The 115,343-nt window shown below is 44.0% G+C and carries 117 protein-coding genes, 14 tRNA genes, 3 pseudogenes and 1 riboswitch (2 of these 135 cut by a window edge); of the genes and pseudogenes, 43 read left to right on the top strand and 91 right to left on the bottom strand.

Going from position 1 to position 115,343, the window contains the following annotated elements; all coding sequences use genetic code 11:
* From bslm_RS05260 to bslm_RS05250, 3 genes are all read right to left on the bottom strand, one after another.
* Positions 1–992 carry the 5' portion of a metallophosphoesterase family protein gene (locus tag bslm_RS05260; RefSeq protein WP_046380897.1) on the bottom strand. 235 nt of this gene lie to the left of the window's left edge, so only the first 992 of its 1,227 coding nucleotides appear in the window; it begins with the start codon at positions 990–992; its stop codon lies beyond the left edge, outside the window.
* Positions 993–1,098: 106 nt separating this feature from the next.
* Positions 1,099–2,358 (bottom strand): ABC transporter permease, encoded by a 1,260-nt coding sequence (locus bslm_RS05255; protein ID WP_003244912.1) that lies wholly within the window; start codon positions 2,356–2,358, stop codon positions 1,099–1,101.
* Entirely contained in the window at positions 2,351–3,247 is an 897-nt protein-coding gene (locus tag bslm_RS05250; protein WP_003233262.1) for an ABC transporter ATP-binding protein, read from the bottom strand. The genes bslm_RS05255 and bslm_RS05250 overlap by 8 nt, the downstream gene beginning before the upstream one ends.
* Positions 3,248–3,373: 126 nt before the next feature.
* Here bslm_RS05250 and bslm_RS05245 point away from each other — a divergent pair, with 126 nt between their 5' ends.
* Entirely contained in the window at positions 3,374–3,559 is a 186-nt protein-coding gene (locus tag bslm_RS05245) for a YhzD family protein (protein ID WP_003233264.1), read from the top strand.
* Between the two features lie 20 nt (positions 3,560–3,579).
* Here the strand turns inward: bslm_RS05245 and bslm_RS05240 are convergent, their stop codons facing one another.
* Positions 3,580–4,347, bottom strand: coding sequence for an enoyl-CoA hydratase (locus bslm_RS05240; protein ID WP_046380896.1), 768 nt, complete (start codon positions 4,345–4,347; stop codon positions 3,580–3,582).
* A 164-nt stretch (positions 4,348–4,511) separates the two neighbouring features.
* Between bslm_RS05240 and khtS the strand changes: the two are divergent.
* From khtS to khtU, 3 genes and pseudogenes are all read left to right on the top strand, one after another.
* Positions 4,512–4,849, top strand: a pseudogene (gene khtS, locus bslm_RS05235) (K(+)/H(+) antiporter modulator KhtS).
* A 63-nt stretch (positions 4,850–4,912) separates the two neighbouring features.
* Positions 4,913–5,410, top strand: a complete 498-nt coding sequence (khtT, locus tag bslm_RS05230; protein ID WP_003233269.1) for a K(+)/H(+) antiporter subunit KhtT — start codon at positions 4,913–4,915, stop codon at positions 5,408–5,410.
* Between the two features lie 6 nt (positions 5,411–5,416).
* Complete coding sequence (gene khtU, locus bslm_RS05225; RefSeq protein ID WP_003233272.1) at positions 5,417–6,634, top strand: K(+)/H(+) antiporter subunit KhtU; 1,218 nt, start codon at positions 5,417–5,419, stop codon at positions 6,632–6,634.
* Between the two features lie 17 nt (positions 6,635–6,651).
* Here khtU and bslm_RS05220 read toward each other — a convergent pair whose 3' ends face one another.
* Both bslm_RS05220 and bslm_RS05215 read right to left on the bottom strand, forming a co-directional pair.
* Positions 6,652–8,157 carry a coproporphyrinogen III oxidase gene (locus bslm_RS05220; protein WP_046380895.1) on the bottom strand — a complete coding sequence of 502 codons (1,506 nt, stop codon included), beginning with the start codon at positions 8,155–8,157 and terminating at the stop codon, positions 6,652–6,654.
* Between the two features lie 111 nt (positions 8,158–8,268).
* Positions 8,269–9,135: a Cof-type HAD-IIB family hydrolase gene (locus bslm_RS05215; protein ID WP_003233277.1), complete on the bottom strand. Its 867-nt coding sequence runs from the start codon at positions 9,133–9,135 to the stop codon at positions 8,269–8,271.
* 485 nt (positions 9,136–9,620) lie between these two features.
* On the opposite strand from bslm_RS05215, the gene bslm_RS05210 reads away from it, so the two are divergent.
* Positions 9,621–10,694, top strand: coding sequence for a DNA alkylation repair protein (locus bslm_RS05210; protein ID WP_003245738.1), 1,074 nt, complete (start codon positions 9,621–9,623; stop codon positions 10,692–10,694).
* 43 nt (positions 10,695–10,737) lie between these two features.
* Here bslm_RS05210 and bslm_RS05205 read toward each other — a convergent pair whose 3' ends face one another.
* Both bslm_RS05205 and bslm_RS05200 read right to left on the bottom strand, forming a co-directional pair.
* The gene (locus bslm_RS05205; RefSeq protein WP_003224239.1) at positions 10,738–11,091 is read right to left on the bottom strand and encodes a YlbF/YmcA family competence regulator; all 354 of its coding nucleotides are present in this window, start codon (positions 11,089–11,091) and stop codon (positions 10,738–10,740) included.
* A 92-nt stretch (positions 11,092–11,183) separates the two neighbouring features.
* On the bottom strand, positions 11,184–12,317 hold the full coding sequence (locus bslm_RS05200; protein ID WP_015252451.1) for a DUF445 domain-containing protein: 1,134 nt from the start codon (positions 12,315–12,317) through the stop codon (positions 11,184–11,186).
* A 266-nt stretch (positions 12,318–12,583) separates the two neighbouring features.
* On the opposite strand from bslm_RS05200, the gene spaC reads away from it, so the two are divergent.
* The 6 genes from spaC to bslm_RS05175 all read left to right on the top strand — a co-directional run bounded on the left by spaC (position 12,584) and on the right by bslm_RS05175 (position 16,695).
* Positions 12,584–13,675, top strand: coding sequence for a spore coat associated protein SpaC (gene spaC, locus bslm_RS05195; protein ID WP_003245845.1), 1,092 nt, complete (start codon positions 12,584–12,586; stop codon positions 13,673–13,675).
* Positions 13,665–15,026, top strand: coding sequence for a spore coat associated protein YheD (yheD, locus tag bslm_RS05190; RefSeq protein ID WP_003245015.1), 1,362 nt, complete (start codon positions 13,665–13,667; stop codon positions 15,024–15,026). Before spaC ends, yheD begins: the two co-directional genes overlap by 11 nt.
* A 149-nt stretch (positions 15,027–15,175) precedes the next feature.
* Positions 15,176–15,394, top strand: coding sequence for a YheE family protein (locus bslm_RS05185; RefSeq protein ID WP_010886462.1), 219 nt, complete (start codon positions 15,176–15,178; stop codon positions 15,392–15,394).
* Between the two features lie 209 nt (positions 15,395–15,603).
* Positions 15,604–15,807, top strand: a complete 204-nt coding sequence (gene sspB, locus bslm_RS05180; protein WP_003233287.1) for a beta type acid-soluble spore protein SspB — start codon at positions 15,604–15,606, stop codon at positions 15,805–15,807.
* A 103-nt stretch (positions 15,808–15,910) separates the two neighbouring features.
* Complete coding sequence (locus bslm_RS20510; RefSeq protein WP_003245136.1) at positions 15,911–16,036, top strand: hypothetical protein; 126 nt, start codon at positions 15,911–15,913, stop codon at positions 16,034–16,036.
* A 38-nt stretch (positions 16,037–16,074) separates the two neighbouring features.
* Positions 16,075–16,695 (top strand): SDR family oxidoreductase, encoded by a 621-nt coding sequence (locus bslm_RS05175; protein WP_046380894.1) that lies wholly within the window; start codon positions 16,075–16,077, stop codon positions 16,693–16,695.
* 49 nt (positions 16,696–16,744) lie between these two features.
* Here the strand turns inward: bslm_RS05175 and bmrD are convergent, their stop codons facing one another.
* The 3 genes from bmrD to bslm_RS05160 all read right to left on the bottom strand — a co-directional run bounded on the left by bmrD (position 16,745) and on the right by bslm_RS05160 (position 20,801).
* A complete protein-coding gene (bmrD, locus tag bslm_RS05170) occupies positions 16,745–18,766 on the bottom strand; it encodes a multidrug resistance ABC transporter ATP-binding protein/permease BmrD (RefSeq protein ID WP_046380893.1) in 2,022 nt (673 codons plus the stop codon).
* Positions 18,763–20,520, bottom strand: a complete 1,758-nt coding sequence (bmrC, locus tag bslm_RS05165) for a multidrug ABC transporter ATP-binding protein BmrC (RefSeq protein WP_046380892.1) — start codon at positions 20,518–20,520, stop codon at positions 18,763–18,765. Before bmrC ends, bmrD begins: the two co-directional genes overlap by 4 nt.
* A 119-nt stretch (positions 20,521–20,639) precedes the next feature.
* Positions 20,640–20,801 (bottom strand): hypothetical protein, encoded by a 162-nt coding sequence (locus tag bslm_RS05160; protein ID WP_010886461.1) that lies wholly within the window; start codon positions 20,799–20,801, stop codon positions 20,640–20,642.
* A gap of 163 nt (positions 20,802–20,964) precedes the next feature.
* Between bslm_RS05160 and bslm_RS05155 the strand changes: the two genes are divergently transcribed.
* Both bslm_RS05155 and nhaC read left to right on the top strand, forming a co-directional pair.
* Complete coding sequence (locus bslm_RS05155) at positions 20,965–21,465, top strand: universal stress protein (protein WP_046380890.1); 501 nt, start codon at positions 20,965–20,967, stop codon at positions 21,463–21,465.
* A 126-nt stretch (positions 21,466–21,591) separates the two neighbouring features.
* Positions 21,592–22,953, top strand: a complete 1,362-nt coding sequence (nhaC, locus tag bslm_RS05150; protein WP_046380889.1) for a Na+/H+ antiporter NhaC — start codon at positions 21,592–21,594, stop codon at positions 22,951–22,953.
* Between the two features lie 42 nt (positions 22,954–22,995).
* Here the strand turns inward: nhaC and dat are convergent, their stop codons facing one another.
* Positions 22,996–23,844, bottom strand: coding sequence for a D-amino-acid transaminase (gene dat / locus bslm_RS05145; RefSeq protein WP_046380888.1), 849 nt, complete (start codon positions 23,842–23,844; stop codon positions 22,996–22,998).
* Between the two features lie 284 nt (positions 23,845–24,128).
* Here dat and bslm_RS05140 point away from each other — a divergent pair, with 284 nt between their 5' ends.
* The gene (locus bslm_RS05140; RefSeq protein ID WP_046380887.1) at positions 24,129–24,977 is read left to right on the top strand and encodes a polysaccharide deacetylase family protein; all 849 of its coding nucleotides are present in this window, start codon (positions 24,129–24,131) and stop codon (positions 24,975–24,977) included.
* A 23-nt stretch (positions 24,978–25,000) separates the two neighbouring features.
* Here bslm_RS05140 and srtN read toward each other — a convergent pair whose 3' ends face one another.
* The 3 genes from srtN to bslm_RS20505 all read right to left on the bottom strand — a co-directional run bounded on the left by srtN (position 25,001) and on the right by bslm_RS20505 (position 27,185).
* Positions 25,001–25,744, bottom strand: a complete 744-nt coding sequence (srtN, locus tag bslm_RS05135; protein WP_046380886.1) for a sirtuin NAD-dependent deacetylase — start codon at positions 25,742–25,744, stop codon at positions 25,001–25,003.
* 69 nt (positions 25,745–25,813) lie between these two features.
* Positions 25,814–26,929: a small-conductance mechanosensitive channel protein MscY gene (gene mscY, locus bslm_RS05130; RefSeq protein ID WP_046380885.1), complete on the bottom strand. Its 1,116-nt coding sequence runs from the start codon at positions 26,927–26,929 to the stop codon at positions 25,814–25,816.
* Between the two features lie 148 nt (positions 26,930–27,077).
* Positions 27,078–27,185 (bottom strand): YhdX family protein, encoded by a 108-nt coding sequence (locus bslm_RS20505; protein WP_009966908.1) that lies wholly within the window; start codon positions 27,183–27,185, stop codon positions 27,078–27,080.
* A gap of 233 nt (positions 27,186–27,418) precedes the next feature.
* Here bslm_RS20505 and bslm_RS05125 point away from each other — a divergent pair, with 233 nt between their 5' ends.
* From bslm_RS05125 to crcB, 3 genes are read left to right on the top strand one after another with little or no spacing between them, the layout of a single operon-like run.
* Positions 27,419–28,150, top strand: coding sequence for a glycerophosphodiester phosphodiesterase (locus bslm_RS05125; RefSeq protein WP_014479309.1), 732 nt, complete (start codon positions 27,419–27,421; stop codon positions 28,148–28,150).
* A complete protein-coding gene (locus tag bslm_RS05120; protein WP_014479308.1) occupies positions 28,137–28,532 on the top strand; it encodes a fluoride efflux transporter FluC in 396 nt (131 codons plus the stop codon). The genes bslm_RS05125 and bslm_RS05120 overlap by 14 nt, the downstream gene beginning before the upstream one ends.
* A complete protein-coding gene (crcB, locus tag bslm_RS05115; RefSeq protein ID WP_003233320.1) occupies positions 28,529–28,885 on the top strand; it encodes a fluoride efflux transporter CrcB in 357 nt (118 codons plus the stop codon). Before bslm_RS05120 ends, crcB begins: the two co-directional genes overlap by 4 nt.
* 13 nt (positions 28,886–28,898) lie before the next feature.
* On the opposite strand, the gene bslm_RS05110 is transcribed toward crcB, so the two are convergent.
* Together bslm_RS05110 and bslm_RS05105 are read right to left on the bottom strand one after the other, a co-directional pair.
* Entirely contained in the window at positions 28,899–30,284 is a 1,386-nt protein-coding gene (locus tag bslm_RS05110) for a hemolysin family protein (protein ID WP_046380884.1), read from the bottom strand.
* Between the two features lie 326 nt (positions 30,285–30,610).
* Positions 30,611–31,792, bottom strand: coding sequence for a pyridoxal phosphate-dependent aminotransferase (locus bslm_RS05105; protein ID WP_046381491.1), 1,182 nt, complete (start codon positions 31,790–31,792; stop codon positions 30,611–30,613).
* Positions 31,793–31,948: 156 nt separating this feature from the next.
* On the opposite strand from bslm_RS05105, the gene cueR reads away from it, so the two are divergent.
* Positions 31,949–32,380: a Cu(I)-responsive transcriptional regulator gene (gene cueR / locus bslm_RS05100; protein ID WP_010886460.1), complete on the top strand. Its 432-nt coding sequence runs from the start codon at positions 31,949–31,951 to the stop codon at positions 32,378–32,380.
* Between the two features lie 60 nt (positions 32,381–32,440).
* Positions 32,441–33,775, top strand: coding sequence for a hemolysin family protein (locus bslm_RS05095; protein WP_009966903.1), 1,335 nt, complete (start codon positions 32,441–32,443; stop codon positions 33,773–33,775).
* A gap of 67 nt (positions 33,776–33,842) precedes the next feature.
* Here bslm_RS05095 and bslm_RS05090 read toward each other — a convergent pair whose 3' ends face one another.
* Positions 33,843–34,442 carry a 1-acylglycerol-3-phosphate O-acyltransferase gene (locus bslm_RS05090; protein WP_003233335.1) on the bottom strand — a complete coding sequence of 200 codons (600 nt, stop codon included), beginning with the start codon at positions 34,440–34,442 and terminating at the stop codon, positions 33,843–33,845.
* A 134-nt stretch (positions 34,443–34,576) separates the two neighbouring features.
* Positions 34,577–35,572 (bottom strand): aldo/keto reductase AkrN, encoded by a 996-nt coding sequence (gene akrN / locus bslm_RS05085; RefSeq protein WP_046160377.1) that lies wholly within the window; start codon positions 35,570–35,572, stop codon positions 34,577–34,579.
* 197 nt (positions 35,573–35,769) lie between these two features.
* On the opposite strand from akrN, the gene sigM reads away from it, so the two are divergent.
* The 3 genes from sigM to bslm_RS05070 are packed head-to-tail and all read left to right on the top strand — an operon-like array spanning position 35,770 to position 37,605.
* Positions 35,770–36,261 carry an RNA polymerase sigma factor SigM gene (sigM, locus tag bslm_RS05080; RefSeq protein ID WP_003224177.1) on the top strand — a complete coding sequence of 164 codons (492 nt, stop codon included), beginning with the start codon at positions 35,770–35,772 and terminating at the stop codon, positions 36,259–36,261.
* Positions 36,251–37,327, top strand: a complete 1,077-nt coding sequence (locus bslm_RS05075) for an anti-sigma factor (RefSeq protein WP_010886459.1) — start codon at positions 36,251–36,253, stop codon at positions 37,325–37,327. Before sigM ends, bslm_RS05075 begins: the two co-directional genes overlap by 11 nt.
* A complete protein-coding gene (locus bslm_RS05070; protein ID WP_003233341.1) occupies positions 37,315–37,605 on the top strand; it encodes an anti-sigma-M factor in 291 nt (96 codons plus the stop codon). Before bslm_RS05075 ends, bslm_RS05070 begins: the two co-directional genes overlap by 13 nt.
* Before the next feature lie 30 nt (positions 37,606–37,635).
* On the opposite strand, the gene bslm_RS05065 is transcribed toward bslm_RS05070, so the two are convergent.
* Positions 37,636–38,064, bottom strand: a complete 429-nt coding sequence (locus tag bslm_RS05065) for a GNAT family N-acetyltransferase (protein WP_015483014.1) — start codon at positions 38,062–38,064, stop codon at positions 37,636–37,638.
* A 109-nt stretch (positions 38,065–38,173) separates the two neighbouring features.
* Between bslm_RS05065 and pdxR the strand changes: the two genes are divergently transcribed.
* Positions 38,174–39,583: a MocR-like pyridoxine biosynthesis transcription factor PdxR gene (gene pdxR, locus bslm_RS05060; RefSeq protein WP_046380883.1), complete on the top strand. Its 1,410-nt coding sequence runs from the start codon at positions 38,174–38,176 to the stop codon at positions 39,581–39,583.
* Positions 39,584–39,617: 34 nt separating this feature from the next.
* Here the strand turns inward: pdxR and bslm_RS05055 are convergent, their stop codons facing one another.
* The 4 genes from bslm_RS05055 to citA all read right to left on the bottom strand — a co-directional run bounded on the left by bslm_RS05055 (position 39,618) and on the right by citA (position 44,782).
* Positions 39,618–40,973, bottom strand: coding sequence for a sodium-dependent transporter (locus bslm_RS05055; RefSeq protein WP_003233348.1), 1,356 nt, complete (start codon positions 40,971–40,973; stop codon positions 39,618–39,620).
* A gap of 118 nt (positions 40,974–41,091) precedes the next feature.
* A complete protein-coding gene (gene bcaP, locus bslm_RS05050) occupies positions 41,092–42,489 on the bottom strand; it encodes a branched-chain amino acid transporter BcaP (RefSeq protein WP_003245791.1) in 1,398 nt (465 codons plus the stop codon).
* A 249-nt stretch (positions 42,490–42,738) separates the two neighbouring features.
* Positions 42,739–43,608 (bottom strand): SDR family oxidoreductase, encoded by an 870-nt coding sequence (locus bslm_RS05045; RefSeq protein WP_046380882.1) that lies wholly within the window; start codon positions 43,606–43,608, stop codon positions 42,739–42,741.
* A gap of 73 nt (positions 43,609–43,681) precedes the next feature.
* Positions 43,682–44,782 carry a citrate synthase CitA gene (citA, locus tag bslm_RS05040; RefSeq protein WP_024573277.1) on the bottom strand — a complete coding sequence of 367 codons (1,101 nt, stop codon included), beginning with the start codon at positions 44,780–44,782 and terminating at the stop codon, positions 43,682–43,684.
* A gap of 108 nt (positions 44,783–44,890) precedes the next feature.
* Here citA and citR point away from each other — a divergent pair, with 108 nt between their 5' ends.
* A complete protein-coding gene (gene citR / locus bslm_RS05035; RefSeq protein WP_046160376.1) occupies positions 44,891–45,766 on the top strand; it encodes a transcriptional regulator CitR in 876 nt (291 codons plus the stop codon).
* Between the two features lie 70 nt (positions 45,767–45,836).
* Here citR and lytE read toward each other — a convergent pair whose 3' ends face one another.
* Complete coding sequence (gene lytE / locus bslm_RS05030) at positions 45,837–46,841, bottom strand: peptidoglycan endopeptidase LytE (RefSeq protein WP_003244816.1); 1,005 nt, start codon at positions 46,839–46,841, stop codon at positions 45,837–45,839.
* A gap of 528 nt (positions 46,842–47,369) precedes the next feature.
* Between lytE and phoA the strand changes: the two genes are divergently transcribed.
* Entirely contained in the window at positions 47,370–48,755 is a 1,386-nt protein-coding gene (gene phoA, locus bslm_RS05025; RefSeq protein ID WP_076457928.1) for an alkaline phosphatase PhoA, read from the top strand.
* A gap of 29 nt (positions 48,756–48,784) precedes the next feature.
* Here phoA and spoVR read toward each other — a convergent pair whose 3' ends face one another.
* The gene (gene spoVR, locus bslm_RS05020) at positions 48,785–50,191 is read right to left on the bottom strand and encodes a stage V sporulation protein SpoVR (RefSeq protein ID WP_014479295.1); all 1,407 of its coding nucleotides are present in this window, start codon (positions 50,189–50,191) and stop codon (positions 48,785–48,787) included.
* 162 nt (positions 50,192–50,353) lie between these two features.
* Here spoVR and bslm_RS05015 point away from each other — a divergent pair, with 162 nt between their 5' ends.
* From bslm_RS05015 to lytF, 3 genes are all read left to right on the top strand, one after another.
* Positions 50,354–51,880: a mechanosensitive ion channel gene (locus bslm_RS05015; RefSeq protein WP_038829249.1), complete on the top strand. Its 1,527-nt coding sequence runs from the start codon at positions 50,354–50,356 to the stop codon at positions 51,878–51,880.
* A gap of 107 nt (positions 51,881–51,987) precedes the next feature.
* The gene (gene nsrR, locus bslm_RS05010) at positions 51,988–52,428 is read left to right on the top strand and encodes a nitric oxide-sensing transcriptional repressor NsrR (protein ID WP_014479293.1); all 441 of its coding nucleotides are present in this window, start codon (positions 51,988–51,990) and stop codon (positions 52,426–52,428) included.
* 152 nt (positions 52,429–52,580) lie between these two features.
* On the top strand, positions 52,581–54,047 hold the full coding sequence (lytF, locus tag bslm_RS05005) for a peptidoglycan endopeptidase LytF (RefSeq protein WP_046380880.1): 1,467 nt from the start codon (positions 52,581–52,583) through the stop codon (positions 54,045–54,047).
* A 41-nt stretch (positions 54,048–54,088) separates the two neighbouring features.
* On the opposite strand, the gene bslm_RS05000 is transcribed toward lytF, so the two are convergent.
* Positions 54,089–54,412, bottom strand: a complete 324-nt coding sequence (locus bslm_RS05000) for a YqzG/YhdC family protein (RefSeq protein ID WP_003233371.1) — start codon at positions 54,410–54,412, stop codon at positions 54,089–54,091.
* A 200-nt stretch (positions 54,413–54,612) separates the two neighbouring features.
* Between bslm_RS05000 and bslm_RS04995 the strand changes: the two genes are divergently transcribed.
* Entirely contained in the window at positions 54,613–54,855 is a 243-nt protein-coding gene (locus bslm_RS04995; RefSeq protein WP_003233373.1) for a YhdB family protein, read from the top strand.
* A 14-nt stretch (positions 54,856–54,869) separates the two neighbouring features.
* Here bslm_RS04995 and yhdA read toward each other — a convergent pair whose 3' ends face one another.
* The 14 genes and pseudogenes from yhdA to bslm_RS04930 all read right to left on the bottom strand — a co-directional run bounded on the left by yhdA (position 54,870) and on the right by bslm_RS04930 (position 69,200).
* Positions 54,870–55,394 (bottom strand): FMN-dependent NADPH-azoreductase, encoded by a 525-nt coding sequence (gene yhdA / locus bslm_RS04990; protein WP_003244703.1) that lies wholly within the window; start codon positions 55,392–55,394, stop codon positions 54,870–54,872.
* Positions 55,391–56,038 carry a two-component system response regulator YhcZ gene (yhcZ, locus tag bslm_RS04985; RefSeq protein WP_046380879.1) on the bottom strand — a complete coding sequence of 216 codons (648 nt, stop codon included), beginning with the start codon at positions 56,036–56,038 and terminating at the stop codon, positions 55,391–55,393. The genes yhdA and yhcZ overlap by 4 nt, the downstream gene beginning before the upstream one ends.
* Entirely contained in the window at positions 56,035–57,174 is a 1,140-nt protein-coding gene (gene yhcY, locus bslm_RS04980; protein ID WP_046380878.1) for a two-component system sensor histidine kinase YhcY, read from the bottom strand. Before yhcY ends, yhcZ begins: the two co-directional genes overlap by 4 nt.
* Positions 57,175–57,322: 148 nt before the next feature.
* Positions 57,323–59,068, bottom strand: coding sequence for a phospho-sugar mutase (gene pgcA / locus bslm_RS04975; protein ID WP_029726344.1), 1,746 nt, complete (start codon positions 59,066–59,068; stop codon positions 57,323–57,325).
* Between the two features lie 129 nt (positions 59,069–59,197).
* Positions 59,198–60,865: a glycerol-3-phosphate dehydrogenase gene (gene glpD / locus bslm_RS04970; RefSeq protein ID WP_021479678.1), complete on the bottom strand. Its 1,668-nt coding sequence runs from the start codon at positions 60,863–60,865 to the stop codon at positions 59,198–59,200.
* A 140-nt stretch (positions 60,866–61,005) separates the two neighbouring features.
* Entirely contained in the window at positions 61,006–62,496 is a 1,491-nt protein-coding gene (glpK, locus tag bslm_RS04965) for a glycerol kinase GlpK (RefSeq protein WP_003233384.1), read from the bottom strand.
* Between the two features lie 18 nt (positions 62,497–62,514).
* Entirely contained in the window at positions 62,515–63,339 is an 825-nt protein-coding gene (glpF, locus tag bslm_RS04960) for a glycerol uptake facilitator protein GlpF (RefSeq protein ID WP_029726345.1), read from the bottom strand.
* Positions 63,340–63,517: 178 nt separating this feature from the next.
* On the bottom strand, positions 63,518–64,096 hold the full coding sequence (gene glpP / locus bslm_RS04955) for a glycerol uptake operon antiterminator GlpP (RefSeq protein ID WP_003233388.1): 579 nt from the start codon (positions 64,094–64,096) through the stop codon (positions 63,518–63,520).
* Positions 64,097–64,123: 27 nt separating this feature from the next.
* Positions 64,124–65,476 carry an aspartate aminotransferase family protein gene (locus bslm_RS04950; RefSeq protein WP_031600324.1) on the bottom strand — a complete coding sequence of 451 codons (1,353 nt, stop codon included), beginning with the start codon at positions 65,474–65,476 and terminating at the stop codon, positions 64,124–64,126.
* A gap of 145 nt (positions 65,477–65,621) precedes the next feature.
* A pseudogene (locus bslm_RS21845) lies at positions 65,622–65,723 on the bottom strand (AEC family transporter); the annotation flags it as partial.
* A 173-nt stretch (positions 65,724–65,896) separates the two neighbouring features.
* Positions 65,897–67,438, bottom strand: a complete 1,542-nt coding sequence (locus tag bslm_RS04945; RefSeq protein ID WP_003245514.1) for a bifunctional GNAT family N-acetyltransferase/carbon-nitrogen hydrolase family protein — start codon at positions 67,436–67,438, stop codon at positions 65,897–65,899.
* A 15-nt stretch (positions 67,439–67,453) separates the two neighbouring features.
* The gene (locus bslm_RS04940; RefSeq protein WP_003233396.1) at positions 67,454–68,116 is read right to left on the bottom strand and encodes an HAD family hydrolase; all 663 of its coding nucleotides are present in this window, start codon (positions 68,114–68,116) and stop codon (positions 67,454–67,456) included.
* Positions 68,117–68,243: 127 nt separating this feature from the next.
* Positions 68,244–68,666 carry a CBS domain-containing protein gene (locus bslm_RS04935; RefSeq protein ID WP_003245462.1) on the bottom strand — a complete coding sequence of 141 codons (423 nt, stop codon included), beginning with the start codon at positions 68,664–68,666 and terminating at the stop codon, positions 68,244–68,246.
* A 138-nt stretch (positions 68,667–68,804) separates the two neighbouring features.
* On the bottom strand, positions 68,805–69,200 hold the full coding sequence (locus bslm_RS04930; RefSeq protein WP_015252484.1) for a YhcU family protein: 396 nt from the start codon (positions 69,198–69,200) through the stop codon (positions 68,805–68,807).
* A 110-nt stretch (positions 69,201–69,310) separates the two neighbouring features.
* Between bslm_RS04930 and bslm_RS04925 the strand changes: the two genes are divergently transcribed.
* Positions 69,311–70,219, top strand: a complete 909-nt coding sequence (locus bslm_RS04925) for an RluA family pseudouridine synthase (protein WP_029726346.1) — start codon at positions 69,311–69,313, stop codon at positions 70,217–70,219.
* Between the two features lie 29 nt (positions 70,220–70,248).
* On the opposite strand, the gene srtA is transcribed toward bslm_RS04925, so the two are convergent.
* The gene (gene srtA / locus bslm_RS04920; protein WP_029317530.1) at positions 70,249–70,845 is read right to left on the bottom strand and encodes a sortase SrtA; all 597 of its coding nucleotides are present in this window, start codon (positions 70,843–70,845) and stop codon (positions 70,249–70,251) included.
* Entirely contained in the window at positions 70,842–74,471 is a 3,630-nt protein-coding gene (gene yhcR / locus bslm_RS04915; protein WP_082098073.1) for a sortase-dependent nonspecific endonuclease YhcR, read from the bottom strand. Before yhcR ends, srtA begins: the two co-directional genes overlap by 4 nt.
* A gap of 82 nt (positions 74,472–74,553) precedes the next feature.
* On the opposite strand from yhcR, the gene bslm_RS04910 reads away from it, so the two are divergent.
* A complete protein-coding gene (locus bslm_RS04910; protein WP_029726348.1) occupies positions 74,554–75,207 on the top strand; it encodes a spore coat protein in 654 nt (217 codons plus the stop codon).
* Here bslm_RS04910 and bslm_RS04905 read toward each other — a convergent pair.
* Both bslm_RS04905 and bslm_RS04900 read right to left on the bottom strand, forming a co-directional pair.
* Positions 75,139–76,107: a hypothetical protein gene (locus tag bslm_RS04905; protein WP_032721219.1), complete on the bottom strand. Its 969-nt coding sequence runs from the start codon at positions 76,105–76,107 to the stop codon at positions 75,139–75,141. The two genes, bslm_RS04910 and bslm_RS04905, sit on opposite strands and share 69 nt — an antisense overlap.
* A gap of 120 nt (positions 76,108–76,227) precedes the next feature.
* The gene (locus bslm_RS04900) at positions 76,228–76,797 is read right to left on the bottom strand and encodes a YhcN/YlaJ family sporulation lipoprotein (RefSeq protein WP_046380877.1); all 570 of its coding nucleotides are present in this window, start codon (positions 76,795–76,797) and stop codon (positions 76,228–76,230) included.
* A gap of 149 nt (positions 76,798–76,946) precedes the next feature.
* On the opposite strand from bslm_RS04900, the gene bslm_RS04895 reads away from it, so the two are divergent.
* From bslm_RS04895 to bslm_RS04885, 3 genes are all read left to right on the top strand, one after another.
* Positions 76,947–77,357 (top strand): hypothetical protein, encoded by a 411-nt coding sequence (locus bslm_RS04895; protein WP_046380876.1) that lies wholly within the window; start codon positions 76,947–76,949, stop codon positions 77,355–77,357.
* A 381-nt stretch (positions 77,358–77,738) separates the two neighbouring features.
* Positions 77,739–78,056: a PadR family transcriptional regulator gene (locus tag bslm_RS04890; protein ID WP_021479686.1), complete on the top strand. Its 318-nt coding sequence runs from the start codon at positions 77,739–77,741 to the stop codon at positions 78,054–78,056.
* Positions 78,043–78,612 carry a DUF2812 domain-containing protein gene (locus tag bslm_RS04885; protein ID WP_021479687.1) on the top strand — a complete coding sequence of 190 codons (570 nt, stop codon included), beginning with the start codon at positions 78,043–78,045 and terminating at the stop codon, positions 78,610–78,612. The genes bslm_RS04890 and bslm_RS04885 overlap by 14 nt, the downstream gene beginning before the upstream one ends.
* Before the next feature lie 104 nt (positions 78,613–78,716).
* On the opposite strand, the pseudogene bslm_RS21840 reads toward bslm_RS04885, so the two are convergent.
* Both bslm_RS21840 and tcyP read right to left on the bottom strand, forming a co-directional pair.
* Positions 78,717–78,820: pseudogene (locus bslm_RS21840) on the bottom strand (hypothetical protein); the annotation flags it as partial.
* A gap of 91 nt (positions 78,821–78,911) precedes the next feature.
* Entirely contained in the window at positions 78,912–80,303 is a 1,392-nt protein-coding gene (gene tcyP, locus bslm_RS04880; protein WP_046380875.1) for an L-cystine transporter TcyP, read from the bottom strand.
* Between the two features lie 172 nt (positions 80,304–80,475).
* Here tcyP and dgcK point away from each other — a divergent pair, with 172 nt between their 5' ends.
* Positions 80,476–81,555, top strand: coding sequence for a diguanylate cyclase DgcK (gene dgcK / locus bslm_RS04875; RefSeq protein WP_046380874.1), 1,080 nt, complete (start codon positions 80,476–80,478; stop codon positions 81,553–81,555).
* Positions 81,556–81,557: 2 nt separating this feature from the next.
* Here dgcK and bslm_RS04870 read toward each other — a convergent pair whose 3' ends face one another.
* Complete coding sequence (locus bslm_RS04870) at positions 81,558–82,388, bottom strand: MetQ/NlpA family ABC transporter substrate-binding protein (protein ID WP_003245726.1); 831 nt, start codon at positions 82,386–82,388, stop codon at positions 81,558–81,560.
* Positions 82,389–82,823: 435 nt separating this feature from the next.
* On the opposite strand from bslm_RS04870, the gene cspB reads away from it, so the two are divergent.
* Positions 82,824–83,027, top strand: coding sequence for a cold shock-like protein CspB (cspB, locus tag bslm_RS04865; RefSeq protein WP_003224086.1), 204 nt, complete (start codon positions 82,824–82,826; stop codon positions 83,025–83,027).
* Positions 83,028–83,118: 91 nt separating this feature from the next.
* Here cspB and bslm_RS04860 read toward each other — a convergent pair whose 3' ends face one another.
* The 19 genes from bslm_RS04860 to queG all read right to left on the bottom strand — a co-directional run bounded on the left by bslm_RS04860 (position 83,119) and on the right by queG (position 99,354).
* Positions 83,119–84,060: an ABC transporter permease gene (locus tag bslm_RS04860; RefSeq protein WP_038427544.1), complete on the bottom strand. Its 942-nt coding sequence runs from the start codon at positions 84,058–84,060 to the stop codon at positions 83,119–83,121.
* The gene (locus bslm_RS04855) at positions 84,053–84,970 is read right to left on the bottom strand and encodes an ABC transporter ATP-binding protein (protein ID WP_029317524.1); all 918 of its coding nucleotides are present in this window, start codon (positions 84,968–84,970) and stop codon (positions 84,053–84,055) included. Before bslm_RS04855 ends, bslm_RS04860 begins: the two co-directional genes overlap by 8 nt.
* Before the next feature lie 16 nt (positions 84,971–84,986).
* Positions 84,987–85,685: an ABC transporter ATP-binding protein gene (locus bslm_RS04850; protein ID WP_003233423.1), complete on the bottom strand. Its 699-nt coding sequence runs from the start codon at positions 85,683–85,685 to the stop codon at positions 84,987–84,989.
* A 1-nt stretch (position 85,686) separates the two neighbouring features.
* The gene (locus bslm_RS04845; protein ID WP_003233424.1) at positions 85,687–86,052 is read right to left on the bottom strand and encodes a GntR family transcriptional regulator; all 366 of its coding nucleotides are present in this window, start codon (positions 86,050–86,052) and stop codon (positions 85,687–85,689) included.
* Positions 86,053–86,054: 2 nt separating this feature from the next.
* Positions 86,055–86,816, bottom strand: a complete 762-nt coding sequence (locus bslm_RS04840) for a hypothetical protein (RefSeq protein ID WP_029726352.1) — start codon at positions 86,814–86,816, stop codon at positions 86,055–86,057.
* 4 nt (positions 86,817–86,820) lie between these two features.
* Positions 86,821–86,976, bottom strand: coding sequence for a hypothetical protein (locus bslm_RS20490; protein WP_003233426.1), 156 nt, complete (start codon positions 86,974–86,976; stop codon positions 86,821–86,823).
* Positions 86,976–87,350, bottom strand: coding sequence for a hypothetical protein (locus bslm_RS04835; RefSeq protein ID WP_003233427.1), 375 nt, complete (start codon positions 87,348–87,350; stop codon positions 86,976–86,978). Before bslm_RS04835 ends, bslm_RS20490 begins: the two co-directional genes overlap by 1 nt.
* 12 nt (positions 87,351–87,362) lie before the next feature.
* Positions 87,363–87,893: an NAD(P)H-dependent oxidoreductase gene (locus bslm_RS04830; RefSeq protein ID WP_015252498.1), complete on the bottom strand. Its 531-nt coding sequence runs from the start codon at positions 87,891–87,893 to the stop codon at positions 87,363–87,365.
* A 22-nt stretch (positions 87,894–87,915) separates the two neighbouring features.
* Positions 87,916–89,514 (bottom strand): MFS transporter, encoded by a 1,599-nt coding sequence (locus tag bslm_RS04825; RefSeq protein ID WP_003233429.1) that lies wholly within the window; start codon positions 89,512–89,514, stop codon positions 87,916–87,918.
* 40 nt (positions 89,515–89,554) lie between these two features.
* On the bottom strand, positions 89,555–90,220 hold the full coding sequence (locus bslm_RS04820; RefSeq protein WP_003233430.1) for a biotin/lipoyl-containing protein: 666 nt from the start codon (positions 90,218–90,220) through the stop codon (positions 89,555–89,557).
* 35 nt (positions 90,221–90,255) lie between these two features.
* Entirely contained in the window at positions 90,256–90,720 is a 465-nt protein-coding gene (locus tag bslm_RS04815) for a MarR family transcriptional regulator (RefSeq protein ID WP_003233431.1), read from the bottom strand.
* Positions 90,721–90,879: 159 nt separating this feature from the next.
* Complete coding sequence (gene yhbH, locus bslm_RS04810) at positions 90,880–92,058, bottom strand: sporulation protein YhbH (RefSeq protein ID WP_003233432.1); 1,179 nt, start codon at positions 92,056–92,058, stop codon at positions 90,880–90,882.
* A gap of 179 nt (positions 92,059–92,237) precedes the next feature.
* Positions 92,238–94,133, bottom strand: a complete 1,896-nt coding sequence (prkA, locus tag bslm_RS04805) for a serine/threonine protein kinase PrkA (RefSeq protein ID WP_003233433.1) — start codon at positions 94,131–94,133, stop codon at positions 92,238–92,240.
* 349 nt (positions 94,134–94,482) lie between these two features.
* Positions 94,483–95,190 carry a hypothetical protein gene (locus bslm_RS04800; protein ID WP_046380873.1) on the bottom strand — a complete coding sequence of 236 codons (708 nt, stop codon included), beginning with the start codon at positions 95,188–95,190 and terminating at the stop codon, positions 94,483–94,485.
* A gap of 11 nt (positions 95,191–95,201) precedes the next feature.
* A complete protein-coding gene (locus tag bslm_RS04795) occupies positions 95,202–95,915 on the bottom strand; it encodes a bactofilin family protein (RefSeq protein ID WP_003244751.1) in 714 nt (237 codons plus the stop codon).
* A complete protein-coding gene (locus tag bslm_RS04790; RefSeq protein ID WP_003245603.1) occupies positions 95,906–96,547 on the bottom strand; it encodes a YhbD family protein in 642 nt (213 codons plus the stop codon). The genes bslm_RS04795 and bslm_RS04790 overlap by 10 nt, the downstream gene beginning before the upstream one ends.
* Before the next feature lie 124 nt (positions 96,548–96,671).
* The gene (gene trmL, locus bslm_RS04785; RefSeq protein ID WP_010886453.1) at positions 96,672–97,154 is read right to left on the bottom strand and encodes a tRNA (uridine(34)/cytosine(34)/5-carboxymethylaminomethyluridine(34)-2'-O)-methyltransferase TrmL; all 483 of its coding nucleotides are present in this window, start codon (positions 97,152–97,154) and stop codon (positions 96,672–96,674) included.
* 37 nt (positions 97,155–97,191) lie between these two features.
* On the bottom strand, positions 97,192–98,127 hold the full coding sequence (locus bslm_RS04780) for an amidase domain-containing protein (RefSeq protein ID WP_010886452.1): 936 nt from the start codon (positions 98,125–98,127) through the stop codon (positions 97,192–97,194).
* Between the two features lie 66 nt (positions 98,128–98,193).
* Positions 98,194–99,354: a tRNA epoxyqueuosine(34) reductase QueG gene (queG, locus tag bslm_RS04775; protein ID WP_003245522.1), complete on the bottom strand. Its 1,161-nt coding sequence runs from the start codon at positions 99,352–99,354 to the stop codon at positions 98,194–98,196.
* Positions 99,355–99,436: 82 nt separating this feature from the next.
* Between queG and bslm_RS04770 the strand changes: the two genes are divergently transcribed.
* Positions 99,437–100,060 (top strand): B3/B4 domain-containing protein, encoded by a 624-nt coding sequence (locus bslm_RS04770; RefSeq protein ID WP_003245517.1) that lies wholly within the window; start codon positions 99,437–99,439, stop codon positions 100,058–100,060.
* Between the two features lie 90 nt (positions 100,061–100,150).
* Here bslm_RS04770 and bslm_RS04765 read toward each other — a convergent pair.
* Positions 100,151–100,224 (bottom strand) — tRNA-Gly (locus bslm_RS04765).
* A 193-nt stretch (positions 100,225–100,417) separates the two neighbouring features.
* Here bslm_RS04765 and bslm_RS04760 point away from each other — a divergent pair.
* Positions 100,418–100,618, top strand: coding sequence for a helix-turn-helix transcriptional regulator (locus bslm_RS04760; RefSeq protein ID WP_009966860.1), 201 nt, complete (start codon positions 100,418–100,420; stop codon positions 100,616–100,618).
* Between the two features lies 1 nt (position 100,619).
* Positions 100,620–101,093 (top strand): lipoprotein, encoded by a 474-nt coding sequence (locus bslm_RS04755; RefSeq protein ID WP_003245008.1) that lies wholly within the window; start codon positions 100,620–100,622, stop codon positions 101,091–101,093.
* A gap of 17 nt (positions 101,094–101,110) precedes the next feature.
* Here the strand turns inward: bslm_RS04755 and rpsN are convergent, their stop codons facing one another.
* From rpsN to bslm_RS04725, 6 genes are all read right to left on the bottom strand, one after another.
* A complete protein-coding gene (gene rpsN / locus bslm_RS04750) occupies positions 101,111–101,380 on the bottom strand; it encodes a 30S ribosomal protein S14 (RefSeq protein ID WP_003233455.1) in 270 nt (89 codons plus the stop codon).
* 111 nt (positions 101,381–101,491) lie between these two features.
* Complete coding sequence (locus tag bslm_RS04745) at positions 101,492–102,028, bottom strand: hypothetical protein (protein WP_003245073.1); 537 nt, start codon at positions 102,026–102,028, stop codon at positions 101,492–101,494.
* Between the two features lie 103 nt (positions 102,029–102,131).
* Entirely contained in the window at positions 102,132–103,262 is a 1,131-nt protein-coding gene (gene ssuD, locus bslm_RS04740) for an FMNH2-dependent alkanesulfonate monooxygenase (RefSeq protein ID WP_003245787.1), read from the bottom strand.
* A gap of 22 nt (positions 103,263–103,284) precedes the next feature.
* Complete coding sequence (locus bslm_RS04735; RefSeq protein WP_010886451.1) at positions 103,285–104,115, bottom strand: ABC transporter permease; 831 nt, start codon at positions 104,113–104,115, stop codon at positions 103,285–103,287.
* On the bottom strand, positions 104,112–105,110 hold the full coding sequence (locus bslm_RS04730) for an aliphatic sulfonate ABC transporter substrate-binding protein (RefSeq protein ID WP_003245431.1): 999 nt from the start codon (positions 105,108–105,110) through the stop codon (positions 104,112–104,114). The genes bslm_RS04735 and bslm_RS04730 overlap by 4 nt, the downstream gene beginning before the upstream one ends.
* A 17-nt stretch (positions 105,111–105,127) precedes the next feature.
* Positions 105,128–105,895: an ABC transporter ATP-binding protein gene (locus bslm_RS04725; protein WP_010886450.1), complete on the bottom strand. Its 768-nt coding sequence runs from the start codon at positions 105,893–105,895 to the stop codon at positions 105,128–105,130.
* A 407-nt stretch (positions 105,896–106,302) separates the two neighbouring features.
* On the opposite strand from bslm_RS04725, the gene katA reads away from it, so the two are divergent.
* Positions 106,303–107,754 (top strand): catalase KatA, encoded by a 1,452-nt coding sequence (katA, locus tag bslm_RS04720; RefSeq protein WP_003245322.1) that lies wholly within the window; start codon positions 106,303–106,305, stop codon positions 107,752–107,754.
* Positions 107,755–107,780: 26 nt separating this feature from the next.
* Here katA and senS read toward each other — a convergent pair whose 3' ends face one another.
* Entirely contained in the window at positions 107,781–107,978 is a 198-nt protein-coding gene (gene senS / locus bslm_RS04715; RefSeq protein WP_003245192.1) for a transcriptional regulator SenS, read from the bottom strand.
* Between the two features lie 250 nt (positions 107,979–108,228).
* Here senS and bslm_RS04710 point away from each other — a divergent pair, with 250 nt between their 5' ends.
* On the top strand, positions 108,229–109,584 hold the full coding sequence (locus bslm_RS04710; protein WP_003233470.1) for an FAD-binding oxidoreductase: 1,356 nt from the start codon (positions 108,229–108,231) through the stop codon (positions 109,582–109,584).
* Between the two features lie 37 nt (positions 109,585–109,621).
* Here the strand turns inward: bslm_RS04710 and thiC are convergent, their stop codons facing one another.
* Positions 109,622–111,394 (bottom strand): phosphomethylpyrimidine synthase ThiC, encoded by a 1,773-nt coding sequence (thiC, locus tag bslm_RS04705; protein ID WP_017697515.1) that lies wholly within the window; start codon positions 111,392–111,394, stop codon positions 109,622–109,624.
* A gap of 132 nt (positions 111,395–111,526) precedes the next feature.
* Positions 111,527–111,634: riboswitch (TPP riboswitch) on the bottom strand.
* A 69-nt stretch (positions 111,635–111,703) separates the two neighbouring features.
* On the bottom strand, positions 111,704–112,396 hold the full coding sequence (locus tag bslm_RS04700; protein ID WP_046381490.1) for a Type 1 glutamine amidotransferase-like domain-containing protein: 693 nt from the start codon (positions 112,394–112,396) through the stop codon (positions 111,704–111,706).
* 41 nt (positions 112,397–112,437) lie between these two features.
* On the opposite strand from bslm_RS04700, the gene bslm_RS20485 reads away from it, so the two are divergent.
* A complete protein-coding gene (locus bslm_RS20485; RefSeq protein ID WP_072692951.1) occupies positions 112,438–112,710 on the top strand; it encodes a spore coat protein in 273 nt (90 codons plus the stop codon).
* Between the two features lie 74 nt (positions 112,711–112,784).
* On the opposite strand, the gene bslm_RS04695 is transcribed toward bslm_RS20485, so the two are convergent.
* On the bottom strand, positions 112,785–112,988 hold the full coding sequence (locus tag bslm_RS04695; RefSeq protein WP_014479229.1) for a hypothetical protein: 204 nt from the start codon (positions 112,986–112,988) through the stop codon (positions 112,785–112,787).
* A 141-nt stretch (positions 112,989–113,129) separates the two neighbouring features.
* Between bslm_RS04695 and spo0M the strand changes: the two genes are divergently transcribed.
* Positions 113,130–113,906, top strand: coding sequence for a sporulation control protein Spo0M (spo0M, locus tag bslm_RS04690; protein WP_003233481.1), 777 nt, complete (start codon positions 113,130–113,132; stop codon positions 113,904–113,906).
* Positions 113,907–113,984: 78 nt separating this feature from the next.
* On the opposite strand, the gene bslm_RS04685 is transcribed toward spo0M, so the two are convergent.
* The 13 genes from bslm_RS04685 to bslm_RS04625 form a co-directional block, all read right to left on the bottom strand.
* Positions 113,985–114,066: transfer RNA gene (locus tag bslm_RS04685), tRNA-Leu, on the bottom strand.
* A gap of 265 nt (positions 114,067–114,331) precedes the next feature.
* Positions 114,332–114,420, bottom strand: a tRNA-Leu gene (locus bslm_RS04680).
* Between the two features lie 7 nt (positions 114,421–114,427).
* Positions 114,428–114,498 (bottom strand) — tRNA-Cys (locus tag bslm_RS04675).
* A gap of 5 nt (positions 114,499–114,503) precedes the next feature.
* Positions 114,504–114,578: transfer RNA gene (locus tag bslm_RS04670), tRNA-Gly, on the bottom strand.
* 49 nt (positions 114,579–114,627) lie between these two features.
* Positions 114,628–114,699: transfer RNA gene (locus bslm_RS04665), tRNA-Gln, on the bottom strand.
* 9 nt (positions 114,700–114,708) lie between these two features.
* A tRNA-His gene (locus tag bslm_RS04660) sits at positions 114,709–114,784 on the bottom strand.
* 24 nt (positions 114,785–114,808) lie between these two features.
* Positions 114,809–114,882, bottom strand: a tRNA-Trp gene (locus tag bslm_RS04655).
* A gap of 5 nt (positions 114,883–114,887) precedes the next feature.
* A tRNA-Tyr gene (locus tag bslm_RS04650) sits at positions 114,888–114,972 on the bottom strand.
* 22 nt (positions 114,973–114,994) lie between these two features.
* Positions 114,995–115,067, bottom strand: a tRNA-Thr gene (locus tag bslm_RS04645).
* Positions 115,068–115,072: 5 nt separating this feature from the next.
* A tRNA-Phe gene (locus bslm_RS04640) sits at positions 115,073–115,148 on the bottom strand.
* A 12-nt stretch (positions 115,149–115,160) separates the two neighbouring features.
* A tRNA-Asp gene (locus bslm_RS04635) sits at positions 115,161–115,237 on the bottom strand.
* 11 nt (positions 115,238–115,248) lie between these two features.
* A tRNA-Met gene (locus bslm_RS04630) sits at positions 115,249–115,325 on the bottom strand.
* Between the two features lie 9 nt (positions 115,326–115,334).
* A tRNA-Val gene (locus bslm_RS04625) sits at positions 115,335–115,343 on the bottom strand; it runs 67 nt beyond the window's last position.

Below are 115,343 nucleotides of genomic sequence, written 5' to 3'. Positions count from 1 at the left end.
GGCCAAACGAAATGTTCCTCTTCCGCTTCTTGTTCCTGAAGAGCTTCAAGAAACTCATCCAAGGTGCCTTTTGGCGCCTCCAGCAGCCATTCCGGCGCCGTCCCTTGTAAAACAAGCCTTACACAAACAGGGCTCCCCTTTTTCCGCAGCTTCGAAAACGTGTCCTCCACCATTTGGAAGAGGGCTGTCATATTCTTTGCCTCCGTCACATCAACCGCCGCTTTTTCCCACAGGACATCATGCGCTCTCTGAAATTCATAAGATATATCTCCGTTTGTCACATGAACGAGATAATAGCCTTTATCTCCCGTCTCCTTCATATGGCGTGCTTGCGTGTTTCCCGGGTAAATGACTGCCGGATGCTCGGCAGATAGAACCTGGCGTTTATGTATATGGCCAAGCGCCCAATAATCCATCCCGCTTTTCACGAGGTCGTCATGTGTAAACGGGCAATACGGATCGTGTCCTTCAGATCCTGACAGCGTGCCGTGGAGCATGCCGATATGAAACGGTGCGTCAGTTGATCTCCGATAGCGGGCGGCTTGGTTTTCCGTCACTGCTCTGGCTTGATAGCTGAAGCCGTAAATGCTTGCTATGCGCCTGCCTTCTTTAAAAAACGATTTTTCTTCTGGAACAGCGGACGAAAAAATATGGACATTCTCAGGCCATTCAATCGGCGTCCACTCCCCGCCAAGATGATCGTGATTCCCAAAGATGACATATACCGAAATTCCGCACTCTCTGAGTCTTTCAAACTGTTTTTTCAAAAAGAGCTGAGCCTTTAAGCTTCGATTGGCTTCATCAAACAGATCTCCCGCCAGCAAAATGAAATCAACGTGCTCTCTCACTGCGGCGTCTATCATATGTCTCACGCTTGCAAACGTGCTTTCTTTAATCCGGGCAAAAATCGGCTCCGGCAGGTGCGATATCCCGTAAAACGGGCTGTCAAGATGAAGATCTGCCGCATGAATAAAGGTTAGATCAGTCAACATTCTGCTCCTTTCCAGGATGAAGTACCCTTATTTTAGCACCGAATTCTTGCGAATGCACGTTCTGTCAAAAAAGAAACAGCCTGAGAATCCCCAGGCTGTTTTCCAATCAGTTTTTCGCTAAACGTAGCGCTTGTTTGATCGCTTTGAACGCGCTTGAATTGCCGTAAATTAATACACCGCCTTTATAAATTCTGGCGCCGATAACGGCCAGTATGACAATGGTGAGCAGTGTGATTCCGATTCCGACAGCCGCCTGCCAGAACGGAATATCAAGCATGCCGACGCGCAGGAACATAATCATTGGCGTAAAGAACGGAATAAACGAAGTTACCGTAATAAATCCTGCGTCAGGCGCATTCAAACCGAACATCGCGATCATAAAACCGGCGACAACCAAAAGCGTCATCGGCGTGATCGTTTGCTGCACGTCCTCTATTCTGCTGACGACACTGCCAAGAAACGCGGCAAGTGTCGCGTACAAAAAGTATCCGAGCAAAAAGAAAATGACAGCATAGATGACAGTGGTTGCAGATACGTCGGTCAAATTAAGGAATCCGCCGACAGATGAAGCCGTTTCGCTCTTTTGGTTCAGCTTAAGCGACAGAGAGCCGGCTCCTATAATAATAGCAAGCTGTGTGATCCCGACAAGCCCGATACCAAGCAGCTTTGCAAACATTTGCTGGATCGGCGGCATACTTGAGATCAGGATTTCCATAACTCGCGAAGATTTTTCGGTTGCGACCTCCATCGCTATCATGCTGGCATACATAATCACCGAGAAATAAATGACGAACAGCATAATGTAAACAAGCCCTACCGTCTGGCCAAGCTCTTCCTCAGACTTTGCCCCTTCTTTCAGCGCCTTCTGCCCCACAGTAACAGGCGCATAAAGGCTGCTGATCGTTTCCTGCGACACGCCGAGCTCCGCTGTTCCGACAGCTGTTTTGGTTTGCGTCAGCGCCTGCTGCAGTGTTTGATACGTGCTTTCATCAGAAATCGTTAACGCTTTATATGTTCCTGAAATGGTCCCTTTTTCATCTCGTTTGATGATGAGCATGCCATCGAGTGATTCATCTTTGACTTGCTTTGTGACCTCATCCTCCGATTGCTTCGACAGTTTCACATCAAGATCGCCGTCAGTATCCACCGCTTTCAGCTGCTTTGAAAAAACCGGATATAATTCGTTTGTTTCATCAACAACGGCGATTTTTTCTTTCGCATCGTCACCTTGAAACAAAGAAATGATCGACTCCAGATTCGTTACAACTAAAACAAGCAGCACCGTGATGACAGTCGAAATAATAAAGGATTTTGCCATAATCTTATTTTTGTATGTATGAGAAAGCATGATCCAAAATTTATTCATAGACGGCCCCCACCTTTTCTATAAAAATATCATGCAGTGACGGCTCTTCAAGCTCAAACTTTCTGATAAACCCTTTTCCCTGTAGCATCGCAAAAATCTCTTGAGAAATGTCTTCATTGGCAATCTGCAGCTTGACGCCGTCTGCCGTTTCCTTCCATTGAAGAATGCCTTCATGGGACTGCAAAAAGCGCAGATCGTCATCGGAGTGAATGGTAACATTCTTTTTACCGAAAGAACGCTTGATCTCCTTCAGCTTGCCTTGTACAACCGGTTTTCCTTTCTGCAATATGCAAAGGTTCTCACAAAGCTCCTCCACATGTTCCATCCGATGGCTTGAAAATAAAATAGAAACACCGCTGTTTTTCAGCGAGATCACGGCCTCTTTTAGCAGCTCAACATTGACAGGGTCCAAGCCGCTGAATGGTTCATCAAGAATCAGGAGCTCCGGCTTATGCAAAACTGCCGAAATGAATTGGATTTTCTGCTGATTCCCCTTCGAAAGCTCTTCCACCTTCTTATTCTCGTAATCTGTAATATTGAAGCGTTCAAGCCATGTCCCGAGCTCTTTTACAGCCTCTCGCTTCTCCATCCCTTTTAATCTGGCAAGATAGACGAGCTGATCCCTTACCTTCATTTTCGGATAAAGGCCCCGCTCTTCCGGCAAATAACCGATTTTGTTGCTGATATGATAATTCACAGGACGGCCCTTCCAGCTGATTGAGCCCTCCGTAATGCTTAATAATCCTAGGATCATGCGAAACGTTGTTGTTTTTCCCGCTCCGTTTGCGCCTAATAGACCGAACATTTGCTGTTCCGGAATATCTAAGTCCAATCCGTCAACGGCTTTATAATCTCCAAATGTCTTCGTTACGTGATCAATTGTAAGCACTGAATCTCCTCCTTCCCTGACCCATTATATACTAATTTTGGATAAAGCATAATAAAGGATTTTGATTTCCTTTTTAGAATATAAATGAAGAAAGACTGATAAACCTTAAAATGGAGGAGAAACCTGATGGCTGATTATTTCCTTACCGTATTTGATCCTTCGGGGAACACGCTGGTAAACGAGCAATTCGAGGCAGAACATGAAGAAGCGGCAAAAACGCATGGTGAAGCCCTCTTAAAAGAAAAAGAGCTTCATAGTCATACTCATCGTTTAGTCAATGCAGCCGGAAAGCTGATTTTGTTTCACAGATGATCAGCTTTCCGGCTGATCTGTTACGCTTGAAACTTCGGCTCCCGTTTTTCTAAAAAGGCACGGATTCCTTCTTGGTGATCCTTGGTCCTTCTCATTCTCTCTTGGGCGCTGCGCTCAAGGGATAGCACTTTTTTCAGTTCTTCAATTTGGAGGCTTTGAAAAATACCTTTCGTTTCGATCATCGCCAAAAGAGGGGAGGCCAACAGGGTTTCGATAATGGGTCTTGCGCCTTCGGCAGGGTCTCCGGCAAATGTCCCATCAAGAAGCCCCATATCGGCAGCTTCCGAGGCAGATAGTTTTTTTCCGCTCCAAATCAGTTTTTTCGCTTTTGCTTCACCGATTCTTTTCTTCAGCAAATAATGTCCTCCGCCGTCCGGAACAAGCCCAATGCCGATAAAATTCATCGCGAGAACGGCGTTTTTTTCAGCGAGCACAATGTCCGTACAAAGCGCCAAACTCAGGCCCAGTCCCGCAGCAGCACCATGAATGGCTGCAATTGTCACTTTCTTCATCTGATATAAATTCAGGGTGACAGCCTCAATCGTATCCATCAGCCGTTTAAATTGGTCAGGGTCATGCTCTGACGTCATCATCCTGATATCACCGCCGGCCGAAAAGCCTTTCCCGCTTCCTCTCAGGAGAACGATGAGCGCCTCGCTTGCAGCCGCCATTTCGACTGCCTCCTTCAATTCAGACAGCATCTGTTCATTCAGGGCGTGATGGGCATCAGGCCGATTCAGGATAATCTCTGCAACGGCCCCATTACATGCATATTGAACAAACTCCATTAAAAGCACCTCCATGTATGCGCTTACTTTTTTCTTTCTCCTATACATTCCCCGCCATCCCCAAATAAACCTTTTTATTTTTCAAGGTCAATAGATACTGAAAAATGCATATTGTTTGAATGGAAACATAAAGTTTTATATAGTGAAAAAGAAGGGATATCTTGATGAGAAGGGAGGAAAGGACATGGATAAATTGCTGATCAGTTTTCTGTTAAGTTTATTTATGGTGTACTTTCCCCCTTCGGACGTGGTTCTGCCTTCCCAGTTTGAAGCAAGCACTGACAGCTATGTGCCTATGTCCTCATATCCGCAGGAAACACAATCGGCAAAAACGCCGTCGCCGGGCAGCATTCACCCGGCTGAGCTGATCAAAGAGTACAGCCCGCTGGCACAGTCTGTCAGGCATCTCTCTGTCAAACCACTTGACGAACCGCTGATAAACAGGCTGGAAAAGGCTTGTGCCGTCCCTGTCAAATACCAGTCTAATTACCTCCGAATATAATTTGCTCAAGTTTTATTTGTAACTCACCCCATACTGCCAACACTACATTCGGAGGGATTTTCATTGAATATTAAAGAAAACGATCTGCCGGGCATCGGCAAAAAGTTTGAAATCGAAACAAGAAGCCACGAAAAAATGACGATTATCATTCATGATGACGGAAGAAGGGAAATTTACCGGTTTAATGACCGGGACCCGGATGAGCTTCTTTCAAATATTTCATTGGATGATTCTGAAGCAAGGCAAATTGCAGCTATTCTCGGAGGCATGGTCTATAAACCGCAAGCTCTGGAGTCCATCGAAATGGCCTTCAGCGATCTTATTATTGAATGGTTTAAGGTCGAAAAAGGCGCCAAATCGATCGGGCGCACACTCGGAGAGCTTGATGTTCGCCAGAATTACGATGTCACTGTGATTGCCATTATCAAACACAACCAGGAAAAACTCCTAAATCCCGGAGCCGATTCGATTATTGAAGAAAATGACACCCTTGTCCTCTCAGGTGAGAGAAAGCATCTGAAGAAACTGATTCACGATTTTCTTTCTGGAGAGGGCGTGTGAGCCCCGATGGACCATCTTGTATTTGAAGTCGGAACTGCACTTGTCCTTGTGGCAATCGCCAGTGTGATCGCCAATAAAATTAAATTTTCGATTATTCCGTTTCTGATTGTGCTGGGAATGCTTGTTGGACCGCACGCGCCGAAAATGGGGATTATTGATCTAACATTTATTCAAAGCAGTGAAATCATCGAGTTTTTCGGGCGAATGGGCGTACTGTTCCTTCTCTTCTATCTCGGACTCGAATTCTCTGTCGGGAAGTTAATCAAATCAGGAAAATCAATCGCGGTCGGCGGGACGATTTATATTTTGATTAACTTCAGCCTCGGACTGCTTTACGGGTTTATCACCGGATTTTCCTTTCTGGAAGTCCTCATCCTCGCAGGCGTCATCACAATCTCGTCAAGTGCGATTGTCGCAAAAGTGCTCGTTGATTTAAAAAGAACCGCCAATCCGGAAACCGAATTGATTCTCGGCATCATCATGTTTGAAGATATTTTCCTTGCCGTATATCTGTCCGTTGTTTCCGGCCTTATACTAGGTGATGCGACATCCGTAGGGAGTGCACTCTTGTCCATTTTGATCGCCTTCGGTTATATGCTGCTGTTTTTTATCGCAGCAAGAAAACTCCCACCGCTGTTGAACAAACTGTTGGACATTCGCTCAAACGAAGTGTTTATTATCGTCATTTTCGCAGCACTCTTTTTTATCGCCGGGTTTTCAGAGACGATTCATGTAGCAGAAGCAATCGGCGCGCTGCTGCTCGGTTTGGTCTTTTCAGAAACAGAGCATTCCGATAGGATTGAACACCTCGTTGTTCCGTTTCGCGACTTCTTCGGTGCGATGTTCTTTTTCAGCTTCGGCCTCAGTATCGATCCGTTTTCGCTTGGTGAAGCGGTTTGGCTTGCGTTGGGTGCAGTGATTTTGACCATTCTGGGAAATTTTATCGCCGGAATGGTGGCAGGACGACGCGCAGGGCTTTCTCATAAGGCTTCATCGAATATCGGGCTGACGATCGTATCGCGGGGAGAATTTTCGATTATCGTTGCGAATCTCGGGATAGCCGGCGGACTGTCGGCCACATTAAAGCCGTTTGCCGCATTATATGTCCTCATTCTGGCGATTTTGGGACCGCTTGTCACAAAGGAATCAAAACGAATTTACCGCTTGCTGAACAAGGTATTTAAATGGAAGCCTGAGGTTCAGCCCGCAAAAAAACAGGGATAAAAAAAGCAGCACTGTAATCAGTGCTGCTTTGTCGTTTTTTCAAAAATCTGCTCTAAATATTTGATTTTTTCGTCCGTGTAGTGCTCGAAGCGCTCATTGTACGATTTCGGATCTTTCGGATTCGCAAAATGCGTGATTTTCCCTGTATCCCGATCAATAAATTTACTAGCAGCGCCGCAGCCGATTCCGATAATCGTCTGGACCTCTTCCATAATCATAATGTTGTAGATGCTTTCTTGTCCCGGCAAAGAGTATCCGACGTTTTCAAGGTTTCCAAGAATGTTTTTCTGGCGGTATAAATAATAAGGCACGTACCCATGCTCTTTCGTCCAGGCTACCGCGTCTTCCATCATTTGAGAAACCTCTTCCCTGCCGGCAACTTTGTACTTATGCTTGTTTCTCGTCATTTCTGACGCCCGTTTAAATGAAAGAGTATGAACGGTAAGGGATTCCGGCATCAGTTTTTCTGTTTCTGAAAGACTGTGCCTGAACTCCTTCACGCCTTCCCCAGGCAAACCAATAATCAAGTCCATGTTGATATTATTCATGCCGTGCTGGCGTGACAGATGATATTTCTCAATGGTCTCTTCAACCGTATGGTGCCGCCCGATCGCCTTTAGCGTTTCGTTTTCGTAGGATTGCGGATTGATGCTGATCCGATCAATGTCATATTTGTTTAAAACGGCGAGTTTTTCTTCTGTAATCGTGTCAGGACGACCGGCCTCCACCGTAATCTCACGAATGTTTTTCACATCCGGGAAGGAGCGGACCATTTCTTCATACAGCAGATCCATCTCCTCCGCTGTAATGCTTGTCGGCGTCCCGCCGCCAAAGTAAATGGTTGTAACCTTAACATCATGCTCCTTCAGCCATTCACCGATTTTCTGCATTTCGTAATGCAGTCCCCATAGGAATGAGCCGACTCTGCCTGCCTGTCCCTGGATGGCATACGCAGGGAATGTGCAATACGCGCATTTTGTCGGGCAGAACGGAATGCCGATATAAATGCTGACTTCATCCTTTACTCGGTACAAATCCGGCACTGCCGCCAGCTGACGATCAACAATTTCCTGCATTAGCATGATTTTTTCATCATGAATTAAATAGTCTTTTTTCAACTCAGCATGCGCTTGCTCCTTGGACATTCCGCTTTGCAGTTTTTTATGAAGCAGCTTTGTGGGCCGGATTCCTGTGAGGATTCCCCACTTCTGCGTAATGCCCGTATGCGCCTGAAGAAGATTGAGATACACATAAGAAATTGTGTTTTTCACTTGCTTAAAAGCTTCTTTTTCATTCATGCCGGGAGAAAAGAATTTTGTATGCTGTTCCTTTATGCCAGTTCCCTTCACTTCTCCCGAAACCGTCACATGCTCATCCGTTTGTGACAACGCTAAAGAAATGACATAATCTGCGGGCTCCTCTCCGCCATACGCAAGCTCGCACTCTTCATAAAACAAATTTGCAATATTTTGCAGAGGCCGATGCAGGCGGTCATCATGTATGCCTTCTATTTTAATTTGCAACTTCATCACCTAATTTATCAGATTCAAAACTTTCTTTAGTGTACAGAAATAAACTGCTAAAATCAATCCGGCAAAAAAGCCGCCGCACCTGTCAGGGTGCGAGCGGCTTTTTTACACACGTTTCATGTGGAACTTATCAAGAAATCCTTTTCGCTGCTGCATTCGGAAATATTCCTTCATCATATAAGCGACACCTTGCTCGTCATTGGACCTTGTAACCCAATCTGCCTTTCTCTTAATTTCCGGAACGGCATTCCCCATCGCTACCCCAAGACCGGCAAGTTCGATCATCGGCAGATCGTCATACTGATGCCCAATGGCCACGACATCATCCATACTCAGGCCCAGCTCTGAAGCGACGAGGGCCAAACCCGCTTCCTTCGAGACACCTTTCGGGACGATATTCAGCTTCTCATCGTTTACGCGAATCACGTCCACCGCAGGGAAGGCTTTTGTAATCGTTTCTGTAATGTCATGCTGAATGTCGTGCTCCGTGTACACCTCGATGACGGGTGCACTCACCGGCTCATCCATGAGGAGATCGCTTAATGATTCAACGAACTGGACTGGATAAAAGATCGGGTCAGACGGATGAATGAGTGCTTTCCCCAATAAATTCGAATTCACCTTTTTCTTGTTTCCGATGGAATACTTTTCGTGAAGAAGCCGAATATTACATTGATAGCTCTCCAGCACTTGAACAATGTTAAAGGTATGATCATCAGAAATTCTTTTTTCAAAAAACGGGGCGTCAATTTTCTCAGCGATATATGCCCCGCTATGGGTGATCAGCTTGGCATCAAGCTTTAGCGATTTCGCTATTTTCTGTGCTGAGCGAAAATGACGGTTGGTCACAAGTGTGACGTAAATCCCTTTTTTCTTTACATATTCAATCGCGTCTTTCGTTGCCTGATGAATCTTCCCGTTCGACCGAAGCAGCGCTCCATCTATATTTAAGGCAAGCAATTGTTTTGACACAGAGATGTCCCCCTCCTTGATGACTGTACTTGTGTATAGGATATGACCCTGTCTCTGTGTTTAGAACAACCTTTTCTTAAAGCAAAAAAAGCCTGGCTCAGCAGACTTTATTTATGGCTTGTTGATAGGATACGATCGAAGCAGCCATTCTCCCTAATATCGTTATTTCGATTTACGAAAAATCATGTATCAGGAACCCCTTGTTTGACCAATGATGCGCTCCGAACACTTACTCTCTGTTGCTTATCCCCTCTATATAACGGCATGATATGCGACCGTATCCATTTGAAATAGGTAAGTGTAGGCGCTTTCAATGTTATTATCTCAGTTTTCTTTTCCGATGACAAGGGTTTTTTTAACTAAAAAAAGTAACCAACTTTTGTATATCCGTGGTAGGATCAGTTGTTAATTTTTAGGACTATACACTTGATCCAGAACGTACATTCCCATACAATATAAATAATAAACGAAAAAGCGGTGTTTATATGGCTGATTTAAAAGAAATATATAATGAAGAACTGATATCTCAGTTGATCCATCATGTAAGGTCATCCTATCCTGATTTTAACAAAAACAGATTCTTGGATACATTACGGCTGGAGGACTGGCCTGAACTCACTTTAAAAGAGCGGATGCGCCGCGTGACAGTTTCTTTATACGAAACTTTGCCAAAACAATACGTTGAAGCGCTCACAATTTTACGGGATACAGCCCCTCATTTTAAAGGACTCAGCGGAATTTTATTTCCAGATTATGTGGAACAGTACGGGTTAGCGCATTGGGAAGAATCAATAAAGGCATTGGAATCCTTTACGCAATATTCGACCTCAGAATTTGCTGTAAGGCCTTTTTTGCTGTTAGATCAAGAAAAGATGATTGCACAATTGCTTGCATGGTCTGAGCATAAAAATGAACACGTGAGAAGACTTGCGAGCGAAGGCAGCAGGCCCCGCCTGCCATGGGGAAAATCGATACCGGCTTTGAAATCGGACCCTTCCCCCGTATTGCCGATCCTTGAAAAGCTGATGCAGGACGAGTCCTTATATGTAAGAAAAAGCGTGGCCAACAACCTTAATGATATATCAAAAACGCATCCTCATTTACTGAGAAAAGTCGCAGATCAATGGTACGGAACACATCCCCATACAGACTGGATTATCAAACACGCCTATCGGACCTTATTAAAAAAGGGTGATAAACAGGCCTTAGCGCTTTTTGGTTATGAAAATGCTGATTCGATACAACTACATGATTTAACATGCCAGCCCAAACGTATAGTTATTGGCGAAAGCCTTGAATTTTCTTTCTATATTCATTCAGACAGGGATCAAAAAGTAAGAATTGAGTACGCAATTGATTTTGTAAAAGCAAGAGGCCAGCGTCATCAGAAAGTATTTAAAATAACAGAAACAAATATACGAAAAAACGAAACGAAATCATACACAAGAATCCAATCCTTTAAGGATTTAACCACCAGAAAGCATTACAAAGGAATTCATACATTATCAGTGATCATCAATGGAGAGGTAAAAGATTCATTGGATTTCCAAGTTTGCTGAATGAATAAAAAATCCCTTCTTATCCAAGAAGGGATTTTGCTTATTAGCCTTCAACACTGCCGTAAAGCTCTTCTAAAGGCTTCATAATGATTTTGTTCAATTCACCAATCAGCATGCTCATGCGCTGCTCCGCTTCCATCAGCTGAGAAATTTTTTCGTGCTGCTGTACAAGCGCAACTGTTTTTTGAGCCTGCGTCACTTCTTCTTGTGTAATCTCTTCTCCTGCCATTTGTTTTTGCTGGAGTCTAAGCTGTACATCACGGAAGTTTTCGAACATGCGCTTCGCTGATTCATCTGCGTTAACTTCGTCGTAAAGGTTTTTTAAACGGGTGAACTCTTCGCTCCCGCGTAATGCATTTTCCAGATCATATGCTACATCATAAAAATTAACAGCCATTGTAAATAGCTCCTTTCATCATTGCCGTTTGACATACCACTCCACTATAACAGACTATGGAGCTCCTTTCATTAATCAAAACCCATTTCTTCTTAAAAAAGGATGACAAACAATGCTTGAATCGCGCCTATAATTCCGCCGAGAAGCCCCCCCAAATAGGTAATCATTTTAAATTCTTTTTTTGAAATGGACAGCACCATTTCTTCAAGACGCTCCACCGGGAACTGATCCACCTGCTCCTTGACGATTTCCTCAAGATGCAACCGTTTTAAGGCACTTTCAAGGTTGGACGAAATCCCTTCAAGCAATTTGTCTAACAGTGCCGGCAGCATTTGCTGGGTCAGCTCAGATTCATAGCGGACGGTAAGCGTGCCAATCGTATTGTCGAAGAAAGGGGCAGTCGAAAATGCTTGCAGCACTCTTCGTTTCAAACTGAAAATGAGAGCCTTTGCATTCCATTTTTCATCTGCTTCATTAAACGTATACTCCCTCAGCTTGCCCCATTCGTTTTTTAAGAGATCAGAAAGCAATTTATTTGTTTCCTCATTGCGCAAGAATTTCAGCAGCTCCGGCAGCACGCGATCCGCAAGGCTTGAATTGCCAAGAAACATTTGCACCATGCTTCCAAGCATGCCGCGCTCTTTTAAAAAGTCATCAATCATATTGCCAAGACGGATTTTTCCTTCATCACTTTCAAAATAACGGACACTCCGTGACAATATATATCCTGAAATCATCGGAATTTTTTCCTCAAGCTTTTCCTGCACCTCTATAGGCACCAGCTCTTTTAACGATTGATCCCCGTATTGGCGGAAAAGCTCATTCAGCTTATCATCGGTCCAGCTGCTGATCCATGCATCAGCAGCTTTTTCTGGGCGCTTCATCCCGGCTTTTTCAAGCGCTTCTTTTACTGTCACTTCAGAAAGTGACAGCTTTTGAATCAGCTGTTCCCCCACGCGAAGAGCCTGCGTTTTGGCTGCATCAGAGACGAGCCGCTTTTTAATGCCTTCAGGGGTTAAGAGATGATTGACTACCATCAGTCCCATTTGTTTTGCAAGCTCATCTCGCCGTCTTGGAATCAGCCCGGGCGTAAAAGGAACTCGCTTCCCAAACAAATAGTACGCTTTATACGGCCTAAACAGCATTTGAATTGCTAAATGATTGGTCACCGCCCCAATGGCAGCGCCGATCACGATCATAAAAATAAAGGTTCCTGCAATACCCATTCCTATTCATCTTCCTCCATCTGTGCTTCAGCTTTTTTCATATAGATTATGTACCTATACGTATTATAGAGGCTCATGCAATCACTTAGCAAACGAGGAGACAAATTCCTGTTCTTAGAAAATCAGCTTGTTCTTTTGGAATAGGGCAAGGTGGAGAATCGTATTCTGTAAAGTAGAATACCGTCAGCTGCGTTCGTCTTACATGTATTTAGTGTAAAGCTGCGGACACCCGCCGGCAGCTTTTGAATAAAAGGGGGAGTCTCACCATGATAACACTCGGTTTTATGTCCTTATCCCGCCAGCATGAAGCGGATTATTCCGCAGAACTGGCCAAAAGAGCACCCGAATTCGGCATACGTTTCATCCGGTTTACACCATTTGATATTTCACCTGACACTTTGCGTGTCAAAGCATCGGTCTATCATTCGGCCAGCAGCACATGGAACGAAACTGAAATGGCGATTCCAGATTATATTTATGATCGCTGTTTTTACGGCAAGGATTCACATTCCCAAAAAGCAAAACCAATCGTTGAGTGGCTCAAAAAATATCCGAAAACGGAATTTATCGGGCGGGGTCTTCCCGATAAGTGGACCGTCCTTCACGATTTGCAGCAGCACTCTGTAATCAATCCCTATATTCCCGAAACGATAAAGGTGAGCCGCTACGAACAAATTCACTCCTTTTTATCCAAAGAAAAAGCCTGCATCCTTAAACCGGCATTCGGCGCGGGAGGCAGAGGCGTGATTCTTTTGAAGCTGGGCAAGAAAAACATCACTGCTACTTATCACATCGGAAAGGATAAGCAGACAAAAACGTTTTCCAACCAGACTTCTTTTAAGACATGGTGCAAAAAAGTGCTTCAGCATCAATATTTGCTTCAGCCTTACTTAAACATTCAAGATAAGGAACAATACCCTTGTGATATTCGCCTGTTTATGGAAAAAAACGAAGCAGGTGAATGGAATACAGTCGGAAAGGCAGTAAGACGCGGATACAAACACGGGCTGCTCGCCAATTTGTCAGGCGGATCTGATGCGCTGACATTTGACTCCTGGTTTGAAGATATACCGAAAAAACAGCAAGTGGTTTTACTAGATGATGTGTTTTCGATTACCCAATCGGTTCCGTATTATCTTGACGAGCGCTATGGGCCGTTGTTTGAACTCGGTCTTGATATATGTCTTGCAAAGGACGGGAGAATTTGGATTTTAGATATCAATTCCAAACCAGGCAGGAAGTCAATCCTGCGTGTCTCTCCCGAGCAAAAAGAACAGCTGTACACTTGTCCCCTAAAGCGCTGCCAATATCTGTTTTCTGAGCAAAGCCAGAAAGGAGTTCTTCCGCGTGAATCCTAAACGGTTTTTGATCGGCATAGACAAAACCAGTGAAAACACCCTGTTTCTGCCCTCTTCGCTGAAGCAAGACGGACTTTTGCATGCCGCATTCGGAACGAAGGTTGTCAGATGCCACGTTGCTTACAGACGGCATCTGGAACAAACCGTGCTTCTCTCTGAAAATCTGTTTCATGAGCTTTTGCTTCCCCACCGAAGCAGGGCTGATATACTGATTCATGATCATACAGTGCATATCGGGCCGTTAGTCGGCATCTTTACGGCAGGGTTTACTGTATCTCTTGAACGTCCATTTAAGGATCGTTCCCTCTTTTTTTCTAAACTTGTCACGTTACACGAGCAAGCCGGGGGCTACTGCTTCGTTTTTGGCGCGCACCAAATCAATTGGGAGGAAGGCACGATTGAAGGCCTCCTTTACAGGGAAAACGGCTGGGAGAAAAAAATCGTTCCATTGCCGAACGTCGTTTATGACCGTTTGCCGAACCGAAAAATTGAAGATTCACTTCTCTTGCAACATACAAAAAAGAGGCTGATCGATGAATATCAGATCCCATGGTTTAATAAAACGTTTTTCAATAAATGGAACGTTCATCAATTGCTCGAAAAAGATCCGAGAACGGCACCTTTTTTGCCTAGATCCGAGCTGACACCGTCTGTGGAGCTGATAGATGAGCTCTGTGGCGCATACAAAAAAGTCTATATCAAACCGGCAAATGGAGCACTCGGCACCGGCATTTATCAGCTGACAAGAACAGATGGCGGCCTGACGGTAAAGCATACAAATGACGCCAAAACATTTACTTCGATTGATTATTCCGATGCCGCCTCATTCCTTGCAGAATTTCAAAAACATCACAACCCGTCCGACTTTCTCATTCAGCAAGGTGTTGATCTCATCGAATTTCAAGGCAAACCAGCGGATTTCCGTGTCCATACCAATAAAAACAGAAAAGGAAAATGGACAGTGACAGCAATCGCCGTAAAAATTTCCGGAAAGAACAGCATTACAACACATCTTTCTAACGGCGGCACTGTAAAGACACTTGCGGAAGTATACGATGATCCCGCTGAAAGAGTTGAGGTCATTAAAAAGCTTTCTGCAGCGGCACTGACGGCAAGCCATGTCCTTCATGATCATATCGAGGGGTTTATCGGGGAGATTGGTTTCGATTTTGGCATTGATCAGAACGGTAAAGTATGGATGTTTGAAGCGAATTCGCGCCCAGGCCGAAGCATTTTTTCTCATCCAAATTTGCATCATGTTGATTCTCTTACAAAACGAAGAAGTTTTGAATACGCGTCATATTTATCTGAGAAGGCAATCACATCTCCTGAAGCATTGTGGCCTTCGTAACCTGTCCGCTTTTTTAATAAAGCGGGCTTATCTTTATCCAAAGCTGGGACAAACTGCATATTAAGGCCTCTTCAATGATGTTCTGAAACAATGATACAATGAATATAAGCCGTTTTTATTTAGGTCAATTGATACCAAATGTAAGGAGCGTGGCCGTAATGATTTCTCATTTCAGCTGGAAACCTTTGTTCCCAAAAGAAAAGCTGCCCGGATGGAAAATTTCATTTTATTATAAAGGGACCCATTATGAAGGCATCTATCATAAGAGCGGTGAGATTGAATGGGGAGACTTGTTTCCCGCTCGCGCTGACGAGCCTGCTCTTACAAACGAGATACATGAACTGATGCTTTTTCATATTTATGACTAGCTTAGCCTAAACGGCTAAGCTTTTTTTATTTCTCAAGATTTACCACACAATTCTCCGCATGAGTTTCCGGACATTTTAACATAATACGTAGTAACAAGCCGGCAAAGCATTGGGTTACGCCGAGGCGGCAGTGACACCCGAGAAGGGTTCACAGATTGGTGCAACTCCAGTTAACCCAACCATACTAAACAAAAAAGGAGATTTTACACATGGCTAACCAAAACTCTTCAAATGACTTACTAGTTCCTGGCGCAGCTCAGGCTATCGATCAAATGAAACTTGAAATCGCTTCTGAATTCGGCGTTAACCTTGGAGCGGACACAACTTCTCGCGCTAACGGTTCTGTCGGAGGAGAAATTACAAAACGTTTAGTATCTTTCGCTCAACAGCAAATGGGCGGCAGAGTTCAATAACAATTCAATATATGGCTATAGAGGGCGCGGTTTCCGCGCTCTCTTTATTTTGTCACCCTTTTTTTCTGCTCCACATATCCTAGAAAAAAGGGAGGGAATCGGGGTGTCATTCATCACCATTGTGAATTGGGAGCTGGTTCAATTCGTAAGTGTATCCATGATTCATGAATATGTTTCCCATCGTTCTGTTTATTTGTACAGGTATTCTTTCCCGCGCTGTTCAAACTGAGAACATCCTTTTATAATGAAAGGCGAGGGGGTTTTTTGATGAAAATCGCTTTATTAGGAGCCAGCGGCCGCGTCGGACAAGCCTTTTTAACACAAGCTGCAGCAGATGAAAGATTTGATATTTTCGCTCTGATCAGATCTCAACATGCTGATCTTCCCCTTTCAAAAGACAGAACCGTCATGGGGAACGCCCGCCGCTTAGAAGATGTGAAAAAAATAATGGAGAATGCTGAAATCGTGATCAGCTGTCTAGGCACAGATGGTGATGATACCTTGTCAACTGCTATGGCACACATTCTCTCCGCTATGGAGGAACAGCATATCAAACGGCTTATTACGATCGGCACCGCAGGGATCCTAGATTCCCGATATGAACCGGGAAAATACCGGTTTGAAACAAATGAATCGAAACGAAAGCAGACCCGCGCAGCCAAGGAGCATGCAAAAGTATACGAAATGCTTAAACAATCATCATTAGACTGGACAATCATCTGCCCCACTTACCTCCCGGACGGAACAGCAACCGGCGTTTATCGTACGGAGCGTAACGTTTTGCCTGAGGGCGGCACAAGCATTTCGGTCGGCGATACTGCGGACTTTTTATATCGTGAGCTTGTTACAGGTAAGTATGTCGGATACCGTGTCGGACTGGCTTATTGACTACATAAACCAAAAACCCAAAACACGATTGTTTTGGGTTTTTTGAGCGTTATGCAATGGAATGTTTCTGTCCCTTTTGCAGTTCATACATTTGATAATATTGGCCTTCTAATGCCATCAGTTCCTCCTGGTTCCCTCTCTCAACAATTTCTCCTTTATCAAGAACCAAAATCTGATCAGCATTTCTGATTGTTGAAAGCCGGTGAGCGATGACGAAGGTGGTGCGTCCTTGTTTGACGACATCAAGCGCCTTCTGGATCACGGCCTCTGTCTCTGTATCAATATGCGCCGTTGCCTCATCTAAAATCAAGATCGCGGGATCAAACGCCAAAGCTCTAGCGAAAGAAATTAACTGCCGCTCTCCAGAGGATAGCGTGCTGCCTTTTTCAATCACGGGCTCATTAATGCCCTTCGGAAGCTTCTTAAGAAGAGGCTCAGCACCGACTTGCCGCAGTGCATTTTTTATTTCTTCTTCAGTCATTCTTTCGTCATCCAGACTTACGTTAGATCCGATTGTACCCGAGAATAAGTACGGGTCCTGAAGCACAATGCCCATATGGGATCTGAGTTCCTGTCTTGACATGTTGTAAATGCTTTTTCCATCAATTAAGACATCACCTTTTTGCGCATCATAAAAACGAAACAGAAGATTCAAAATCGAGCTTTTTCCTGATCCGGTATGGCCGACGAGCGCTACGGTTTCGCCTTTTTGCGCAGTAAAGGAAATATGCTTTAATACCTCTTCACCTTCTTGATACGCAAATGACACATCACGAAATTCAACCCGCCCCAGCGCGCGCTCCTTCGCCGGTTCACCCGCTTCTTCCGTATTCTTTTCTTCAAGCAGTTCAAAAACACGCCCGGCGGAGACCCTTGCAAGCTCCAGCTTTGAAAACTGATTGACGATGCCTGTGATCGGCTGAAATAACCGGTTCAAATAATCGACAAACGCGTACAGCACACCGATAGAAACAATCCCCGCCGCATTCAGGCTCGCACCGCCAAAATGCCAGATCAGACAGACGAACGCAAGATTGCGGATGACATTGACCAGATTATGGGACATTAAGGAGTTTAAATTCAGCATCCTGTTTTGGAAATAAAAATGTGATTCATTTAATTCCTCAAATTCTCTCATTGTTTCCTTTTGATGGCGGAAAGCCTGAATAATGGTCATGCCTTGAATTGACTCATTCATTTTTGCGTTAATGTCACTGTTGATCGAGCGGATTTTTTGGTTGTAATATGACGCATATCTCCGGTATATAACCGACCACAGCCAGATAATCGGCACAATTGCCAGACATACAAACGCAAGCTTCACATCAAGCAGAAACAAAGCCGTGAATATCCCGAACATATAGATTCCGCTTGTCACAAATGTTGAAAGCACTGTGACATATAAATCCCTAATAGCCTCCGTATCATTGGTAATCCGCGCAACGACTTTTCCGGCCGGAAGGTTGTCAAAATAGCGAATCGGCATTCTCTGTATGTGCGAAAACACGTCCTGCCTCATCTTTTGAATAATCCGATTGGCGCTCATCTGCAGCAGATAATGCTGTCCGTATTGAAAGAATACCGAAAACACAAGCAAGCCCCCATACAGGCAGATCAGTAACACCATTCCCTTTATTTCCGGCTGATAGAACTGGAAAAGTTCCTGCTTAGTCAGCTTTTCGGCAGCATATGTCCGGCTCTTGTCTCCGTTTGTGATCGTCAGCTTCCCGTCAGAAACCGTTCTATTCCCGTCGAAGCTGACAGCCTGATCAACAAAATAGAACGCCATTCCCACTTGATAAATATGTGCTTCTTTTGCTTTTGAAACAGGCTCCTGCAATCGGTCCTCTCTGACATATGAGACGCCGTGAAACTGAACGGCATTTTTATCTTTTTCCGCAGCTTCATACCATGTTTTCTCAATGCCGAGGATATGGTCGTCTATCATTTTTTTGCCAATAAAGGGCCCAGTCAGTTCTGCACCGACGGCAACAGTTAGCAAAAGGACGGCTGTGATCAGCAATTTTCGATAAAGAAGTGCGTATCTCCATAACGTTTTTCCTATTTTCATGCCCCTGCTCCCCCTTCTTCGGCCGTGAACAGCTGCTGTCTTTCATATTGTTCCCGGTACCACCCATTATTGGCCAGCAGTTCTTGATGCGTGCCTCTCTCAGCAATGACGCCGCCGTCCATCACAAGGATCAGGTCAGCGTGCTCTACCGCGGATAATCGGTGCGTCAAAATAAATGTCGTTTTTCCTTTGCGGTTTTCTCTGATGTTCTTGATAATTGCAGCCTCTGTTTTGGCATCTACAGCGGAAAGTGAATCATCCAGAATCAAGATTTCCGGATTCGCCATGAGTGCTCTCGCAATCGAAATTCTTTGTTTCTGCCCGCCTGACAGTGCCACGCCTTTTTCACCGACCATTGTCTCCAGACCGGACGGAAGCATGTGCAAATCTTTTTCAAAATGTGCTTCGGCAATGGCTTGCTGAACCTCTTTATCAGTTGCATCCTGTTTTCCGTATAAAATATTTTCTTTTACAGTCCGTGAAAACAGTAAATGATCCTGCGGCACATATCCGATCCATCCGCGGAGCTGGTCAAGAGGGATTTGCTGAATCGGTACGCCTGAAAATGTAATGCTCCCTTCACCTGGAGGGTACTGGCGCAAAAGCTGCTTAATAATTGTCGTTTTTCCGCTCCCGGTTTTACCGGCAATCCCGACAGTCTGCCCTTTTCGCACCGTAAATGAAATATCCTGAAGATTGTCACTTGTTGAGCTTGGATATGTAAAGCTGACATGACTGAAAACGATATCTCCAGGCTCTTTAAGATCAGCGGGCTGTTTTGGATCTGTCAAATCCGTTTCATAAGAAAGAGTTTCATTTACCCGGTCTAATGACGCATTGCCGCGCTGCATCACGTTAATGAGTTCACCGATTGCAAACATCGGCCAAATCATCATGCCGAGATAAACGTTAAAGGACACTAACTCTCCAAGCGTCAGCTCGTTCCGGAATACAAGAAACGCTCCGTAGCCGAGCCCAATCAGATAGCTTGCGCCGACAAGCAGTTTTACCGTCGGCTCAAACAGTGAATCAATAAAAGCCACTTTCATATTTTTCTGATAAACATCAGCGGTCATTTCATTAAACCGGCGAACATCGTTTGTTTCCTGAACATACGCGCGAACCACCCGCACGCCTGAAACAGATTCCAGCACTCTGTCATTCAGCGCCCCGAACGCGTTTTGGGCCTCAGTAAACCGCTCATGAATTTTACTTCCATATAGACTGATTGCAATCGCCATGACTGGAAGCGGGATAATGGCGGCAAAGGTCAGCTTCCAGCTGATCAAAAACCCCATTGTCAAAAAGATCGTCATCATAAACATCGTAGAATCGACTAACGTCAAGATGCCAAACCCTGTCGTTAAACTGACGGCCTGAAGATCATTTGTCCCTCGTGCCATTAAATCGCCTGTCCGGTTTTTTTCATAAAACGGCGGCGACATAGTCAGCAAATGCCCCATCAGCTTCGTACGAAGAATTTTCTCCATCAGATTCGCTCCGCCAAACAGCTGATGCATCCAAAAATAAGACATGATATACACGGCCGCCGTCAGCACAAAAAAGATACCGATATAAAACAGCAGCCCTTCCGCAGTAAATGCCCCTGTTTTCATATCATCTATGGCGTTCCCCAAGAGCTTAGGCGGAAACATTTCAATGACATTGACTGCTAATAAAAGGACAATCGCAATCGTATAGCGCAGCCAGTACGCCTTAAAAAACCAGCCAAGCTTTTTCAAAACTGAAAACATCTATCCCCATCTCCTCATCAGCCGCCTTCTATTTTTTCCTTGCAGCTTTTTTCATCCAGTTTGGCACGAACAGCCCTCGCCTCTGTATTTGTCTTCACATCCCATACACCTGTCTTTCCTTAGATTTTGTATATAAAAAAGGCATGAAGCGTCAGCTCCATGCCTTTTTTAACCGATATGTTACGCACAGCGCTTTTCAGCGCGCGGTCCGACCTAAAAAACCGTTCACGAAAACAGAACAAAAGGTTTGCCGCGCCAATATGAAACTGTTTGATAAACACGCAAATTCCTTGGCATAGCAAACCCTCCTTCCATTCTGATTTCATCTTTTTATCATCATACAAACAAAACCTTTTATTGTCAATCATTACTTGAATAGGAAAAGGTTAATTGTGCTCAAATTCGGGTAGTAGTGTTGTAAGACGCTTTGAAAGGGTGAGAAGGATGTTCCATGCTGACCGTATCATTGTTGCGTTTGACGGAAGTGAAAATAGTAAGAAAGCGCTTCAGACAGCCATTGATCTTGCTAAAACCGTAAATGCCGCTATTACCGTCGCCCATTCACATGATATGAAAGACAATCAGACCGTCATAGACCCGCCCAGACCCGCAGCTGAGGCAAGCTATATCAGCGGAGGCATGACAAGTGTTCCTGATCCGCTGATATCGGATGTAACATCACCTGAGACAATGATCTATGAAGACCGTACGGAAGAAGTCATCGCCGAAGCCAGAATGATGCTTAATGAACAGCAGGCAGGTGGAGATATCGATATATTAGAAGGCGATCCGGCTGAATCAATTATCGAGCATGCAAACCGCATTTCTGCCGATATGATCGTAACCGGAAGCAGAGACCAAAACAGGCTGAAAAAGCTAATATTCGGAAGTGTAAGTGAAAAGCTTTCAGCGAAATCGGATATACCCGTCCTGATTGTAAAGTGAGCACGCCCTGTGCTCACTTCTTTTATATTCATAATTGTGAAAAAACATAGATTTTCGTTTTTTTCTGTTATAATGCTTTCGTGCCCAAAAGCACAAAAGCATTAAAGATAAATATGGGGTGTTATTTTGGATTCTCAAAAAAAGTTGACGTTTCCGTTAGCCGTCGGTTTATTTATATTGATGTTATGCATTATTATTTCTTGCTTATTCTTGCTTCATGTAGAACCTCATATCCCGCTGTTTTTAAGTGTTGTCATGCTTTCAGCAGCAGCTTTATGGTTTGGATTTTCCTGGAAGAGTATTGAAAAAGGGATTGTAGACGGGATCAAAAACGGCGTACAGCCGATTATTGTTCTAGCGCTGATCGGCATCTTAATCGGCGCCTGGATGTACAGCGGCGCAATACCGACTGTGACAGTTTATGCCCTATCCTTTATTGAACCAAGCCACCTTCTGTTGACTGCTTTGTTTTCATGTATGATCATCAGCACACTTGTTGGCTCAAGCCTGACAACTGTAAGCACAATCGGGGTAGCGCTGATTGGCGTAGCGAGCGCGGCTGGCGTTCCGCTTGAATGGACAGCAGGCGCAGTCATATGCGGCGCTTGTTTTGGGGATAAAATGTCGCCGATGTCGGACACAACCAACTTTGCAGCTGGAATAGGCGAAATACCGATCTTTGAACACATTCGCCATATGATGGGCACAACCATTCCAGCTTTGCTCATCACTGTCGTTCTGTTTTACTTTCTCGGTTCATCAGTGTCAGCGGACGCTGCTTCAACCGATAATATTCAGCAGGTCATAACCGGAATAAAAGATGCTGCAAACGTGACACCGTGGGCCCTTCTTTCTCCGCTCTTAGTCGTTTTGCTGGCAATGAAACGGGTATCAGTAATCCCCGTTCTGACTGCCGGAATTATTTCCTCGGGAATTTTGACTGCTATTTTTGTACCCGACAGCAGCCTGCAGGCGTTTATGACAGCTTTGCAAAATGGCACAACTTTCGAAACTGACAATGAGGCAGCCGCTAAAATTATCAACAGAGGCGGACTGCAATCCATGATGGGCTCTGTCTCTCTCATTATGATTGCTTTTGCACTCGGCGGATTGATGGAGAAAATCGGATTGATTTCTGCACTATTGGAAGGCGTCATGAAAGGCATCCGCTCAAAAGGCCGTCTTGTTGCAGCAACTGTCTGCTCAAGCATCGGCGTCAACTTGGCAACCGGCGAACAGTATTTATCGATATTAATACCGGGACAATCATTTAAATCCTTATATGACAAACAAAACATCCAGCGAAAATTTCTGACAAGATCATTAGAGGACGGCGGAACATTAATTAACCCATTGATTCCTTGGGGCGTCAGCGGCGCATTTATGGCGAGCGCACTTGGTGTTCCAGTCATAGACTACATCCCGTTTACGTTCTTCCTCTATATATCGCCGATGATCTCCATTTTGATTGGATTTGTTAAAAAATAAAAAGAGCTCCGCTGTATAAAGCGGGCTCTTTTCTTCGTTCATTTATGAAATGCTAGCAGCCTGTTGAATGCTTTCTTGAAAAGCAGCCTGAAGCTGTTTGGTCACCGGTCCGGGTTTCCCGCTTCCGACCGATTGTCCATCGAGCGTCACGACCGGAATAATTTCTGCCGTCGTTGACGAAATAAAGATCTCTTCCGCCTGTTTCAACTCTTCTTCACTGACAGGAGTCTCATCCAGTTTGATCCCATTCTTTTCAATCAGTCCTAAAATATTCATCCGTGTAATTCCATTGAGAATGAGCCGGTTAGCCGGATGTGTTCGCACCGTGCCGTTGATAACGGCATAAACGTTAGAGGATGTACCCTCCGTAACAACGCCGTCCCTAAGTAAAATGGCTTCAAATGCTCCCGCTTCATAGGCCTTTTGCTTCGTCATGACATTATACAGTAAATTCAGACTTTTGATATCACATCTTAGCCAGCGAAGATCCTCATCTGTAATGGCCGCCACTCCGTATGCCTGCTCTTGCTCCGGTTTTTTCACCGTAAACGTATAAGCAGTAGTCTGCGGCTCGAGGCCGGCTTCATACTGGTGTTTTCGCGGGGCCACACCTCTTGTTGTCTGAATGTATACCGCTCCCTCACTGACCGCATTTTCCTGTACAAGCTTTTGCAGGTCCCACTCGAGATCTTCTATACTGAATGGCAGTGAAATTCCGATTTCAGCAGCACTTCTGAAAAAACGCTCTGCATGCTCACGTAAGCCGAACAATACTCCTTTGTACACCCTGATCACTTCATAGATGCCGTCACCAAACTGATAACCGCGATCTTCCAAATCGATTGATGCTTCACTGCGCCCAATCAGCTGGCCATTGACTAATACCTTCATAAAAGCCCTCCCTTTTCGAGATGTCCCTGATGTCATTCAAGCTGTCATTGTCACTAATTCTATCATATTGGACATGCTGAAAAACAGAAAGATCAAGAGATCTATAGCGGAAAGGAGTTTATTTTTTCCTTAAAATCTGACATTTCGACAAATTTTCTATGTGCTTTCCAGTTTTATTCCTGTATACTTGACTGGTAATACATAGGTTGTAAACATAAGGCATCTTCATAAGCTGCCTGCTGTACAGCATTATGTAGAGATTTTATGCCAATGGAGAGATTGTTATGCGACAAACGAGAGGAGAGGCTTCTCCTTCTGCAGTTTCGCTTGCTTTTAAATTTGCAAGTTTAGCAGTTTTATGTGTGCTGCTTTTGCTTATGGTGATTTTGGGTTATTCCAACAGTTCAACGAAAACAAAGGAAGTCACTGTCACAACAAACGGCCAGCTTCGAGATGAGAAAGAAAGCCTTAAGCTGAAAAACGACTCCCCCGATCTGCTGATAAAACATCTGCAGAAAAAGCAGAACATGGGAGATAAAACAGTTTACTTAACCTTCGACGACGGCCCTTCAGCCGTTACAACCCGCTTGCTCGACGTACTGAAAAGCGCTGATGTAAAAGCGACGTTTTTTATGCTGTCACCGCGGATGAACGAATTCAAGCAGGCTGTGAAAAGAGCAGAAAAGGAAGGCCACGCACTCGGTTTACATGGCGTTACCCACAATAACAGATTGTTCTATCAATCACCGACATCTCCGTTAAAAGAAATGCAGGAGGCGCGTGACACGCTGCAGGACATTACAGGATATAAAACCGATCTTGTCAGAACGCCATACGGAAGCAAGCCGTCACTAACCGCCTCACAAATTCGCAATCTGGAGAAAGATGGGTTTGTGTACTGGGATTGGACGATCGACAGCATGGACTGGAAATACCGGAATTCACAGTATGTGACCGCCGTATTACAGCAGCTTGAGAATATGGAACACAGCTCTTCAAGCCGCCCAAATGTAATTCTCATGCATGATCTTCCTGCTACTGTAAATGCGCTGCCGGTACTAATCAATAAATTAAAAGAAAAAGGCTATTCCTTCGGAGTGTTAGAGGACACAATGGTTCCTGTTCATGAATAAAAAAGTGAGGCGCATAAAGCGGCTCACTTTTTTATGCCCAAACTTCGGGCAAACTCGCCGATTTTTTGATGGATGACCATGTCAAACAAGCTGTCGCAATACGTTGGTTCAAGGTTTATGATGACTTTCTTCATGCCGGGAATCAGGCTTGCATCCTCAGGCACAAATCTAGCCGGAGCCACTTCGAGAGACGTGCCGATAACCAATAAAAGATCTGCTTGATCCAGCTTTTCATAAAGGGTGTCAAAGTGCATGACGGCGTCGCCAAAGAGAACAACATCGGTTTTTAATACCGTTCCGCAAATGTCCCCATTGTTTCCGGCCGCCGTGCACTCCGGCACCTCCCGCTCCAGCAAATGGGGAAGATCATATCGGGCGCCGCATGCCGGACAAGCTGCTGTCTGGATAGAACCATGCAGTTCGTATACATGCCTGTTCCCCGCTTTTTTATGAAGACCGTCAATGTTTTGCGTAAAAATATCGACCTGCTTCCCTTGCTTCTCCAGCTCAGCTAAAAGCAAGTGTCCTTCATTCGGTTCAAAGCTGCCGCTCATTTTCATCTGGAACAATTCTTTGAATTTGGGCCAAAACAGACGCGGATGACTTGAGAAATAATCAAGGCTCATCGCTTCCATTCTTGAGGCATCTTCCGTCCAAATGCCCCCTGCTGAACGAAAGTCTGGAATCCCTGATTCTGTGCTCATTCCCGCTCCTGTCAGCACAACAATTCTCTGTGCTTCATGTAGAATACTTTTGAATGCTTCCAACTCAACACCGCCTTTTTCTCTTATTTTACCATGAAAAAGACTCCGCCTCTGTCAGACGAAGTCTCTCTTTTAAGCCCGTTCCTTTTCCTCTTTATTTAGATTCACATGGAATGGGTCGCTTTCGTGCTTTTGCTTGACAACAACCATTTGGCCGGGATATGCAAACTGGACACCTTCTGCACCTAAAATCTCAATAATTTTATAGTTGATATCCTCTCTAATATTAAGGTTTTCAGCCCAAACCGTCGTTTTTGTATAGAAGTTAAAAAATAAATTGTAGTAGCTGTCGGCAAACGTATCAAAGTTGACCATGATTGTTTCATTATCAACGCCCTCATGCTCTAAGAGCATTGTTCTGAGAGAATGAATGGAGCGTTCAAGGTTCTCAATCGGCGTAGCGTAGGACACATGGATGGAAAACGTAATCTGGCGTTTGGTCATTCTTGTCCAGTTCGTGATCGCTTCCATCGACAGCGTAGAGTTCGGCACCGTTACAAGCGCCCCCTGTGCTGTTCTGAATCTCGTGCTCCTAAAGGTAATATCCTCGACTGATCCTGTTACTGTCGACGTCTCCACCCAGTCACCAATTGTAAACGGCTTTTCAGTAATAATAATAATACCGCCGAAGAAGTTGCTGATGGTATCCTTCGCGGCAAGCGCAAAAGCGAGTCCGCCAAGACCAAGGCCCGCTACAAATCCGTTGACATCATAATTGAATTCCTGAGCGATCACACTGACACTGAGCGCAATGATCACAAAACGGAGCAATTTAGATAAAAACGGGGCCAGAATGTCATCCATGTCAAGCTCGAAGCGCTGATTCACCTTATGGAAGATAAACGACGATGTTGCGGTCAAATTACAAAGACCCCAACACAAGAGCGCCACAATCAGTGAGCGGTATATTTTGCTGATGACCGGCATTTGCTCATCTAAAAACGGTGAATACCGGATCGCTAAAAACAGCCCAAGGGCAACAAAAAACCATCTGGCCGGCTTATCAAACGCCAGAACCACCTGTTTAAAAATTTCTGTTTTCGGCCGGTTTGTCAAATTAAAAAGCAGGTTAAAGAAATATCTTGTGAATAATTTTCTAAGTATAAGAAACACTAGCAAAATCGCCAAGCTGATGCCGATTTGAATGATGTTATCAAGCGTAAAATACTGCTGCAGATAATCCGGCATGACTGTCTCCCCTCTATCCCAATCAATTGTTTATTATACTAAAATATTCGTAAAGATGTTCATTTAAATGTCTTTTGCAGCACAAAACCCCGGCGAAACGCCGGGGTCATTTCTCAATTCATCTATCAGCCAGATTCAATAGGGACAGTCACTTACCTTTTTTCGTTTGTGTCTGATCAAGGAGAGTTGCTTTTTGCATTTCAGCATCCGTTTCGGCTTTAATTCTTTCCTCCACTCTGATTCTCCCTTTTCCCATGATCTCGCCTCCTTTTTTGCTATTATAAAGGATCATATTTTGTTGTGAACATGTCGAAAGACCTAATTTTCTGACGAAATGTGTTCTGATACGCTGAGTGTCTTTTTTTAGTTATACGCATTCCTCAGCCCGGACCATTCCGATATGGCAGAAAAAATTCACCAGTTTGTATCGCGGTGCATATATGGATTTGATACAATAACAGAAATGCCCATACGAGGAGCTGACTTAGCTTGTACATCATTGCCCATCGCGGAGCATCCGGCTACGCTCCGGAAAATACGATTGCCGCATTTGACCTTGCGGTGAAAATGAATGCAGATATGATCGAACTGGATGTCCAGCTTACAAAAGACAGGCAGATTGTTGTGATACACGATGACAGGGTTGACCGAACAACAAACGGATCAGGCTTTGTTAAGGATTTTACCTTGGAGGAATTGCAAAAACTCGATGCAGGAAGCTGGTACGGCCCCGCTTTTCAAGGAGAGCGTATTCCGACCCTGGAAGCGGTGCTCAAGCGCTACCACAAAAAAATCGGCCTTTTAATTGAACTAAAAGGCCATCCGTCTCAAGTCGGAATTGAAGAAGAGGTGGGACAGCTATTAGGGCAATTTTCTTTTTCTATCAATAATATTGTTCAATCCTTTCAGTTCCGCTCCGTCCAAAGGTTCCGCGAGCTTTATCCTTCGATTCCGACAGCGGTCATTACAAGGCCCAACTTTGGCATGCTGTCCAGAAATCAGATGAAGGCCTTCCGCTCTTTTGCAAACTATGTCAATATAAAATACACACGGCTCAACCGTCTGATGATCGGCTCCGTCCATAAAAATGGCTTAAACATATTTGCATGGACTGTCAACAATCAAAAGACAGCGGCAAAATTACAAGCCATGGGCGTGGACGGCATCGTTACAGATTACCCGGATTTCATCATAAAGGATGGCAAACATGAAAATATATAGCGCGGTTTTTATCGGAGGCGCGCTTGGCGCCTGCCTCCGATACGGATTAAACTTATGGATTCACACCGGTCAGTTCCCGGCGGCAACCTGGCTGGAAAATGCGGCAGGCAGCCTTCTATTAGGCATTTTGACCGGATTTTTTATGATCGGTGCAAAACGGCCTCTGCTGTCGGCTTTTTTAGGCACCGGCTTTTGCGGAGGCTTCACAACAATGTCCACGTTTTCTAAGGAAACGGTGATGCTTTTGCAAGGACAACCCTCATTGGCTCTTTTATATGTGGCAGCCTCATTGATATCAGGGATCATATTTGCACTGATTGGTGTTTTTGCGGGACGGCGCATAGCAGGCATTCAGCAAAGAAAGGGGCTGCAGGAAAGATGACACTAGCGGGTATTTTCATAGGGGGCGGACTTGGCGCAATGCTTCGGTTCTGGCTTGGCAATGTCATAACCGCCAAAACCAAAGGTCTGAGCCTGCCCATTGGCATACTGACAGTCAATATTCTCGGAGCTCTCGGGCTCGGAATATTTACAGGACTTCACGTTGCAAATGCTTCGGTCTCGCTTATCATCGGCACGGGGTTTTTTGGCGCCTTTACGACCTTTTCCACCTTCAGCGTTGAAAGTATTCAACTCCTTATGGCCAAACGTGTAATAGAAAGCATCTTGTACATCGCCCTGACACTTTGCGGGTCGCTTTTGGCATTTTGGTGCGGCTGGACAATCACAATATAAAAAAACCTTGAGCTTATTTCTCGCTCAAGGTTGCACTGTTCAGCATCACAGGCTCAGGCAGCGGCAGCTTGTGGTGCGCCATAATCCCGGTTGTGTTGCCGGCTTCTTCTTTTATATCGATTTGCTTGATTAATCGGCCGTCCATCTTCAGCACCTTTATCGTATATGAACCGATGCGAATGGATTCACCAGCCTCAATATCGATGTTTTCTTTTAATATCAGCCCGCCGATCGTATCGACGTCTTCTTGAATCGATGCGCCAAGAAGGCTGTTCACCTGATCGATCCGAACCTTTCCATCCATCACATAATGGCCGTCGCCAAGCTTTTGGATCAGCGGCTGTTCATCTTCATCAAATTCATCTCTGATCTCTCCGACAATTTCCTCAAGAATATCCTCTGTCGTCACAAGTCCCGAGGTTCCTCCGTATTCATCCGACAATATAGCCATATGAATGCGCTCGCGCTGCATTTTAATCAGCAAGTCATGAACCGGGATCGTTTCAATCACTTCGATGACCGGCCTCACATACGGATGGATCGTCATCTTCATTCGTTCTTCTTCTGTCATAAACAGCAAATCAGAAAACAAATGCTTCGTATTGACCAAACCGATCACACTGTCTTTGTCTCCATCTGTGACTGGCCAGCGCGTGTATTTTTCCTTCAGCATGACTTCAAGCATCTCGGCCATCGTCATCTCAGTTGACACAGCAGCCATTTCCTTCCGCGGTATCATAATTTCTTTGGCGATCCGATTATCAAATTCAAAAATCTTATTCACATATTTATATTCAGACGGATTAATCTCTCCGTTTTTTAAACTCTCAGATAACAGCATCCTGAGTTCTTCCTCAGAATGGGAACCATCATGTTCTGACGCAGGCTTCAAACCGAACATCCCGCATAAAAACCGCGCCGATCCATTGAGGATCCAAATAAACGGAAACAGGAGCAAATAGAATAAACGCAAAGGGCCCGCTATCAGTAAAGTCAGCTGTTCTGCCTTTTGAATCGCGACCGTTTTCGGGGCCAGTTCACCTACAACAACGTGCAGGAACGTGATCAAGCCGTACGCGACTGCAAAAGAGACTGCATGTGAAACCGAGTCCGGCAAGCCGAGCGGTTCAAACAGTGGATGCAGCAGCCGTTCAAAGGCCGGCTCACCTAGTACGCCAAGCCCGATTGATGTCAATGTAATGCCTAGCTGGGATGCGGATAAATATTCATCCAAATCTGTAATGACACGCCTTGCGAGTATCGCCCGTTTGTTTCCTTCTGTGATAAGCTGATCTATTCTGGATCTCCTTACTCTAACAATCGCAAACTCGCTTGCAACGAAAAACGCGGTTAAAGCAATGAGCACGCCAATTAAAATCAGACTGTCAATATCGTCCATTTAACCCTATCCTCTCAACAAAGGATAAGGAGTCACCTCCTGATATAATCATTTTTCCTTAACATTGAGGTACGCGGTGTATTGTTGCCTAAGCAGAGGGCCCCATCATACCACCTCCAAAAGTCAAAGTTTGATTATAAATTGTATATTTTATTGTAACACAACTCATTCCAAAAATGATTTTTAATTTTTAGACTTTTATCATGAAGAAAGACTTAACTGCATGCCTGCTTGTCAATTCTTCGCCTGTCTGGATTGGAAGAGGAAGGATTTTGTGGATATAAAAAGAAAACAGCCTTGAAAACTGTTTTCTTTTCTTTGCCTTCTTAAGCAAAATCTTTATATAAAGAAATGAAAATGTCCCGTGAGTTTTTAATCTGCTCGATCGGCACACTGAAGGATAATCGGAAATGCCCGCTCATTCCAAAACCGCTGCTCGGCACAATTAATAATTTGTATTTTTGGGCGGCATGCACGCAAAATGCAACTTCATCTTCAATCGGCGATTTTGGAAAAACAAAGAAACCTCCCTTTGGCATTTCAAATTCAAAACCGGCTTCTTTTAAAATGTCTACTATTAAATCCCGGCGCTCTTTATAAGCACTCGCGTCTACTCTTAAATCATCCATTCGTGCCACAGCCCGCTGCATCATGACAGGGGCATTCACAAATCCAAGCGTTCGATTACAATACACAAAAGCGTTGATCAAAAGGTCCGCATCCGGCATTCGGCTGTCCAATCCGATATACCCGAGCCGCTCCCCGGCTATGCCGAGATCTTTACTGAATGAGCTGGCCAATATCACACGATGGTACGATTGAAACGGATTTGCCAGCTCTTCATCATAGATTAATTGACTGTACGGTTCATCAAACAGCACATAAATCGTCTGGCCGCTCTTCTCTTCTATTTCTTTTAATAAAGCGCCTAAATCGTCTATATTTTTCTGGCTGAGAACCGTGCCTGTGGGGTTATGCGGTGTATTGAGGATCAGCCCTTTCGTCTGTGGAGTGATCGATTGCCTTACCGCTTCAATGTCGATCTCAAACCGGCCTGTCAACGGGCAGCTGACGGCTTTTCCCCCGTAGTTCTCAATATACAACTTATATTCGGCAAAATAAGGTGCAAGAATAATGACCTCTTCCCCAGGGTTTACGATGCTTTTTAACGCAACATTCAAAGCGCCTCCCGCGCCCACCGTCATGACGATACGCTCCGCTGAGAAATCAGCTTCAAAACGCGACCCCAAAAATTGCCCGACTTTTTCTCTCGCTGCAGGAAGCCCTTGATTTTGTATGTATCCGTGGCTGCCTTTTTCAGCTTCCTCTATTAACGCTCTCTTAAAAGCTTCAGGCTGTTCAACAATCGGGTTGCCGAGTGAAAAATCAAATACCTGGTCTTCCCCGAACTCCTTCTTCAGCCTTGCACCTTCATCAAACAGCTTGCGAATCCATGATCCTTTATTTAAATTTTCTTCAACTTCCCGGGATAACCCAGCCAATTTCATCTGTCCCTTCCGCATATAAAAATTTGAAAATTCTATCTTCCTATGTTACTTCAATCAGATGATGAATTCCACAACTTCCAATTCCGGTCTGAAAAAAACAATAAACTTGTGCAAGACACCGTTCATATATTAAACTATTCTCATAACTATAACGTGATGGTTGGGAGGGATATAGATGGGGCTGAGACTTATCGCATCAGTGAACTAGCGGCACTCGCCGGAGTAACGAAACGGACAGTTGATTATTATACGAATCTCGGTCTGCTTACGCCGGCCAGATCCTGTTCAAATTACCGTTACTACGACGAAAATGCACTCAAACGACTTATATTTATTGTAGATTGCAAGAAGCAGCGATTGGCCCTGTCCGATATTAAAGATCGACTGGAGAACCAGTTTCCCTCTTCAGCTAAACTTGATGATGAAATTGGAAATCTGGCATTAGAAATTGATCATATGAATCAAAACATCTCCGGAATCTTGCATCGGTTTGAACGGCTGAAGCCCGAGGATCGTGACAAGCTGAAAAGCAAACTCCCGCCTGAAAAGCTCGCCGTGTTCCAATCATTTATGCTGCTGTTAAGTTAAAACCATTTTATCTAACAGGAGGTGTTACCTTCATTCTCATTGCTAGAGTGAAGGTTCTAATTGGACATAGTGAATTTGATTTTAGTTGCTGTTTTAATCGCCCTGACGGCATTTTTCGTGGCATCTGAGTTTGCCATTATCAGAATCAGAGGCTCACGGATCGATCAGCTGATCGCGGAAGGAAATAAAGCAGCAATAGCCGTAAAAAAAGTGACCACGCATCTTGATGAATATTTATCTGCGTGTCAGCTCGGAATTACATTGACTTCCATCGGATTAGGGGTTTTAGGTGAATCAACGATCGAAAGGCTGCTTCACCCGCTTTTCGTACAAATGAACGTACCAGGTTCCCTTTCACATGTCATATCGTTTATTTTTGCGTATGCCATTATCACGTTCTTACACGTTGTTGTCGGAGAACTTGCACCTAAGACAGTCGCTATCCAAAAGGCGGAAGCAGTGTCTATGCTGTTTGCGAAACCGCTGATTTGGTTTTACCGCATCGCGTTCCCATTCATTTGGCTTTTGAACAATTCCGCACGGTTATTGACCAAAGCATTTGGCCTGGAGACCGTTTCAGAAAACGAATTGGCACACTCAGAAGAAGAGCTGCGAATCATTTTGTCTGAAAGCTATAAAAGCGGTGAAATCAACCAATCAGAGTTTAAATATGTGAATAAAATCTTTGAATTTGACGACAGGCTCGCGAAAGAAATTATGATTCCGCGGACCGAAATTGTCAGCCTTCCGCATGATATCAAGATTTCTGAAATGATGGACATCATTCAGATTGAAAAATATACCCGCTACCCTGTGGAAGAGGGCGATAAAGATAACATTATCGGGGTTATTAACATTAAAGAAGTGCTGACCGCCTGCATCAGCGGTGAGGTATCTGTTGATTCCACCATTTCTCAATTCGTCAACCCGATCATTCATGTCATTGAATCTGCGCCGATCCAAGACCTGCTTGTCAAAATGCAAAAAGAGAGGGTCCACATGGCCATTTTGTCTGATGAATACGGCGGTACTGCCGGGCTTGTGACGGTTGAGGACATCATTGAGGAAATTGTCGGTGAAATCCGCGACGAATTTGATATTGATGAAATTAGCGAAATCCGCAAAATCGGCGAAGGCCATTATATTCTTGACGGAAAAGTGTTAATTGACCAAGTAAACGACCTGCTAGGCATTCATTTAGAGAACGAAGAAGTCGACACAATCGGCGGCTGGTTCCTTACTCAAAAATACGATGTTGAAAAAGATGATTCCATCATCGAAGAGGGCTGCGAATTCATCATTAATGAAATTGACGGCCACCACGTCGCATATATTGAAGTGAAAAAGCTTCAAGAAGAAGAACTTCTGGAGACAGCTAACCAGCAGGAAGCATAATAAGAAAAGCACCTTGTATAAGGTGCTTTTCTTATTTTCACAGTTCAGGGCAATCTCTCAGAACGCCTTATAGCTGATCAAGTTTATTCTCTAGTTCTTTAATCCGCTGATTCAAAGCCTCTGTCATTGCTGCAAGTCTTTCCTTTGAAGGCAGGTGGGCAAAATCAGCCTGGTGAAGAGGCTCACCGATAATCAGCTTCATTTTTCCTTTTTTGAATAACTCTTTTCCGCTTGAAGGGCCCTGATATGCAGCGGGGACAAGCGGCGCTTTCCCCATTTGCGCAATCGTCACCGCACCTCTTTTCAAAGGCACATCCTCAGAGGTTCTTGTTCCGCTTGGGAAGATACCGACGATCTCTCCTTCTTTCAGCAGCTTAATCGGCGTTTTAATACTGCTTGGCCCGGGATTTTCCCGATCTACCGGAAAGGCATGAATTTTCTTCAGAAACGAACCGATCCATTTATTTTGAAAAAGCTCTTTTTTCGCCATGTAGTGTATTTGATAAGGAAGAATCCCGACTCCGAGTGTAATCACATCAACCCAGCCGGAATGTGTACACGCGATGACAAAACCTGAATCGGCCGGAAGGTTTTCTTTGTTATACACCTTCACTCCTCCGCGAAGAGAAAGAATAACTTTTAAAGCATTTGCACAAAACTTATACATATCGCACTTCCTTTGTCGTAATCAATGATTCTTTCTGTCATCTATTATAACAATATTTTTTATTACCTGGTACTAATTTTTAAGATTTCTCTCGTTTAAACGCCAAAAAGCTGAGGATTCGCCCTCAGCTTTTGTTATATTTCCTCTCTGGTCGGCGGGGCCATAAACTCCGGTCCGACAGGGTCTGATATCGTATTTTCCAATATAGTATTGATATCTTTCTGATCTTCACTGTTCAGCGTCCAGCCTGTAATCTCAGATAGGGCCTCAAGCTGCCCAGGCTTTCTTGCTCCCCAAAGAGCGATATCCGCTCCCGGCTGATCTAAGATCCATCTGACAGCCAAGTGAATCACTGATTTTCCATAACGTGTCTTCGCCAGCTTATCCAATTGATTGACAGCAGAAAGATACTCTTTAAAGCGGGGCTTCTGGAATTTTGGATCGTGATTACGCAGATCATCGCCCTCAAATGTATATTCTTCGGTCATTTTGCCTGTTAACAGCCCTCTGCATATACTGCCGTATAATAATGTTGTTATCTTGTTATCTTTCGCGTAAGGAAGGACACTCTCTTCCATCTCTCTTTCAAACAGATTATATGGAGGCTGAATCGTATGGAGAGGTGCGACGGCGCGAAATGTATCCATTTGCTCAATTGAAAAATTGCTGACGCCAATCGCCCGGATTTTTCCCGCATCATATAATTCCTTCATGACTTCAGCCGTTTCTTCAATTGGCACAAGCGGATCGGGCCAATGCACCTGATAAAGATCAATATAGTCTGTTTGAAGCCGCTTCAAAGAATTCTCAACTTCCTCTACAATTCTCGCTCTGTTCGCATGGCGGAACAGCTGGTTGTTCTTCCAGTCCAGAGCCGTTTTCGTTGCGAGAATCACCTGGTCTCTTTTGCCGTACTCTTTGATTGCCTTTCCGACGATTTCCTCGGACTGCCCGAAGCCGTAAGCCGGTGCGGTGTCAATCAGTGTAATCCCCTGATCAAGAGCGGCGCTGATTGTTTCAATCGATGTTTTTTCGTCAGTGCCTCCCCACATCGTTCCGCCAATGGCCCATGTGCCGAGGCCGATTCTGGAGGCTTCTATTCCTGTATCTGCTATACTGGTATATTCCATTGTGCCACTCCTTCACTTTTTTCACTATCTTTTCCCCTCTGGAAAAAATGTTAAACATTTCTCCGCACTATCTTTTGGGGCCATTTTTGGGTACTATATAGTAATGGTGTTTGATTAGGTATAAAAAAGCCGTTTGCATGTAATGTGCAACTTTAAACCTTTCTTATGCGTGTATAACATAGAGGGGAGAAAAGGCAGTGACGATCGATGAAATTTACCAAATGTACATGAATGATGTTTACAGGTTCCTGCTCTCCATGACAAAAGACAAGCATCTTGCTGAAGACTTGCTGCAGGAAACCTTTATGCGGGCATACATACACATTCACTCCTATGATCACAGCAAAGTAAAGCCCTGGCTTTTTCAAGTGGCGCGAAACGCCTTCATTGATTACGTCAGAAAGCATAAGAAAGAAGTAACCATTTCTGATGACTTAATCGGAAGCCTCTTTCAAAATGCTGTTCAAAGTCCTGCCCATCAGGTAGAGATAAAGGAAGTGCTGACTGGTTATATGTCCGAGCTCCCCGATAATTATCGGGAGGCCTTAACGCTATATTATTTAAAAGAGTTAAACTACAAAGAAGCATCCCATATTATGAATATTTCAGAGGCGAATTTTAAAAGTGTTTTATTTCGTGCCAGACAGCGGCTGAAAGCACTTTATAATAGAGGTGTTAATGATGAATGAAGAATTTAAAAAGCGTTTTGATCAATATAAAAATGGGGAAATGAGCGACCAGGAAATGACTGCATTTGAGGAAGAACTTGAGAAGCTTGAAGTATATCAGGAACTGATTGACAGCGAACTCGAGGACGATAACGATTGGGATCTCAGCATCAGTCCTGAAAAACAAAAAGCGATTTTAGCCTACGGCAAACGCAAGTCTTATTTGCGAATTTCTGTGCTTGCCGTCATTTCGACATTGATGATTTTGCCGCTTTGTACGCTGGGAAGCTACCTCTATTACGGAATGGGTGGAAAACACAGCACCGGCAATGAGTTTATGGAAACTGCCGCAGTCACTGTAGCCCTGACCATGCCGAATGTTCTTGTTGATACTTCCGGACTGAAAAGCCAAGTGAAGCTATTTGGAATGAATACGGAATTCCCGCTGCAAAAGCAGATTGGCACGAAGACGGCTGCCGTAGGGAATGAACGGGTTGAAATGTTTTATAACAAAGTAAAAGCGCCGGCAGTAAACTACTATGACTTAGAAGTGAATAAAACCGGCCATTACTTTACACATCCTTCAAACAAGTCTGAACAAACGACCGCAAAAGCAGAAAAAACGTTAAGCACATTGCCTGAAGGAACGGTATCAGAGGTCTACCTTTCATATGACCGTGCATATCCGACAAAAGACGTGTATAACAAATTCAAAGGCTATGATGTGAGCTTTTTGTGGAACGCAATCGAAACAGAGAAAAACACAAATAAGACAGCTTCCACAGAACCTCTTGGCTATCCTGGAAAGGATTCAAAGTTCCTGGCCGCCCTTAATACAAAAGGCAAGTCGAATGGCGATCAGTTTATCAACGCCCTGAAATTCATGTCCAAACACGAAAAATGGGCTCAGGTCATTTCAAAACGGAAAGATCTGAATGTAGATAACCGATTAGATTATGTAGAGAAAAACGGTGTCAATGTATACGGTTCGGTCGTTACAGGGCCAACCAAGGAAATCCAGCGCATGCTGAAAAATAAATCTGTAAAATCAGCGAATGTCGGCGAGGTGGAATTATGGAACTGGTAAGAATTTTTAAAGAACACAATGTATTCGGCTGGATCTCTGTCGGGACAGCGGTTCTGTCCCTGCTGTTGCTGAATTTGGCCATTATCAGCAACGTCACGTTTTATTCCTATCAAATGCTTCCGTTCGCCATGGCTGCCGTTCCGTTCGGCGTTGTTGAACTCTTCATCAAGAGAGGGCGCACAGGTCCAGGCCTGCTCGGCGTCATCCTTAATCTCTTTGTGATTATTTGTGTGTATACCATTGTATCTGTAGATACGAATTTACAGTTTGGCTTTTAAAAAAGACGCCTTTTCAGGCGTCTTTTTTCGTTATACCGGTTTTCGGAACAAATAACTTTCTATAGTAAAACCCATTTTATCTGTATAAAATCGATGTGCGTCTTTACGCTGCAGGCCAGATGAAAGACTGACAAAACCAAGTCCGGCTTTTCTCGCCCAGTCTGAGGCATAATCCAAAAGCATTTTGCCGTATCCCTTTGATCGGCAAGGTGCCGTTGTAACAAGATCCGCAATCCACAAGTGCTCTCCTTTATGAATGGAAACTCTCGGCAGAGCCCCGCACAGCGCTCTGATTGCTGTATCTTCATATAAGGCAAACAGCATATACGATTCTTTCTGCACACAGGCTTCAAGCCTTTGTAAATACGTCTCTATATCCAGTTCTGTTCTCAATTCACTCATAATCGGATACGACTCAGCCCATTCTTCTTTCGAGGTTAATTGTTTCATATGGATCATCTTCTCAATCCCCTTTCCTTTCGTTACAATGATCATAGCTAATAAATGGCATTTGCCAAATAGCCAATATCAGAAAAAATAACCATGCCAGATAAAAAGGAGACACGAGATGGATATCACGCCGTTTCTTGATAAAAAGAGCAAAACACCGCTGTATGAGCAGCTTTATACCTTTTTTAAACAAGAAATTTCATATGCGCGAATCACAAAGGGAACAAGACTTCCGTCAAAACGCAGGCTCTCCAGCTTGCTCGATGTCAGCACGGCAACTATAGAACGAGCTTACGAGCAATTAACTGCTGAGGGCTATGTCAAAAGCAAGCCAAAAATCGGCTGGTTCGCGGCGGAAGTAGAACCAGGCTTCCCGACAGCTCCTGACCATTTTCAGCAGTCTGTACAGCCGGGATTACATGAAAAGAACGCACCTGCTATTGACTTCCATCAAGGCAACGTTGACCCGACCCTCTTTCCCTTTAACGCATGGAGAAAAAGCATAGTAAAAAGTCTTGATCGCTATTCCGGATCGTTTCACACCTCTGGCGACCCTCAAGGAGAATACGAACTCAGGCACATGATTGCCCGATTCGTCAGGCTGTCTCGGGGAGTAAATTGTGAACCCGGCCAGATTATCATCGGCGCAGGAACCACCGTGCTTCTGCAAATTCTTTGCCTTTCGCTAAAGCCAGGTACAAAAATCGGCTTTGAAGAACCGGGCTTTCACCGTTCAAGAAGGATGTTTGAAGCAAATCACATGGATGTCACTCCGATTTGTTCTGATGCAGAAGGCGTCCTGCCGGATGAGCTCTACCGTCAGAATCCTCATCTCATGTATACGACTCCTTCGCATCAGTTTCCGATTGGGACCATTATGACGATTACCCGCAGACAGGAGCTGCTGGCATGGGCGGCAGAAACAAATTCATTCATTATAGAAGATGATTACGATGGAGAATTTCGCTACAGCGGCCATCCCATTCCGTCTTTACAGGGTCTTGATCCGAATGGCAGAGTCATATATCTGGGCACTTTTTCAAAGTCACTTCTGCCTTCCTTGCGGCTCAGCTTCATGATTGTGCCCCCTGAACTCATGGAACCGATCAAAAACAATGCTCAGTTAATGAAGCAGACCGTCTCTGTTCACTCGCAATTGGCACTGGCAGACTTCATCGAAACCGGAGAGTGGCAAAAACACATAAATAGAATGAGAAGCTTATACCGAAAAAAACACGCTGTCCTGTTAGAAGCCATCCGCTCTGAACTAGGAAACACCGTTGAGATTCTCGGTAAGAACTCGGGGCTTCACATCCTGCTGCGCCTTTTGTTTCCAGCAAGTGAGGAAGAAGCAATACAAGCAGCCGCTGACCACGGTGTAACCCTCTATCCCGTGTCTCCCTCATATATAGAACAGACGCCTTTTACTTCTGTCTTAATCGGTTATGGCGGTTTGTCAGAAGAGGATATCAGGCTCGGCATCCAAAAACTGAAAACGGCATGGGCACCGTTGATATCATCTTATTAAATAAAAAACAGGCCCCGGAAACGGAGCCTGTTTTTTAAAATGATAAAATTCCGATTAAATTTAAGAACACGATAATAATGGCAAGCGGCACGATAAAACGAAGCAAATAAAACCATGTGTAAAAGAATGCTTTACCTGCATTTGATCCATTTCGCATTTCAGCCAAGAGTTCGCTTTTCGAAATTTTCAGCGGGATAAATAGAGAAATTAACAAAGCGCCTGAAGGCATCAAAACATTGCTGACGGTAAAATCGGCAATATCAAAAAACGTTTTGCCAAATAGGTGCACATCACTCAAAACGCCATAAGACAAGCAGCATGGGATTCCGACCAAAAAGATCAAAAGCCCGCTCGTCCATGACAGTTTTTTTCTCTTCTTTTCGTCCCCTTTTCCGATTGTGGCAACGATAATTTCAACCATCGAAAATGCTGAGGTTAAGGCTGCAAATAAAAATGCAACGAGAAAACCGATAAAAAACAACGTGCCGAACGGAAGCTGTTCAAAAACGGCCGGAAGCACTGTAAACAGCAGTGTCGGTCCTTCATTTGGCTGAAAACCGAATGAGAAAACCGCCGGGAAAATAGCCAAACCTGCCAAGAGTGTCACAATGATATTCATCAAGACAATGGAGGCTGCCGAACGAGGGATATTTTGTGTTTTCGGCAAATAGGAGCTGTAGGTCACCATCACCGAAACCCCCAGTGTTAACGTAAAGAAGGCCTGTCCCAGCGCGAATAATATGGATTCCGGAGTCAGATCGCCGAAATGAGGCACAAGCAGAAACTTTACGCCTTCCATTGCACCATTAAGCGTAAGAGACCGAAGAACGAGCAGAATAAACAATAAAAACAAAATCGGCATCATCACCGCGCTTACCCGTTCAATCCCTTTTTGAACCCCTCTTGCGACAACGATGACAGTAAGTACCATAAAGACAAGCTGAGCCGCGAGCGTCTGCACCGGATTTTGGATAATAGAAGCAAAAAGAGCGCCATACTGTGCTTGAGAAAGCCCGGACAGTGAGCCTGACGCCGTTTTTACGATATACAGCAAAATCCATCCCCCAATTACACTGTAAAACGACAGCACTAAGAAACACGCGGCTACGCCGATCCACCCCGTAAGAAACCAAGCTGATCGCGGCGCTTCTTTTTTATATGCATCAATGGCATTCGTCTGGTTCCGTCTTCCAAAAATAAATTCCCCCACCAAAAGCGGATAGCCTAAGAGGATGGTAAATAACACGAAGATAAGAAAAAAGGCTCCTCCCCCATTGGTCCCCGCTACGTAAGGGAACTTCCAAATCGCGCCCAAGCCGATAGCCGAGCCGGCCGCTGCCATGACGAAACCGATTTTCGAAGCCCATTGGACTGGTTTTTGCTCAGACAATAAACGTCACTTCCTTTCCAGCCTATATTATCTCTTATTTTTGTCTTCATTTCTATAGATTCATTTGCGAAGAACAGAAAAGAGAGCGGCCTGTATGGACGCTCTCTTTATCAAAAGGTTATTGATTTAATTTTGAATGCTTTCTTGAATACAGAAAATAGATTACCAAGCCGATTAACAGCCACACTAGGAAGCGGACAATCGTCACCCATCCCAGATTTAAAATCAAGAACAGGCAGAACAGAATCGCCAGGCCTGGGATCACGGGAACTCCCGGGCATTTAAAAGCTCTCGGAAGATCAGGCTGTTTCTTTCTCAAAACGATAACTGCCACAGAAATCAGGACAAATGCCGACAACGTCCCGATGTTTACCAGCTTTGCAAGTTCATCCAGCGGAACAAGTGAGCCGAGAAGCGCCGACATCGTTCCGAAAAACCAAGTGGCTACATAAGGTGTTTTGTGCTTTGGATGCACTTTAGAAAGTGAACCCGGCACAAGTCCGTCACGCGACATGGCAAACATGACGCGGGTCTGCCCGTAAAGCATCACGAGCATAACTGTTGTCATTCCCAGCACGGCGCCAATATCAATGATGCCTGCCACCCAATTTTGCCCTGCGCTTTGAAGAACAAGAGAAACCGGATGATCCACACCCGCAAATTGAGCAAACGGGATAACCCCAGTCATGATGGCTGATACGGTGACATATAAAATCGTGCAGACCAGTAAAGAGAAAATAATGCCTTTAGGCAGATCCTTCGCGGGATTTTTCGTTTCTTCCGCAGCAGAGGATACAGCGTCAAATCCGATAAAAGCAAAGAATACGAGCGCCGCTGCACTGAATACGCCGCCAAAGCCCATTGGCATAAACGGCTGCCAGTTGTGCGGCTTCACGTAAACGGCTGCCACCGCGATAAACAGCAGAACAACCAGTATCTTCAAGATAACCATGATATTGTTGACTCTTTTTGATTCTTTGATGCCTAAATAAAGCAAATATGTGATCGCCATTACAATGACGAATGCAGGAAGATTAAACAGGGTAAAGGTGCCTTTCACTGCGCCCGGTGCCGCTGTTAAAGCAACCGGAAGATGAATGCCAAGCCCTGATAAAAACGATTGGAAATAACCAGACCAGCCGACCGACACTGCACTTACCGCCAGCATGTATTCTAAAATTAAATCCCACCCGATAATAAAGGCCATAAGCTCTCCCAATGTCGCATAAGTGAATGTATACACCGAACCTGAAACAGGCACACTTGACGCAAATTCCGCGTAAGACAGGGCGGCGAATAAACAAGCCAACGCCGCCACAACAAATGAAATCGTCAGCCCGGGACCGGCCGTGACTGCGCCTGTTCCCGTCAGAACAAAAATCCCTGTGCCAATAATGGCGCCGATTCCAAGCAACGTTAAATCAAATGCCCCTAATTCTCTTTTTAAAGACTTTTCCCCGCTCGTCGCAGCGATTAAATCCTGAATGCTTTTCTTCCTAAAAACGCTCCCTTTCATTCCCCTTCAACTCCCGATCATCTATTTTTATATATTTTATTTGAATTTTCTGAATTCATGAGTAACAATGGTCATTTTTCTTTTTTTCTACTATATTTGTACTGGTCGCGAATCATTCCTTTCTCCTACTCAATATTATATATAAAATTGCAAAAATGAAAACAAAATTGTTAGAAAAATCGACAAATTTTTTATTTTGAAATTTTTCACCACACAAAAAAACCAGCTCTTGAGCTGGTTTTTCGTTGATTACGTTGAAATAAAACGGCCGCCATTCACATGAATGGTCTGCCCTGTCATATAGGAAGATTCGTCAGACGCCAGCAGAACATAGGCGCCTGCATGCTCAACCGGCTGTCCCGGTCTTCCCATTGGGGTATCCAAGCCGTGCTGTTTCACTTTTTCCTCAGGGAATGTCGCCGGAATAAGCGGTGTCCAAATCGGACCAGGCGCCACCGCATTCACTCTGATGCCTTTATCTGCAAGCGACTTCGCCATGGAACGCGTAAAGGAGACAATCGCACCCTTTGTGCTGGAATAATCAATTAACGCCGTATCCCCTTCATAAGCGGTAATCGATGTCGTATTAATAATGGCACTCCCCTCTTGCAGATGTGGCACAGCTTTCTTCGTCATATGAAACATGGAAAAAATATTTGTGCGAAAGGTTTTTTCCAGCTGCTCTGTTGAAATATTGAGAATACTGTCCTGCGGATGCTGTTCAGCGGCATTGTTCACTAAGATATCGAGTTTACCAAAATAGTTCACTGTTTGCTGCACAGCTTGTTCACAATGGTTCTCGTCCCCGACATCTCCCGGGATAAGCAGGCAGCGGACATTCTCCTTTTCGATCCGTTTACGTGTTTCCTCTGCGTCCGAATGCTCGTCTAAGTATAGAATGGAGATATCAGCTCCCTCTTTAGCAAAGGCAATAGCTGCTGCTCTCCCTATTCCGCTGTCGCCTCCAGTAATGATCGCGACTTTTCCTTTCAGTTTTCCGCTTCCTCGATAATCCTCGTCCTCTGACAGCGGCAGCGGATTCATTTTTGACTCAATACCCGGCTGTCTGTCCTGATGCTGCGGTTCTTGTCCTTCTGTTTGTCTGTCCATTGGGTTCACATTCATCACTCCTAGACATGTGGTTGATACTGAACGTTACCACACGACAGAAATGACTAAACGCCAAAATATGTTATGAAAGAACTTCCTCGGGAATGGCACCGGTATATTGCGCTGACGGGCGGAAAATCATGTTGTTTTCTGCCTGTTCCAGTACATGGGCGCACCACCCTACCATTCGGCTTGCTGAAAAGGTCGGAGTAAACAATTCATCGTCAAAATCGATGGCCTTCATCACTGCAGCCGCGTAAAATTCAACATTTGTGTATAGCTTTCGTCCCGGTTTGTAGATTTCAAGCAAACGAATCGCTTCTGCTTCTACATGCAGCGCAAGATCAAGATCACGGTCATTGCCGGCCACCTCTTCTGCTTTCTGTCTCAAAGCTTCTGCCCGCGGGTCTTTTGTTTTGTACACCCTGTGGCCGAATCCCATCAAGCGCTCTCCTTTTTCGAGTTTTTCTTTCAGATATGCTTCAGCATGTTCCTTTTCTCCAATGTCTTCAAGCATTTTTGTCACCGCAGAAGGAGCGCCTCCGTGCAGCGGACCTTTCATCGTGCCGAGAGCAGCCGTGACGGCTGACACTAAATCACTCTCTGTTGATAACGTGACTCGTGCCGAAAAAGTGGATGCGTTCATGCCGTGCTCCATGGCCAGAATCATATAGGTTTCAAGCGCTTTCTTTTTTGCCTCTGAAGGCTGTTCGCCTGTGAGCATATAATAGTAGTTTTCGACATGTCCGTACTGGGAAGAAGGTGCAATTGCTTGTTCACCGCGCGTCCATCTTTTTCTGTATGCAATGATGGAAGGCGTGATTGCAATCAGCCGGATTGCTTCTTCTGTTTTCGGATGGAATGTGTACGTATTTTCCCCCAATGCTGAAACAACCGTTCTCAGCACCGACATATCGTCCATGTTGTTTGGCAGTGATTGAATCAAGCGCTCAATATGTTCCGGAAGATTCCGTTCCGCAGCCAGCTTATCTTTAAATACCTGCAATTCTTCAGTTGAAGGCAGTTTCCCAAATAAAATCAAATAAGCTGCTTCTTCAAAGCTGTGATTCAGTGCGATGTCTTTTGCATGATGTCCTCTGTAAATCAGACGCCCTTTTTCACCATCAATATGGCTGATGGATGTTTCCACACATGTAATTCCCTTTAATCCGTAATGTACCATTTGTATTCCCCCTATCCTTTTCTGTTATTATAGTAAATATAATATTTAAAAAATAATGAATATTTTAAAGGGAATTAATTAAAAATATTAATCAGAGGGAGAATAGAAATGGATTTCAAATGGCTTCACACCTTTGTGACCGCTGCAAAATATGAAAACTTCCGAAAAACGGCGGAAACGCTTTTCTTATCTCAGCCTACTGTGACCGTACATATCAAGCAATTAGAAAAAGAAATCAGCTGCAAGCTGTTCGAGCGTAAAGGCAGGCAAATCCAGCTGACTGATGAAGGCAGGGCGTATTTGCCGTATGCGCTCAGGCTTCTTGATGATTATGAAAACAGCATGGCAGAGCTTCACAGAGTGAGACAAGGCTACTCTCAAACCTTACAGCTCGCGGTTTCTCCGCTTATTGCAGATACTGTGCTTCCTTCTGTCATGAAGCGGTACACAGCAATGAATACGGAAACAGAAATGGCGGTTACGATTTTCGAATCAGCGGAAATCGCGTCACTGATTAAAGCCGGGGAAGCAGATATCGGACTAAGCTGTTTAAAGGTACAGTCTTCTTCTTTAAGCTGCCACTGCTTATACAAAGACCCTGTCGTCCTTGTTGCCCCGCCCGATAAGCGTTTCATAGAAGACAACGAAATTGATGCCAAAGAGGTGCTCGAACAATACCTGCTTTTGACCCACAATCATCCTGATTACTGGGACGACTTGCTCCGTCCAGTCAGAATGACTTTTCCATTTGTGAGAACAATGAAGGTCACTCAAACACATATAACGAAACGGTTTATCAAGGAAGGACTCGGAGTTTCATTTCTGCCTTTATCTACAGTAAAGCGTGAATTAGCAGAGAAACAGATGATCAGAATTCCTTATCAGTCTGTACAGCTACCCTATGCCGGCGCTTACGCGATTGCCCTTTATGAAAATAAGAAAGAAAAAAAATTCTTGGATTTTTTATCACATTTTCATTTTTAGGAGCAACCAAAACGCCTGTGCTCCGTCTAATGAAAAAAACCCGTTCCAATGAACGGGTTTTCTCTAAAAATTAGAATCTTTTCGCACCGAGGTAACGAGGCTTCCAGTAGCTGTTGTTCAGGCTGCTGATTTGTACGCCGTCAGATCCTGCATGAATGAAACTGTTGTTTCCAATGTAAATCCCCATATGAGAAGGGCCGGATTTATATGTTGTGAAGAAGACGAAATCACCAACAGACGGGCTGGCAATGCTCTTCATAGAACTCCAGTATCCTGCAGTGCTTGTTCTGCCCACACTTGTTTGTTTATTCAGTACGTACCAAATGAATCCGCTGCAGTCAAAGCCGGAAGTTGTCGTTCCGCCCCATTTGTATGGCGTTCCGACTAACGCTTTTGCATCAGAAACCAGCTTGCTCACATTAAGTGATGTAGATGACGTTTTGCTGCTTGAAGATGATGAAGATGAAGCAGGTTTTGAGCTGCTTGTGCTTGTTCCTTTCACCTTCAATACTTGGTTGACATAGATTACATCTGATTTTAAGCCGTTTAAGCTTTTTAATTTGCTAACCGTAGTGCCGTATTTGCTCGCAATTTTAGAAAGGCTGTCTCCGCTCTTCACTTTATAAGTAGAAGTGGAAGACGATGACACTTTTGATGAGCTGGAGCTGCTTGAACTAGTTGAACCTTTCAGTTTCAGGACTTGTCCAACACGAAGCAAATCTGATTTTAAGCCATTCAGCTTCTTCAGTTCATTGATTGTCATGCCGTATTTTTTTGAAATTTTCCAAAGGCTGTCCCCGCTCTTTACTTTGTATGTAGAAGAAGAGGAAGAAGAACTGCTGCTTTTTGAACTTGTAGATTTGCCGTTAATCGATAAAGTTTGTCCCACATAAATAATGTCTGAACGAAGGTGGTTCTCTGATTTAATTTTACTGATCGTTGTGTCGTATTTTCTTGAAAGATCCCATAACGTGTCGCCTTTTTTCACCTTAATGCTTTGTGCAGATGCCGCTCCTGCAAATAACGTCGATCCTAAAACAACTGCTGTCGTAGCTGTAATGATTTGCTTTTTCATATTTTCCTCCCCAAATGTTAACTCTCTATATATGTATCTCTTTTTTTAATTAATCTTATTGATTTCTATTATAAGGATAGATTCCCATCAGAAATAGTCTTGACTTCATGTGACAAATTTCTTAATTATTCGTTCTAAAAAAAAGTTTTTAAGGGTATTAAATATTTCATTTTCGTTGCAAAGGTGACAAAAAACGAGTGCTTTTGTCATGTTTTATGGGATGTTTTTCAACATAAAGGAAATAAATGAAAAACTTTCGGGGTCGGCTCACATATCTGAAAAATGAGTGATAAAGAATATTCGAGGAGAGCTGCGGTTATCCGCAGTTTTTTTATTTAAACAAACATATCATGCAAAGACAGAGAGGTAAAGATTTTTCTGAAAAATGAATGCTTTACATCAAATAAGGCAAGATAACGAAAAGCGTTTTTTCATTTCCTTACAAGGCTTTACTTATTGTTTACATGATCAACAGCCGCATTTAACAAAATTTCCCTAACATGATAAACGGAATACATTAAAGGAGGCATGAAAAAAATGAGTTTGTTTCAAAATATGAAATCAAAACTTCTGCCAATCGCCGCTGTTTCTGTCCTTACAGCTGGAGTCTTTGCCGGAGCTGAGCTGCAGCAAACAGAAAAGGCCAGCGCCAAAAAACAAGACAAAGCTGAGATCAGAAATGTCATTGTGATGATAGGCGACGGCATGGGGACGCCTTACATAAGAGCCTACCGTTCCATGAAAAATAACGGTGACACACCGAATAACCCGAAGTTAACAGAATTTGACCGGAACCTGACAGGCATGATGATGACGCATCCGGATGACCCTGACTATAATATTACAGATTCAGCAGCAGCCGGAACAGCATTAGCAACAGGCGTTAAGACATATAACAATGCAATTGGCGTCGATAAAAACGGAAAAAAAGTGAAATCTGTACTTGAAGAGGCCAAACAGCAAGGCAAGTCAACAGGGCTTGTCGCTACGTCTGAAATTAACCACGCCACTCCAGCCGCATATGGCGCCCACAATGAATCACGGAAAAACATGGACCAAATCGCCAACAGCTATATGGATGACAAAATAAAAGGCAAACTTAAAATAGACGTGCTGCTCGGCGGCGGAAAATCGTATTTTAACCGCAAGGACAGAAACTTGACAAAGGAATTCAAACAAGCCGGCTACAGCTATGTGACAACGAAACAAGCATTGAAGAAAAATAAAGATCAGCAGGTGCTCGGGCTTTTCGCAGAGGGAGGGCTTGCTAAGGCGCTCGACCGTGACAGCAAAACACCGTCTCTCAAAGACATGACGGTTTCAGCAATTGATCGCCTGAACCAAAATAAAAAAGGATTTTTCTTGATGGTCGAAGGGAGCCAGATTGACTGGGCGGCCCATGACAATGATACAGTAGGAGCCATGAGCGAGGTTAAAGATTTTGAACAGGCCTATAAAGCCGCGATTGAATTTGCGAAAAAAGACAAACATACACTTGTGATTGCAACTGCTGACCATACAACCGGCGGCTTTACCATTGGCGCAAACGGGGAAAAGAATTGGCACGCAGAACCGATTCTCTCCGCTAAGAAAACACCTGAATTCATGGCCAAAAAAATCAGTGAAGGCAAGCCGGTTAAAGATGTACTCGCCCGCTATGGCAATCTGAAAGTCACATCTGAAGAAATCAAAAGCGTTGAAGCAGCTGCACAGGCTGACAAAAGCAAAGGGGCCTACAAAGCCATCATCAAGATTTTTAATACTCGCTCCAACAGCGGATGGACGAGTACCGATCATACCGGCGAAGAAGTACCGGTATACGCGTACGGCCCCGGAAAAGAAAAATTCCGCGGATTGATTAACAATACGGACCAGGCAAACATCATATTTAAGATTTTAAAAACTGGAAAATAAAAAGGATGCATAACGCTGCATCCTCTTTTTTATAAATATCTGCGGTGAACACCTTTTCCGTCGTACGAAAACATGACTTCCTTATCCTCAAGCACAGACTCAATGTGCACGCTTCTTCCCCAAAGCTGGAATAAATAAGGGAGCACTTTCTCCAAATATTTCAAATCTAACTCTATTCCTTCATACCAATGCTTAATATAGAGCTCGTTATTTTTCATATAATCGCCATCGTTTACTGTCAAATATGGAAAACCGCCATTTACCCGCATGCTTACGAGCTGGTCGCGCACCGACTTCCACTGTTTATCGATGATTTTATAATCTCGGCCCTGTTTTTGAAACAAATAAAGATCCTCGCGCATGACTAATTCTTTGGTTAAATAATTGCGGATGAAAGAGATATCGGATTCAATCTCCCTGACCTCAAACATTTTCTCCCGGCCGGAGTCAGGCTGCACGCCCATTTTCTTCATTTCCTCCGTCGGGTTGTTGTACCTCTCCTCAATGTCTTCAAATATTTTTAGCCCTAAATAATAAGGATTAATGCCTGTTTTGGACGGCTGAACGACACCTGCATTCAGCTTGGCGAACTCGATCGCTTCATCAGAGGTTAAATCAAGCTCACGTATAATTCGCTGGTGCCAATAGGAAGCCCAGCCCTCATTCATAATCTTGGTTTCCAGCTGAGGCCAGAAATAAAGCATTTCCTCTCTCATCATCGTTAATATATCACGCTGCCATGGCTCCAGCTCCCGGGAATGCTCCTCGATAAAAAGCAGGATATCTTTTTCAGGCCGCGGCGGGAACGGTTTTTTCGATTTTTTCACTTGTTTTTTCGGTTTCTTTTCATCCAATGACCATAGATCATCGTAAGGCGTGGCTGCCTCTTCAATCTCCTCTTCCTCATCATCCACACTCCATTGGAGCTTTGGTCGGACCAACGACGGATCGATATGCTCCTGAATCGAAAGGATTGCATCTAAAAAAGATTCGACTTCTTTTATCCCGTGAACCTGTTCATAGTGTTTTATCCGTTCAGCTGTTGCCGCCATGCTTTCCACCATATCGCGCTTCGTGTTTTGGAAACGGCAGTTGTTTTTGAAGAAATCGCAATGGGCAAGAACGTGTGCGACAATCAATTTATTTTGGATCAGTGAGTTGCTGTCCAGCAAAAAAGCGTAGCATGGATCTGAGTTAATGACCAGCTCATAGATCTTACTTAACCCTAGATCATAGTGCAGCTTCATCTTGTGAAACTGCTTGCCGAAGCTCCAGTGGCTGAATCTTGTCGGCATCCCGTACGCGCCAAATGTATAAATAATTTCAGCCGGGCAGATTTCATATCTCATCGGGTAGAAATCAAGGCCGAATCCTTTTGCAATTTCGGTAATTTCCTCAATTGCCCGCTGTAATCCCTTCTTCTCCTCCGCGTTCAACCGAATCCCCCCTACTTGGACTTATCTATAATGTATGAGCCCGCCAGACAAAAGATGATAGTCTCACTCGGGCAAGAAAAAATTCCCCCGGCACATTCATCTGTTTGCTTATTGGATAAGTGGGTAAACACACACCATACTACGAAAAAGGAGCGATACCAATTGAATGTAGCAGACGTGCTTTCTTCTTATCTCAGTAAGCTGCCAAACGTAATCATTGCTTTACTCGTCTTATTAATCGGCTGGGCTATTGCTAAAATCATTGAAAAAGCGGTATACAAAGGACTCAGCAAAACAAAAATCGACGACAAGCTCTTTGCTGGGAAAAAGCCTTCACGCTATTCCTCGGAAAAAGTCATAAGCAAGGTCGTTTATTTTATCGCACTGATCATCGTCTTTATTTTATTCTTTAACATTTTGCACCTGACAACAGTGGCATCGCCGTTTGTCAGTATGCTTTCGGCGATTGCAGCCGCGATCCCAAGCGTGCTGAAAGCTGGACTCATTCTGCTGTTAGGATGGGCTGCAGCCTCTGTTTTGAGCTTCCTTGTCAAAAAAATCGGGATGAAGCTGAACACGAGTGACAAACTGCGCAAGTGGAATTTGGTGTCTGAAGGAAAAGATATTCACCAGGCTGTCAATACCGCTTCACAAATTGTCTTTTATCTCGTGCTGCTTGTTTTTCTGCCAGGGGTCTTATCTTCTTTGAAAATCAGCGGCATTTCAGGTCCTTTTACAAATATGATGGAAAGCGTGCTCGCTTTTCTGCCGAAATTATTTGCAGCGGCGCTTATCGTATTAATCGGCTGGCTTGTTGCCCGCCTTGTCCGTGATATCATTACGAATTTCCTTGCAAGCATCGGCACGGAAAGATTCGCGGCACGTATGGGTTTATCAATTTACTTAAAAGACACAAGCCTTTCAGCAGTCATCGGAACAATCGCTTATGTGCTCATTATGATTCCGGTGGTCATTTCAGCGCTTGATCAGCTGGATGTCGCCGGCATTTCAAAACCAGCTGTCTCTATGCTGAATACGATTTTAAACATGCTTCCGAACATCATGATTGCCATCGTGCTTGTATTAGCGGGTATCTGGGCAGGAAAATGGGTGAAATCCATGGTGTCCGGACTGCTCCATCGCGCAGGCTTTGATTCTGTCTTAGGGAAAATGGGCATGGAAGCCGGAACGCCTGCAAAGCTGTCCTTGTCTCAAGTTGTCGGTATGATTGCGCAAATCATTGTCATTCTGCTCTTTACAGCTGAGGCGCTTCAAATTGTTCGGCTGCACTTCCTCGTAGAAATTGCCACTGGCATCATCGCGTATCTACCGAATGTCCTTGTCGCAGTATTCATTCTCGGACTCGGCCTTTACGCAGGAGAATTGGTGAGAAAAGTGCTCTCAAGCATGATAAAAGGCCAAGAATTCAAGTCTTTAGCGCCTATTGCTAAATATACGATTATCGCACTTGCTTTCTTTATGGCCCTGGATCAGCTTGGTGTCGCTGCGACAATCGTCAATTCCGCGTTTATCATCGTTCTTAGCGGCTTCGCACTCGCTTTCGGTTTATCCTTCGGCCTTGGCGGTAAGGATTTTGCATCACGTTATCTGTCTACATTTGAACGCAAAATGCAAAACACAGAAATCGAAAAAAACCGAAAAAACCAAAATCCGCCGAATGACATGTAAGCAAAAAACATGCACCCAGCTGGGTGCATGTTTTTTTAATTCCTTTTTTTTCATTTTTCAATCGATTATGATAAGATATAGAAAATGTCTTATTCTGAGGTCTTATTATGAAGTTAACCAATTATACAGATTATTCATTAAGAGTGTTGATTTTTCTGGCTGCAGAGCGTCCCGGAGAACTTTCAAATATAAAACAGATTGCCGAAACGTATTCTATTTCAAAAAATCATCTCATGAAAGTCATATACAGGCTCGGCCAGCTCGGCTACGTAGAAACGATACGCGGACGGGGCGGCGGCATACGATTAGGCATGGAACCTGAAGACATCAACATCGGTGAGGTTGTCAGAAAAACGGAAGACGATTTTAATATTGTTGAATGTTTTGATGCGAACAAGAATCTCTGTGTTATTTCCCCGGTTTGCGGCTTAAAACATGTGCTGAATGAAGCTCTTTTAGCCTACCTCGCAGTTTTAGACAAATACACACTGCGCGACCTCGTCAAAAACAAAGAAGATATCATGAAGCTTTTAAAAATGAAGGAATAGATTAAGATTCCTTCTTTTTTTATGCCCTTTTTCCCCCTTATTGTTAAGATAATTTGGCTATTTTTATAAAAAGGCAAAACGATGAGACAAATGTGCCGATATAAAAAAGAAACAGCAAATGCAAAATCATTGGGGGAAAAAGGAGAGCTAAGATGAAAAAGAAATTAGCAGCAGGGCTGACAGCATCTGCGATTGTCGGCACAACTTTAGTAGTGACACCAGCTGAAGCAGCAACGATTAAGGTCAAAAGCGGAGATTCTTTATGGAAACTGGCCCAAACCTATAACACAAGTGTGGCGGCCCTCACATCCGCCAATCATCTTTCGACTACTGTTCTGTCGATCGGCCAGACGCTTACTATTCCAGGCAGCAAATCCAGCACTTCTTCATCTACTTCAAGCTCAACAACCAAGAAGAGCGGAAGTTCTGTTTACACAGTGAAAAGCGGAGATTCACTTTGGCTGATCGCAAATGAGTTTAAAATGACCGTGCAGGAACTGAAAAAATTAAACGGACTAAGCAGCGATTTAATTCGTGCTGGGCAGAAATTAAAGGTGTCCGGTACAGTTTCTTCAAGCTCTAGTTCCAGTAAAAAAAGCAACTCTAATAAGAGTTCAAGCTCCAGTTCAAAAAACAGTTCTAATAAGAGTTCAAGTTCTTCATCTTCTACGGGAACATATAAGGTGCAGCTTGGAGATTCACTTTGGAAAATTGCAAACAAAGTCAATATGTCCATCGCTGAATTGAAGGTCTTGAACAACTTAAAATCAGACACCATTTACGTGAATCAGGTGTTGAAAACAAAATCAAGCGGCTCTGATACGTCTTCTAAAGACAATTCATCCAAATCGAACCAAACTTCAGCAACAACTAAATATACCGTTAAAAGCGGTGATTCACTTTGGAAAATCGCAAACAACTATAACCTGACTGTACAGCAAATCCGAAATATCAACAATCTGAAATCAGATGTGCTTTACGTTGGACAAGTATTGAAGCTGACAGGTAAAGCATCTTCAGGCTCTTCATCATCGTCGTCTTCTTCGTCAAATGCAAGCTCAGGCACGACGACTACATACACAGTGAAAAGCGGTGATTCCTTGTGGGTGATTGCTCAAAAATTTAAAGTAACAGCTCAGCAGATTCGTGAGAAAAACAATTTAAAAACGGATGTCTTGCAGGTTGGCCAAAAGCTGGTCATTTCCGGAAAAGCTTCATCATCGTCTTCATCCGGTTCTTCAAACAACACCAGCTCAACGAGTGCGAAGATTAACACAATGATTTCGGCCGCTAAAGCGCAGCTTGGGGTTCCGTATCGCTGGGGAGGCACGACACCGTCCGGGTTTGACTGCAGCGGATTCATTTACTATGTACTGAACAAAGTCACATCCGTATCTAGATTAACGGCAGCGGGATATTGGAACACAATGAAATCAGTTAGCCAGCCTGCTGTCGGAGATTTTGTTTTCTTTACAACATATAAAGCCGGCCCTTCCCACGTCGGAATTTACCTAGGCAACGGGGAATTCATAAATGCCAACGATTCCGGAGTTGTCATTTCCAATATGAACAACTCTTACTGGAAACAGCGCTATCTCGGTGCAAAACGATATTTCTAAAAATAGAAACTGTGCGGCCTTAACGGCTGTACAGTTTTTTATTAGAGCCTAAAGACGTTGATGCTGATCATATGATTTGTCACCGGATGAAAATAGACTTCGGCCCGAACAGAAAAAGTGTCATCTTTCTGTCTGACTGTCACCCGAAAGACATCTTTCGTCTGCTGATCATTCACCTCTGTACGCCCCATATAAGCATAATCAGAAAATGAAGCGCCCTTATATTCATCCTGAATTTTGCTCCAGGCAAGCTGTTCCCACTTTTGAACGGACTCGTCTGTGTCCGTTGAATGACCTTTTGCAGCCATTGACACGATAATCAATCCGCAAAAAAGAAGCGCGATGGTATACGGCAGGGATTTCATTTTTTCAGTCTCCTGTACCCAGAATATGTTCCCTCATAGGTTTACCAAAAGCGATATCTTCATTCAGGCATTTTGATTTTATGTCTCCCTCATATTGCTACCCCTTTACTGACGCAGACGGCAAGTTTTGCCCCGTCAATAACAGAGGATGCGGCATAAACTAATCATGAACTTCTCACCCAAGAAAGGAGAAGCGATTCATGGATTATGCCGATTACGATAAAGCGCTTTATTACACCCATCGTTCTCAATGGGATAATTTATTAATTTTAATGGTGCGTACAGAGGACGATTTGTTATCAAAACGAATTGAGCATTTTCTGCATGCGTATCATTTTGAACAGGATTACGCCGTTTTAGAAAAGATGCTGTATTCCCTTCTCCGATATATTGATCATGCCACAGAGCTGACTTATGAAGATCAAATAGCCCTTCTCACATAAACAAATCCCGGCGTTTAGACGCCGGGATTTCCTGCTTTTGCGAACATGCTGAGTTCTTCGACAAGCTCTTTTATGCTTTCCTTAATGTTTTCAGCCACTGTAGCATTTTCAACATCAATATGCACCGGATCAAGCACCAGCTGCTTCGGAATGACATTGGCGTAGACACCCCGCATCACAGTTCTCATATTGTTCAGCGCATTGATGCCGCCTTTTCCGCCTCCCGCTACTGCCAATAATGCAACGGGCTTATATTTGAATTGTTCGCTGCTTAGAAAATCCAAGGCATTTTTTAAAGCGCCGCTCATGCCGCTGTGATATTCAGGCGATAATAATACAATCGCATCCGCTTTCGTAACGCGTTGCTTAAGCTCCTGTACTTTCAACAGTTCAGATTGTTCCGCTTCACCGTTAAAAACGGGCAATACAAACTCGCTTAGATCAATCAAATCCGTGTGATACAGAGCTGCAATATAGGATGCTGCAATTCTTGTTCTGCCATGTTTTCTTGGCGTGCCATTTATGACTAACATGTTCATTTTGAGATCTCTCCATTCAGGTTATATTTCACTGCGAAAAGCGCTGCTTGCGTGCGATCGGCCACTTCAAGTTTTGCTAAAAGATTCGATACATGGGTTTTTACTGTTTTTTCTGAAATAAACAAGGCTGCTGCGATTTCTTTATTGCTTTTCCCGTTCGCTATTTCAGTCAGAACGTCTTTTTCCCTTCTAGTTAATTGATAGTATTTTTCTTTTTCCGGGTCGTGCTGATTTTTCATATGTGTCAGCACATGGGGCATAATAGCTGTAGAAAGCTTGTATTCGCCACCATGCACTTGTCTTAGTGTTTTCACCAATTCCTCGGGCTCCGTATCCTTTAATTGATACGCCTTCGCGCCTGCCTGAAGCGCGGGGATGACGTGCTCCTGATCAGAGTAGCTCGTCAGCACAATGATATTCGTCTCCGGAAATTGCTGTATTGCTTTTTTAATGGCTTGAATGCCGTCCATCTCGGGCATAGACAGATCCATTAGCACAAGATCCGGCTTTGTCTCTTCGATAACACGGAGAGCTTCTAATCCAGTTGCAGCTTCTCCGACGACTTCAATATCATCCTGGGTGGCAAAGAAAAAACGCAGACCCTTTCTGACAACATGATGATCATCAGCAATGACAATTTTCATACCGCCCCTCCTTTTCGGCTTGTTAGCGGAAGCCTGATGGACAGCTTTGTTCCAGTTCCAAGCGCTGACTCAATCCAAAACTTAGCTCCGGCTTTTTCCGCTCGTTCTTTCATACCCTTGATGCCAAGTGAAGGCAGACCGGTATGCGCTTCATAGCGAAATCCTGCCCCATGATCGATGATATCCAGCTCCGCATGGCCCAAAGAAGCAGTCAGACTAACATACGCCGTATCCGTTCCGGCATGCTTTTTGCAGTTATTTAAAGCTTCCTGTACGACACGCCATAACATATGCTCCTGCTCATCAGTCAGAACAGGACTGCCTTTTTGTGTAAAAATGATCTTCAATCCAATGAGCGCACCATAGCTTTTAATGGCTTCAGCCAGCCCTTTTTCCAATCCTCCGGGGCGAAGCTGCCAAATTAACGCTTTCATTTCTGCGAGCGCGTCCTGTGATAGGTTTTGGATGAAATCAATCATCTGCTGTAAATTCTCATCTTTTGTTAGTGTCTTCGCAGCTTTGGCAGTTAAACTGACGGAAAACAGCATTTGATTGACAGAATCGTGAAGCTCCTGAGCGAGTCGGTTACGCTCCATTAAAAGAGCATTTTTTTGTTGATATTCAGAAAGCCTCATACGCTGGATTGCCGTTCCGATCTGAAAGGCGACAGACTCGAGTAAATGCAGCTCTTCCTCATCAAACATGGTTTTTCCGGCCGCCGCTACATTTAACAATCCGAATCTTCTGTCCCCGTCTTCTAAGGGCACAGTTGCATGATGCGTAATCCCTTCTGTGTCAAAACAATGCAGGTTTTCTGCTGATTCGATGCGTTTGCAGTTCATGATATTTGCAGCCTTTCTAAGCCCTCCGTTATTGAATTTCGTCAGGCAGTAACACTCCCCTTCGCACATCAGCACTTTTTCCTTGCGGCTTAAAGCCGGGGGCAGATAAGCGTCGGCCGCTAACGTATAAGACCCATCTTCTTCGATCAGAAAAATCCATCCGGATTGAAGGTTTGTCAGACTCAGCAACTCTTTTAAAACCTCATCCAGTGTTGCTTTGATATCGTGCCCTTGATTTAAGGTTTCCGCAATCGTTTTCAGCGTTTTTAATTTTTCCATCCTCGTTTTGCTCACGTTTCTCACTCCGGCATTGATCTTGTATTTAAGATTATACCAGTTTTTTGTATTTCATTACTTCACTGATGGGATGATTTTCTTTCAGACTTTTGGATGAGAAAAAGAAAAAGCTGGATCATTTACAATGACCCAGCTCATACTTGAATTATTTTGCAGTCGACTCAACAATTTCATCAACCGTCTTCATTACATCTTCAGAAAGGACGGCAAGTCGCTTTTCACTGTCTTCTAAAGATGACCCTTTTACGGCGAAATAAAATTTCACCTTCGGCTCAGTTCCAGAAGGACGAAGACAGAACCAAGACCCGTCTTCCAGGAAGTATTTCAGTACATTTGATTTTGGCAAGTCGATGGCTTCTTCCTTGTTTTCAGTCAGAAGCGTCCGTTTGCTTACAGCGTAATCTTCTGCTGTGACAACCTGTTTGCCCGCCATTTTCTGCGGCGGATTTTGTCTGAAGGAAGCAAGAATCGCTTCAATTTGCTCTGCTCCTTGTTTGCCTTTCAGCGTCAGGGATTTCAACCCTTCACGATAAAAACCATATTCGTTAAAGAGATTGATGAGCGCCTCATACAATGACATTCCCTGTTTTTTATAGAACGCGCAAACTTCAACTGCCAAAAGCGCAGCCTGAATGGCGTCCTTATCGCGGGCAAAATCCCCGATTAAATAACCGTAGCTCTCTTCATAACCGAATTGGAAGGTATACTGGCCTGATGCCTCGTATTCCTTAATCTTTTCACCGATAAACTTAAAGCCTGTCAGCGTATCAATCGTATCAAGGCCGAATGAAGAAGCTACAGCACGGCCGATTTCGCTTGTGACGATCGTTTTGAGAACAACACCGTTATCAGGCAGGATGCCTTGTTTTTTCTTTTCAGAAAGCAGGTAATGAAGCAGCAGCGCTCCGGTTTGGTTTCCTGTCAGCACTGTATATTTGCCTTGATCGTTTTTCACCGCGATGCCGAGGCGGTCAGCATCAGGATCTGTCGCGATGAGAATATCTGCATTCTGCTCCTCCCCAAGCTTAATGGCATATTCGAATGCCGCATGCTCTTCCGGGTTTGGCGATGTAACAGTGGAGAAGTTTGAATCCGGCAGTTCCTGTTCTTTGACAACCGTTACATTTTTGTAGCCGAGTGCTTCAAGTCCGCGTCTGACCGGTTTATTTGCAGTTCCATGCAGCGGTGTGAAAACAACCTTTACATCTACTTCTTCTGATAATTCAGGATGTACAGAAATGGACGCCAGTTTTTCTGTATAAACTTTATCAATATCTTCACCGATGATTTTGATTAAGCCTTTTTCTTTTAACTTATTTTCTTCGTCCACTGTGATCGTCAGCTCATTTTCAATCGCGTTTACCTGCTCAATGACGATGTCCGCTTCCTTTGGAGGCAGCTGGCCGCCATCATCCCCGTATACTTTGTAGCCGTTATATTCAGGCGGGTTATGGCTTGCCGTTACCACAATTCCCCCATAAGCGTTCAGCTGTCTGACAGCGAATGACAGCTCTGGCGTCGGGCGAAGCTCATCAAACACGTATGTTTGGATGCCTTGTGTCGCAAGTGTTTTTGCCGCTTCCATCGCGAACTCCGGAGATTTATGGCGGGAATCATAAGCAATGACAACGCCCCGTTTTTTCGCTTCCTCACCTTGCTTCGAGATGTATGCCGCAAACCCGGCCGATGCTTTGCGCACAGTGTAAATATTCATCCGATTTGTCCCGGCGCCGATTTCCCCGCGCATTCCGCCGGTACCGAATTCAAGGTCTTTATAGAAACAGTCCTCAAGGGCCTGTTCATCTCCCTCTAATTCAATAAGGCGCTCTTTTAATTCCGGATCTAAATGTTCTGTCTGTTTCCAGCGTTCATAGCTCTTTCTCCAAGTCATATTCGTCCTCCTATGTATCAGCTTATGCCATTATTTTATATGAAGCGGGTGCCTCTGTCACTTGATAACCTGAGATCTGGCCCTTTCCACGTAAAAAGAAATAACGGGCTGCAGACAGCCCGTTATGATTTATTGCTCAAGCGGTACGACCGCATCGTGTAAAAGCTTGTTGAGGTTTTCTGTATGTTTGTTTTTCGCCTGCTCATCCCATTGGAATCGCTCGCTCATAAAATCAATAACGGCATCTTTATATGTTCTTACCCAATTGATATCAAAAAATAAACGTCCCGTTCTGCGGACAAAGAAGTCAGCAGGAGTTGCAGTCATCTCTTCTTCTATACTGTATTCTGCCTCAGCAAGAATATGAACCGGAATGTTGCGTTTCGCGGCCTCATCTTTCAGCGCTTCTACCCGGTCAAAGACGCGATCTACGTTAGAGCCGTATCTGATCGCCAGCTGTTTTGCGTCTTTTTCTGATAAACCGGCTGCAATTCCTTCTTTTGTTTTCGCGGTAACGAAGGACATAAGATTTTTCGAACCGCCGACGTGCCCGCCAGAGATTGGCATGTTTTTCGTTTTACATGGTCCAAAATCCTTTTCGCCCTCTTCTTTTAAGCGATCACGGACAAGATCAACGATGTGCTCCGCCATTTTTCTGTATCCAGTCAGTTTTCCGCCGGCAATGGTGATCAGGCCTGAGTCAGATGTCCAAATCTCGTCTTTCCGTGAAATTTCAGAAGGATCTTTGCCTTCTTCATGAATCAGCGGACGCAGCCCCGCCCAGCTGGATTCGATGTCATTCGCAGTGATATTCAGTTCCGGGAACATGTAATTGATTGATTTGATGACATAATCACGATCCTCCGTTGTCATCCGCGGATGCTCCAGCGCCTCTTTGTAAACAGTGTCTGTTGTTCCCACGTATGTTTTGCCTTCACGAGGAATCGCAAATACCATCCGGCCATCAGGTGTATCGAAATATACAGCCTGTTTCAGCGGAAAGACAGACTGGTCAAATACAAGGTGAATGCCTTTTGTATGCTGCAAGTGCTTTCCGTTTTTCGAATGGTCTTTTTCTCTGAGCTGATCGACCCAAGGGCCTGTAGCATTGACAATTTTTTTCGCATACACTTTATATTCTTTCTTTGTCAGCACATCTTCAATTAATACGCCGACGGCTTTGCCTTTTTCGTAAAGAAGCTCCTTCACTTTGGAGTAATTCACAGGCTCTGCCCCGAATTTCACCGCTTCCTTCATGACTTCGATGGTCAGTCTCGCATCGTCAGTGCGGTATTCCACATAGTACCCGCCGCCTTTTAAGCCGTCTTTTTTTACCAAAGGTTCTTTTTGCAGCGTTTCTTTTGCTGAAAGCATGCTTCTTCGTTCTGACTTTTTCACACCTGCAAGGAAGTCATAAACCCTTAACCCGATTGATGTTGTAAATGAACCGAATGTGCCGCCTTTATGAAACGGAAGCAGCATCCATTCCGGTGTAGTGACATGCGGGCCGTTTTCATACACAATCGCCCGCTCTTTTCCTACCTCAGCGACCATTTTCACTTCAAATTGTTTTAAATAGCGCAAGCCGCCATGTACCAGCTTCGTTGATCGGCTTGATGTTCCCGCCGCAAAGTCCTGCATTTCGCTTAGTGCGACCTTCATTCCCCTTGATGCCGCGTCAAGAGCTGTTCCGGCTCCTGTAATTCCTCCTCCGATAATAAATAGGTCATATGTTTTTTTCGTCATGTCTGTCAGCATGCGATCTCTTTCAAGACTTGAAAATTGATGTTTCATCATTACGTCTCCTCCTTGTTGTCACGGTAAATAGAAAAAGAGACCACAACAGCCAAAGTGCATGCTTACACTTTGGTGCTGTGGTCTCTCCTCATCTCAGGACCGTTCTTATTAACTTGTAACCATTATACCATAGTATTACTTTATTTAAAAGCCATAGCTGCTTTCACGGCTTTTTGCCAGCCTTTATACAGCTCATTTCGTTTTTCTTCTTCTAATTCAGGCTCAAACCGTTTATCCAGATTCCACTGGTTCGCGATTTCAGAACGGTCCTTCCAGAATCCCACAGCGATACCCGCCAAATAAGCCGCGCCAAGTGCAGTCGTTTCATTAATTTCCGGGCGCTCCACAGGAACATTCAACAGGTCTCCTTGGAACTGCATTAGGAAATTGTTTTTCACAGCTCCTCCGTCTACACGAAGCGTCTTTAATGAAATGTTTGAATCTGCTTCCATTGCGTCAAGCACATCTTTGGTCTGATAAGCCAATGACTCCAGTGTCGCACGGATAAAGTGCTCTTTTGTTGTCCCTCTTGTCAGGCCGAAAACCGAACCGCGCACATCGCTGTCCCAGTAAGGCGTTCCCAGTCCGACAAAGGCCGGAACGACATATACGCCGTCAGTTGAATCCACTTTCTCTGCATAAGATTCGCTAAGCGAAGAGTCCTGGAACATTCTCAATCCGTCTCTAAGCCACTGGATGGCAGAGCCTGCGACAAAAATGCTTCCTTCTAACGCATAGTTCACTTTTCCGTCAATGCCCCAAGCGATTGTTGTCAAAAGCCCATGTTCGGACTTAATTGCTTTTTCCCCGGTATTCATCAGCATGAAACATCCTGTGCCGTATGTGTTTTTCCCCATGCCTTCTTCAAAGCATGCCTGGCCGAACAATGCGGACTGCTGGTCGCCTGCCGCTCCAGCAATCGGGATATTTTTTCCGAAGAAGTGATAATCAACAGTCTCCGCATACACATGAGAGGACGGCTTCACTTCAGGGAGCATGGATTTCGGTACGCCTAGAATGTCGAGCAGTTCATCGTCCCATTTTAAATCGTAAATATTAAACATCAGTGTTCTTGAGGCATTGGAGTAATCGGTCACATGCGCTTTTCCGCCTGACATTTTCCAAATGAGCCACGTATCAATCGTTCCAAACAGCAGCTCGCCTTTTTCCGCTTTTTCTCTTGCGCCTTCCACATTGTCTAAAATCCACTTCACCTTCGTGCCGGAGAAGTATGGATCGATTAAAAGCCCAGTTTTTTCTCTGAATTTATCATTATATCCTTTTTCACGAAGTTCCTCACAAATGCCGGACGTCTGTCTGGACTGCCAAACGATTGCATTATAGACAGGACTTCCTGTATCTTTATCCCACACAACCGTCGTCTCGCGCTGGTTCGTGATGCCGATGCCGGCAATTTGAGAAGCGCTGATACCTGATTCAGAGATGACTGAGGCGATAACCGCGAGGACAGAGCCCCAAATTTCATTGGCATTATGCTCAACCCAGCCAGGATGCGGGAAGTATTGTGTAAATTCCTTTTGAGCAGAGTGGACAATTTTGCCTTCTTTATTAAACAGAATCGCTCTTGAACTTGTCGTCCCCTGATCTAAGGATAAAATGTACGTTTCCATAAGATGTCTCCCCTTTGATTAAATATATTTTGAATTTGATAATGTTTTAGCAGAATGTGATTTCGTATAAACATAGAGTCCTAACAATACCACAACCAATATAACGCTTACAATCCAGAAGCTGCTTGTGATGTGCCCTTTAAATGTAGCGTTGTAAAATACGCCGCCGAATGATCCGCCTAAAATCGGGCCGACTACCGGAACCCATGCGTATTTCCAGTTTGATGAGCCCTTCCCCGGAATCGGAAGAAAAGCGTGGGCTATCCGCGGACCTAAGTCACGTGCAGGATTGATAGCATAGCCGGTGGTGCCTCCCAGAGAAATACCGATTGCTACAATGAGGAAACCGACGATTAAAGGATTAAGTCCTTCTGTAAATTGATTTGCACCTATGGCCAAGATTCCAAGTACAAGGACAAATGTCCCAATCACTTCGCTTAAAACGTTTGCAAATGTATGCGGAATGCTGGGCCCTGTTGAGAAAACACCCAGCTTGGCAGCGGGATCATCCGTTGACTTCCAGTGCGGGAGGTAGTGCAGATAGATAATCACCGCACCGATGATCGCTCCGATCATTTGCGCCGCAATATAAACCGGAACCTCTTTCCAAGGAAAATCTCCTACAAATGCAAGCGCTATCGTTAGCGCCGGATTCAAATGGGCACCGCTGATGCCGCCAACCGCGTATGCCGCCATCGCAACACCCAATCCCCATCCAAATACAACAACAATCCAGCCAGACTGGAATGAAAGCGATTTCTTTAAATTGACACCTGCACAAACACCTGCACCAAAAATGATAAGCAGCATCGTACCGATGACTTCTCCCCAAAATGCTGTCATAGCACATTCCTCCTAAAGTCACGATTAAAAAGCATGATAGAGAAGAAGAGAATAAAAAAACCACAACAAACCGCTTTACGGGTGCATAAACATTTGCCGTAAAGAGCTGCTGTGGTCTCCGAGTTCTCCATCACAATGTATTAACCTAGTGCAATTGTATCAATGCATGAAAGCGGTGTCAATCACTTTCTGTCAAAAAGTTTTCATATTTTTTCCACAATTTGGTATTAGATGTTGTGACAGCTACAGCCCCCGCTTTCAATGCCTGCTCTACATCCTCTTCCGTACGGATGAAACCCCCGGCAAAGATGGGAATCCCTGTTTTCTCTTTTATTTCCTGAATGAGTGACGGAACGATGCCGGGAAGCACTTCGATGAAGTCAGGCTTATGCTTGCCGATAAACTCCATGCTTTTCTCCATCGCGCTTGTATCAAGCAAAAACAGGCGCTGAATGGCATAAATTTTCTTCTGCTTCGCTTTGGCAATCACGTTCGATCTTGTGGAAATAATCCCAGCGGGCTTGATATCCTGACATATAAATTCCGCACCGTATTCGTCATGCTTAATCCCTTGAATGAGATCGACGTGCACCATCATGTTCTTTCCGTGCTTTTGCGCTTCTTTGATCACGCCCTTCAGCTGGCCGAGATGAATATCAAGAATAACACCGTAAGAGAACGAACTGTTTAAAAACTCATCAAATTGCTTCATATTGCGAATAGCCGGTAAGATCGGCTGGTTGTGAAAACTCATCATGTGCTCCTTTAATAAATCACTTTTATATTATATCGTTTGAAAGCTTTCTTTCACCGTTTTCACGATAAAGGAAAGGTCCTCTTCTGTCAGGCAAAATGGCGGCGCAAGCTGGATGACGTTGTTGTAGCCGGCGACTGTATCGCCGTTTTTGCCGATGATCAGCCCTTTTTCTTTGCACGCCGCAACCACTTGGTTTACTTTGGCGGCATCAGCCGGCTCTTTAGTCAATTTATCTTTGACGAGTTCGATTCCGATCAGCAGCCCTTTTCCTCTAACATCCCCGACTGCCGGGTGTTCTCTCAGAGCTTGGAGCTCACCTAAAAGCTTTGCTCCAAGATCGCGGGATCGCTGAATCAGCAGTTCGTCCTCCATAATTTGCAGGTTTTTCAACGCCAAGGCACAGGCAGCCGGGCTTCCGCCGAACGTGTTCACGTGGCGGAAACGGTCATAAGGAGCTTCCCCCTGATACGCTTCGAAAATGTCCCGTTTAATAGCAGTCGCTGACAATGGCAGATACGCGCTTGTGATTCCCTTTGCCATCGTAATGATATCAGGCTTCACACCGTAGTGCATAAACCCGAACGGCTCGCCTGTCCGTCCAAACCCGCAGATCACTTCATCGCAAATCAAAAGGGCTCCGTGGCGCCGGCAAATGTCCTCCACCTTTTTCATATATCCGTCCGGCGGCATTAGGATGCCTCCGCCTGTAATGATGGGCTCCATAATGACCCCGGCAATCGTTTCGCTTAATTCCCATGTCATGATGCGGTCGATTTCATTTGCGCTTTCAAGCGTGTCTGCATCATCAGGATTCCGGTATATATCTGGCGGAGCTGCATGCAGGAACCCTTGGCTCAAAGGCTCGTATTTATATTTCCGCTGCGCCTGTCCGGTAGCTGAGAGCGCTCCCAATGTATTGCCGTGGTATGCCCGATATCTTGAGATGAATTTATAACGGCTGTGGTCGCCGTTTTGCAGATGGTACTGGCGGGCAATTTTAAAAGCAGTTTCGTTTGCTTCCGATCCGCTGTTGGAAAAAAAGATAACATAATCGCCGCCAAGCCATTCATTCAGCTTTTCCGCCAGTTGAATTGCGGGTGCGTGACTTTGCGTTAACGGGTAGTAAGGCAGCTCCTTTAGTTGCTCATAGGCAGCCTCCGCAAGCTCCTTTCTGCCGTAACCAATGTTGACGCACCACAAACCGGACATCGCATCCAAATAGCGGCGTCCGTCTATGTCGGTTACCCAGGCCCCCTCGGCCTTCTGGGCTATCAGGCTGTCCGCTTGATGCGCTCCCTTCATGGCATGCCACACAAATTGCTCATCTTTTTGCTTTAATCCCTGATTTTGCTGAATGTTTTCCATCCCCATCATCTCCATTTCATTAGCGTTCCCTATAATGCCAATTCAATTGAAACAGACCTTCTCTTTATGTGATGTCTTGGTGATGATTTCCCTGCCTTCAATATAAAGCCAGACCGGGTCAGAGTCAATAAACCGCGTAAATAATAAAACATCCCCTTTCTCAAGAAGAAAGAGGATGCAGCTTCCAAAGCAAAACAGGCAAAGTGACAATGCTCAGCATCGTACTGATAAAGGTCGCACTCGAAACAACTTGGACAGCCATTGCAATAGCAATGTGAAGCCTAGCCGTTTTCTGTATGATATAGGAAATGGCGAAAATACAGAAACTCCATAAGGCACCTCCACTATACAATTTACTTTTATTTTAAAGAAAGCACCTAAACAATTCCGCTTTTGTTTAAAAAAACCCGCCAATTCAGGCGGGTTTTTTGGGAATTATTTTTTATATTGAATATGATAAATATCACGCCGTCTGTCTTTTAGCTGGCGCACTGTACCGTTTTGGCGCTGTCTTCTGAGAATTTCCAGGTCAACATCGCCGATGACGACCATTTCAATATTCGGGTTTGTTTCGCCGACAATGCCGTCTCGGGCGAATTCAAAATCAGACGGGGCAAAGATGCCTGACTGGGCGTATTGGATATCCATGTTTTCCGTTTGCGGAAGGTTTCCGACCGTTCCAGAGATAACCGTATAAATTTGATTTTCAACCGCTCTAGCCTGCGAACAGTATCTGACACGCAGATAGCCTTGACGGTCTTCTGTACAAAATGGCGTAAAGATGATTTTGGCTCCTTTATCAGCCGCAATCCGGGCAAGCTCAGGAAATTCAATGTCATAACAGATCTGGATCGCGATTTTCCCGCAGTCCGTATCAAACACGCGAACTTGGTCTCCTGCGCTGATCCCCCACCATTTGCGTTCATTCGGCGTAATATGGAGTTTGTATTGCTTCTCGATCGTTCCGTCCCGTCTGAACAGGTAAGCGATATTATAGATCTTGCCTTCCTCTTCGACGAAATGAGATCCGCCGATAATGTTGACGTTATACTTCACAGCCAAGTCAGTAAACAGGCTGATGTAATCTTCTGTATACTCGGTAATTCTCTGCACCGCCAAGCTCGGTGACCGTTCCTCAAGGAAGGACATCAGCTGGGTTGTGAAAATTTCCGGGAACACCGCAAAATCAGATCTTGCGTCGGAAGCAACATCGACATAGTATTCTACTTGATTCGCAAATTCCTCAAAGGAATAAATTTTCTTCATTTCGTATTGGATCACACAAATTCTAACAGGGAACGCCGATTTATAATAGCGTTTTGTCTGCTGCGGTAGATAATCGACATTATTCCATTCCATCAGCGTCGCATACTTGATCGAAGCTGTATCATCCGGGAGATAGTTCGGGTTAATTCGCATAAGGGTAAAGCCGTTCATCAGCTGAAAAGAAAGAACCGGATCGTAAATTTGGTGGCGTGTCACCTGTTCAACATACTCTCTCGCTGTCATTTCCTCTGCATATTTGTGATAGTTTGGAATCCGTCCGCCTATGATGATGCTTTTCAGGTTTAAGCGTCTGGCTAAGTCCTTTCTCGCCTCGTACAAACGGTGGCCGATCTTCATTCGTCTGTATTTCGGGTGCACCATGACTTCAATTCCGTACATATTCAAGCCGTCAGGATTATGGTTGGTGATATAACCGTCATCTGTAATGTCCTGCCACGTATGGCGGTCATCATATTCATCAAAGTTAATCAGGAGACTTGAGCACGAACCGATAATTTCACCTTCGAATTCTGCACAAAACTGTCCTTCCGGAAAATGCTCCAAATGGCTGATTAAATGCTCCCGCTTCCAAGGCTCCATTCCTGGAAAGCAGTCCTTTTGAAGATCGATAATCTTGTCGATGTCTTTCTCTTCGATATTGCGGATAACCATTTTCTTTTCAAACCGGGTCAAATCTAATTTCTCAGACAACCTACTCGCTCCTTTCTAGTTTTGTGAGTTCAGATGATCAAGCAATAGGGCGAGCTCCATCTCCGCCATTGATTCAAGCCTGTGATCATAGTCTTCAAACATCAAGGTACCCGTTACTTTATTCGGGACAATGACACACTTCATGCCTGCACGTTTCGCAGCAATCGAACCATTGACAGAATCCTCAAACGCGAGACATTCCGCTGGCGATACCCCGAGGTTCTTTGCCGCCAATAAATAGAGTTCAGGATTCGGCTTTACCTCTTCCACATCATCAGCAGTTTGAATAACTTCAAAATCATCAAACAGGCCGATTTGCTTCAAATGGCCGGAAACCCATTTATAATCAGAGCTGGAGGCAAGGCCTATTTTTAAGCCTAAATCCTTTGCCGCATTCAAATACGCTTCGACACCAGGTCTCGCTTTTTCTGTTTCCATGCGTTTGGCGAACCGCTCTCTTCTCAATTGTGTGAGCTCTTCATGGTTCAGCTTTTTCCCGATCTGCTCTTCTAAATAGTCAAAAGGCCGGAAACCCGCAGCAGTTCCGATGACCTTCCCCCAGACAGATAGCGGCAGAACTGAGCCGTGCTCTTCAAATATTTCCTGAAGAACCTCATATTCGTGTGTTTCTGTATCTAGAATAAGCCCGTCAAAATCAAAAATTAACGCTTTAATCACTGGGTACAACTCCTTTAGTACGAATTGAGACATATGTATACACTCAACTATACCCCGAAACAAGTCTGCTTTCAAAAAGTAAGGTTTTATGTGAAGAAAGAGCCTGCACACTGCAAGCTCTTTCTTATTAATGAATGTTTTGGTGAGAAATGTTTGTCAGCGCTGATCCCGCAGACTCGTTCGACATCTGATTGACTGCCAGGTCTCCAAGCGCAACGATCCCGACTAGATTGTTTTGATCTACAATAGGAAGGCGGCGGATTTGGTGCTGGGCCATCAGCTGCGACGCGTCTTCCAGACTCATATTAGGGTTTCCTGATACGAGTTCTGTTGACATCACTTCTGAAACGGGTGTCTGGCCATCACGGCCCTGAGCTGTAGTTCTTAATGCAATGTCACGGTCAGTCAGCATTCCTTTTAAAACACCTTGCTCTACAACGGGGATCGCCCCGACGTTATGCTGTTTCATTAGAGAAGCCGCTTCCTGAATCGTTTGATTCGGAGAAACGGTTGCCACCTGCGTTGTCATTGTATCTTTAACTGAACTCATTTGTCAGCACCCCTTTCAATCATTAGTATGTTCAGACACGAGCCGTTTAAAAAGGGAGTTAGAGGAAAGGTTTTATGATATGATTTCTCTGATACAAAAAAGAGCTTTTCTGAAAATAGAAAAGCCCTTGCCGCATGATTATATCAGCCTTCTTTGACCGAAAAAGGCTTTGTTAGTCTTCTTTTGAAAGTCAGAAAAAGCAAACGGAAAATAAATCCCAAAATCATTCAGCATCTTGCTGTTTTTTTCAAAAATCGCCTGATCACTCAAATCAGAGTGCGGCGAAGGCTTGGTCAGGATAATATGTATCATTTGAAGACAAGCCATAATTTGAAATGCTTCTTTTAATGTTCCTTGGTAATAATGGTTATTTAAAGACAGAACGCCTTTCTTTTTAAAGCGCTGAATGTCCAGTTCGGAGAAATAAAGAGGAAATACATCATGGATCAGCTCCATAGTCAGCTCCTTGATAAAGCTCTCCTGTTCTGCAGTTGCTGCGTTCACAATTCTCACGTCAATCACCTTTCTTGCCATCGAATATCCTAAGTCTTACTCAAGAATAGCACAGAAAAAAACGCGAAAGCTAAGGTAAGTGTTTCCTATGAGAAACAGCAGCCTTCCGCTTCGAAAAGGAGCCATTTAACATGAACCAAAAAGGCAGAGGGATTGAGATCCTCATCAATGAAAAACAGGACGGCCAATGGCTGTTTTCCGTACTCAAAACAGCGCTCAAAGCTTCTAAACCAGTGATACAAGACTGGATGTCCCATCAACAGATAAAGGTCAATCACGAATCGGTCTTAAACAATATGATTGTAAAAAAGGGAGACCGCGTCTTCATTGATCTTCAGGAAAGTGAAGCATCTTCGGTCATTCCGGAGTATGGCGAGCTTGATATTTTATATGAGGACAATCATATGCTCATCGTCAATAAACCCGCTGGCATTGCGACGCATCCGAATGAGGATGGGCAAACCGGCACACTGGCTAATTTGATCGCTTATCATTATCAGATAAATGGCGAAACATGTAAGGTGCGCCACGTCCATCGTCTTGATCAGGATACATCTGGCGCTATCGTTTTTGCCAAGCATCGTTTGGCACACGCCATCTTAGACCAGCAGTTAGAGAAAAAGACGCTGAAGCGTACGTATACCGCCATCGCTGAAGGTAAGCTACGAACGAAAAAAGGGACAATTAATTCACCAATCGGCAGAGACCGGTCACACCCGACAAGACGCCGGGTTTCACCAGGCGGGCAAACAGCCGTCACTCATTTCAAGGTAATGGCCAGCAATGTGAAAGAACGGCTGTCGCTCGTTGAATTAGAGCTGGAAACAGGCAGAACACACCAAATCCGTGTTCATATGGCGAGCATCGGACATCCGTTGACAGGAGACTCGCTTTACGGAGGCGGGAGCAAGCTGCTAAACAGGCAGGTACTGCACGCCAATAAAGTACAAGCGGTTCACCCGATAACAGACGAGCTCATAGTTGCTGAAGCCCCTTTCCCGGCTGATATGAAAAACCTTTGCCGCACATATTTTTCATGAAGAAAAGCCGCAGGCACTGCCTCGGCTTTTTAAGTCACTCGTTTTCCATATATAATATAGCGTTTCGGGGCATTTCCGACGTATGAAAACGGATAGCAGGTCGTTAGAATAAGCTCCTCCTTTTCATGCTGGAGCGTGATAATAGATGTGTCATCCTTATCGACAATTTTTGTTTTTACAATTTCATATGTGAATTCTCCATATGACAGGAGAAGACGGAGCTGATCCCCCTTTTCCAGCTCTCCCGTCCGGCGAAACACGGTATCCCGATGCCCCGACAGCACAATTTGCCCGTTTTCATCAGGATAATAGCTGTCCTTGTAATGCCCGACACCTTTTTCTAAATCATCAGCATCGGTGCCCTCCACGATCGGAAGCTCTGCATTGATTTTCGGTATTTCCAAAATGCCGCTCGCTTGGCCGGTCTCAGGCTTAAATGATGCTTTGTTCTTTGCTTGATCTGAGCTATTTTTCGTCCCCAAAAGTTCCTGCGGCTTTTCAGCCGCCAGTTTTGCTTCTTTTAATGTCTGTTCCGTTTTCATATTCGTATCGATCAATTTAAAGCCTCCATAGCCTGCGATCACTAGGCCGGCAGCAATGATGAATAGTGGAATAATTTTTTTCACGTTCTGGAGGCGCTCCTTTTTCTTCTGACATATAGATAAGTTCCTGACAATGTCACCGCCGCACCGATTACGATAAAGTTATAGTAGTTTGCTGATGTATCTGGAAGCGGATGCTCAGGCCCGCTTTCCCCGCCCTCGTTTCGTAACGGCAATGTGCTGATGCTATTAGCAGTATCAGCGGTTTTTGTGTTGTTGATTGGTATTTCATTGAATCTCGAAATGGCTGAAGGCGGCAGCTGATGAACCGGCGCTGTGCCCGGAGTCTCTTTTATATCAGGCAAATCCACATCAGGCTCTGGAACCTCTTTCATTGGATGCTCCGTCCCCGGGTCTTCTGTTACAGGATCTTCAATATCACTGGCTTCAGCAAGCTTAATTCTTCCCTCTTTTGTATACGCAATTGGCTCATCAAAACTCTTCACGTACTCAACTGTCGCTTCCAAATCCTCAGGCCCTGTCACCGGATTTTTTCCCAGCAGTCCGATTGGCTGATATTTGGTTCCTGTCGCCGTCGCCATAAAGTTGTTGACGGTCAATGTATATGTGGCATCGGGCTGGATCTCGGTGCCATCTGCCATTTTCATATCAACTGCTTTTCCGGTTTCTTTATCCCACGTATACGTAAACCCGCTGATGCTGTAGTCAGGCCCAAAAACCGGCGAGATTTGAGCATTGATAATCTCTCTTAAATCTTTTCCTTTAATCTCAAGCTTCGTTAACACATTTCCAAACGGCTGAATATTGTAAAGATCTCCCCACGTAATTGGACCCTTCTTCAGCGCTTCACGTATGCCGCCGCCATTCATAAGGGCAAAATCCGTTTTCATGGCAGCTCTCATACCATCCGCAATCAGGTTTCCAAGAGGTGTATCGCCGTCATTTGAATACCCCCCTTCCATATCAACAGCGGCTTCGCCGACTACCTCGCTGATAATCGGTTCCGCAATTGTTTCGTATTTCTTTAAAATGGCTGACGCGCTGACATCCGGTTCGATTTTACTTTGATCAACATATACGATTTCCGCGGACTTTTTGACAATGTCTTTTGTCGTTTTATCGATCTCTACATCAACGACACCTATCGCTTTTCCATATTCAAACGCTTGAACAATCAGTTTTCCATTCACTTCACCGTTAACAACCTGATGATTATGCGCGGCAAAAATCACGTCAATTTCAGAATCTGTTTTGTTTGCAAGATCAGCAGACTCACCGGTAATGGCGTTGCCGTTTTGTTCAGCTGACATATGTGCGAGAACCGCGATGGCCTTCACGCCTTTTTTCTTGAGCTCTTCGGCCGCCTTATTCACCGCTGTTGCTTCATCTGTAAACTCGATATTTTTTATTCCTTCAGGCATAACCATGCCAGCTGCCGACTGTGTGACAACTCCGATAAAAGCAACGGGTACGCCCTCCACATTAATGATGTCGTAAGCCGGCAAAAAGGGCTCTCCAGTTGATTTCATTTTACAATTGGCACATACAAGGGGAAAGTTCTGTCCATCATATCCGCTTGTGCCTTTCGGATGATCACCGCCATTTAAGATCCTCAGAAGTTCATCCGTGCCTTCATCAAATTCGTGGTTTCCCACGGTTCCGACATCAAATCCGATGTCCTCCATCAGTTCTACAGTCGGTTCATCCTGAAGAAGAGAGGAAACTGGAGAGCTTCCGCCGATCATATCTCCCGCGTGCACAATCAGCGAGTTTTTCTTTTCAGCCTTTTTTTCTTTTAAATATGCGGCGGCATAATCCATGCGTCCAAACGTGCCGTCTACAGTTCCATTTCCATCAAGATCAAGCTCATATTGCTGATCGATTTTGCCATGCAAATCATTCATGCTGAGAATTCTAAGCGGCACATGTTCTTGAGGTGCCGTTTGCCTTTTTTTATATCCCGCGCTCTCCGCTTCACTTGCTGAGGCGAAGAAAATTCTGTTTTCCACAGCTATCTTCTTCCAGTCAGCTGGCTGCACATATGTTTTATTCGACGAGTCCCCCACATATCTTGTCAGGCCTTTCCCTTGCTCTCTGGCTCTGAATTCAAACGGCATTTCCATGAGGGGATCGTTTTCATTCCAAATTCCTTTTTGATCTTTTTTTGCAGCGGCTACTGCGGCCTGAAATTGCTGATAATCCTCTTCATTGTCAACCGGCCAAATAAAATACGTCGGAGCATAGCCGTTTTTTACAAGCTCTAAGTTCACGTTTGAACCTGATTCGGTTATGACTTGTCCGAGCAATCTGCCATAGCTGTCCTTGGCTTCACTCCCGACCTTGACAGTAATTTTATCACCCGGGGACAGAACCGTTTTTAGATAGTCAGATGCTTTTTTGCCAAATCTTAATTGATTTTCATCTGCGTCATTTTTTGGTGTGTGATATGTTTCGGGTGTATCTACATTTACAAACCGGATTTTTGTCGTTCCAAGCACCGGAGATTTAAGATGAATGGTATCGCCGTCAACTACCCGGTCAACAATCCCTTCATATTCTCCCTCTGCAGACGGAGGTGCGGGCTGCTCTTCAAGCAGCTTCAGGTCAGCCGATTTTCGCGGAAGCAGCTGAAAGGTTTGGTATCTGCTTAACACACCGGTAAATTCATACCATTTGCCCTCATCAAGCTCGTTTATCACCCCTGTTTCATTCATAACCCGGAGCGTCATTGCATGATGGTCGTCATCAATCATTGTTACATTGTAACCGCCGCCGGCAGGAGAACTTGGAATTGAGGAAACAAAAGCGGTTAGTTTCACAAGGCGTCCTTCATACTGATCACCTAGGCTGCCGTTAATAAGTTCATTGATTGTTAAGTGTTTGGGGGCGGGGAGGGATTGATTTGACTGGTTGATTTTGATGCCTGATGAGTTTGGAACGATTTCTTTCAGCCCCTGGTAAGACGTGATTTTCCCTGTCACCGTGACATCCATACCCTCTTTTAATTCGGGAAATTGTTCAGGGGATGGCGAATAAATGTTAATGCCTCCGGTTTCATCTTGCAAAAAGGTCGACAGCTTCCCGCCTCCGATTGCGTTTTGATCAGCTGTAATGATCCCTTTTATCGTTACTTCTTCATTCAGCCTTCCCCGTGCTTCATTTATGGTCACTTGCTGTTCAGCCGGCGGAGTTTTTGTGTCATCGGTTACGTTCATCGACTGAACGTTTTTAAGTCCTGTCGTGTTAAAGTAATTTTCAAGCTTTCCTTGAACCGTTATCTTTTTCCCAAGAAGAAGCGGATTGGTTTGCAGCCCAAATTGGCTTCTGAAGGCGGAGGGGATTTGCACAGGAAGGATGTGTTCGGGCGATGTTTCGTTTTTACGGTCTGCCAGCGCAACATTATAATCATTTGAAAAAGGGCTTGTCAGCTTATAATGCTGCGGGGAAACAGCCTGGCCGACTGCATATCCTTCGACAAGCGCCTGTCCTTCTTTTTGCTGTATTGCCTTCTCAATCGATATAGGCTGTTGCGGTTCAGCTGCCTTTACAGCTTCGAACGTGTACATTACATTTAAGAACATCAATGCCGTGATCAACACAATATGCAGAATACGCCTCATCATATTTCCTCCCTTAATATACACATAATGACAACGATTTTGTCTGCTTATCATTTCGACAGACAGCATATAATTCCTTTTAGGCTTCTGCATAATACACGGCAGACTGACACAAAATACAGCTGATCTGAAAAAAAAGGAGGAATTCGGTTTGGATCAGTTCAATCAGCAGCAGCAATCCCAAATGAACAAAGGTATTCCTGGCAAACCGCATAAAAACCACGGCGGACATGAAATGTTTGATATGCATGAGGTGCTTTCCGGAACACTTACTGTGCTTGATCAGTATATGATGCTGAGACAATTCTGTAAGGATCAAGAATTACTAAACATCCTTGATCGTCAACATCAATTCATTACATCTCAATACAATATAACTGCAGAATGCTTCAAAACAGGCAGCGAACCTTCACAAAAAACAGCAACTTATATGATGAAGGAGGACAACCAGGCTGTTTACGGCATGCAGCCGTCACAGCCTAAAAAACCTGTTCAATCCATGAATGATATTGATGACAGCATCATCAGCCGACAAATGCTTTGCGCGATTAAAGCACAAGCTTCTATGCTGACGATGGCTTCTCTGGAAATGACAAATCCGGCCGTAAGACGCGTACTGTCTGCGCAAATTCAGGAGTATGTTGAAATGGCATTTGAAATTTTCCTATACCAAAACAAACACGGCTATTACCAGGTTCCTCAGCTTGATGCGCAGGATATGGAACAGCTGAGAAATTCATTCGCCCCTGCCCAAGGACAAATGCCTCCAACACAAGGCGGAATGGGTCAGCAAGGACTTCACTAATAACAAAGGCATTGGATAGATACTATCCAATGCCGCACTGTTTTTTTCAAATTTTTTCTTGAAATCTTTTTCAAATTGATCAAGACTTTCCTTTGTTGCTGATTTAAACCCTTTTTCAAAGTCCCCTTTTTTTGCTGTTTCCTTAATCATTTCTGAAATAATGTCTTTCCCGTATTTGTCCGTCAGCTCATCGATCATATAAAAGCTTTGCAAATAGACATCAGTGTCATATTCGGCTCTAGCTTCCTGCCAGTCTCGATCAGTCTGCAAACGGTCAAAGGGCACGACAGAAAACGTGATCGGATCTATGAGCAATTCATAGTTCGCAATCCACTCGCTTAACCCTTCATGAAACCATAACGGAAACTCATCGGGATCCGTCTCAAGCTCCTTCAATTTCTGGTGAAACGCATGGTGCGAGTATTCATGAATCAACAATCTCTGGTACAAATAAACCGCTACCTCGTCCCCTTCTAACAGTTTCTTTTTCTCTTCAGGCAACAATCCGATCAGCTGCTCCCGTTCAGAATAAAAACCAACTACATCCAATAAACCGGAGTAAGCCTCCATCTGTTTTTCATTAGGAAAAAAAATAATGTCAATAGGCTTTTGATTCGAATATCCAATCATAATCTGATTAATACTGACCGCATATTCAAGCGTTTCTTTCGTCAATGGCAGTAAGGACTTTTCCTTAGAAGTGTAATAAATATCGGCCTGTTTGAATGACTCTTTCTTCATGTGCTTCGTCACTTGTTCTTTTGTTATTCCAGATGCCTGACCTGGAAAAGACAGGATATACATCGCGCTTGATACGATGGCTGAGCTTACAGCCAGCATCACAAGGACTCCGCACAGGAATAGAGCGGATGCCGCACGCTTTCCTATGCCATCCCGCAAACGTCTCCCTCCCTGAGCCGGTCCGTCTTGTACCTTTTTATTTTTACTCTATGCAGCCTGAGTTCGCAGTGTGTCATTAACGCAAAGAAAAAGCCGCACAAATTGTGCGGCTTTTTTTATTTATTCAGCGTTAGGGAATACGCGCTGTACAGTTTGTGTAAATTCATCAAATAATCCGGCGATTGGGTCACCATTTTGAATACGTTTTCCATATCCTTGCATACGCTCTACAAAATCAGGGTTAGCTGAAACGTAAACATTATCAATGTTTTTGTCAGTAGATCTTACCTTTTTGGCTATTTTTTTCTTCAGATTGTTTTCTACTGCACCTTTTTTTCCATTGGTTAAAACGACTGCAACGTAGGCTTGATTTCCAGCCACAATGATATCGGCATGCTTTACTTCTTTTAGGTCTGTTACTTTATCAGCTGCTTCATCAGCAACCTCAAGTTTTCGGTCGTTGTTATTATCGTCATTTACACGATTGTTATTGACATTATCATTAACATTGTTGTCAACGTTATCCCGATTGTTTACATTCCGCATATCGTCATTGGCCGGATTTCGATAATTTACGTTTCTTACATCATTATTATCACGTCTGCCCTCACCTTGGTCGGCTACACCGCAGCCAGTCATAAGCAAAGGGATAAGAAGCACAGACGCAAGGACTTGTTTTTTTCCAAACATGTGAATTCCTCCTTTATCACTTTACTTATAGGTTTTTCTAACTGGCTTTAATTATGCATGCAAATCTGGAGGAAATGCTTTCCCGGGAAATATAACGGTTAATTTGTCTAACGAGGGGGAAAATATGAATACACTGCAAAGGAGGGATCATGTTGTTCAACCAGCGAAGAGGAATCAGCCCCGCAGCATTGATCATAGGATCAACTATGCTTATTACTGCATTATCACCTCAGATCCGCCAAAGAATCAGCGGGTTTATCACAGGACAAATGAACAGACGAAATTCAGAAAATAACACGTTTGATGCTTCTAATGTAGGAAACATGGTCAAACAAGCATTTAGCGGAAGCAGCGGTGATAACCAGGACCGTTCGCAGCATCAAAGCCAGCGGCAACCACAGCATCAGCATACACAGTCTCAAACTAGGCAAACTGAGACAGCCGCGAAAAAAAGACAGCCGCATTATGCTGAACCCATTCATTTTGAACAAAGCGCAATGAATGTCATGGACGACAACACGATGATGGAAATGCTGGAGGACTTAGAACCCGGCCGTTAAAAAAACGTGTAACCTGTCGGATTGCATAAAGGCTCACATAGATATTGCCTTTAAGGTGTTTTTTTCTAAACTTCTTGTTTTCTATATTTTTCCGCCTATTTGGAGTGCAATTGATGAGCTGAAAAAATCCTTCTTTCGTTCAATGAGAACGTTTGAAGGATTTTTTTGTTTGTGCTGCTACTCTATCCGAAGCAATCTTTATTGATTCATTACTCATCTAAAGCTGAAAAAGGCAGAACACTTTTCATTTTGTTTCTTGCTTCAACACTCAACATTTAGAATTTACTCGAGCGTTGGAAAATGCTGTTGACTATTCAGTTGAACTGTATTACATTATTATTAAGTTGAACTATATAGTCAAACTGAATAGAGGGTGCGGATATGAAACACAAATTATTACCATTGTCTGAAACCATGCATTATATTTTATTAGCTCTGCGTGAGCCGCTCCATGGCTATGCCGTAATGCAGAAGATAGAAAAGATAAGTAACGGTACTGTTATTTTAGCAGCGGGTACATTATACGGTGCAATTGAAAACTTGAATAAGCATGGTTGGATTGAACCTGTTGGAGAGTCAGGCCGGAGAAAAGTTTACATGATAACTGAAGAAGGAAGCGCCATTTTAAAAATGGAACAAGATAGGTTATTGCATATTTTATCCTTGTACGAAGGAAGTGAATCGAATGAAGAAATTTAAGATGTTTTTTGATATTGAAAAAGAGGAACAATGGCTGAACGAGCAATTACAAAAAGGCTATCGTTGTACAAATATTAGTGGATTAGGAATATACACTTTCGTAAAAACCGACAAGAGATATGTGATCAGACTGGATTACCAAGATATTTTACCAAAGAAAAAGTTCAAAGATTACAAAGGGATATATGAAGACTTCGGTTGGAATTATATAAATGGCCCTTGGCTTAGTGGGATTCGATATTGGCAAAAAGAAGATGATGGTCAAAATGAAATCTTCTCGGATCGCCAATCAAAGAGTAATTATTATAAAAGATTGATGAATTATTCTTCTGGTTTAGGTTTCATGTGTTTGTTTTTTTCTTATATGATCTATAAGGATTCAGGTTTATATTTAACTGAAGGTCTTTGGAGTATGAAAGGTGAATGGTTTTGGAAAGCATTTTTATTTGAAACTCCATTTGCTCTTTTGAGGTCGCTTCCCGCCCTTATGGTTGTTTTATTTGCGGCCAGTTTCTATAAAGTGTATCGAAAGTATTCAATGTTAATAGAAAAATAATGCGAAGAGGTTCATTATGAACTTTTTTAATTCAATGAAGCACGATTGAATTAGATTTGGATACTCATCTTCTAGCAGGAATCTTTTATGTGTGCCACAGATTAGTTAGCGTCTTCCAAGATACCATGAATACTCGTTAAAAAAGCAATTTTCATTTCAATTAAATCAATCAAATTGGATCAGCAATGCCGGCTGATCTTCCCCAAAAATGAGAAAAAGAAACCCATGAAACCTTTATATTACAAGGTTCATGGGTCTTATTAACGTGTAATCCTGTTGGGATTACACGTTTTCATATGTTACGCTTCTTCAGCTTCAATCACTCTGGATTGATCATGAAATGCCCCTTGATCAATTTCCTTTGTGACCTTACTTGTAATAAGACCGGATGTCATGCTTCCGCTGACATTCAAAGCAGTACGCCCCATGTCGATTAACGGTTCAATTGAGATTAACAAACCAGCGAGCGCGACAGGCATGTTTAATGATGATAAAACAAGAAGCGCCGCGAATGTCGCTCCGCCGCCGACTCCGGCAACACCGAAGGAGCTGATGGCAACGACTGCGATAACAGTGATAATAAACACCGGGTCAAATGGATTTTGGCCGACAGTCGGAGCAATCATCATCGCCAGCATCGCAGGATAAATGCCGGCACATCCATTTTGGCCGATCGAAAGACCGAACGAACCGGCAAAGTTTGCGATTCCCTCCGGTACACCCATGCTTCTCTGTGTTTTAATATTCAGCGGTAAAGCACCTGCGCTAGATCTTGACGTAAATGCAAATACAAGTACAGGCACCGCTTTTTTCAAATAAATCACCGGATTCAAGCCGCTGAACGTCAGCAGCAGCAAATGAATGATAAACATAGTGATTAACGCGGCATATGAAGCAATCACGAACATGCCCAGTTTTAAAATGCTGTCAAGATCACTCGTGGCAATTGTTTTTGTCATGATGGCCAGCACCCCATAAGGCGTCAGTCTCAAAATGAGTGTGACAACACGCATGACAATGGCATAAACGGCATCAACCAGTTTTTTAAATGTTTCTGCCTGTTCCGGCTGTTTGTTTTTTACGCCGAGAAATGCCACTCCAAGGAAAGCGGCAAAAATAACGACAGCGATCGTTGAAGTCGGTCTAGCTCCTGTAAAATCTAAAAACGGGTTTCCAGGCAGCAGTTCAACAATCTGCTGCGGCAGCGTTTTCGCTGTCATATCCTCTGATTTCTGCTGAAGCTCCTGCCCCCGTGAAAGCTCTGTACTTCCTTGGTCAACCTGAATCGCCTGCAGATCAAATGAAAGCGCGGACGCGATACCGACAGCTGCAGCAACTGCTGTTGTTGCTATTAAAATCCCTATAATCAAACCGCTGATTTTCCCAAGATTTTTTGTCAGCTTCAGCTTTGTAAATGCGCCGAGAATCGAAATAAAGACGAGCGGCATGACAACCATCTGAAGCAATTTGACATATCCGCCCCCGGCAATATTAAACCAGTCGGCTGTTTGAATGACTATATTTGAAGTCGGGCCGTAAATCAGCTGAAGCGCAAATCCGAATACAATCCCCAGCCCCAGCGCAGTAAATACACGTTTAGAGAAGGAAACATGTTTTTTCTGCATAACAAAGAGCCCTAAGATAAGTAAAAATAAAATAAATACATGTAATACAACCAGTAAAGTCTCCAAAGCAGGTAAACTCTCCCTTCAAATTTTCTCATTTACTATATTACACTAATTCCGATGGGTCAAGTGCGAATTATTTTAACTTATCAATTCAAGTAAAAAAACCTTATATAATGCCTTTTTTGTTCTTTTCTTTCCCTTCCATCTTTAGTACCTTATATAAGGGTGATAATATTTGCTGAAAGAACTGTTTGTAAATTTGACCATTTTAATCACATTTAATTATCTCTTCACCCACCTGTTTAAAGAAAGGCTAGTACATAAAAAAGACAGCATATCCTTTCAAGCTGTTAAAGGACTGGCCTGCGGTTTGCTCGGGGTTATTCTGATGGTTTTTGGATTTACCTATCAGCATTCAATTATTGATCTTCGAAATATCCCTATTATGATTGCCGCTCTTTATGGAGGCTGGGTTTCAACGGCAACGGCCCTGGCCATGATCACTGCAGGCCGCTTGCTGATTACGATGAACACATCTGCACTATACTCGGTTATTATCATTTGTATCGCTGCCATTCCGTCACTCATTGTTTCTAGAAGAAAAAAAGTTCAACTAAAACATGCTTTCTATCTTTTAATAATCACAAATAGCTTGATCTCCTTTTCCTTTTATTTTCTTATAGATTTACATTCATACGAACTTCATTTGTATTTTTGGATCATATCAATAGCGGGCGGCATGCTCAGTTTATATATTATTGATCATGAAACAAATGCACATCTTCTTTTTAAACAATATAAGTTTCAGGCGCACTTTGACTTTTTAACAGGCGTGTATAACCGAAGAAAGTTTGAAGAAACCACAAAAGCTCTGTATCAGCAGGCGGCCGATACCCCGCATTTTCAATTTGCACTGATTTATATGGATATCGATCATTTTAAGACCATCAATGACCAATATGGCCATCATGAAGGAGATCAGGTGCTCAAAGAGCTGGGGTTACGTCTGAAGCAGAGCATCCGAAATACTGATCCTGCCGCTCGGATCGGCGGTGAAGAATTTGCCGTGCTCCTGCCGAACTGTTCTCTTGATAAAGCAGCCCGGATCGCTGAACGGATCAGGAGAACTGTAAGCGATGCACCGATTGTATTAACAAACGGCGAAGAGCTTTCAGTTACGATATCACTAGGGGCCGCTCATTACCCCAATAATACGGAACAGCCAGGATCCTTGCCCATTCTTGCCGATCAAATGCTTTACAAAGCGAAAGAAACGGGACGGAACAGAGTGTGTTTATCAGAAAAAAAAGAATGAATTCAATGTTCGAATTCATTCTTCCAATCTGAAAGACGTTTCAAAGGCAGAAAAGCCGGGACAAGATCTCCCTGATATTCTTTTTCTATAAATGCCGCTGTATCATCAGCTTGATAAAGCTCAAGAATGGTTTGCAGCGCTTCCCGATCTTGATCCTCCGCTCTGACAACAATCAAATTCATCTCTTCCTCAGACATGAGTCCGCCGCTCTTTAGCGTATGCTTTTTCGGGTTCAAGCCCGCTTTTTTTGCTTCTGATGGTTTCATGACAAACACGTCGGCACCGCTCACTGCATCCTGTTGCCGGACAGCTTTTAATTTCAGGTGTCTCGGATTATCTTTAATCATATCAACTGAACCTGTTCCGTTAAATCCGTTTTTCAGCGTTAGCAAACCCGCTTCCTGGAGCACCGTAAGCGCCCTGCCAAAATCGAACGCTTTATCCGGAACAGAAACGACAGCTCCCCGCGATATATCTCGGATTCGTTCATATCGTTTTGAATAAATGCCCATGGGCGTTATGTATGTCGTCCCGAGCGGTGCCAAATTAAGTTTGTATTTTTCAGTGAACGACTGAAAATATGAAATGGTTTGAAAGGCGTTGGCATCAATTTCTTTGTTAGCAAGTGCGATATCAGACTCCGCATAATCAGAAAAAGGGATCAGCTGAATATCCAGCCCTGCCTCTTCAGCCTTTTGAGCAATATAGTTCCATATTGCCCCGTCAGACTCAGCAATCCCGATTTTTATCGATTCATGTTCTGCAGACGGTGAACATGCAGTAAATGAAACGAGAAGAACAAGGACGAAACTGCATATAAGCCACTTTTTCATTGTGACCATACTCCTATCTATGTATTAGAGCATGCAAGCAATATCAGACATAAAAAACATACGCTCTCTTAGTTGATAAACGTTGTCATTTGTAATATTGATTAACTTTTACCTTACTCATATCCAATAAGGTTGTCAATTCCTATTACTTATCTTCCCAAAATGAAGGAATACTAAGGCAAACGTATGATCACATATCGAGAAAACAGATGAATTTCCGTAAATAAATATCAAATTGAAAAATAAATATGGTATTTTCCGAAAAAAATTTCAATAAGCAGTTGTTTTTTCTGAAGATTACTGGTAGAGTAAAGGTAATTATTTTTGTTCGAACTATCTTTAAGAAGAAAGTTTTGTAAGAGTTTTCGTCTTGAAAGTTTGTTAAGAGCAAGAATAGTGAATTTAAGCGTTATGATCGCTTTAGGAGGAAATTTCATGTTAGAAGGTAAAGTAAAATGGTTCAACTCTGAAAAAGGTTTCGGATTCATCGAAGTAGAAGGTCAAGACGATGTATTCGTTCATTTCTCTGCTATTCAAGGCGAAGGCTTCAAAACTTTAGAAGAAGGCCAAGCTGTTTCTTTTGAAATCGTTGAAGGAAACCGCGGACCACAAGCTGCTAACGTTACTAAAGAAGCGTAAGCATAAATTGATATGAAAAACTGCAGGTGCAAACCTGCAGTTTTTATTTTGACAAAAAAGCTGTTTTGCATAAGCAAAACAGCTTTCTTTATTAGTTTGCAATATCCCGCTTCATGAAGATTCCGAAAGCAAGCAACAGGAAGATGATAAAGTAGATCGCTAGCATGACGAGAGAAAACGTCATAGTCATCCCTTTTATTAACGGTGTGCCATCCACATACTGAGTCAAGTCGACATTAGCAAATAATATATATTTTGCCCAGTCAAATTTCGCTGCAATAAATGCAGTTGCAGTCGTACCGGCAACCAACAAGAAGATGGAAAAACCAACCGCAAGAGAGCTGTTTCTGAATACCGCAGACAGCATAAACGCCATCGTCGCCACCATTAAAGCCGAGACGGATTCAGAAAGATACGTTGTGGCCAAATGCCCCATCATGTTTTGCTCAATGACATGGCCATCCTTATAGATTAAATGAATGTTCGCGGCGGTTTCACCACCCGTCCCGAAGAAGATCAACCCTAATAAAGTAGAACCGATAAATAAAATCAACAGCAACAGGAGCCCAAACAGGAGAACTGTAATATATTTGGACATCAAAATTTGAAAACGGCTGAGCGGCCGAATCATTAATAGCTTAATCGTTCCCCAATTAAATTCGTTAGCGACAATTCCGGCCGCGATGATAATAGTAAACAGACCGGTAAGGATGGTAAAGTTTGCCGAATCCGTTACATAAGACCATGCCGTATAGCCCGTGTCACTAGGGATATTATGCTCGATGCGATAGTCGTTGAGTGTGATTGTTTCTTTATACCCATCTTTCAGTGAAGGATCTTCTTTGATTTCTTTCTTTAATTCGGCGTTTTGTGCTTGAAGCTCTTGTTTCCAATGGGAATTTGATTCACTAGCAGAAAAATGATTCGCCAAAAATGCAAATCCAACCATTGTCAGCCCCAGAATTCCGATCATCACCCATGTTCCGGCACGGCTGAAAATTTTGAGCCACTCATTATAAATCAAATTAAGCATGCTGAACCTCCTCTTTTGTTTCACCTGTCATTTCTAAGAAACGGTCCTCTAATGATTTTGTTATGACCTTGACCTCATAAATACGGATTTGCTGCATCACCAGCAATTCAATAACCGCAGGGACTTCCTCTTTAGCCAGTTTGATTTCTACACCATTTGTCTTACTCAGCAAATCGTACTGATTTAAAACAGTAGCGGCTTCACTCGGCTGCTCAACCTGGAAGAAATATGTATCATTCTCATCAATGTTTTCATCTTTTACATTTTGAATATCGATCAGCTTTCCTTTTTGCAGAATCGCAATTCGATCACACATCAGTTCCATTTCTGACAGCAGGTGGCTTGAAACGATGACAGCCATTCCTCTTTCTCGGGTCAGCTTCTTTAAATGATCTCTGATTTCTCTGATCCCCGCCGGATCAAGGCCGTTTGTCGGTTCATCCAGAATTAGCACTTTCGGATCATGCAAAAGGCATTGTGCCAAGCCAAGACGCTGTCTCATCCCCAGAGAATATGTTTTCACCTTGTCGTGGATTCTGTCTGTTAAACCGACCAGTTCAACAACTTCATCAATTTTTTCCTTCGTGACACCCTTGACCATCCTTGCGTATTGCTGGAGATTTTTATATCCGCTCAAAAATTTATACAGCTCGGGATTCTCAACGATCGCTCCGATATGCTTAATCGCCTTGGCATATTCTTTCGTAATTGATTGGCCGCAAATGAGGACATCACCTTTCGACAGCTTCATTAACCCCACCATCATCCGGATGGTTGTCGTTTTCCCCGCTCCGTTTGGTCCTAAAAAACCGAATACCTCGCCTTCACGAATCGTAAAACTGAGATCATCAATGATCGTTCGGCCTCTGATGTTTTTAGTCACGTTTTTCAATTCCAACACTGTTTTCATCATATTCCTCCTCTTTCTAGCAAACTTCCATTTTTGATTTAAACCATTGCAAAACAGACATGCCTTCCTGTTCACGAATATCTTCTACTTCACGCTGCGCAACTTTTTCTCCATTGGCGAGGATGATTACTTCATCTAACAAAGTCTCAATTTCATCAATTTCATGTGTCGCGATCACGACAATCTGCTGCTCAAAATCAATGTACGACACAAGGCTGTTTACGATGGAATCCCTGACCATCGGATCAAGCCCGGAAAAAGGTTCATCAAGCAAGATGACGTCTGCCCGTCTCGCTAAAGCAAGAACGATTTTCAGCCTGCCCCGATTTCCTTTTGATAGCTTTTTGATCTTTTTTTCCGGATTCAGCTGCATCTCATTCAATAGCTTATAAACCTGTTCTGTATGAAAATCAGGAAACTGCGACTGATAAAAATTCACCATATCTTTAACAGTGAAATGCGGATAAAACATATCAAGCTCAGTAAGATAAGCCGTTTGACGCACCATTTCTCTCGTAACCTGCTCTTCATCAACTTTTACAAATCCTGAAGTCGGAAACAGAAGGCCAGCCATCATTTTCAGGGTCGTTGACTTGCCGCTGCCGTTCGGTCCGATCAGGCCATAAATCCGTCCGGATGATAGGGTGATTGACACATCATTGACGGCCGTATGGCGGCCGTATTTTTTTGATACATGTTCTAGCTTGATTTCCATTTTAGCCTCCCTCTGTGAATGTTTTAATCCCTTCTAACATTTCCTCTTTCGTTAGCCCCAGCTCTTTCATTTGCTTGACAAATCCTTCCAGCACCTCTCGTGTCAGCTTGTCTTTCAGCTCGTCTACGATTTCTGCTTTTTCCGCAATAAACGTCCCTTGACCTCTTCTTGTCTCCACAATACCCAGCCTTTCCATCTCACTGTAAGTTCTTTGAATTGTATTGGGATTTACCTTAGTTTGAATCGCCATTTCTCTTACTGAAGGAAGCTTGTCTCCTGGGAGCAGCTCCTTCCTGACCAGCCTATAAAAGATCTGATCAGCGATCTGCAGATAAATCGGTTTCGAGGATTGGAATTGATTGTCCATATTTACACCTCTACTTTACGATCAAGCAGTTTTGAAGCCATGATAAGCAGCAAGAATGTGATGACTAAAGTAATAGGCAACCCTAGCACAGACAGATGGATAGGTTTTAGTTCCAATCTCCAAACATTGTGGAAGTGGAAATCAAAATTGCAATAGACTGTTACAGGCCAGAAATGCTTTTGAGATTCAACCAAAGGGCTTATGATGTATTCATCGAAGAATAACCACACTGCAACCAACAGAACCATCGCAGCCCACCGCATTCCGCGCCAATTTCTGAGAGAGTGAAAAACAGTCCAAAACACAATGACTGTTACTGACATATCTAACGAAGAAATAAGCCCATACATATTCAGCAAAGCCACTGTACTCGTTATATCAACTTGATGCTCCAGCAGATTTTTTACAGAGAGCATATGATACATCCATATGCCATAGGCTGTTAATGCCAACTGAATCACAAATTGATAGAGCAAAGATGCTGCCAATTTAGAAGAAAACAGCCATAAGCCGCCATTTGGATTGTACAGCCAAAGCTGTGATTTCCCTTCCTTGCGAAGGTGATAAAACACAAAAACAGGAGATAAGAAAAGCAGAAAAAAAGCAACTGCAACAAAAAAACCAAAAATGACTAGAGGTTCTTTCGTGCGAGAAGCTATAATATGGCCTGTTCCCAATAAGAAAATGATTCCGCATATCCATACTAGCAGCCACATTCTTGAAAGCTTGATATCTTTCTTTAATAAACCTAAAAAAGAATTCATGTCTTTACCTCCCGGAAAAAATCCTCGGTGTATGAGTAACATAGTACACTAGATCAAGGTGGAATACAACATATTCCATGGATTTATTTGATAAAAACATAATTGATGGAAACAGCAAAAAAGGCAAACCCGCATGAGTAAACGGATTTGCCTTTTTCATTACTTTTTCTTATTTTTCATAGAGAGCAGCGCATCACGATAGCTGCGGTCCTGCATTTTGTCACTTTCCTCAGTGACCTCTTCTTCTGCATGAACTTCATCAGAATGCTTAAACTTTTGCAGCGCCTGCCTGTAAATATCATCACCCATTGTGTCACGCTTCTCTTTTGGAGAATCGTTTTTGACAACGGATGGCGTATGCTCGGCAGCCCTTGCTTCAGCAGGGTAATGCGCTTCGTTTTTTTCCTCTTCTGGAGGTGCGATTCTATCGGTTGCTTCTTGCTTCTCAGGTCCAGGTGAGGCGTTGCGGACGTTAAATGTAATAAGGGCCGCAATGACAATGACAGCAGCAATTATTGCTATAATAATGGCCATTTCAACCTCTCCTTACTGTCCTGCTGTTAGGTTTCCTGTGACTTGGCTGACACGTCTTCCCAACGCGCGTCCAAGCTGAATACCTTCCTCAGACATTAACTCATCACTGTCTACCGGACAAGTGACACCTGCTCCGTAATAAGAGCCATAAAGTGCGTTTTCAGGCACGTTGCCAGGCAGTCCGACAACGATCATGCCTTGGTGGAACATCGGCGTGATTAAATTGTGCATTGTCATTTCCAAGCCGCCGTGTGTCGTTGCCGTTGTGCAGAAGACAGCACCGACTTTGTTGATCAGCTCGCCTTCAGCCCACAAGTAGCCAAGTCTGTCGATCCAAGTTTTAAGACCGGAGCTGATTGTTCCGAAATGCCCTGGGCATCCCCAAATAATCGCATCCATATCTTTAAGCTTGCGGATATCAGCCTGATCTACATGGTCGATGAACACTTCAGCCGTGTCGTTTTCTCTCGCGCCTTCAGCAATCGCTTCTGCAAGCACTTTAGTATGTTCGCCTTCACTATCATACACTACATAAATTTTCATTCAGGAAACCTCCCTTTACAGATTAAGATTCCTTAGCTTCTTTTGGAGCAGGAAGTAATGAAAGCTCCTCTTTTTTCTTCTTACGCAATTTATCTTTTCTGACGTCACGCAGGAAGATACTTAAAATCAAACCTGCTACACAGAATAAGGTTGCCCACATAAAGGCATCATTTATCCCCATGACATTGGAATCGAGTGATGCGTGTTTATAAATATGTGAGTACACATATGTTTTCGCCGTATCATAAGACACATTCATATTCACCATTAAATTCGAAACTGCATTTTGGAACGCATGGAGGAAGTTCGGGTCCGCCGTGCTTGTTTTATCTGCAATTTGTGAATAATGGAATGTCGTCCGGTTTGTATAAATCGTCGTAATTAAACTTGTTCCGATTGATCCGCTGATTTGGCGAAGCGTGTTGCTCATCGCCGTTCCGTGGCTGTTCAGACGGGCAGGAAGCTGGTTCATCCCGGCTGTCATGACTGGCATCATTAAGAGAGACATACCAAATGCACGAATTGAATAGATCAGCATGATGTGTGTATATGGTGTATCAATTGTCAATTGCGTGTATTGATACGTTGTTACCACTGTCACGAGAAGCCCGATAATCGCAAGCGGTCTCGGTCCGAATTTATCGAACAAAATACCTGAGATCGGTGACATAATCAGCATAACGATCGCACCCGGAAGCAGAAGCAGACCGGATTGAAGCGCCGTAAAGCCGACCAGGTTTTGCAGATAAATCGGTAAAAGGAACATACCAGTGTAAAGTGCCACTGTAATAATGATATTAATGACACTCGAGAGTGAGAAAATGTCATATTTAAACACTCTGAAATCAAGCATCGGATCATCATGACGCAATTGCTGAACAACAAAAGCAACAATTGCAATGGCTCCGATAATAACTGTAGACAATACAATCGGGTCGGTCCAGCCGTCAGATCCGGCTTCACTGACTCCGTATAATAAGGAGGCGAATCCGACAATCGAGAGGATTGCGCCAAGAGTATCGAGTTTGATTTTTTGCGGCTCCACCATATTTTTAAAGATGAAGAAAGCCACAATGATAACAATTGCGCCGATCGGCACAAGTCCGTAAAACATAATGCGCCATGTATAATGCTCAATAATCCACCCGGAAAGAGTCGGGCCGACCGCTGGAGCAAACATCATCGCTAGCCCGAAAATCCCCATTCCTTTCCCCCTGCTTTCAGGCGGGAAAATTAACAGAATGGTTGTCATAACGAGCGGCTGCAAGATACCTCCGCCCACGGCCTGAATCAAACGGCCGATCAGCATTGTAGAGAAGTTAGGTGCGATACCGCAGACTAACGTACCGAGCGTAAAACAAAACATCGCGACGAGAAAGAGACTCCGCTGGCCAAATCGTGTAATCAGGAAAGCAGATAACGGAATCAATACACCGTTAACAAGCATGTAACCTGTTGTCAGCCACTGAATCGTCGTTGCACTTACGCCAAATTCAGTCATTAAGTGCGGCATTGCAACATTAAGCAGTGTTTGGTTTAGAATTGCCAAAAATAAACCCGCCATTAGCACAATCAGCAATGACATAGGGTTTTTTGCATTTTTTTCTTTGCCTGTAGCCATCTAAGACAACCTCCTTTCATGGTTTGATGACTGATCTGTTTTACTCAGAAATTTTAACAGATGCATTCATTCCAGGAAGCACCTTATCAGATGGGTTTTTGATTGAAATTTTCACAGGAACTTTTTGTGTTACTTTTGTGTAGTTTCCGCTTGAATTTGTAGAAGGAAGCATATCAAAAGTTGAGTTAGTCGCATAACCAATTTCTTCTACAGTACCGTCAAATGTAGTATCAGGGTCTCCGTCAACTACTACGTCTACACTATTTCCTACTTCAATATCCGCAATATCTGTTTCTTTAATATTTGCTGTGATGTATAGGTTGTCCATGTCAATCGTTTGTGCAATTGTTGTACCAGCTTGTACGGTTTGTCCGTTTTTCACTTCGTTTTTCACAATTGTTCCATCCATAATGGATTTTACGTCAACAGTTTGTTCGCCTTTGATTTTTGCAACTGTGTCGCCTTTTTTCACTGTTTTTCCTTCGTCCAGATCCCAGTCAGATACTTTACCTGCTGCTGGAGCAGTAATAGCAGCCATATCGCCCGCTACTTTTGCTTCATCTGTTTTTACGTAGTTTGTGCTTTGATAATAGTAGTAAGCACCTCCAGCTATAATTGCAAGAACAACAATCAAACCGATAATGTTGGTCAGAATTAAACGTCCTCTGTTCATTTTGTTTTCTCCTTTCGTTTCATCCTCTATCATTTTGCGGAAAGCTGGTGAAAATATGTGAGAAGTTTTTAATTACCGCTTTTTTCTGAACAGCCTTCAGCAAGCTTCGTTAAGCTTCCGGCTAGTTTGCGCAAATACTGCAGCTGGGAGGTATCAAGCTTTTGGTACAAGCCAGCACCCATTTTTGCATATTGCACAGCGGCTTTTTCTATCAGTTCTTCCCCCTCTTCGGTTAACTGAATCATGACGATACGGCGGTCATCCGGACTGTCATATCGATTCATCAATTGGCGTTTATACAGAATATCTGTCATCCGCGTCACAGAAGCAGGCTTAAGATCAAGCGACATTGCCAGCTTGCTTAGCGGGGTGCTTCCGCTTTGATGAATTTTAAACATCAGCAAATATTGAAGGACTGTAATATCAAAAGGCTCAAGCACAATCTCCAATATCTTCTTCTGTTTTTTATATATCGCCCGAGACGTATCGAAGAGCTGTTCAAAAGTGAGCAAAGCACGTTCTGATTCAGTCAACTCCTTTTCACCTCATTCCTCAATAATAGTTCACAAGATAAAATATTAATAAATGAAAGAAGATTTGTCAAAGGAAAAATTTCTTTTTCTCCCGTATTTTTTTCGCAAGCGTTTTCTTGCTTTTATTAAATAAAAAAAAGCCCTGAAATGGGCTTTTCATTACGAAAATTGATGGCTTACACCAGACTCTTCATTTCTGAAAAAGTTCTTTAGAGCCTGAAAAACATCAGATTTCTGTTTTAAAATATAGTACTTAAATTTCTCATCTTTTACATTTTTATATGCAGACATTAACGTTGAATGCCTGTTGTACTGATTGACCTCGCCGTAACAGAATAGATTGGCCTTCTTCATAATATCATTGACCAGTTTCACACAGCGCGCGTTATCAGATGTCAGGTTGTCACCGTCAGAAAAATGAAACGGGTAAATGTTATAGCGGGCGGGATTGTACTTTTCATCAATAAGCTCAAGCGACTTCCGATATACGGAAGAACAAATGGTTCCGCCGCTTTCTCCCTTTGAGAAAAAATCCTCCTCCGAGACCACTCTTGCTTCTGTATGATGGGCAATAAATTCAATTTCCACAGTCTCGTATTTTGTCCGCAAAAAACGGGTCATCCAGAAAAAGAAGCTTCTGGCCATGTATTTTTCCCAAACCCCCATACTGCCGCTTGTATCCATCATGGCTAAAACGACGGCTTTTGATTCGGGCTTTGTGATGTCATTCCACGTCTTATATTTCAGGTCCTCCGGATAAATTGGGTAGAACGACGGTTTTCCTGACATTGCGTTTCGTTTAAAGGCTGACATCATCGTTCTTTTCTTATCAATATTACCGGTTAACCCTGTTTTACGGATATCATTAAACTCGATATCTGTATGAATGATATTGTCCCGCTCTTTTTGCTGGAGATTCGGAAGCTCTAATTCTTTAAAAAGCGCTTCTTCTAAATCCATTAATGAAACTTCCGCTTCATAATAATCCTCGCCTGCCTGATCACCGGCACCCTGCCCTTTTCCAGGCCCTTGTTTTTTGTCTGATCCATCCCGGGCCACAACATCTCCAACCTGGCTCTCGCCGTCTCCTTGCCCTACATGTTTATTTTTATCATAGTTATAACGGATTTTATACTCATCAAGTGAACGGATTGGGATCTTCACTACATCTTTTCCATTAGACATAATAATGCTTTCCTCAGTTACGAGGTCCGGAAGATTGTTTTTGATCGCTTCCTGCACTTTTTTCTGGTGGCGCTGCTGGTCATCGAAGCCTTTGCGATGGAGGGACCAGTTTTCCTCAGAAATCAAAAAATGGCCGCTGTCATTTTGGGACATGAATTCCCCTCCTTAACCATTTGTGGTCGTGATACATACGTATTCCGGCTTGTGCCAGATTATGAAACAAGTCTTTCGAAAAGATTTATATTCATCATATGCACATATGCACGTTTAATTGACAAACTATTTAGAAAATGGGACAAAATAACCCGCCCTATTCGGACGGGTCACGTTGCTTATCGGTTCAGCAGGCTGCCGACATATTTCAGCAGCTCATTGGCGCTCGTCGAGTTGTAGCCGTGCTCATCAATTAAACGGGCCACGACTTCATTTACCTTTTTCAGCTGCTGCTCATCCGGCGTTTTTGTAGAGGTCGTAATTTTAACGACATCCTTCAGATCAGCAAACAGCTTTTTCTGAATAGCTTCACGCAGTCTTTCATGGGAATTGTAATCAAACCGCTTGCCTTTTCTCGCATAGGCCGAGATGCGGATTAAAATTTCTTCGCGGAACGCTTTTTTGGCGTTTTCCGAAATGCCGATCTGCTCTTCGATGGATCTCATCAGCTTTTCGTCAGGGTTCATTTCCTCTCCTGTCAAAGGATCACGAAGCTTGTTTTTATTGCAATAAGCCTCTACATTATCGAGGTAATTGTCCATAAGTGTTTTTGCTGATTCTTCATACGAATACACAAACGCTTTTTGAACTTCCTTTTTCGCAATATCGTCATATTCCTTGCGGGCGGCAGAAATAAAATTCAAATACCGCTCCCTGTCCTCGCTTGAAATCGAAGGATGCTGATCAAGACCTTCTTTTAAGGAACGAAGAACATCAAGAGAATTAATCGACTCCATATTTTTTCTGATAATCGTTGAAGAAATCCGGTTGATCACGTACCGCGGATCAATTCCGCTCATGCCTTCATCATTATATTCTTTTTTCATATCCTCAACGTCGACAGAGTTATATCCTTCCACACTTTCCCCATCATACAGTCTCATTTTCTTGACCAGATCAATATCCGACCGCTTTGGTTCTTTTAACCGGGTAAGGATTGAGAACATCGCGGCGACCTTCAACGTATGCGGGGCAATATGAACATCCGCCACATCGCTTTCTGCGATCATTTTTTCATAAATTCTCTCTTCCTCAGACACTTTTAAATTATAAGGGACCGGCATCACGATGATTCTTGAGTGCAGGGCTTCATTCTTCTTATTAGAAATAAATGAGCGATACTCCGTTTCATTCGTGTGAGCCACGATCAGCTCATCAGCAGAAATTAACGCAAACCGCCCAGCTTTAAAATTCCCTTCCTGTGTCAAGGAAAGCAAATGCCAGAGAAATTTCTCATCACATTTCAGCATCTCCTGAAACTCCATCATCCCGCGGTTCGCTTTATTCAGCTCTCCGTCAAACCGGTAAGCGCGCGGATCCGATTCTGAACCGTACTCGGCGATTGTTGAGAAATCAATACTCCCCGTCAAATCGGCAATATCCTGAGATTTCGGATCAGAGGGACTGAATGTTCCAATTCCCGTACGCTTATCTTCTGAAAAGAAGATGCGCTCCACCTTCACATCCTCAATTCTTCCTCCGTACTCTTCCTCCAGCCTCATGACATTTAAAGGAGAAAGACTTCCTTCTATTCTAATGCCGTATTCTCTGTAAAAGTCATCGCGTAAATGATGGGGGATTAAATGTAGAGGGTCCTCGTGCATCGGGCAGCCTTTAATCGCATATACAGCGCCATTATCTGTCAGCGTGTACGCTTCGAGACCTTTTTTAAGCATTGTGACCAGCGTGGATTTACCGCCGCTCACAGGCCCCATCAGCAATAGAATCCGCTTTCTGACATCTAGACGTTTGGCAGCCGGATGAAAATACTCTTCCACAAGACGCTCCAGAGATTCTTCAAGCCCGAACAGCTCGCGGTCAAAAAAACTGTACTTCTTGCGCCCGTCAATCTCCTCTATCCCGCTGTCTTTTATCATATTAAAAACTCGAGAATGAGCAGATTGCGCGACCATCGGATTTTCTTTAATAATCTCCAAATAATCGGCGAAAGTTCCTTCCCATTTCAGCCGCTGCTCTTCCTCTCTGTACTTTTCAATTTTCTTTAATATATCCATAAGGACCTCCTCTATCATGTTTGATACACTATGCAAATAAGGTACTTTGATACAATCTATGCCGCCATCTCGTGATACATGCTTTGGTTTCTTAAAAATAAAGATACTTATACATCGTTGACAAGGCAGACTGCGACCGTTCATAATAAAGAAAAATACAGAATCATCCAGACTCGGACAGCACGGAAAAATTGAAGAGGGGGAGAGACGGTGAAAACAATCATCATGATGGGTGTCATTGTCACTTTTTTAGTATCAATTTTTACCGCAGGATACGAAAGCAAGCCTGGAAAAGAATAAAAAAGGGTGCTCCTGAAAGAGCACCCTTTTTGTATAACAGAACAATGTTTTACAGTTTTGTTTTTTCTTTAATCTGTGAATGCGGATCGCATTCATATTTGTTTTCGTACTCAATCGTTCCGATGCTGCATCCCGGCCCGATGATCACTTCTTTTCCCCTGACAACTGCCGCTTCGGTATTCTCCAAATAAACCCGATCTCCTTCTATGACATCGGCGATCAGCTTCCCTTTCTTCCGGTTAAAAAAACTCGCGCGTCTTTTCACTGTAATTGTTGTTCCGCCGATTTCCTGCACATGGCTTATATCATGGCTCAATCCCAGCTTGATCTCACCCGAATTTAATAACCCGGATACATCAACACAGCCTGTGACATGGAACATTTCTGTTTCACAATCACCTTTTACGCTAAGCTTCCCTTTCACATCGCAGGATTCTCCAGTCATATTCCCGCCAATTTCAGTCTGGCCTTTCAGATTGAATCGATCAAATTGAAGTGAGCCGCTGACTTTCATTATCCCATATATATTGATTTTGCCGGCTGTCAGATCGCCTTTACATTCACTTTCTCCGAGCACACGCAGCCGCTCAGTCTCTGCTTTTCCGAGAAAAAGGCCCGTTCCGTATATGCGGCAGCCTACAGCAGACAGCCCTTCTCCAACTACACCTTCTCCTTTGATGCTGACATTGTGATACGCGCCTCCTGCGGCATGCCCAGCGCCATATAATTTTAAGTTTCCCAGTTTTGTTGTCTCCATTACGATCCTCCTTACAACTTTGTGGATGTTTCAACCGACGCGCTTGGATCACAGGTATAGTCCCCGCTGTATTCGACGGTTTCAATCTGGCAATCCGGGCCGATGATCACTTTATTACCGCGCACGGTTTTCGCCTTTGTATTTGTCAATTCAATCACGTCACCTTCGATCAGCTCTGCTGTTAGAACAGGCTGCGGCATCAATCTGAGCAATGTCAGCATTCCTTTTCTGCAGGTCACTTGAAGATGGCGGCAGCCGATCTCCCGCGCATAGCTTTCCCCTGCAGAAAGCTTAATGATCACCTGGTCTGCATTTAAAAGCCCGCTGATTTTGCATTTCCCTTCTGATTGAAAGGTTTCTGTTTCACAATCTGCTTCCATGACAGCTTTTCCGCTAATGTCAATTCCATCAGCCTTGACAGTGCCGCCAAATGTTGATGATCCAGCGATTTTCAATTGTTTTGCAGATACCTCTCCTTGAATAAAACCAGTGCCATTCATCCGGATAGATTCTGCTTCAACGTCTCCATGTATCTTTCCTGAACCGCTGATAGTTACCGCTTTCGCTTTGACGCTGCCGTCCGCTTTTCCGTTTCCATTAAAAGAAAAAGTGTCACACTCCACGTCCCCGGCCACTGTCCCGCTGCCATTAATCTCAACTGATTGAAATGTTCCTCCCTTAGAACTTCCTGATCCATTTATCACCAGCTTTTCCACTACATCCATTGATGGCCCTCCTGCATAAATGTTGTTTTTAATTCCTCTGAAGCTTTTAATAAATCTACCCGTTCCACAACCTTTACGGATGATTCAAACAAAATGCTGTCCGCCGCAGCCGCTATAAAACAAGTTGTGACACCGAGCTTGCGGAGCACAATCAGCTCCGTCTGTTTTTCAATCTCTTCAGTATCATGCTTCTTTAATACCTCTGCAGCCATTTTTGCTTCTGCAAGGCTGACATTTCCAGACTGCAGCAGGCCCTCAAGCACAAACAGCGAAAGCAAATCGCTGGATGAAAAAACCGGACTTCCTCCGTCTTCTGAATAGGCTTCAAGAGCAGGCCTTGAAACCAAACCTTTATGAAGCAATTCATCAGCGGTCATGCTGACATCCTTCATTTTCGGCGACAGCATTTCCCTCATTTCATCCAAAGACAAATTTTCTTTCATCTTTTGAATCATTGATATACGTTTTAAAATCTCCTCTCTCGGAAAAAACGTCTCTTGCCCTGTAAATGTGGATTTACGAATAAACCATTCCTCAGGTATTAAGTTTTTCCGCTTCCATCGATACAGCTGACCGTATGAAATCGATGTTCTTTCAAGTAATTCTTTTTTAGAGATTAATTGTTCTTCCATAAGTCCAGCTCCTTTGATGGGTACATTGTAACATAACACTGTTACGTTGTTAAGCCCAAAAACGAAACAAAGCATTTCAACATCCGCAAAAAAACCCGCCCATCATCGATGAGCGGGTTTTTCACTATTTTAAATCACGGTAATTTTGCTGGCGCAGCGCTTCATAAACAAGAATCGCGGCAGTATTGGACAGATTTAACGATCTGACATGCTCTGTCATCGGAAGACGCAGGCAGCGGTCCATATTATTTTGAATTAAATCCTTTGGCAAACCGCTTGTTTCTCTTCCGAACACGAAGAAATAATCCTCGTCAAGATCAGTGTAATCAAATGATGTATGAGGCTGCTGGCCAAATTTTGTAATAAAGAAAAACTTGCCTTTTTTATATGCCTCAAACAATTCTTCTAACGAATCATGATACACAACGTTAACAAACTCCCAATAATCGAGTCCGGCACGCTTCAGCATTTTATCATCCGTTGAAAAGCCGAGCGGACGAATCAGGTGTAGCGTTGTATTGGTTGCTGCACAAGTACGTGCAATATTCCCTGTGTTAGCGGGAATTTCTGGTTGATATAAAACGACATGTAATGCCACAATGTTCACCTCTGTTTTTCTTATCCGCCCATCATTATAACATTAATTACTCTTTTGTCGTATCATCAACGATATGAAAAAAGGCATATCGTATTGACGGCGTGTATGCCGTAGAATCCTCATATGACCAATACCTCATCCTGCTGTCATAAGTCTGGGCGTTGACAAGCGGCATATTGCCTTTGTCCTTTGCCACGACAATCGTTGTATGATTAAACCGGCCGTCTCCTTCGAAGTCATAGCAAATCACATCGCCCGGCATCAGTTCTTCCGCTGATTTCACCCGCACCGCACGCAGTCCGGCCTTTGAATTCGACAAATACATTTTCATAGAGTGAGCCACCGTCCAGCTGTAGCTCCATGAGCTTTGTTTCATCCACCAGCCTGATCCCCTGTTCGGATGACCGCGCATCGGCGCGCCTCCTGCATGAAGACACTGAGAAATAAAATTTGTACAGTTATCGCTGAAATTTTTATAAGCAGGATTGCGCTTGTTCCAAAATTTCTCGGCATATTGGACAGCGCCGAGACGATCGTATTGAAAAGCCCTGCCAAACGCTTCTCTTTCCTCTTCAGCTTCAGAATAGTCAATAATACTGGTCCCTTCATGAAATCCAGCCGGCTTTTTCGCAATTTCCTGATCACTAATCAAAATGTGATCATACAGGAAAGCCATTCGCTCCTCTATGTGCTCTTCTATATACAAGCTGTCATCTTGTTCCTTACACACGTATTCGTAATGGATGGTATACGAAAGGCAGGTCGTTCCGTCATCCTCAACCCGCACATGATTAATCACGGCCTTTGCTTTCGCTTTTATGATGTCAACTTTACGTTTTTCCAGAAGCTTTTTCTTACGCTCCATGACTTTAAGGTCTCCGACTTGAGACTCCTGTCTCATAGCATGCCCGTTAACCAGAAAGCCCAGCCGCTCCTCCGCTAATTGTTCTAAAATGTACTTCAAGCTCACCCCACCCGCCATACTTTTTTATAGAGAAAAAACACTTGGATGATCTCAAGTGTTTTTTCCTTCTGCTCTATACGTATGTCAGGACAGGCCTTGTTTAGTCATGCCTGAAGCTTTTAGCAACTCAATTCCTTTTTCAATTTCCAGCTTTGCCTCTTCATCCTTCTCTTTTTCCAGCGCTTTTTCAAGCTCTTCCGCGTAGGCGGGGTCTCCGATTTTTCCGATTGCCCATGCGGCTGTCCCCCTGATGACAGGACGCGGATCCTTGTGCATCAGTTCCGTCAATTCAGGCAGTGCGGAAGCATCCTTAAAATGGGCAAGCGCGAGAATGGCGTTTCGCTGAATCGGTTTTTTTCCGCGCCAAGAACCTGAGACATGCCCGAATTTCTCCTTAAATTCCCGATTGCTGATGGCCAAAAGCGGCTTCAATAACGGTTTGGCAATCTCAGGATCAGGCTCCATTTCCGGATGAAGATGAAAATCCTTCCCTTTATTGAGAGGGCATACCGTTTGGCACGTATCGCACCCGTACAGGCGGTTTCCGATTTTTGTCCGGAATTCATCAGGCAAAAATCCTTTTGTCTGGGTCAGAAAAGAGATGCAGCGCTGCGCATTAAGCTGCCCGGGATTAACCAGTGCTCCCGTTGGGCAGGCGTCCAAGCATTTCGTGCAGGACCCGCACATATCTTCAATCGGCACATCAGGCTCAAAAGGGATATTTGTGATCATTTCCGCCAAATACACATAAGAGCCATACTCGGGTGTTGTGATCATACAGTTTTTCGCACTGAATCCGATTCCGGCACGTTCCGCAACGGCGCGATCAGACAATTCACCTGTATCAACCATTGACTTCGTTCTGATATCCTCATGCTTGCTTTTTAGAAAATCCTCCAGCAGATCAAGCTTTTCCCTCAGCACATCATGATAGTCTTTTCCCCAGGAAGCTCTGCAAAAAATGCCCCTGCGCTCAGTTCTCGTGCTTCTCGGCGCATCCTTCATTCTGGAAGGATATGCGAGAGCAATTGCCACTATTGATTTCGCTTTCGGCAAAAGAAGCTTCGGCGTCACCCTTTTTTCGATATCTGGCTCTTCAAAGCCGGAGAGATAGCCGAGTGATTCTTGAAGAATCAAACGGTCTTTTAAACTGTCAAAAGTATCAGCGGTCGTAAAACCAATCTTGTCTACGCCAATGCTTTTCGCGTATTCAATTAATTCTTCTTTGAGCTGATAAACGTTCATGTTTTGCACAGCCTCCTTTCTTTGTGATAAAACGACACAGCGTTTATAATAGGTTGATATCACGTAACTGGAGTGAATGCTAGTGAATATCAAACTTGATTCTGTTATTACTGAACGTGCGGCCGGCTTACATGCAGCTGCTGTCATTTATGAGAATATCGAAGTCGGCTCCTCACCGCAAATGCTGAAAGGCAGACTCCGCCTGTTTCAAGAATCCTTGTTTTTCGACTATGCGGACGGCGGTATATCCGATGAATCCTTCGTCAAGGAATGGCAGAAACTCTTTAAACAGCTTAACCCTTCATTTGAGGGAGAAACAACCCCAATGGAGGACATGCTGGTCCCGATATCCAAGGAACAATTCATGGAAAGTAAAGACTCGGCCCATGACACAATCGATTTTTTCGCATTAAAATATTCTCTGCCTATTATGATTTATGATGCCGGAAAGCTTCATGAGCCGGTCCGGATCTCATTGGGAGAAAAAGAAAACATACTGCTTTTCTCTGATGAAAACGGCATTTTTGGCGATTTCAAAAACAGCGTCAACCACTATCCCGTTTCAAACGAGACTAAGAATATGCTGCAAATCATTTTTTTCCCGCCATCGATTGAGAAAAGCAGCGCTGTTAACCTCTTATCATCATTAACGAAAATGTTTGAACAAATTCACGGCGGCACCCATACAGTACATTGGCTTACGTAAAAGAACACGAATACCGTGTTCTTTTTCACATAAAAAAACGCAATACTTCGTTTATCTGAGAAACGAAACACTGCGTTAATAACGTATGTATGGAGCGGGTGATGAGAATCGAACTCACGACATCAGCTTGGAAGGCTGAGGTTTTACCACTAAACTACACCCGCATTTGTGATTGTCAGCAACAGTACCGCTCTGACTTTTTTTATATTACATGTTTATTTATTTTTCGTCAAGGGAATATAAAAATTTTGTCGAAAAAAAGTTATCTTTTTGTAAAGTTGTTAAGTTCCATTTACATAATGTTAAGTATACTATACAATATAATCAATCGAGATTGTGAAGGGGACAGACGTCATGATGAAAAATAAAGTAAAAGAGCTGAGGGCACGCTTCGGCTATTCTCAGGAAAAACTCGGAGAAACGGTCGGCGTCACAAGACAGACTGTGGCAGCGATTGAAAAAGGCGATTATGTTCCCTCACTGCTGTTAGCACTGAAAATCTGCAAAGCCTTCTCCATGAAAATGGAGGATGTCTTTTGGTTAGAGGAGGAAAACTAAGATGAGCATGAAAACAAAAGCAGCTTTTCACCTTGTTTTATTTGGCCTTGCATGCTGGGCGCTGATTTCATACTTTGAAGCCTCAGAAGGCATAGCATCTTTTTTCGGCACAAAGAGCGGCGGGATGGTATTTGATTTAAACCTCACTCCCTTTATTCTGTTTGTTGCGGCGTCTGCGGTTTATTTGTACTTACAGAAAAAAAGCCGCCCTGCCAGAAAGCAGCTACTTCTGCCTGATGAGTTTGAAGAGCAGGATGAAAGAGAGCAGATGATGACGGCAAAAGCATGTCGCGCGTCATATATCGCTGTCTACTTCTCGCTGCCTGCCGCAGCGGTTCTTCTCATTTTTTATCCGCTATTTCAATCGCGCATTCCGTTTTTCCCTATTATTATTGTGTTTATCATCATGATCATCCAGCACCTTTCCTACGTCATCTCTTTCAAGAAAAACGAAAAAAACTCCGGCGCGCTGTAATCGGCCGGAGTTTTTTCTTACCAGCTTGCTTTTTTCACACCGGGAATCTGGCCTTTATGGGCCAGCTCCCTGAAAGCGATTCTGGACATTTTAAACTTCCTCATATATGCTCTCGGGCGCCCCGTTACCATGCAGCGGTTGTGAAGCCTTCCCGGTGCTGAATCTCTTGGCAGCTTGCTGAGTGCCTCGTAATCTCCTTTTTCCTTCAACTCGCGTCTAATACCAGCGTATTGCTCAACAAGCTGTTGGCGTTTTAACTCTTTTGCCACTTTTGATTTTTTAGCCAAGTCACATAGCCTCCCTTTAAATCGAAATTGTTACGATTTAAAATGTATCATTCACCATTCAAAAAAGCAAGCATACCGCTTTGTAAAACAGACGGCCTGAAGCCGCCCATTCTAATGATGCAATTCCACATAATACAGTAACGCATCTTGATGCTTAATGAGCTCTTTTTTATGTTCAGAGGTGTGCATTGTCTCGTCAGTCCCTCTAATACTGCTGCCGATCAAAGCAGGCTTCTCGAAAGTAATCGGTTCCGGCGATGAAATATTCTGAGTCATTTCCTGTGTTGTGCTATCGTCGCGTTTCACCGATGAATCAGCCGCTATAGTTCCCTGTTTATCCACAATGCCAAAATGAATGGTGGTATGTTTATTCTTTCCTTCCCCCTCTTCATTCTCAAAATAAACAAATTGTATGGTATCAGTTTTTTCCTCTGAATAATCTGCACGAACCGGTCCAAACCTCTCAACAAGCTTTCCCTTTTGATAATGTTCGATGTACATGTCAGCTGAAGAAATACCTTCACCGATATTGACGGCTTCGGCAGTGAATGCCTGTGAAGCTGCGACATCCATTCTGTTTTTTTCAAGATCTGATATGTCCGCCGCTTTGATTTCCATCTGTTTTGAATGTCCGCATGCTGACAGCATAGCTATGAGGCAAATGACTGCCGCGCTTCTCAATGTTTTCAGAAAAAAAGCCCCCTTTTTTTGAATATCATACCATGTTCGGGGGGCTGTATTTTAGTTAAACTCATGCATTTTTCTCTTTGACAAAATAAGTGTTTCCTACCGCTTCTCCCCTTTTGTTCTGAAGCTTTCTCGTCCGATCATTTTCAAACGGCAAAAGCGGAAATACAAGCTCTGCAAAATAATACGCTTCTTCTAAATGCGGATAGCCGGAGAATATAAACGATTCTATGCCGAGTGCCTGGTACTCCGCTATCCGGTCGGCAATCGTCTGCGGATCACCGACAAGAGCTGTTCCTGCCCCTCCTCTGACCAGGCCGATCCCCGCCCACAGATTCGGGCTGATTTCAAGCTTCGTCCGATCGCCTTGATGAAGGACGGCCATCCGCTGCTGGCCTGAAGAGTCGTAACGGCTCAAAGCTGCCTGCGCTTTGGCAATGGTGTCATCATCCAAGTGGCTGATCAAGCGCTCTGCCGCTTCCCATGCCTCTTGTTCAGTTTCACGGGCAATGACATGCAGCCTAATGCCAAATCGAACGGATCTCCCTTCTTTTGCCGCTTGCTTTTTGACTCTTTCTATCTTTTCTTTTACTTGTTCAGGCGGCTCACCCCATGTCAAGTACACGTCTGTATGCTTTGCGGCAGCTTCAATTCCAGCCTGTGACGAACCACCGAAATAGATGGGCGGATGCGGCTCTTGCTGCGGCGGGAAAAGCAGATTGCTGTTTTCCACTTTTATATGCTTTCCTTCATAGGAAACCGTTTCTCCCTGCAAAAGTCTCCGCCAAACGGTTAAAAATTCGTCTGTTGCCTCGTAGCGCTCATCATGGCTGATAAACAGGCCATCGCCTGCCAGCTCATACGGATCGCCCCCTGCCACAACGTTGATCAGCAGCCGGCCGTCTGAAATGCGGTCTAGGGTGGATGTCATTCTGGCTGCCAGAGAAGGCTGCATTAAACCAGGTCTTACCGCGACTAAAAACTTTAAGTCCTTTGTTTCTCCTGCCAGTGCCGACGCTGTAAGCCACGGGTCCTCGCACGATCTTCCCGTTGGCAGAAGAACTCCTGTATATCCCAGCCTGTCTGCCGCCTGCGCGACTTGTTTAAAGTAAAGATGATCCGCAGTCCGTCCATCACTTTCAGATCCTAAATATCTCGCGTCTCCATGAGTCGGTATAAACCAAAGAATTTCCATATTCATCTCCCCTTTATATCTTTTATCCTTCGTAGCTGTTTCTCCACTTTAACAGCTTTCGTTCAAGCAGCCTGACGAAGGAATCCGTCAGCTTTCCAACCACTGCAAAAATGATAATCCCTGCAAAGACTTTATTCGTTTGTGAAAACTGTCTCGCATCCATGATCATATAGCCGACTCCCGAGCTTGAGCCCATCAGCTCTGCCACAACGAGCCCGAGCCATGCAATGCCGAGCGATAAGCGAATGCCTAGCAATATATTGGGCAGGGCTGCCGGCAATATCACTTTGGATATCTGCTGATGCCATTTAAATTCAAGCACCCGGGCGACTTCAAACAGCTTCGCGTCAACCCCGCGGATGCCGTTAAACGTATTGATATAGACAGGAAAGAAGGCACCGAGCGCAATCAGCAAAATTTTAGATACTTCGTCAAATCCGAACCATAAAATAAACAGCGGCGTGACGGCCAGATGAGGTACGGTTCTAAGCATTTGCAACGACGGATCAAGATACAGCTCCGTCCGTTTGGAAAATCCGGCCAAAATCCCGATCATCAATCCAAGCCCCGCGCCAAGCAAAAAACCAAGTGCCGCCCGATAAATGCTGATTTGCAGATGGCCGAACAGTTCGCCGGACAAAATAAGCTCCTTAAAGGTCAGAACAATCGTAACAGGTGTAGGCAGCACTGTAGCGGACACAACCCCCAGCCCGCCGATGACCTGCCAGATGGCAATGATGACAGCGGGCAGTAAAAGCCCCTTCATCCAGCCGTATCTCTTCCTTCCGGGCTTTTTTCGCACCGCTTCCGCATTCGTTTTGGGCAGCGAGCCCGCAGCCTCTGCTTTCATCATTGATCACCTCCTGAGGAATGCTCCTCTAATGCTTTTTTGATAAAAGTGTTATCGACAACATCCTTCACATCAATCTTCTTATCTATCGCCTTTGTTCGAAATTGAAAATCTGCTGTTTCCTGCTGTGCTTTCACAATGTCGTCACTGATGATCTCATTAAGTGGCTCAGTATTTTTCAGCACATTTTCGACGACCTTTTTATCGAGATCTTTAATGTCAGAATATAAGTCCGCTGCTTCATCCAGATGTTCCTTTTGCCATACAACGGCTTTATTAAACACCTTCAGAAAACGGACCACTTCGTCTGGATGCTCTTCTGAAAACTTTGTTCTTACTAAAGTAAAACCCGGTGAATATAAATCTGTGCTTTCTCCGTTCACAAGGATTTTTGCTCCGTGTTTCATTGTTTCTAAGGACAAGTACGGCTCCCAAATGGACCAGGCATCAACAGATCCGTTTTCAAATGCGGAAGCTGCTTCATCAGGCTGAAGCTGAATAATTGTCACATCGTTAGCTGACAACCCCACTTGATCAAGCGCTTTATACAAAAAATCAAACCCGCTGCTGCCTTTGGCGACTGCAATTTTCTTCCCCTTTAAGCCCTTAACGTCTTGAATGCCGCTGTTTTGATTGACAAGGATGCCGTTTGCTTTCAAGCCGTCCTGAGACAAACCGATTTCTTTAAAGTCAATGCCTGCCGCCTGTCCAGCGATCACAGGCGAATTACCGACTTGAGAAAAATCAAGTTTGTCTGCCGCAAGGCCTTCAAATTGGGGCGGACCGCTTTGAAACTCCACCCATTTCACTTTGATGCCTTCTTTTTCAAATGCATCTTCGAACCAGCCTTTTTCTTTTGCAATCAAAAGGGGGCTTAAGCTTTGCTGAATACCAATACGAATTTCCTTCAATTGTTTGTGGTCACCGCTGGCTCCATTTGCTCCACAGCCTGCGAGCAGAAAAATAACGGCAACCAATACAATGAGTCCTTTTTTCATTTCCGCTTCCGCCCTTTCTATATCCCTGATCCTTCTGCGTACTCCAAATCTTCTGTTTTCTCGAATTCCGACAGCACTCTCTGTCTGATCGCTTGGAAATCCGGAGTCGTCCGGTTTCGCGGATACGCCAGGTGAATGGGCATCAGCTTATGGATTTTCCCCGGTTTGGCCTTAAGGATCGCAAGCTCATTTCCTAAATAAACAGATTCATCTATATCATGAGTCACGAGAATCATCGTTGTTTTTTTCTTCCTCCATATATCCAGCAGCACGTCCTGCAGGTGTTTTCTTGTAAAAGCGTCGAGTGCACCAAACGGTTCATCTAAAAGCAGCACCTCAGGCTCCCGCAGCAGGGCCCGGGCGATGGCTACTCTTTGTGACATGCCGCCTGACAGCTCGCGCGGATATGCTTTTTCCGATCCTTTCAATCTGACAATCTCGATCAGTTCATCCACCTTTTGTTTGACTTTTGGGTCCTTCAAATTCAAGTCGGCTGCAATATTCTGCTCAACAGTCAGCCAAGGAAAGAGGCGGTGTTCCTGAAAAATAAATCCTTGCTGAATACCCGGAGCTGTTACGCTGCGGCCGTTAATTTCCACACTCCCGTCATATTCAGAATCAAGCCCTGCAATAATCTTTAACAGGGTGCTTTTTCCGCACCCGCTCGGTCCGATAAGCGTTAGAAATTCGCCTGGTGCGATTGATAATTCTATGTTTTCTAAGACCGTGTTTTTGCGGCCTTCTTGAACAAATGCCTTTTCTTTGATGCTGATGGTCACAGCCACTTTTATCCCTCTCTTTCTGCCAACCCCGCCTTCAAAAAAAACAAAAAGGCCCCCATCTCTGTTCTTGTAGAGATGAGAGCCTTCGGCGGTCCGATCAGCTGCCCAATTGTTTTTTTGTTTGAATAACATGTTAATTCAAATTATTCCGATATGTCAACTCTTTTTTAAATACGATTTTTGATATCCTTGTTTATCACTTACTCTGCTTGTTTCGCAAATAGAGAAGGAAAAATTATTTCTCCAAAAATTATTAAGTGTCATAAAAAGCTGTTACAACAAGGTTTTTCAACAATTTCGATACTATATATCGATTAATAGAGATAACTATTTTATAATAATTATAAAATAATATTGACTTTTTACTTAGAGATGATATTATGTTCTTATAAATTCCAAGAGGTGATAACATGAGTTCAAATAAACTGACAACTAGCTGGGGCGCTCCGGTTGGAGATAATCAAAACTCAATGACTGCCGGTTCTCGCGGACCAACTTTAATTCAAGATGTACATTTACTCGAAAAATTGGCCCATTTCAACCGAGAACGTGTTCCTGAACGTGTTGTTCACGCCAAAGGAGCAGGCGCACACGGATATTTTGAAGTGACAAACGACGTAACAAAATACACGAAAGCCGCTTTCCTTTCTGAAGTCGGCAAACGCACACCGTTGTTCATCCGTTTCTCAACAGTTGCCGGTGAACTTGGCTCTGCTGACACAGTTCGCGACCCGCGCGGATTTGCTGTTAAATTTTATACTGAAGAAGGAAACTACGACATCGTCGGCAACAATACGCCTGTATTCTTTATCCGCGATGCGATTAAGTTCCCTGATTTCATCCATACACAAAAAAGAGATCCAAAAACACACCTGAAAAACCCTACGGCTGTATGGGATTTCTGGTCACTTTCACCAGAGTCACTGCACCAAGTGACAATCCTGATGTCTGACCGCGGAATTCCTGCGACACTTCGCCACATGCACGGCTTCGGAAGCCATACATTCAAATGGACAAATGCCGAAGGCGAAGGCGTATGGATTAAATATCACTTTAAAACAGAACAAGGCGTGAAAAACCTTGATGTCAATACGGCAGCAAAAATTGCCGGTGAAAACCCTGATTACCATACAGAAGACCTTTTCAACGCAATCGAAAACGGTGATTATCCTGCATGGAAACTATATGTGCAAATCATGCCTTTAGAAGATGCAAATACGTACCGTTTCGATCCGTTTGATGTCACAAAAGTTTGGTCTCAAAAAGACTACCCGTTAATCGAGGTCGGACGCATGGTTCTAGACAGAAATCCGGAAAACTACTTTGCAGAGGTAGAACAAGCGACATTTTCACCTGGAACCCTCGTGCCTGGTATTGATGTTTCACCGGATAAAATGCTTCAAGGTCGACTTTTTGCTTATCATGATGCACACCGCTACCGTGTCGGTGCAAACCATCAAGCGCTGCCAATCAACCGCGCACGCAACAAAGTAAACAATTATCAGCGTGATGGGCAAATGCGTTTTGATGATAACGGCGGCGGATCTGTGTATTACGAGCCTAACAGCTTCGGCGGTCCAAAAGAGTCACCTGAGGATAAGCAAGCAGCATATCCGGTACAAGGTATCGCTGACAGCGTAAGCTACGATCACTACGATCACTACACTCAAGCCGGCGATCTGTATCGTTTAATGAGTGAAGATGAACGTACCCGCCTTGTTGAAAATATCGTTAATGCCATGAAGCCGGTAGAAAAAGAAGAAATCAAGCTGCGCCAAATCGAGCACTTCTACAAAGCGGATCCTGAATACGGAAAACGCGTGGCAGAAGGCCTTGGATTGCCGATTAAAAAAGATTCTTAATGGAGAAATGCAAAAACCCGTTGTAGTCAGCGGGTTTTTTTATATTTAGTTACACATTGCGTATGCTTCTCATCAATCTTCATATAAATTTCTTCCATGAGTTCCGCGCTGTTTATAATCTCTCGTTTGTTTTTTTCAATCAGCAGCTCAAGCGGCAAAATCTGATTCCCGTAGGTTTTTCGCTTCCTGAATCGTTTTCTCCCCTTTTCTTTTTTGACTCCCATCAATAATCCCCCCTTTTTCATACAAAAAAGGCCCTTATCTAAACGATAAGAGCCTTCGGTGTTCCGATCAGCGCGATAAATTTGAAAAATTTGTACTGACCATGTTAATTCATACAATACCGACCTGTCAACTATTTTTTGAGGGTGTTGACACTGTATCAGATTGCATCCCCGCTTTTTCCTTATACACTCTTTTCCCCTGACGCATAAGCTAGAGAAACTAGAATACGAGAGAAAGAGATGTGGGAGTGTGGAAAAGACAAAATTGACCGGACGTATCGTGACACGGGATGATCCGGACTATAACGAAGCAAGAACCAATATTAACCTAAGCTTAGAAAGGTATCCTGACATCATTGTGTTTTGCCAAAACAAACAGGATGCACTCAATGCGCTGAAATGGGCGCGTGAAAACCGTGTGCCTTTCCGTATTAGAGGCGGCAGACACAGCTATGAGAACTTTTCCCTTTTAAATAACGGTCTTGTTATTGATTTAAGCGAGATGAAAAAAATAACTGTGAATCAGGATAAAAAGCTGGCCTATATTGAAGCGGGGGCTGAATTGGGAGAAGTCTATCGGACACTCTGGCAATACGGCCTGACGCTTCCCGCAGGCACCATTGCTAATGTAGGGCTCACAGGTTTAACTCTCGGAGGGGGAATTGGACTTTTAACAAGGGCTGCCGGTCTTACTTGCGACAGCCTCGTGCAGCTTGAGATGATCGTAGCAGACGAAAAAGAGGGCGCTGATCTGATTACAGTCAGCTGTTCAAATCATCCAGACTTATTTTGGGCGTCTCAGGGAGGCGGAGGAGGCAATTTCGGCATAGTCACCTCCATGACATTTAAAGCAGTGCCCATCTCTCAAGTGTCGATTTTTTCTATTACATGGGGATGGGATGATTTTGAGGAAGTATATAACACGTGGCAGAACTGGGCCCCGTATACAGATGACCGGCTTACATCATCAATAGAGTTTTGGCCTAAAGAAGTAAACCGCATAGAAGCCCTCGGCCAATTTGTCGGGCCAAAAACAGAGTTAAAAAAACTGTTAAAGCCTTTATTGAAAGCAGGAAGTCCGACAAGCGGAATGGTAAAAACAACGCCATTCATTGAAGCGGTAACCTTTTTTAACAGCCCGGGAGGCAATCAGCCTCAAAAAATGAAACGCTCCGGCTCTTTCATTGAAAAGCCATTATCAGAACGTGCGATCTCAACAATAAAACACTTTTTAGAGCACGCTCCGAATCAAAACGCCAGTGTCTGGCAGCAAGCACTCGGCGGGGCAGCCGGACGGGTCGCTCCCGACCAAACGGCATTTTATTATCGTGACGCAATCATCGCCCAGGAATACTTAACAAACTGGACATCCCCTGGAGAAAAAAGACAAAATGTCCGCTGGATTGAGGGGCTGAGAACGTCCCTTTCGAAAGAAACGATGGGAGACTACGTAAATTGGCCAGATATCGAAATCAGAAACTGGCCAAGAACATATTACGGCGAAAACGTTGAACGACTCCGCCGTGTCAAAACGACATATGATCCAGAAAATGTTTTCCGCTTTGAACAGAGTATTCCTCCGCTTCGACGCTCTCTGTTTTTCTAAAAAAATGAAGATGGAGCATTCTCCATCTTCATTTTTTTTATTGATATAAATTGCTTCCCGTATCGACAAACTCTTTTGCTTTTTCTTTTAATCCTTTATTTATGGCTTCTGCTTCACTGAGATCGTTTTTCTTCGCATAATCCCGAATATCCTGTGAAATTCTCATGCTGCAAAATTTCGGACCGCACATGGAACAAAAGTGAGCGGTTTTTGCTCCTTCAGCAGGCAGGGTTTCATCATGGTATTCAAGGGCTCTCTCCGGATCAAGAGATAAATTAAACTGATCCCGCCAGCGGAATTCAAAACGGGCTTTCGATAACGCATCATCCCGGATTTGCGCTCCGGGATGCCCTTTTGCAAGGTCCGCAGCGTGCGCAGCGATCTTATATGTAATGACTCCTTCACGAACATCATCACGGTTTGGCAGCCCCAAATGCTCCTTCGGCGTTACATAACAAAGCATTGCTGTCCCGTACCAACCGATCATCGCCGCTCCGATCGCTGAAGTAATATGGTCATATCCCGGAGCAATATCCGTTGTCAACGGCCCCAATGTGTAAAAAGGCGCTTCTTTACAAATGTCCATTTGTTTATCGACGTTCTCTTTGATTTTATGCATCGGAACATGTCCAGGACCCTCAATCATCACCTGAACATCATGCTTCCAGGCAATTTGCGTCAGCTCTCCAAGCGTCTCTAATTCAGCAAACTGCGCTTCGTCATTGGCATCAGCAATTGATCCGGGACGCAAACCATCCCCAAGAGAGAAAGCAATATCATACATTTTCATAATCTCACATATTTCTTCAAAATGTGTGTATAAAAAGCTTTCTTGATGATGAGCCAGACACCACTGCGCCATAATCGCTCCCCCGCGTGACACGATACCAGTTGTCCGTTTGGCAGTCAGCGGTACATACCTAAGCAAAACACCCGCGTGAATCGTAAAATAATCCACTCCCTGCTCTGCCTGCTCGATTAGCGTATCACGATAAATCTCCCACGTTAAATCCTCCGCTACGCCGTTTACTTTTTCAAGCGCCTGATAAATCGGAACAGTTCCCACAGGCACGGGGCAATTGCGGATAATCCATTCACGCGTCGTATGAATATCTTTTCCGGTAGAGAGATCCATCATCGTATCCGCTCCCCAGCGGATGGCCCACGTCATTTTTTCCACTTCTTCTTCAATGGATGACGTAACCGCTGAATTCCCGATATTTGCATTAATCTTCACATGAAAATTCCGGCCGATAATCATTGGCTCACTTTCAGGGTGATTAATGTTTGAAGGAATAATCGCCCGGCCGCTGGCTACCTCGTCTCTGACGAATTCAGGAGACACATGCTCACGAATGGCGATAAATTCCATCTCAGGTGTAATGATCCCCTTTTTTGCATAGTGCATTTGAGTGACATTTTGACCTGCCTTCGCCCTCAGCGGTTTCCGCTTTAATCCTGGGTAGCTTACGTTTGGATTTGCTTTTTTATAACCGTTATCTTCTGGTTTTATAGCCCGACCTTCATACTCTTCCACGTCACCGCGCTCTGTGATCCATTTTTGGCGGAGCGGCTTTAATCCTTCTTGAATATTAATGGTTACTTCAGGGTCCGTATACGGTCCGCTTGTATCATAGACACGCACAGGCGCGTTTTCCTCTTCGCCGAACGATCCCGTCGTCGGACTCAATAGAATCTCCCTCATCGGCACTTGGATGTCCGAAGAAGAGCCCTCCACGTATACCTTCTTGCTGCCTGAAAAACTTGACATAATGGAAATGTTGGCTTGCTGCACTGAATTGTTTTGCATTACTTTTCCTTCCCCTTTCTACGTTTGAAAGGACAAAATCAAGCCCATAACCAGCACAAAAAACCGGATTCATATAAATGAACCCGGTTACAGTCAGAAAGAAACATATTATTGCCCAGCACGACAATAACAAAAACAATTCCTCTACTTCCCCACGCTGGTACGAACCAGATCAGGTCCAAAGGGTTAAGAAGCTTACCTTCTCTCTCAGCCCGAAAGCGGGCACCCCCAGTAACTATTGATTTCGCACTCATCTTATCATAAAATCAATCTGAAAAAAAGAGGAATATAGATAATATTCAGCCAATTTCACCCTAAATATTTGACCGGCAACGGGATTTCAGCTATTTCATGTTCAGCCATCATCACCCGATATGCCTTTGCACCCGACCTTGAACTCACAGTCTGAAACAGCTGATCATTTATGAAATGGAGAGCAGCCCCATCATCCGCTGCATAGCCACTGCATAAGAACTTGTTAGATATCAGCTGGTGGTATGCCGGTCTCCGATCCTTTTCCCCGTCATAATGGGGACAAAAGCTCCCTTGCAAAAAACCTAAACTTTTCAAACTTGTCAGCGGTCCGGCTGAATCTGTCACCCCTTCTTCAAACCAGCAGATCGCACCGGCACTTAATCCAGCTAAAACCACACCGTTCTTCCATGCTTCCCTGAGAATCTGGTCAAGCCCCCACTCTTTCCATAACACAAGTAAATTCCGCGTATTTCCCCCGCCAACATAAATCACGTCCATTTCCATAACAAAAGAAGCTAAATCTGATGGTGGCGGCTTAAACAAAGATAAATGAGACGGCACACAATCCAGTGTTTGAAATGCATGATAAAACCGCTGAATATAGTTTTGGGAATCTCCGCTCGCCGTCGGCAAAAAACAAATACGAGGCTGCTCTCGTTTTGATTGATTGAGGATATATTGATCGAGGGACAAATTATCCGGCTCCATCGAAAAACCCCCGCCCCCCATCGCAATAATCTGCTTCATCATCACACCCCCCAACAAAATTTGTTGCTTATTATAGCATTTTGTATAGAAGCAAGAAACAAAGCCAAATACTTTCTTATCAGGAGCTGCTAAAAAAACAAAGGAGGTGGTTTCCCATTGAACAAAGTCTTTGTCCCAAAGATATTCTTGATTTGTTAACAACAATAAAAACCAGCATTAACAAATACACTGTCGCAATAACAGAAGCCGAAAATCCCCACATCAGAAGAGCATTGCATGATCAATTAGATACAACTGTTTATCTCCATGATGAACTGTCAGATCTTCTGTTAGAAAAGGGGTGGCTCGGGTGAGCAATTACGCTTTTATCTTGCAGTAAAGACCACAAAAAGAGACGGGATCTCAAAGATGAGATGCCGTCTCTTTTTTATTGCTCCACTCTTCTTAAAGCCTCATTTACCGTTTCTTTTATAAACGCGTCTTCACCGCTTAATCGGTCTAAACTGAGATCGCCGTTTCTCAGCCTTTCGGAAATATTGTTTATATCCTCCTCTACTGTGATTTGCAGCTCACCAGCCAAAAACATTCTGTGTAATTCATCTGCAACCAAACTTTCTTTATTCACTTCCATCCACTCCTTTATTTTCAATATTATTCTTAGTCTGTCCCTAGGCCGAGACGAATAATAGGAAAAAAGTATGAATCAAACGAATCTTTTTTCCGCCTTCTTACGTATATCTGTTGAGAAAAAAGAAAAAGGGGAAGATCTAACATGTCATTTTTTAAGAAGCTTGCGGCAAGTGCCGGAATTGGAGCTGCAAAAGTAGATACAATTTTAGAAAAAGACGCATATTTTCCAGGAGAAGAAGTACAGGGAACGGTACATGTCAAAGGCGGAAAAATCGCTCAGGACATCCGTTATATCGATTTACAGCTTAGCACACGGTATGTCATTGTAAAAGACGATGAAGAGCACCGGAAATACGCTACAATTCATTCTTTCCGGGTCACTGGTTCATTTACCATACAGCCTGGTGAAGAGCATCAATTTCCGTTCACATTCACTCTGCCTCTAGATACGCCGATCACTGTAGGGAAAGTAGAGGTTGCCGTGGTGACAGACCTTGACATTCAAGGCGGTATCGATAAATCCGATCATGACCGCATTTTTGTTGAAGCGCACCCTTGGATTGAAAATGTGCTTGAAGCAATCGAAAACCTGGGCTTCCGTCTTAACGAAGCAGACTGCGAACAAGCGCCCTACTTCCAGCGTCGTCTTCCGTTTGTTCAAGAATTCGAATTCGTTCCGACTTCCGGATATTATCGTCAGATGCTTGATGAATTAGAGCTCATTTTCCTTTTAGACGAAGACGGTTTGGAAATCATTTTCGAAGTCGACCGCAGAGCAAGAGGACTCCGAGGGTGGCTGGAAGAGATGTATAATGACGGAGAACAGCTTGTACGCGTCCGTTTCAGCCAATCAGAGCTTGAAGATACAGAAGAGCTAGAAGAGGTGCTAGAAGAGATCCTAGACCAATACGCTGAGTAAGTATAAAAAGGAGCCTCGGCTCCTTTTCTTTAATAAAAAATAAAAACCCGTTCCTGTTAAGAAACGGGTTTTTCAGTATACCGGTGGTCGGGGTCGAACCGACACTCCAGAAGGAACACGATTTTGAGTCGTGCGCGTCTGCCAATTCCGCCACACCGGCAAGTTTTACGTCGTATCTAACCGACGAATATAAATATATCATGGATCTCACAAAGTGTCAACGTATTTCAAAAAAGTTTTTATGGAAATATAAAATAAAAGTGTTGAAAGACTAGCTATACAGCCGCTTTATAATAGGCATCGGAACTTAACTTTTTATGATAAATCAAAGCATTAAAAAAATGATCTACATAAGTAGATCATTAATATGATTAGTTATAATGATAAAACACAAACACCAATTCAACTTACCATGTAAGTAAAATTGGTGCCGAGGGCCGGACTTGAACCGGCACGGTAGTCACCTACCGCAGGATTTTAAGTCCTGTGTGTCTGCCAATTCCACCACCCCGGCAATAAGAAGGCGACACCCGGATTCGAACCGGGGATAAAGGTTTTGCAGACCTCTGCCTTACCACTTGGCTATGCCGCCGTAATTGGAGCGGAAGACGGGATTCGAACCCGCGACCCCCACCTTGGCAAGGTGGTGTTCTACCACTGAACTACTTCCGCATTTTTAATGGACTTAATACATTATATGCAGCTGATATAAAAAGTGAGACTGGGCTAGCTGGATTCGAACCAACGCATGACGGAGTCAAAGTCCGTTGCCTTACCGCTTGGCTATAGCCCAATGATAATATGGGGCGATTGATGGGAATCGAACCCACGAGTGCCAGAGCCACAATCTGGTGCGTTAACCACTTCGCCACAACCGCCATAATCTCAAGATGTCATAAATTTGGCAGGGGCAGTAGGAATCGAACCCACACCGGAGGTTTTGGAGACCTCTGTTCTACCGTTAAACTATGCCCCTATAAATGGTGGAGGGGGGCAGATTCGAACTGCCGAACCCTGAGGGAGCGGATTTACAGTCCGCCGCGTTTAGCCACTTCGCTACCCCTCCACATTAAATTTTGAAAAAACAGTGCCGGCAAGAGGACTTGAACCCCCAACCTACTGATTACAAGTCAGTTGCTCTACCAATTGAGCTACACCGGCATAGGTGGTGGCTCGGGACGGAATCGAACCGCCGACACACGGATTTTCAGTCCGTTGCTCTACCAACTGAGCTACCGAGCCTAAGTATTAAAATGGCGGTCCGGACGGGACTCGAACCCGCGACCTCCTGCGTGACAGGCAGGCATTCTAACCAACTGAACTACCGGACCATTTTAAAATTTGGTTGCGGGGGCAGGATTTGAACCTGCGACCTTCGGGTTATGAGCCCGACGAGCTACCGAACTGCTCCACCCCGCGATGATATAATGGTGGAGG

It is taken from the genome of Bacillus sp. LM 4-2 (genome assembly GCF_000978495.1).
GTDB classification, from domain to species: domain Bacteria; phylum Bacillota; class Bacilli; order Bacillales; family Bacillaceae; genus Bacillus; species Bacillus subtilis.
Note: the sequence above shows the minus strand (reverse complement) of the source record. Positions and strands in the feature narration are given on the sequence as shown.

Coding starts and splice junctions, on each gene's coding strand:
- bslm_RS05255 (WP_003244912.1), bottom strand. CDS start 2,358: ATGAATAAATTTTGGATCATGCTTTCTCATACATACAAAAATAAGATT.
- bslm_RS05245 (WP_003233264.1), top strand. CDS start 3,374: ATGGCTGATTATTTCCTTACCGTATTTGATCCTTCGGGGAACACGCTG.
- bslm_RS05240 (WP_046380896.1), bottom strand. CDS start 4,347: ATGGAGTTTGTTCAATATGCATGTAATGGGGCCGTTGCAGAGATTATC.
- khtU (WP_003233272.1), top strand. CDS start 5,417: ATGGACCATCTTGTATTTGAAGTCGGAACTGCACTTGTCCTTGTGGCA.
- bslm_RS05210 (WP_003245738.1), top strand. CDS start 9,621: ATGGCTGATTTAAAAGAAATATATAATGAAGAACTGATATCTCAGTTG.
- bslm_RS05205 (WP_003224239.1), bottom strand. CDS start 11,091: ATGGCTGTTAATTTTTATGATGTAGCATATGATCTGGAAAATGCATTA.
- bslm_RS05200 (WP_015252451.1), bottom strand. CDS start 12,317: ATGGGTATTGCAGGAACCTTTATTTTTATGATCGTGATCGGCGCTGCC.
- spaC (WP_003245845.1), top strand. CDS start 12,584: ATGATAACACTCGGTTTTATGTCCTTATCCCGCCAGCATGAAGCGGAT.
- sspB (WP_003233287.1), top strand. CDS start 15,604: ATGGCTAACCAAAACTCTTCAAATGACTTACTAGTTCCTGGCGCAGCT.
- bslm_RS05175 (WP_046380894.1), top strand. CDS start 16,075: ATGAAAATCGCTTTATTAGGAGCCAGCGGCCGCGTCGGACAAGCCTTT.
- bmrD (WP_046380893.1), bottom strand. CDS start 18,766: ATGAAAATAGGAAAAACGTTATGGAGATACGCACTTCTTTATCGAAAA.
- bmrC (WP_046380892.1), bottom strand. CDS start 20,520: ATGTTTTCAGTTTTGAAAAAGCTTGGCTGGTTTTTTAAGGCGTACTGG.
- bslm_RS05155 (WP_046380890.1), top strand. CDS start 20,965: ATGTTCCATGCTGACCGTATCATTGTTGCGTTTGACGGAAGTGAAAAT.
- dat (WP_046380888.1), bottom strand. CDS start 23,844: ATGAAGGTATTAGTCAATGGCCAGCTGATTGGGCGCAGTGAAGCATCA.
- bslm_RS05140 (WP_046380887.1), top strand. CDS start 24,129: ATGCGACAAACGAGAGGAGAGGCTTCTCCTTCTGCAGTTTCGCTTGCT.
- mscY (WP_046380885.1), bottom strand. CDS start 26,929: ATGCCGGATTATCTGCAGCAGTATTTTACGCTTGATAACATCATTCAA.
- bslm_RS20505 (WP_009966908.1), bottom strand. CDS start 27,185: ATGGGAAAAGGGAGAATCAGAGTGGAGGAAAGAATTAAAGCCGAAACG.
- bslm_RS05120 (WP_014479308.1), top strand. CDS start 28,137: ATGAAAATATATAGCGCGGTTTTTATCGGAGGCGCGCTTGGCGCCTGC.
- crcB (WP_003233320.1), top strand. CDS start 28,529: ATGACACTAGCGGGTATTTTCATAGGGGGCGGACTTGGCGCAATGCTT.
- bslm_RS05110 (WP_046380884.1), bottom strand. CDS start 30,284: ATGGACGATATTGACAGTCTGATTTTAATTGGCGTGCTCATTGCTTTA.
- bslm_RS05105 (WP_046381491.1), bottom strand. CDS start 31,792: ATGAAATTGGCTGGGTTATCCCGGGAAGTTGAAGAAAATTTAAATAAA.
- cueR (WP_010886460.1), top strand. CDS start 31,949: ATGGTTGGGAGGGATATAGATGGGGCTGAGACTTATCGCATCAGTGAA.
- bslm_RS05090 (WP_003233335.1), bottom strand. CDS start 34,442: ATGTATAAGTTTTGTGCAAATGCTTTAAAAGTTATTCTTTCTCTTCGC.
- akrN (WP_046160377.1), bottom strand. CDS start 35,572: ATGGAATATACCAGTATAGCAGATACAGGAATAGAAGCCTCCAGAATC.
- bslm_RS05075 (WP_010886459.1), top strand. CDS start 36,251: ATGATGAATGAAGAATTTAAAAAGCGTTTTGATCAATATAAAAATGGG.
- bslm_RS05070 (WP_003233341.1), top strand. CDS start 37,315: ATGGAACTGGTAAGAATTTTTAAAGAACACAATGTATTCGGCTGGATC.
- bslm_RS05065 (WP_015483014.1), bottom strand. CDS start 38,064: ATGATCCATATGAAACAATTAACCTCGAAAGAAGAATGGGCTGAGTCG.
- pdxR (WP_046380883.1), top strand. CDS start 38,174: ATGGATATCACGCCGTTTCTTGATAAAAAGAGCAAAACACCGCTGTAT.
- bcaP (WP_003245791.1), bottom strand. CDS start 42,489: ATGAAAGGGAGCGTTTTTAGGAAGAAAAGCATTCAGGATTTAATCGCT.
- citA (WP_024573277.1), bottom strand. CDS start 44,782: ATGGTACATTACGGATTAAAGGGAATTACATGTGTGGAAACATCCATC.
- citR (WP_046160376.1), top strand. CDS start 44,891: ATGGATTTCAAATGGCTTCACACCTTTGTGACCGCTGCAAAATATGAA.
- lytE (WP_003244816.1), bottom strand. CDS start 46,841: ATGAAAAAGCAAATCATTACAGCTACGACAGCAGTTGTTTTAGGATCG.
- phoA (WP_076457928.1), top strand. CDS start 47,370: ATGAAAAAAATGAGTTTGTTTCAAAATATGAAATCAAAACTTCTGCCA.
- nsrR (WP_014479293.1), top strand. CDS start 51,988: ATGAAGTTAACCAATTATACAGATTATTCATTAAGAGTGTTGATTTTT.
- lytF (WP_046380880.1), top strand. CDS start 52,581: ATGAAAAAGAAATTAGCAGCAGGGCTGACAGCATCTGCGATTGTCGGC.
- bslm_RS05000 (WP_003233371.1), bottom strand. CDS start 54,412: ATGAAATCCCTGCCGTATACCATCGCGCTTCTTTTTTGCGGATTGATT.
- bslm_RS04995 (WP_003233373.1), top strand. CDS start 54,613: ATGGATTATGCCGATTACGATAAAGCGCTTTATTACACCCATCGTTCT.
- yhdA (WP_003244703.1), bottom strand. CDS start 55,394: ATGAACATGTTAGTCATAAATGGCACGCCAAGAAAACATGGCAGAACA.
- yhcZ (WP_046380879.1), bottom strand. CDS start 56,038: ATGAAAATTGTCATTGCTGATGATCATCATGTTGTCAGAAAGGGTCTG.
- pgcA (WP_029726344.1), bottom strand. CDS start 59,068: ATGACTTGGAGAAAGAGCTATGAACGCTGGAAACAGACAGAACATTTA.
- glpD (WP_021479678.1), bottom strand. CDS start 60,865: ATGATGAAACATCAATTTTCAAGTCTTGAAAGAGATCGCATGCTGACA.
- glpK (WP_003233384.1), bottom strand. CDS start 62,496: ATGGAAACGTACATTTTATCCTTAGATCAGGGGACGACAAGTTCAAGA.
- glpF (WP_029726345.1), bottom strand. CDS start 63,339: ATGACAGCATTTTGGGGAGAAGTCATCGGTACGATGCTGCTTATCATT.
- glpP (WP_003233388.1), bottom strand. CDS start 64,096: ATGATGAGTTTTCACAACCAGCCGATCTTACCGGCTATTCGCAATATG.
- bslm_RS04950 (WP_031600324.1), bottom strand. CDS start 65,476: ATGGAGATGATGGGGATGGAAAACATTCAGCAAAATCAGGGATTAAAG.
- bslm_RS04935 (WP_003245462.1), bottom strand. CDS start 68,666: ATGAGTTCAGTTAAAGATACAATGACAACGCAGGTGGCAACCGTTTCT.
- bslm_RS04930 (WP_015252484.1), bottom strand. CDS start 69,200: ATGGCAAGAAAGGTGATTGACGTGAGAATTGTGAACGCAGCAACTGCA.
- bslm_RS04925 (WP_029726346.1), top strand. CDS start 69,311: ATGAACCAAAAAGGCAGAGGGATTGAGATCCTCATCAATGAAAAACAG.
- yhcR (WP_082098073.1), bottom strand. CDS start 74,471: ATGCTGTCTGTCGAAATGATAAGCAGACAAAATCGTTGTCATTATGTG.
- bslm_RS04900 (WP_046380877.1), bottom strand. CDS start 76,797: ATGTTTGGAAAAAAACAAGTCCTTGCGTCTGTGCTTCTTATCCCTTTG.
- bslm_RS04895 (WP_046380876.1), top strand. CDS start 76,947: ATGTTGTTCAACCAGCGAAGAGGAATCAGCCCCGCAGCATTGATCATA.
- bslm_RS04890 (WP_021479686.1), top strand. CDS start 77,739: ATGAAACACAAATTATTACCATTGTCTGAAACCATGCATTATATTTTA.
- bslm_RS04885 (WP_021479687.1), top strand. CDS start 78,043: ATGAAGAAATTTAAGATGTTTTTTGATATTGAAAAAGAGGAACAATGG.
- bslm_RS04870 (WP_003245726.1), bottom strand. CDS start 82,388: ATGAAAAAGTGGCTTATATGCAGTTTCGTCCTTGTTCTTCTCGTTTCA.
- cspB (WP_003224086.1), top strand. CDS start 82,824: ATGTTAGAAGGTAAAGTAAAATGGTTCAACTCTGAAAAAGGTTTCGGA.
- bslm_RS04860 (WP_038427544.1), bottom strand. CDS start 84,060: ATGCTTAATTTGATTTATAATGAGTGGCTCAAAATTTTCAGCCGTGCC.
- bslm_RS04855 (WP_029317524.1), bottom strand. CDS start 84,970: ATGAAAACAGTGTTGGAATTGAAAAACGTGACTAAAAACATCAGAGGC.
- bslm_RS04850 (WP_003233423.1), bottom strand. CDS start 85,685: ATGGAAATCAAGCTAGAACATGTATCAAAAAAATACGGCCGCCATACG.
- bslm_RS04845 (WP_003233424.1), bottom strand. CDS start 86,052: ATGGACAATCAATTCCAATCCTCGAAACCGATTTATCTGCAGATCGCT.
- bslm_RS04840 (WP_029726352.1), bottom strand. CDS start 86,816: ATGAATTCTTTTTTAGGTTTATTAAAGAAAGATATCAAGCTTTCAAGA.
- bslm_RS20490 (WP_003233426.1), bottom strand. CDS start 86,976: ATGAAAAAGGCAAATCCGTTTACTCATGCGGGTTTGCCTTTTTTGCTG.
- bslm_RS04835 (WP_003233427.1), bottom strand. CDS start 87,350: ATGGCCATTATTATAGCAATAATTGCTGCTGTCATTGTCATTGCGGCC.
- bslm_RS04830 (WP_015252498.1), bottom strand. CDS start 87,893: ATGAAAATTTATGTAGTGTATGATAGTGAAGGCGAACATACTAAAGTG.
- bslm_RS04825 (WP_003233429.1), bottom strand. CDS start 89,514: ATGGCTACAGGCAAAGAAAAAAATGCAAAAAACCCTATGTCATTGCTG.
- bslm_RS04820 (WP_003233430.1), bottom strand. CDS start 90,220: ATGATAGAGGATGAAACGAAAGGAGAAAACAAAATGAACAGAGGACGT.
- yhbH (WP_003233432.1), bottom strand. CDS start 92,058: ATGTCCCAAAATGACAGCGGCCATTTTTTGATTTCTGAGGAAAACTGG.
- prkA (WP_003233433.1), bottom strand. CDS start 94,133: ATGGATATATTAAAGAAAATTGAAAAGTACAGAGAGGAAGAGCAGCGG.
- bslm_RS04800 (WP_046380873.1), bottom strand. CDS start 95,190: ATGGAGACAACAAAACTGGGAAACTTAAAATTATATGGCGCTGGGCAT.
- bslm_RS04795 (WP_003244751.1), bottom strand. CDS start 95,915: ATGGATGTAGTGGAAAAGCTGGTGATAAATGGATCAGGAAGTTCTAAG.
- bslm_RS04790 (WP_003245603.1), bottom strand. CDS start 96,547: ATGGAAGAACAATTAATCTCTAAAAAAGAATTACTTGAAAGAACATCG.
- bslm_RS04780 (WP_010886452.1), bottom strand. CDS start 98,127: ATGGCGGGTGGGGTGAGCTTGAAGTACATTTTAGAACAATTAGCGGAG.
- queG (WP_003245522.1), bottom strand. CDS start 99,354: ATGAACGTTTATCAGCTCAAAGAAGAATTAATTGAATACGCGAAAAGC.
- bslm_RS04760 (WP_009966860.1), top strand. CDS start 100,418: ATGAAAAATAAAGTAAAAGAGCTGAGGGCACGCTTCGGCTATTCTCAG.
- bslm_RS04755 (WP_003245008.1), top strand. CDS start 100,620: ATGAGCATGAAAACAAAAGCAGCTTTTCACCTTGTTTTATTTGGCCTT.
- bslm_RS04745 (WP_003245073.1), bottom strand. CDS start 102,028: ATGCTGTCAGCATGCGGACATTCAAAACAGATGGAAATCAAAGCGGCG.
- ssuD (WP_003245787.1), bottom strand. CDS start 103,262: ATGGAAATTCTTTGGTTTATACCGACTCATGGAGACGCGAGATATTTA.
- bslm_RS04735 (WP_010886451.1), bottom strand. CDS start 104,115: ATGATGAAAGCAGAGGCTGCGGGCTCGCTGCCCAAAACGAATGCGGAA.
- bslm_RS04730 (WP_003245431.1), bottom strand. CDS start 105,110: ATGAAAAAAGGACTCATTGTATTGGTTGCCGTTATTTTTCTGCTCGCA.
- katA (WP_003245322.1), top strand. CDS start 106,303: ATGAGTTCAAATAAACTGACAACTAGCTGGGGCGCTCCGGTTGGAGAT.
- senS (WP_003245192.1), bottom strand. CDS start 107,978: ATGGGAGTCAAAAAAGAAAAGGGGAGAAAACGATTCAGGAAGCGAAAA.
- thiC (WP_017697515.1), bottom strand. CDS start 111,394: ATGCAAAACAATTCAGTGCAGCAAGCCAACATTTCCATTATGTCAAGT.
- bslm_RS04700 (WP_046381490.1), bottom strand. CDS start 112,396: ATGAAGCAGATTATTGCGATGGGGGGCGGGGGTTTTTCGATGGAGCCG.
- bslm_RS04695 (WP_014479229.1), bottom strand. CDS start 112,988: ATGGAAGTGAATAAAGAAAGTTTGGTTGCAGATGAATTACACAGAATG.
- spo0M (WP_003233481.1), top strand. CDS start 113,130: ATGTCATTTTTTAAGAAGCTTGCGGCAAGTGCCGGAATTGGAGCTGCA.